This is a genomic window from Streptomyces sp. NPDC102258 (assembly GCF_055584685.1).
Genome location: NZ_JBVJLO010000018.1, coordinates 54,634 through 166,475, shown reverse-complemented (window position 1 = coordinate 166,475; position 111,842 = coordinate 54,634). Strand labels below are relative to the sequence as shown.

The 111,842-nt window shown below is 72.4% G+C and carries 101 protein-coding genes and 1 riboswitch (2 of these 102 only partly in view); of the genes, 52 read left to right on the top strand and 49 right to left on the bottom strand.

The window, feature by feature from the left end; all coding sequences use genetic code 11:
- Together ACZ6ZT_RS26940 and ACZ6ZT_RS26935 are read right to left on the bottom strand one after the other, a co-directional pair.
- Positions 1-467, bottom strand: the 5' portion of a protein-coding gene (locus tag ACZ6ZT_RS26940; protein ID WP_469722522.1) for a DUF2293 domain-containing protein. The gene continues 187 nt to the left of window position 1, outside the view; 467 of the gene's 654 nt are visible here — the first part of the coding sequence; its start codon is at positions 465-467; its stop codon lies off the left edge, out of view.
- A gap of 175 nt (positions 468-642) precedes the next feature.
- On the bottom strand, positions 643-2,088 hold the full coding sequence (locus ACZ6ZT_RS26935; RefSeq protein ID WP_469722521.1) for a WGR domain-containing protein: 1,446 nt from the start codon (positions 2,086-2,088) through the stop codon (positions 643-645).
- A 92-nt stretch (positions 2,089-2,180) separates the two neighbouring features.
- Here ACZ6ZT_RS26935 and ACZ6ZT_RS26930 point away from each other — a divergent pair, with 92 nt between their 5' ends.
- Complete coding sequence (locus ACZ6ZT_RS26930; protein ID WP_469722520.1) at positions 2,181-2,828, top strand: nucleoside/nucleotide kinase family protein; 648 nt, start codon at positions 2,181-2,183, stop codon at positions 2,826-2,828.
- Positions 2,829-2,830: 2 nt separating this feature from the next.
- Here the strand turns inward: ACZ6ZT_RS26930 and ACZ6ZT_RS26925 are convergent, their stop codons facing one another.
- The 3 genes from ACZ6ZT_RS26925 to ACZ6ZT_RS26915 are packed head-to-tail and all read right to left on the bottom strand — an operon-like array spanning position 2,831 to position 5,305.
- Positions 2,831-3,433 (bottom strand): hypothetical protein, encoded by a 603-nt coding sequence (locus ACZ6ZT_RS26925; RefSeq protein ID WP_469722519.1) that lies wholly within the window; start codon positions 3,431-3,433, stop codon positions 2,831-2,833.
- Between the two features lies 1 nt (position 3,434).
- A complete protein-coding gene (locus ACZ6ZT_RS26920; protein ID WP_469722518.1) occupies positions 3,435-4,376 on the bottom strand; it encodes a carbohydrate kinase family protein in 942 nt (313 codons plus the stop codon).
- Positions 4,373-5,305, bottom strand: a complete 933-nt coding sequence (locus ACZ6ZT_RS26915) for a pseudouridine-5'-phosphate glycosidase (protein WP_469722517.1) — start codon at positions 5,303-5,305, stop codon at positions 4,373-4,375. Before ACZ6ZT_RS26915 ends, ACZ6ZT_RS26920 begins: the two co-directional genes overlap by 4 nt.
- A 189-nt stretch (positions 5,306-5,494) precedes the next feature.
- Between ACZ6ZT_RS26915 and ACZ6ZT_RS26910 the strand changes: the two genes are divergently transcribed.
- Positions 5,495-5,881, top strand: a complete 387-nt coding sequence (locus ACZ6ZT_RS26910) for a cupin domain-containing protein (RefSeq protein ID WP_469722516.1) — start codon at positions 5,495-5,497, stop codon at positions 5,879-5,881.
- Here ACZ6ZT_RS26910 and ACZ6ZT_RS26905 read toward each other — a convergent pair.
- From ACZ6ZT_RS26905 to ACZ6ZT_RS26895, 3 genes are all read right to left on the bottom strand, one after another.
- Entirely contained in the window at positions 5,871-7,286 is a 1,416-nt protein-coding gene (locus tag ACZ6ZT_RS26905) for an MFS transporter (protein ID WP_469722515.1), read from the bottom strand. The genes ACZ6ZT_RS26910 and ACZ6ZT_RS26905 overlap by 11 nt on opposite strands.
- 184 nt (positions 7,287-7,470) lie before the next feature.
- Positions 7,471-8,034: a methylated-DNA--[protein]-cysteine S-methyltransferase gene (locus ACZ6ZT_RS26900; RefSeq protein WP_469722514.1), complete on the bottom strand. Its 564-nt coding sequence runs from the start codon at positions 8,032-8,034 to the stop codon at positions 7,471-7,473.
- Between the two features lie 75 nt (positions 8,035-8,109).
- On the bottom strand, positions 8,110-9,054 hold the full coding sequence (locus ACZ6ZT_RS26895) for a glycerophosphodiester phosphodiesterase (protein WP_469722513.1): 945 nt from the start codon (positions 9,052-9,054) through the stop codon (positions 8,110-8,112).
- Positions 9,055-9,255: 201 nt separating this feature from the next.
- Between ACZ6ZT_RS26895 and uvrB the strand changes: the two genes are divergently transcribed.
- The 4 genes from uvrB (at position 9,256) to ACZ6ZT_RS26875 (ending at position 15,404) form a co-directional block, all read left to right on the top strand.
- The gene (uvrB, locus tag ACZ6ZT_RS26890) at positions 9,256-11,418 is read left to right on the top strand and encodes an excinuclease ABC subunit UvrB (protein ID WP_469722512.1); all 2,163 of its coding nucleotides are present in this window, start codon (positions 9,256-9,258) and stop codon (positions 11,416-11,418) included.
- 87 nt (positions 11,419-11,505) lie between these two features.
- Positions 11,506-12,084, top strand: a complete 579-nt coding sequence (locus tag ACZ6ZT_RS26885) for a TerD family protein (RefSeq protein ID WP_469722510.1) — start codon at positions 11,506-11,508, stop codon at positions 12,082-12,084.
- A 52-nt stretch (positions 12,085-12,136) separates the two neighbouring features.
- Complete coding sequence (locus tag ACZ6ZT_RS26880) at positions 12,137-14,170, top strand: TerD family protein (protein ID WP_469722508.1); 2,034 nt, start codon at positions 12,137-12,139, stop codon at positions 14,168-14,170.
- A gap of 244 nt (positions 14,171-14,414) precedes the next feature.
- Positions 14,415-15,404, top strand: a complete 990-nt coding sequence (locus ACZ6ZT_RS26875; protein WP_469722507.1) for a TerC/Alx family metal homeostasis membrane protein — start codon at positions 14,415-14,417, stop codon at positions 15,402-15,404.
- A 10-nt stretch (positions 15,405-15,414) separates the two neighbouring features.
- Here the strand turns inward: ACZ6ZT_RS26875 and ACZ6ZT_RS26870 are convergent, their stop codons facing one another.
- The 3 genes from ACZ6ZT_RS26870 to ACZ6ZT_RS26860 all read right to left on the bottom strand — a co-directional run bounded on the left by ACZ6ZT_RS26870 (position 15,415) and on the right by ACZ6ZT_RS26860 (position 18,267).
- Positions 15,415-16,761, bottom strand: a complete 1,347-nt coding sequence (locus tag ACZ6ZT_RS26870) for an MFS transporter (RefSeq protein ID WP_469722505.1) — start codon at positions 16,759-16,761, stop codon at positions 15,415-15,417.
- Positions 16,762-16,866: 105 nt separating this feature from the next.
- Positions 16,867-17,523: an MBL fold metallo-hydrolase gene (locus ACZ6ZT_RS26865; RefSeq protein WP_469722503.1), complete on the bottom strand. Its 657-nt coding sequence runs from the start codon at positions 17,521-17,523 to the stop codon at positions 16,867-16,869.
- Positions 17,524-17,574: 51 nt separating this feature from the next.
- Positions 17,575-18,267, bottom strand: a complete 693-nt coding sequence (locus ACZ6ZT_RS26860; protein WP_469722502.1) for a maleylpyruvate isomerase family mycothiol-dependent enzyme — start codon at positions 18,265-18,267, stop codon at positions 17,575-17,577.
- 188 nt (positions 18,268-18,455) lie between these two features.
- Here ACZ6ZT_RS26860 and uvrA point away from each other — a divergent pair, with 188 nt between their 5' ends.
- Positions 18,456-21,437, top strand: coding sequence for an excinuclease ABC subunit UvrA (gene uvrA, locus ACZ6ZT_RS26855; protein ID WP_469722501.1), 2,982 nt, complete (start codon positions 18,456-18,458; stop codon positions 21,435-21,437).
- Between the two features lie 65 nt (positions 21,438-21,502).
- Here the strand turns inward: uvrA and ACZ6ZT_RS26850 are convergent, their stop codons facing one another.
- Entirely contained in the window at positions 21,503-22,153 is a 651-nt protein-coding gene (locus tag ACZ6ZT_RS26850; protein WP_469722500.1) for an NAD(P)-dependent oxidoreductase, read from the bottom strand.
- A 70-nt stretch (positions 22,154-22,223) separates the two neighbouring features.
- Between ACZ6ZT_RS26850 and ACZ6ZT_RS26845 the strand changes: the two genes are divergently transcribed.
- On the top strand, positions 22,224-22,829 hold the full coding sequence (locus ACZ6ZT_RS26845) for a TetR/AcrR family transcriptional regulator (protein ID WP_469722498.1): 606 nt from the start codon (positions 22,224-22,226) through the stop codon (positions 22,827-22,829).
- 30 nt (positions 22,830-22,859) lie between these two features.
- Here ACZ6ZT_RS26845 and ACZ6ZT_RS26840 read toward each other — a convergent pair whose 3' ends face one another.
- Positions 22,860-23,756: a carbohydrate kinase family protein gene (locus ACZ6ZT_RS26840; protein ID WP_469722497.1), complete on the bottom strand. Its 897-nt coding sequence runs from the start codon at positions 23,754-23,756 to the stop codon at positions 22,860-22,862.
- An 81-nt stretch (positions 23,757-23,837) separates the two neighbouring features.
- Here ACZ6ZT_RS26840 and ACZ6ZT_RS26835 point away from each other — a divergent pair, with 81 nt between their 5' ends.
- On the top strand, positions 23,838-24,269 hold the full coding sequence (locus ACZ6ZT_RS26835; protein WP_469722496.1) for a Rieske (2Fe-2S) protein: 432 nt from the start codon (positions 23,838-23,840) through the stop codon (positions 24,267-24,269).
- Between the two features lie 30 nt (positions 24,270-24,299).
- Here the strand turns inward: ACZ6ZT_RS26835 and ACZ6ZT_RS26830 are convergent, their stop codons facing one another.
- Positions 24,300-25,355, bottom strand: a complete 1,056-nt coding sequence (locus tag ACZ6ZT_RS26830) for a hypothetical protein (protein ID WP_469722495.1) — start codon at positions 25,353-25,355, stop codon at positions 24,300-24,302.
- Positions 25,356-25,608: 253 nt separating this feature from the next.
- Between ACZ6ZT_RS26830 and ACZ6ZT_RS26825 the strand changes: the two genes are divergently transcribed.
- From ACZ6ZT_RS26825 to pgi, 13 genes are all read left to right on the top strand, one after another.
- Positions 25,609-26,247 carry a papain-like cysteine protease family protein gene (locus ACZ6ZT_RS26825; protein WP_469722493.1) on the top strand — a complete coding sequence of 213 codons (639 nt, stop codon included), beginning with the start codon at positions 25,609-25,611 and terminating at the stop codon, positions 26,245-26,247.
- Between the two features lie 5 nt (positions 26,248-26,252).
- On the top strand, positions 26,253-27,041 hold the full coding sequence (locus ACZ6ZT_RS26820) for a hypothetical protein (RefSeq protein WP_469722539.1): 789 nt from the start codon (positions 26,253-26,255) through the stop codon (positions 27,039-27,041).
- 153 nt (positions 27,042-27,194) lie between these two features.
- On the top strand, positions 27,195-29,204 hold the full coding sequence (gene uvrC, locus ACZ6ZT_RS26815; protein ID WP_469722491.1) for an excinuclease ABC subunit UvrC: 2,010 nt from the start codon (positions 27,195-27,197) through the stop codon (positions 29,202-29,204).
- A complete protein-coding gene (rapZ, locus tag ACZ6ZT_RS26810) occupies positions 29,201-30,163 on the top strand; it encodes an RNase adapter RapZ (protein ID WP_469722490.1) in 963 nt (320 codons plus the stop codon). Before uvrC ends, rapZ begins: the two co-directional genes overlap by 4 nt.
- On the top strand, positions 30,160-31,233 hold the full coding sequence (locus ACZ6ZT_RS26805; RefSeq protein ID WP_469722488.1) for a gluconeogenesis factor YvcK family protein: 1,074 nt from the start codon (positions 30,160-30,162) through the stop codon (positions 31,231-31,233). Before rapZ ends, ACZ6ZT_RS26805 begins: the two co-directional genes overlap by 4 nt.
- Entirely contained in the window at positions 31,224-32,219 is a 996-nt protein-coding gene (gene whiA, locus ACZ6ZT_RS26800) for a DNA-binding protein WhiA (RefSeq protein ID WP_053681599.1), read from the top strand. The genes ACZ6ZT_RS26805 and whiA overlap by 10 nt, the downstream gene beginning before the upstream one ends.
- Before the next feature lie 156 nt (positions 32,220-32,375).
- The gene (locus ACZ6ZT_RS26795) at positions 32,376-35,336 is read left to right on the top strand and encodes a M14 family metallopeptidase (RefSeq protein ID WP_469722486.1); all 2,961 of its coding nucleotides are present in this window, start codon (positions 32,376-32,378) and stop codon (positions 35,334-35,336) included.
- A gap of 230 nt (positions 35,337-35,566) precedes the next feature.
- The gene (gap, locus tag ACZ6ZT_RS26790) at positions 35,567-36,571 is read left to right on the top strand and encodes a type I glyceraldehyde-3-phosphate dehydrogenase (RefSeq protein WP_469722485.1); all 1,005 of its coding nucleotides are present in this window, start codon (positions 35,567-35,569) and stop codon (positions 36,569-36,571) included.
- 130 nt (positions 36,572-36,701) lie between these two features.
- On the top strand, positions 36,702-37,913 hold the full coding sequence (locus ACZ6ZT_RS26785; protein WP_469722484.1) for a phosphoglycerate kinase: 1,212 nt from the start codon (positions 36,702-36,704) through the stop codon (positions 37,911-37,913).
- Between the two features lie 6 nt (positions 37,914-37,919).
- A complete protein-coding gene (tpiA, locus tag ACZ6ZT_RS26780) occupies positions 37,920-38,708 on the top strand; it encodes a triose-phosphate isomerase (protein ID WP_469722483.1) in 789 nt (262 codons plus the stop codon).
- Between the two features lie 163 nt (positions 38,709-38,871).
- Complete coding sequence (secG, locus tag ACZ6ZT_RS26775) at positions 38,872-39,102, top strand: preprotein translocase subunit SecG (protein WP_469722538.1); 231 nt, start codon at positions 38,872-38,874, stop codon at positions 39,100-39,102.
- A 180-nt stretch (positions 39,103-39,282) separates the two neighbouring features.
- Positions 39,283-39,618, top strand: a complete 336-nt coding sequence (locus tag ACZ6ZT_RS26770) for an RNA polymerase-binding protein RbpA (RefSeq protein WP_078950560.1) — start codon at positions 39,283-39,285, stop codon at positions 39,616-39,618.
- 165 nt (positions 39,619-39,783) lie between these two features.
- Positions 39,784-41,436: a glucose-6-phosphate isomerase gene (gene pgi / locus ACZ6ZT_RS26765; protein WP_469722536.1), complete on the top strand. Its 1,653-nt coding sequence runs from the start codon at positions 39,784-39,786 to the stop codon at positions 41,434-41,436.
- Positions 41,437-41,491: 55 nt separating this feature from the next.
- Here the strand turns inward: pgi and pgl are convergent, their stop codons facing one another.
- From pgl to tkt, 5 genes are all read right to left on the bottom strand, one after another.
- Positions 41,492-42,271, bottom strand: a complete 780-nt coding sequence (gene pgl, locus ACZ6ZT_RS26760; RefSeq protein ID WP_469722481.1) for a 6-phosphogluconolactonase — start codon at positions 42,269-42,271, stop codon at positions 41,492-41,494.
- A gap of 99 nt (positions 42,272-42,370) precedes the next feature.
- Entirely contained in the window at positions 42,371-43,468 is a 1,098-nt protein-coding gene (opcA, locus tag ACZ6ZT_RS26755) for a glucose-6-phosphate dehydrogenase assembly protein OpcA (protein WP_469722479.1), read from the bottom strand.
- Entirely contained in the window at positions 43,465-44,991 is a 1,527-nt protein-coding gene (gene zwf, locus ACZ6ZT_RS26750) for a glucose-6-phosphate dehydrogenase (protein ID WP_469722477.1), read from the bottom strand. Before zwf ends, opcA begins: the two co-directional genes overlap by 4 nt.
- A 5-nt stretch (positions 44,992-44,996) precedes the next feature.
- On the bottom strand, positions 44,997-46,115 hold the full coding sequence (gene tal / locus ACZ6ZT_RS26745; RefSeq protein ID WP_469722476.1) for a transaldolase: 1,119 nt from the start codon (positions 46,113-46,115) through the stop codon (positions 44,997-44,999).
- A gap of 35 nt (positions 46,116-46,150) precedes the next feature.
- Complete coding sequence (tkt, locus tag ACZ6ZT_RS26740; RefSeq protein ID WP_469722475.1) at positions 46,151-48,253, bottom strand: transketolase; 2,103 nt, start codon at positions 48,251-48,253, stop codon at positions 46,151-46,153.
- Between the two features lie 312 nt (positions 48,254-48,565).
- On the opposite strand from tkt, the gene ACZ6ZT_RS26735 reads away from it, so the two are divergent.
- The 3 genes from ACZ6ZT_RS26735 (at position 48,566) to ACZ6ZT_RS26725 (ending at position 51,170) form a co-directional block, all read left to right on the top strand.
- On the top strand, positions 48,566-49,516 hold the full coding sequence (locus ACZ6ZT_RS26735; protein WP_469722535.1) for a heme o synthase: 951 nt from the start codon (positions 48,566-48,568) through the stop codon (positions 49,514-49,516).
- Between the two features lie 24 nt (positions 49,517-49,540).
- The gene (locus tag ACZ6ZT_RS26730) at positions 49,541-49,900 is read left to right on the top strand and encodes a hypothetical protein (RefSeq protein ID WP_469722474.1); all 360 of its coding nucleotides are present in this window, start codon (positions 49,541-49,543) and stop codon (positions 49,898-49,900) included.
- Positions 49,901-50,027: 127 nt separating this feature from the next.
- Positions 50,028-51,170 (top strand): amidohydrolase, encoded by a 1,143-nt coding sequence (locus tag ACZ6ZT_RS26725; RefSeq protein ID WP_469722473.1) that lies wholly within the window; start codon positions 50,028-50,030, stop codon positions 51,168-51,170.
- 43 nt (positions 51,171-51,213) lie between these two features.
- On the opposite strand, the gene ACZ6ZT_RS26720 is transcribed toward ACZ6ZT_RS26725, so the two are convergent.
- From ACZ6ZT_RS26720 to ACZ6ZT_RS26705, 4 genes are all read right to left on the bottom strand, one after another.
- Positions 51,214-52,203 (bottom strand): COX15/CtaA family protein, encoded by a 990-nt coding sequence (locus ACZ6ZT_RS26720; RefSeq protein WP_469722472.1) that lies wholly within the window; start codon positions 52,201-52,203, stop codon positions 51,214-51,216.
- A gap of 4 nt (positions 52,204-52,207) precedes the next feature.
- Positions 52,208-53,344, bottom strand: coding sequence for a hypothetical protein (locus ACZ6ZT_RS26715; protein ID WP_469722471.1), 1,137 nt, complete (start codon positions 53,342-53,344; stop codon positions 52,208-52,210).
- A 130-nt stretch (positions 53,345-53,474) separates the two neighbouring features.
- Positions 53,475-54,242, bottom strand: coding sequence for an ABC transporter permease (locus ACZ6ZT_RS26710; RefSeq protein ID WP_469722470.1), 768 nt, complete (start codon positions 54,240-54,242; stop codon positions 53,475-53,477).
- Positions 54,239-55,165 (bottom strand): ABC transporter ATP-binding protein, encoded by a 927-nt coding sequence (locus ACZ6ZT_RS26705; protein ID WP_469722469.1) that lies wholly within the window; start codon positions 55,163-55,165, stop codon positions 54,239-54,241. Before ACZ6ZT_RS26705 ends, ACZ6ZT_RS26710 begins: the two co-directional genes overlap by 4 nt.
- Positions 55,166-55,471: 306 nt before the next feature.
- Here ACZ6ZT_RS26705 and ACZ6ZT_RS26700 point away from each other — a divergent pair, with 306 nt between their 5' ends.
- The 9 genes from ACZ6ZT_RS26700 to ACZ6ZT_RS26660 all read left to right on the top strand — a co-directional run bounded on the left by ACZ6ZT_RS26700 (position 55,472) and on the right by ACZ6ZT_RS26660 (position 63,600).
- Positions 55,472-56,209, top strand: coding sequence for a helix-turn-helix transcriptional regulator (locus tag ACZ6ZT_RS26700; RefSeq protein ID WP_469722468.1), 738 nt, complete (start codon positions 55,472-55,474; stop codon positions 56,207-56,209).
- Positions 56,206-57,621 carry a Fe-S cluster assembly protein SufB gene (gene sufB / locus ACZ6ZT_RS26695; protein WP_469722467.1) on the top strand — a complete coding sequence of 472 codons (1,416 nt, stop codon included), beginning with the start codon at positions 56,206-56,208 and terminating at the stop codon, positions 57,619-57,621. Before ACZ6ZT_RS26700 ends, sufB begins: the two co-directional genes overlap by 4 nt.
- Before the next feature lie 61 nt (positions 57,622-57,682).
- The gene (gene sufD, locus ACZ6ZT_RS26690; protein WP_469722466.1) at positions 57,683-58,861 is read left to right on the top strand and encodes a Fe-S cluster assembly protein SufD; all 1,179 of its coding nucleotides are present in this window, start codon (positions 57,683-57,685) and stop codon (positions 58,859-58,861) included.
- A complete protein-coding gene (locus ACZ6ZT_RS26685; protein WP_469722465.1) occupies positions 58,861-59,178 on the top strand; it encodes a bifunctional 3-phenylpropionate/cinnamic acid dioxygenase ferredoxin subunit in 318 nt (105 codons plus the stop codon). The genes sufD and ACZ6ZT_RS26685 overlap by 1 nt, the downstream gene beginning before the upstream one ends.
- Before the next feature lie 7 nt (positions 59,179-59,185).
- Positions 59,186-59,953 carry a Fe-S cluster assembly ATPase SufC gene (gene sufC, locus ACZ6ZT_RS26680; RefSeq protein WP_266630406.1) on the top strand — a complete coding sequence of 256 codons (768 nt, stop codon included), beginning with the start codon at positions 59,186-59,188 and terminating at the stop codon, positions 59,951-59,953.
- Entirely contained in the window at positions 59,950-61,206 is a 1,257-nt protein-coding gene (locus ACZ6ZT_RS26675) for a cysteine desulfurase (protein ID WP_469722464.1), read from the top strand. Before sufC ends, ACZ6ZT_RS26675 begins: the two co-directional genes overlap by 4 nt.
- Before the next feature lie 31 nt (positions 61,207-61,237).
- Positions 61,238-61,699, top strand: a complete 462-nt coding sequence (gene sufU / locus ACZ6ZT_RS26670) for a Fe-S cluster assembly sulfur transfer protein SufU (RefSeq protein ID WP_469722463.1) — start codon at positions 61,238-61,240, stop codon at positions 61,697-61,699.
- Positions 61,696-62,040: a metal-sulfur cluster assembly factor gene (locus ACZ6ZT_RS26665; protein WP_030388904.1), complete on the top strand. Its 345-nt coding sequence runs from the start codon at positions 61,696-61,698 to the stop codon at positions 62,038-62,040. The genes sufU and ACZ6ZT_RS26665 overlap by 4 nt, the downstream gene beginning before the upstream one ends.
- A 192-nt stretch (positions 62,041-62,232) precedes the next feature.
- Entirely contained in the window at positions 62,233-63,600 is a 1,368-nt protein-coding gene (locus ACZ6ZT_RS26660; RefSeq protein WP_469722461.1) for a hypothetical protein, read from the top strand.
- Here the strand turns inward: ACZ6ZT_RS26660 and ACZ6ZT_RS26655 are convergent.
- Positions 63,587-64,456: a hypothetical protein gene (locus tag ACZ6ZT_RS26655; RefSeq protein WP_469722460.1), complete on the bottom strand. Its 870-nt coding sequence runs from the start codon at positions 64,454-64,456 to the stop codon at positions 63,587-63,589. The two genes, ACZ6ZT_RS26660 and ACZ6ZT_RS26655, sit on opposite strands and share 14 nt — an antisense overlap.
- Positions 64,457-64,564: 108 nt before the next feature.
- On the opposite strand from ACZ6ZT_RS26655, the gene ACZ6ZT_RS26650 reads away from it, so the two are divergent.
- The 3 genes from ACZ6ZT_RS26650 to dapD all read left to right on the top strand — a co-directional run bounded on the left by ACZ6ZT_RS26650 (position 64,565) and on the right by dapD (position 66,506).
- A complete protein-coding gene (locus ACZ6ZT_RS26650) occupies positions 64,565-64,888 on the top strand; it encodes a DMT family transporter (protein WP_469722459.1) in 324 nt (107 codons plus the stop codon).
- Positions 64,888-65,433 carry a TetR/AcrR family transcriptional regulator gene (locus ACZ6ZT_RS26645; RefSeq protein ID WP_469722457.1) on the top strand — a complete coding sequence of 182 codons (546 nt, stop codon included), beginning with the start codon at positions 64,888-64,890 and terminating at the stop codon, positions 65,431-65,433. The genes ACZ6ZT_RS26650 and ACZ6ZT_RS26645 overlap by 1 nt, the downstream gene beginning before the upstream one ends.
- 92 nt (positions 65,434-65,525) lie before the next feature.
- Entirely contained in the window at positions 65,526-66,506 is a 981-nt protein-coding gene (gene dapD / locus ACZ6ZT_RS26640; protein WP_469722456.1) for a 2,3,4,5-tetrahydropyridine-2,6-dicarboxylate N-succinyltransferase, read from the top strand.
- Positions 66,507-66,609: 103 nt separating this feature from the next.
- Here the strand turns inward: dapD and ACZ6ZT_RS26635 are convergent, their stop codons facing one another.
- Together ACZ6ZT_RS26635 and ACZ6ZT_RS26630 are read right to left on the bottom strand one after the other, a co-directional pair.
- Positions 66,610-66,864 (bottom strand): hypothetical protein, encoded by a 255-nt coding sequence (locus tag ACZ6ZT_RS26635; protein WP_469722455.1) that lies wholly within the window; start codon positions 66,862-66,864, stop codon positions 66,610-66,612.
- Positions 66,865-67,095: 231 nt separating this feature from the next.
- Positions 67,096-68,937, bottom strand: coding sequence for an endonuclease/exonuclease/phosphatase family protein (locus ACZ6ZT_RS26630; protein ID WP_469722534.1), 1,842 nt, complete (start codon positions 68,935-68,937; stop codon positions 67,096-67,098).
- Between the two features lie 242 nt (positions 68,938-69,179).
- Between ACZ6ZT_RS26630 and ACZ6ZT_RS26625 the strand changes: the two genes are divergently transcribed.
- Both ACZ6ZT_RS26625 and ACZ6ZT_RS26620 read left to right on the top strand, forming a co-directional pair.
- Positions 69,180-70,682: a hypothetical protein gene (locus ACZ6ZT_RS26625; RefSeq protein WP_469722454.1), complete on the top strand. Its 1,503-nt coding sequence runs from the start codon at positions 69,180-69,182 to the stop codon at positions 70,680-70,682.
- A gap of 202 nt (positions 70,683-70,884) precedes the next feature.
- Positions 70,885-72,333 (top strand): alkaline phosphatase PhoX, encoded by a 1,449-nt coding sequence (locus tag ACZ6ZT_RS26620; RefSeq protein WP_469722452.1) that lies wholly within the window; start codon positions 70,885-70,887, stop codon positions 72,331-72,333.
- Between the two features lie 91 nt (positions 72,334-72,424).
- On the opposite strand, the gene ACZ6ZT_RS26615 is transcribed toward ACZ6ZT_RS26620, so the two are convergent.
- The 4 genes from ACZ6ZT_RS26615 to ACZ6ZT_RS26600 form a co-directional block, all read right to left on the bottom strand.
- Positions 72,425-72,610, bottom strand: coding sequence for a hypothetical protein (locus tag ACZ6ZT_RS26615; protein WP_469722451.1), 186 nt, complete (start codon positions 72,608-72,610; stop codon positions 72,425-72,427).
- Between the two features lie 114 nt (positions 72,611-72,724).
- Positions 72,725-73,972 carry a TerD family protein gene (locus tag ACZ6ZT_RS26610; protein ID WP_469722450.1) on the bottom strand — a complete coding sequence of 416 codons (1,248 nt, stop codon included), beginning with the start codon at positions 73,970-73,972 and terminating at the stop codon, positions 72,725-72,727.
- Between the two features lie 68 nt (positions 73,973-74,040).
- Positions 74,041-74,262 (bottom strand): hypothetical protein, encoded by a 222-nt coding sequence (locus tag ACZ6ZT_RS26605; RefSeq protein WP_469722448.1) that lies wholly within the window; start codon positions 74,260-74,262, stop codon positions 74,041-74,043.
- A 41-nt stretch (positions 74,263-74,303) separates the two neighbouring features.
- Entirely contained in the window at positions 74,304-75,851 is a 1,548-nt protein-coding gene (locus ACZ6ZT_RS26600) for an aldehyde dehydrogenase (NADP(+)) (RefSeq protein ID WP_469722447.1), read from the bottom strand.
- A gap of 137 nt (positions 75,852-75,988) precedes the next feature.
- Between ACZ6ZT_RS26600 and ACZ6ZT_RS26595 the strand changes: the two genes are divergently transcribed.
- The 6 genes from ACZ6ZT_RS26595 to ACZ6ZT_RS26570 all read left to right on the top strand — a co-directional run bounded on the left by ACZ6ZT_RS26595 (position 75,989) and on the right by ACZ6ZT_RS26570 (position 82,172).
- On the top strand, positions 75,989-76,858 hold the full coding sequence (locus ACZ6ZT_RS26595) for an IclR family transcriptional regulator (RefSeq protein WP_469722446.1): 870 nt from the start codon (positions 75,989-75,991) through the stop codon (positions 76,856-76,858).
- 84 nt (positions 76,859-76,942) lie between these two features.
- Positions 76,943-78,004 carry a hypothetical protein gene (locus ACZ6ZT_RS26590; RefSeq protein WP_469722445.1) on the top strand — a complete coding sequence of 354 codons (1,062 nt, stop codon included), beginning with the start codon at positions 76,943-76,945 and terminating at the stop codon, positions 78,002-78,004.
- 81 nt (positions 78,005-78,085) lie between these two features.
- A complete protein-coding gene (locus ACZ6ZT_RS26585) occupies positions 78,086-79,396 on the top strand; it encodes a sensor histidine kinase (protein WP_469722444.1) in 1,311 nt (436 codons plus the stop codon).
- A gap of 41 nt (positions 79,397-79,437) precedes the next feature.
- Positions 79,438-80,058, top strand: coding sequence for a response regulator (locus ACZ6ZT_RS26580; protein ID WP_469722533.1), 621 nt, complete (start codon positions 79,438-79,440; stop codon positions 80,056-80,058).
- A 62-nt stretch (positions 80,059-80,120) separates the two neighbouring features.
- Positions 80,121-81,569, top strand: coding sequence for a peptidoglycan D,D-transpeptidase FtsI family protein (locus ACZ6ZT_RS26575; RefSeq protein ID WP_469722443.1), 1,449 nt, complete (start codon positions 80,121-80,123; stop codon positions 81,567-81,569).
- 63 nt (positions 81,570-81,632) lie between these two features.
- Positions 81,633-82,172: a GNAT family N-acetyltransferase gene (locus ACZ6ZT_RS26570; RefSeq protein ID WP_469722442.1), complete on the top strand. Its 540-nt coding sequence runs from the start codon at positions 81,633-81,635 to the stop codon at positions 82,170-82,172.
- A gap of 216 nt (positions 82,173-82,388) precedes the next feature.
- Here ACZ6ZT_RS26570 and ACZ6ZT_RS26565 read toward each other — a convergent pair whose 3' ends face one another.
- The 3 genes from ACZ6ZT_RS26565 to ACZ6ZT_RS26555 form a co-directional block, all read right to left on the bottom strand.
- Complete coding sequence (locus ACZ6ZT_RS26565) at positions 82,389-83,216, bottom strand: protein kinase family protein (protein WP_469722441.1); 828 nt, start codon at positions 83,214-83,216, stop codon at positions 82,389-82,391.
- A gap of 78 nt (positions 83,217-83,294) precedes the next feature.
- On the bottom strand, positions 83,295-83,738 hold the full coding sequence (locus tag ACZ6ZT_RS26560) for a glycine-rich domain-containing protein (RefSeq protein WP_469722440.1): 444 nt from the start codon (positions 83,736-83,738) through the stop codon (positions 83,295-83,297).
- 169 nt (positions 83,739-83,907) lie between these two features.
- Entirely contained in the window at positions 83,908-84,066 is a 159-nt protein-coding gene (locus tag ACZ6ZT_RS26555; protein WP_469722439.1) for a hypothetical protein, read from the bottom strand.
- A 224-nt stretch (positions 84,067-84,290) separates the two neighbouring features.
- On the opposite strand from ACZ6ZT_RS26555, the gene ACZ6ZT_RS26550 reads away from it, so the two are divergent.
- Complete coding sequence (locus ACZ6ZT_RS26550) at positions 84,291-85,631, top strand: tetratricopeptide repeat protein (RefSeq protein ID WP_469722438.1); 1,341 nt, start codon at positions 84,291-84,293, stop codon at positions 85,629-85,631.
- Between the two features lie 896 nt (positions 85,632-86,527).
- Here ACZ6ZT_RS26550 and ACZ6ZT_RS26545 read toward each other — a convergent pair.
- The 6 genes from ACZ6ZT_RS26545 to ACZ6ZT_RS26520 all read right to left on the bottom strand — a co-directional run bounded on the left by ACZ6ZT_RS26545 (position 86,528) and on the right by ACZ6ZT_RS26520 (position 92,836).
- Complete coding sequence (locus ACZ6ZT_RS26545) at positions 86,528-86,884, bottom strand: P27 family phage terminase small subunit (protein WP_469722437.1); 357 nt, start codon at positions 86,882-86,884, stop codon at positions 86,528-86,530.
- A 280-nt stretch (positions 86,885-87,164) separates the two neighbouring features.
- Complete coding sequence (locus ACZ6ZT_RS26540; protein ID WP_469722436.1) at positions 87,165-88,031, bottom strand: hypothetical protein; 867 nt, start codon at positions 88,029-88,031, stop codon at positions 87,165-87,167.
- A 28-nt stretch (positions 88,032-88,059) separates the two neighbouring features.
- Positions 88,060-88,464 (bottom strand): hypothetical protein, encoded by a 405-nt coding sequence (locus tag ACZ6ZT_RS26535; protein ID WP_469722434.1) that lies wholly within the window; start codon positions 88,462-88,464, stop codon positions 88,060-88,062.
- A gap of 529 nt (positions 88,465-88,993) precedes the next feature.
- On the bottom strand, positions 88,994-90,445 hold the full coding sequence (locus ACZ6ZT_RS26530) for a DNA primase family protein (RefSeq protein ID WP_469722433.1): 1,452 nt from the start codon (positions 90,443-90,445) through the stop codon (positions 88,994-88,996).
- Positions 90,442-90,666, bottom strand: coding sequence for a hypothetical protein (locus tag ACZ6ZT_RS26525; protein ID WP_469722432.1), 225 nt, complete (start codon positions 90,664-90,666; stop codon positions 90,442-90,444). The genes ACZ6ZT_RS26530 and ACZ6ZT_RS26525 overlap by 4 nt, the downstream gene beginning before the upstream one ends.
- A 463-nt stretch (positions 90,667-91,129) precedes the next feature.
- Positions 91,130-92,836 (bottom strand): recombinase family protein, encoded by a 1,707-nt coding sequence (locus tag ACZ6ZT_RS26520; RefSeq protein WP_469722431.1) that lies wholly within the window; start codon positions 92,834-92,836, stop codon positions 91,130-91,132.
- Positions 92,837-92,954: 118 nt separating this feature from the next.
- Between ACZ6ZT_RS26520 and ACZ6ZT_RS26515 the strand changes: the two genes are divergently transcribed.
- On the top strand, positions 92,955-93,656 hold the full coding sequence (locus tag ACZ6ZT_RS26515; RefSeq protein WP_469722430.1) for a DsbA family oxidoreductase: 702 nt from the start codon (positions 92,955-92,957) through the stop codon (positions 93,654-93,656).
- A 134-nt stretch (positions 93,657-93,790) separates the two neighbouring features.
- Positions 93,791-94,864 carry an aminotransferase class V-fold PLP-dependent enzyme gene (locus ACZ6ZT_RS26510; RefSeq protein ID WP_469722532.1) on the top strand — a complete coding sequence of 358 codons (1,074 nt, stop codon included), beginning with the start codon at positions 93,791-93,793 and terminating at the stop codon, positions 94,862-94,864.
- Positions 94,865-94,900: 36 nt separating this feature from the next.
- Here the strand turns inward: ACZ6ZT_RS26510 and ACZ6ZT_RS26505 are convergent, their stop codons facing one another.
- Complete coding sequence (locus ACZ6ZT_RS26505) at positions 94,901-95,974, bottom strand: aminotransferase class V-fold PLP-dependent enzyme (protein ID WP_469722429.1); 1,074 nt, start codon at positions 95,972-95,974, stop codon at positions 94,901-94,903.
- Positions 95,975-96,040: 66 nt separating this feature from the next.
- Here ACZ6ZT_RS26505 and ACZ6ZT_RS26500 point away from each other — a divergent pair, with 66 nt between their 5' ends.
- A complete protein-coding gene (locus ACZ6ZT_RS26500; RefSeq protein ID WP_469722428.1) occupies positions 96,041-97,135 on the top strand; it encodes an amidohydrolase family protein in 1,095 nt (364 codons plus the stop codon).
- Between the two features lie 308 nt (positions 97,136-97,443).
- A complete protein-coding gene (locus tag ACZ6ZT_RS26495; protein WP_469722427.1) occupies positions 97,444-98,394 on the top strand; it encodes an SCO1860 family LAETG-anchored protein in 951 nt (316 codons plus the stop codon).
- 12 nt (positions 98,395-98,406) lie between these two features.
- Here ACZ6ZT_RS26495 and ACZ6ZT_RS26490 read toward each other — a convergent pair whose 3' ends face one another.
- Together ACZ6ZT_RS26490 and cobC are read right to left on the bottom strand one after the other, a co-directional pair.
- Entirely contained in the window at positions 98,407-99,615 is a 1,209-nt protein-coding gene (locus tag ACZ6ZT_RS26490; RefSeq protein ID WP_469722426.1) for a CapA family protein, read from the bottom strand.
- Positions 99,616-99,886: 271 nt separating this feature from the next.
- A complete protein-coding gene (cobC, locus tag ACZ6ZT_RS26485) occupies positions 99,887-101,308 on the bottom strand; it encodes an Rv2231c family pyridoxal phosphate-dependent protein CobC (RefSeq protein WP_469722425.1) in 1,422 nt (473 codons plus the stop codon).
- Positions 101,309-101,423: 115 nt separating this feature from the next.
- On the opposite strand from cobC, the gene ACZ6ZT_RS26480 reads away from it, so the two are divergent.
- Positions 101,424-102,161, top strand: coding sequence for a ZIP family metal transporter (locus ACZ6ZT_RS26480; protein WP_469722424.1), 738 nt, complete (start codon positions 101,424-101,426; stop codon positions 102,159-102,161).
- Positions 102,162-102,163: 2 nt separating this feature from the next.
- On the opposite strand, the gene ACZ6ZT_RS26475 is transcribed toward ACZ6ZT_RS26480, so the two are convergent.
- The 7 genes from ACZ6ZT_RS26475 to ACZ6ZT_RS26445 form a co-directional block, all read right to left on the bottom strand.
- Positions 102,164-103,582, bottom strand: coding sequence for a cobyrinate a,c-diamide synthase (locus ACZ6ZT_RS26475; RefSeq protein WP_469722531.1), 1,419 nt, complete (start codon positions 103,580-103,582; stop codon positions 102,164-102,166).
- A gap of 5 nt (positions 103,583-103,587) precedes the next feature.
- Positions 103,588-104,187: a cob(I)yrinic acid a,c-diamide adenosyltransferase gene (gene cobO, locus ACZ6ZT_RS26470; protein WP_469722423.1), complete on the bottom strand. Its 600-nt coding sequence runs from the start codon at positions 104,185-104,187 to the stop codon at positions 103,588-103,590.
- Positions 104,187-106,289, bottom strand: coding sequence for a putative cobaltochelatase (locus tag ACZ6ZT_RS26465; protein ID WP_469722422.1), 2,103 nt, complete (start codon positions 106,287-106,289; stop codon positions 104,187-104,189). Before ACZ6ZT_RS26465 ends, cobO begins: the two co-directional genes overlap by 1 nt.
- Before the next feature lie 85 nt (positions 106,290-106,374).
- A complete protein-coding gene (locus tag ACZ6ZT_RS26460) occupies positions 106,375-107,898 on the bottom strand; it encodes a cobyric acid synthase (RefSeq protein WP_469722421.1) in 1,524 nt (507 codons plus the stop codon).
- Entirely contained in the window at positions 107,895-108,872 is a 978-nt protein-coding gene (locus tag ACZ6ZT_RS26455; protein ID WP_469722420.1) for a cobalamin biosynthesis protein, read from the bottom strand. The genes ACZ6ZT_RS26460 and ACZ6ZT_RS26455 overlap by 4 nt, the downstream gene beginning before the upstream one ends.
- 59 nt (positions 108,873-108,931) lie before the next feature.
- Positions 108,932-109,016, bottom strand: a riboswitch (cobalamin riboswitch).
- A 187-nt stretch (positions 109,017-109,203) separates the two neighbouring features.
- A complete protein-coding gene (locus ACZ6ZT_RS26450; RefSeq protein ID WP_469722419.1) occupies positions 109,204-109,425 on the bottom strand; it encodes a hypothetical protein in 222 nt (73 codons plus the stop codon).
- Between the two features lie 28 nt (positions 109,426-109,453).
- Complete coding sequence (locus ACZ6ZT_RS26445) at positions 109,454-110,752, bottom strand: inorganic phosphate transporter (protein WP_469722418.1); 1,299 nt, start codon at positions 110,750-110,752, stop codon at positions 109,454-109,456.
- A gap of 319 nt (positions 110,753-111,071) precedes the next feature.
- Between ACZ6ZT_RS26445 and ACZ6ZT_RS26440 the strand changes: the two genes are divergently transcribed.
- Positions 111,072-111,842 carry the 5' portion of an alpha/beta hydrolase family protein gene (locus ACZ6ZT_RS26440; RefSeq protein ID WP_469722417.1) on the top strand. Its footprint extends 360 nt past the window's final position, so only the first 771 of its 1,131 coding nucleotides appear in the window; the start codon lies at positions 111,072-111,074; its stop codon lies off the right edge, out of view.

The window sequence follows — 111,842 nt, the reverse complement described above, 5'->3', positions numbered from 1 at the left end:
ACCCGGCCGCTGCCGCGCACCGAGGCGTGCGCCGCGATGGCCCGCGCGCGCTCCGGCGGGCACCCGGGGAACAGCCGCAGGATCTCGGCGGCGAACGCGGCGGTGAACCGCACGTCCTCGGCGGCCCGGCGCAGCCGGTCGCGCTCCCGGCGGCGGGCGCGGGCGTCGGCGTCCGCCAGGCAGGCCCGCTCGGCCCGGGCCAGGGCGGCCTCCTCGACCAGCAGCCCCTGCCGTTCGTAGCGGCGCCGGCCCCGGTGCCTGCGCACGACGACGGCGGACAGCGAACTGGCCTCGCGGGCGCGCCGGGTGAGCGCCGCGTCCCCGCGCGGCAGGAACACGAGGTGTCCCAGATCGGCACAGTCCAGACAGCGGGGCACTCCCGCCTCGCGCACGAGGTGGCGCAGCGGGCCCCGGCGGCAGGCGGCGCAGTGGATCTGCTTCTGTGACTCGAAGACGACGAGACTCATGCGGTGGTGATACCGCCGCCCGGTGCGCATATCACCTTGTCGGCCCGGGAATTCGGCCCGGGAATTCGGCCCGTCACCGCCCCGGACGGGCAGGCGTCCCCGGCGGGCGCCGTGCCGTGGAGACCCCCGTCCACCACGCCACCGCGCCCGCCGCCGCCCCCGGGGTGCGCGGGCCTCAGACCAGCCGGCGTATCTCGCCGCGCACCCGGTAGAAGCCCCCGGACGCCGGGTGCAGCCCGTCCACCACGTACCGCGCGCCGGGCTCCCGTATCCCGCGCGGGAACTGGACGTTCCAGGAGGTTTCGAAGCCCTCCGACACCACCTGCACCCGCATCCGGCCGCCCTGGTGCACGCACTCGACGACCACCTTGCCCGCCGGGACCGCCGCCGACCGGACCGTCGCCACCGCGGCGGCCGAGGCCGCCGGGGTGAACACCGGCAGCGCCGCCGCCGACTTGACGTCCATCGCGGCGGGCACCGAACCCCGCCGGGCCGCCGCGATCGCCGCCTCGCTCGCGTCCACGCACACCAGCGAGCCGTCCGTGGTGACCAGGTAGAGCCGCCCGTCGAAGTACTGCATCGACAGGGCCGACCCGCTGCCCGTACCGAGCTTCCAGAGCCTGCGCCCGGCCGCGTCGAAGCAGTACACCGACGAGGCGAGGTCACCCGCGAACACGTGCCGCCCGTCCGGGGAGGTCGCGCAGGAGTACACCGCCGCGTCGCACCGGTAGGAGGCCTCGACCGCGCCCGTCGCCTTCGACAGCCGCTGCACGGTGTGGCGCCCGGTCCCCGCGTACACGGCGTCCCGCTCCTGCCAGCCGAAGAGCACCGAGCCGTCCGTCGTCGTGTGCCACAGTTCCCCGCCGCCGTCGGGGGCGTACGCCGTCACGCCCTGGCTGTGCCCGTGGTAGACGGCATGGTCGTCGGCCCGGACCATCCACGCGTTGGAGCCCGCCGAGCGGCGCGACCACTGGAACTCGTCCTCGTGGTCGATGACGGTCAGCCCGCCGTCGCGGTCGGCGACATGGAGCACGCCCTCGCGGATGTCGAGCCAGAAGATGTCCACGTCCGCCGCGATGTCGTACGCCCCGAACGGCACCTTGGAGGACAGGTCGTAGACCGTGCCGTCGTCACAGCCGGCGTAGATCCAGAACTCGTCCGCCACCAGGCACTTCACCCCGTCCGGCAGCGAGTAGCGGGCCAGTACCTCACCGCCGTGGCTCACGGTGAACACGTCACCCGCCTGGTTGCCGACCCAGCAGCGGTCCTCGTCCACGTGGATGCCGAAAGCCGCGGAGCCGGTGCGCAGGCGCCACAGCACGGGCGCGACCGCCCCCGCCGTGGAGGGCGCCGACGTCACCTGACGGCGGGTCACCGCGCGGGCCGCGCGGGCGCCCCGGACCGCCGGCGCGTACCCCTTGCGGACCTTCTCGCCTATCTTCTTGGCGGCGGCCGCGCGCGCCTTGTCCGGCGTCGGGAACGACGAGCTCTGCAGCTGGCCGGCCGCGCCGATGCGGCCGTAGCGCACCGAGACGGCGGTGCCGTCGACCGTCACCTCGTAGAACTTGTGCGCCGCGCCGTCCTCCTGCGACAGCTCCAGATACGTCGTCTCCCGAGCCATGACAGACCCCTCCCCAAGAGCCGGGTCAACGGCTCCTGTGCACCGGTGATCCCTCGTGAAAAAAGCTACGCCCGGCCACTGACAATGGGCTGGTGAAGCTGGAAGCGATCACCTGGCAGCGGATGGCCGAGCGGCTCGCCGGTCACCTGGACGACACCCGCGCACGGGACGGCGGCCCCTGGCAGCGCGTCGGTGTCGACGGCGCGCCCGCCGCCGACACCGGGCTGCTCGCGGGACGGCTCGCCGACGCGCTGCGGCTGCGGGGCCGTTCGGTGCTGGTGGTGGCCGCAGACGGGTTCCTGCGGCCGGCCTCGCTGCGGTTCGAGTTCGGCAGGCAGGACGTGGACGCGTACCTCGGCGGGTGGTACGACACCGGCGCGCTGTGGCGGGAGGTCTTCGGCCCGACCGACCCCGGCGGCAGCGGGCGGGTGCTGCCCGACCTGTGGGACCCGGTGACCGACCGGGCCACGCGCAGCCCGTACGCCGAACTCCCGCCGGGCGGGGTGCTGATCGTGCACGGGCCGCTGCTGCTGGGGCACTGGTTCCCCTTCGACCTCAGCGTGCACATCAGCCTCTCCCCGGGGGCGCTGGCCCGGCGTACGGAGGAGAGCGCCCGCTGGACGCTGCCCGCCTACGCCCGCTACGCGACGGAGACCGGACCGGAGTCGGCCGCCGACGTCCTGGTCCGCGCCGACGATCCGCGCCACCCGGCCTGGAGCGGCTGCCCCGGCCGGACGTGACCTCAGCGGGAACGGGCCCCGGCGGTCACCGCCCGGACGGCGGCGGCCACGGCGGCGAGCACGGCGAGCACGCGGACCGCGCTCCAGGCGAAGGCGACGCCCGCTCCCGCGGCGGCCGACTCCACCTCCAGACGCATGGAGGTCTCGAAGTACGCGATCAGCGGAACGAGCAGCCGGAACGGCAGGCCGGCGATGCCGGGCCGGCGCGCGAGGTGCCCGGCGAGCCCCACCGGGGCGCCGAAGACGAAGGCGAGCACCCCCCACCGGACGATCGCCGACGTCGGGTCCCCGACGGCGCCCGGCACGACCAGGCCGGAGGCCTTGAGCAGGTAGTAGACCACCACACCGGCCGCCAGACCCAGGGAGGCCAGCACGGCCGCCCCGGTCTTCGTGGGGCGGGTACAGCCGGTCAGGAAGGCGAGGCACGCCCATGACCAGCCCCCGGAGAACACGACGCCCACCGCCTGCGGAACGGGGCCGTCGAAGGTGCCCGCGAGCGCGCCGAGGGCGCCGGTCGCCACGCCCGCTCCGAGGGCCGCCGCCACGGGGGTGACACGGGCGCGGGCGCGGGTACGGTCGCGGGTACGGGCGGGGGACACGTTCACTTCACGGTCCCTCCGCGTGCGGACAGCCGGGGCTGAAGGGGCGGCCGCCCAGCCGGGACACCGCCTCGGCGGCCGTGTGGCATCCTACGGCGGCGGCTTCGAGCGGGGCGGCGCCGGAGAGCCGGGCCGCGAGGAAGCCGCCCGTGAACGCGTCGCCGGCGCCCGTGGTGTCCACGGCTTCGGCGGGCTCCGCCGCCACCTCGGCGGTGACCCGGCCGCCCTCCGCGACGAGCGCTCCGCCCGTGCCCCGGGTGACCACCACCAGGGGTACCCGCCGGCTCAGCTCCGCCGCCGCGGCGGCCGGCCCGGGCAGGCCCGTCAGGACCCGGGCCTCGTCCTCGTTCGGCAGCAGGACGGCGGCGCCCGCGACGGCGGTCAGGAAGCGTTCGGCGCCGAGCACGGCCAGGAAGCCCGCCGACGCCGGGTCCACGCTGACGGGCACGCCCCGCGTCCGGGCCGCCCGCAGCGCCACGAGGGCCAGCTCCCGGCTGCTCGGAGCGAAGAAGAGGTATCCCGACAGGTGCAGGTGCGCGGCGCCGTCCAGCAGCGCGGGCGTCCAGTCGGCGGGGCACAGCCGCAGCGAGGCCCCGCTGTCGGTGAGGAAGGTCCGCTCCGCGTCCTTGCCGACCAGCGCCACCACCGTCCCGGTCGGCTCCACCGGGTCCACCACCAGCCGGGGCCGCACCCCCGCGTCGACCAGGGCCCGCTCGTGCCAGCGTGCCGATTCCGCGCCCACCCGGGCGAGGAGACGTACCTCGGCGGTCCCCGAGCGGGCCGCCCAGCAGGCCGCGTTGGCCCCCGCGCCGCCGGGCAGCGTACGGATCCTGGCCGCGGTGTCGGTCGCCGGAGCGAGGGGTTCCGTATGGACCGCCACCACGTCCGTGACCACGTCGCCGACGACCACCAGCGCCCCCGGTATCCCGGTCCCCTGCGGCCCCCTCATGCGCGGGCCGCCCAGGCGCCGGCGATGCGGGCGCCGAGCCGGACGTTGCCGCGTACCGCCGCCAGGTTCGCCTCCAGGGAGGCCCCGCCGGTCGCCCGTACGAGGTGGTCCAGCAGGAACGGCGTCACCGCCTGGCCGGTGATCCCGCGCGCGCGGCACTCGGTGAGCGCCTCGGCCAGGACCCGGTCGTGCAGGGCCGGATCCAGTTGCTCCGCCTCCGCCACCGGGTTGGCCACCACGAGCGCCGAGTCCGGGCCGCCGACCGCGTCCTGAGCGGCCATCACCGCCGCCACCTCCCGCGGCTCCCGCACCGTCCAGTCGACCGGCTCGCCGGAGTCGGCGAGGTAGAACCCCGGGAAGCGGCGCGTCCGGTAGCCGAGGATCCCCACGCCCAGGGTCTCCAGCCGCTGGAGGGTGGCCGGCACGTCCAGGATCGACTTCACCCCCGCGCACACCACCGTGATCCGGGTCCGCGCGAGCACCGCGAGGTCCGCCGACTCGTCCTGCGAGCGCGTCCACTCCCGGTGTACGCCGCCCAGCCCGCCCGTGGCGAAGACCCGCAGCCCCGCCCGCGCGGCGAGCAGCGCCGTCGCGGACACCGTCGTCGCCCCGGTCGCGCCCGTCGCCAGGGCCGGGGCGAGGTCCCGGTGGCCGAGCTTGCGGACGCCCTCGCCGGCCGCGATGCGTTCCAGCCGGGCCTTGTCGAGGCCCGCGTACGCCACCCCGTCCACCACCGCGACGGTGGCCGGGACCGCGCCCTCCGCCCGGACCAGGGCCTCCAGTTCCAGGGCCGTCTCCAGGTTGCGGGGACGCGGCAGCCCGTGCGCGATGATCGTCGACTCCAGGGCGACGACGGGCCTGCGCGCGGCGAGCGCGTCGCGCACCTCGGGCGACAGGACGGGGACCTCGGCTGCTCTGTGCTGTGGCATGTCCCCATCCATGGCACCGGACGCCCGCCCCCAAACGCGCCCGCCGTGCTCCCGCGCGGCTCCGGCCGAAACCGGACCCACCCGCCCCGCGACCTGGGGCGGCCTCGACGGAGTGACGGGTGGGCCGCGTCCCCACTGGACGCTCTGGTCACCGCGGGGGCGGGCATGGCCGGATTAGGCTGACGCGCCATGAGCACCAGTGATCACACCGCCCCCACGCACGCCGCCGGTTCCTTCGCCGTGTCCGTCGCGGACGTCCCCGACTCCGAGCTGGAGGCCGAGGACCTCGACCCCGCGCAGATCGTCTCCGGCACCCCGGTGGTGACCGGCAAGGTGCTGTGGGAGGCCGGGGACGGCTCGCAGGTGCGCGGGATCTGGCAGATCACCCCGGGCGTGGTCACCGATACGGAGGCCAGCGAGCTGTTCGTCGTGGTCCGCGGCCGCGCCACGATCGAGGTCGAGGGCGGCGCGACCCTGGAGGTCGGCCCCGGCTCCGCCTGCGTGCTCCGGGAGGGCGACCGGACCACCTGGACCGTGCACGAGACGCTCCGCAAGGCCTACCACATCAGCTACTGACGCCCTTCCGGGGCGCGGCGGCGCGGACCGGGTGCCGCCGGGCGGTGAACAGGGCGAGCGCCGCCATCGGCAGGAGCAGCGCGGCGCCGATCGCGTTGAGCCAGCCGTAGCCGGCCTGGGCCATGACCAGTCCGGCCGCCGCCCCGCCGATCCCGGCGCAGGCGTTCATCGTCAGATCGCTCAGGCCCTGTACGGCGGCCCGCGCGGGCTGGGGGACCGAGTCGGTGAGCAGCGCCGAGCCGGCCACCATCCCGGCGGACCAGCCGAGGCCGAGCAGGAACAGGCCCGCCGCGCTCTGGGCGTGGCTGCCCCGCGCGGTGCCGGCGAGCAGCGCGGCGACCGACAGCAGCCCGGCCGCGAGGCCGATCACGGACAGCCGGCCGAGCCGGTCGGCGAGCCACCCCATGACGGGGGAGAAGGCGAACATGCCGGCGATGTGGCCGCTGATGACGAGGCCGACCAGCTTGAGGCCCGCGCCGTGGTGGCCGAGGTCGACCGGGGTCATCACCATGATCGAGACCATGGTGGTGTGGGACACGGCGACGGTGAGGAGCGCGAGCCGGGCGCGCGGGGAGGCCCGTACGGCGCTGAACCCGGCGCGCAGCGAGCGGCTCTGCCGGGACTGCTCCCCGGCCCCGGCCAGCGCCCGGGCCGTCAGCAGCGGGTCGGGGCGCAGGAAGACGGCGAGCAGGGTGCCGGTGAGGACGAAGACGGCGGCGGCCCAGACGAAGGGCCCCGCCGTCTGGGGTATGGAGGTGCCGGCGAAGCCGGCGCTGGCGGGGGCAGAGAGGTTGGGGCCGAGCACCGCGCCGAGGGTGGAGGCCCAGACGACCACCGAGATCGAACGGGCCCGCCGGTCGGGCGCCGCGAGGTCGGCGGCGGCGAAGCGGGCCTGGAGGTTGGCGGAGGAGGCGGCGCCGAAGGCGGCCATGCCGAGCATGAGCAGCGGGAAGCTCTTGACGGCGGCGGCCAGGACGACGAGGGCGGCGCCGAGCGTGCCGATCCCGTAGGCGAGGACCAGACCGGGGCGGCGGCCGCGGGCGGTCATCAGCGCCGCGAGCGGGAGCGAGAGCAGGGCGGTGCCGATGACCGAGGCGGTGGAGGCGAGCCCGGAGAGGGCCTCGGTGCCGCTGATCTCGGTGGCCAGGACGGGGGCGAGGGCGATGCTGATGGGCACGCCGAGGCTGCCGATCATCTGGCTGGCGATCAGCACCCACGAGATCCGCCGTCGCAGCCGGGGCAGGTCCGCCGCGCTGACACCCCCCACCGGCGCGGCCGCCCGGCTCACGTCGGCCCCGCCGGTCACGTCTGCGGCGGCGGCCCCGTCGGGCGCGCCGGTCCCGCCGGCCGCGCCGGTCACCTCTGCGGCGCCTCCCGCGTCGGCCGTGGCGGTCACGGGCGACACCCCCCTCGCGGGCGCGCGGGGGCGGTGGCGGGCGCGGGGAGGCCGGATGCGGCGGCAGGAGTCACCGCGGAAGTGTCCCACCCCTCACCGCCCGGCGGAACAGGGTCGCCGCGCCGGATAACGCGCAGGTCAGCACCGTCGGGACGGGGGCCGGCCCGGCCGCCGCCGGGAGCAGCGGGAACGGTCAGAACAGGGGCTGCGGAAGCACGCCCTCCAGCGCGAGCAGGATCCGCTTGGTCTCCACCCCGCCCCCGAAGCCGCCGATGCCCCCGTCGTTCTCCACCACCCGGTGGCAGGCCACGACCAGGGGCAGCGGGTTCGAGCCCATGGCGTTGCCCACCGCCTGGGCCGCCCCCGGCTGCCCGGCCCGCGCGGCCAGCTCCCCGTACCCGACCACCGATCCGTACGGCACCGAGCGGTCGAGCTCCCGCAGCACCTGGCGGTTGAAGCCGGAGCTGAGCCGCCAGTCCAGCGGCAGCTCGAAGCGGCGCAGCGCACCGGCGAAGTACGCGTCGAGCTGGCGTATCGGCTCGGCCAGCAGCTCCTCCTCGCCCGGGGCCGGCCGCCGGGCGTCGGCGCCGAGCCGGGAGACGAGCGAGCCGATCATCCGATCGACCCGCTGCGGCCCGGCGTGGAACTCGACCCGGACCAGACCCTCGGGGGTCGCGGCCAGGAGGAGGGGACCGATGTCGCTGGGGACGACGGTCCATTCGAGGTGCGGCCCGCGGGGCCGCTCGGTGCTGTCCACGCCTCCACGGTACGGCGCCCCACCGACAGCCCCCGCCGCCCCGGCGCCGCCTGCCCCGCCGCCCCGCGCCCCGGCTCAGAAGCCGCCCACGGCCTCCCGTACGACGTCCGGCATGTTCGTGATGATCCCGTCCACGCCCATCTCCCGGACCTTCCGGGCCGTCGCCGCGTCGTCCACGATCCAGGTGTCCACCTCCATGGCGTCCCCGTGCGCGCCCCGCAGGCCGTGCACCGCCTTGACGTAGTCGGCGGTGATCGTGGTGTGCCAGGGGTTGATCCGGTCGGCGAACTCGGCGTACCGGGGCAGCTCGGCCACGGCCGGGGTGCCCAGGAAGGCCGTGATCAGGTCGGGCCGCAGCCGGTGCACCCTCCGTACGGAGTCGGCGCTGAAGCTCTGCACCACCAGCCGCTCGGAGACGTGCTGCGCGTCGAGCCAGCCCAGCTCGTCGAGCAGCTTCAGGGTCTGCTTCTCGATCCCCGGGTAGAGCTCCGGCTTCTTGATCTCCAGCAGCAGCCGCTGCTGGTTGTCCTGGACCCGGTCCATGTACTCCCGCAGGGTCGGCACCCGGGCGCCCGCGAACCGCGCCCCGAACCAGCTGCCCGCGTCCAGCCGGGCGATCTCGGCCGCCGTGAAGTCCTTGACCAGCCACGGCTTGCGGTCGGGGAAGACCTGCTCCACGTTGGTGGTGCGGGCCAGGGAGTCGTCGTGGACCACCACCAGCTCGCCGTCGCTGGTCCGCTGGACGTCGTTCTCGACCCACTTGAAGCCCATCCACATGGCCCGGTCGATCGCCTCGATGGTGTTCTCCGGGGCGTACGCCGATGCCCCCCGGTGGGCGTACACGACGGGGCCCAGGAGCCGCTTCTGCCCGGCCCCGGCCCCGGCGGCGGGTGCGGCGGGAGAGCCGGCCCCGGAGGCGGGGGCGGCGGGCGCGGCGGACGCGGCCGCCGTGCCCAGCAGGCCGAGGGCGAGGCCCAGGAAGGCGGTGGCTGCCGCGGCGGCGGGTCGGACGACATGCATGTGCGATCTCCTCGGGTCGTGAGCCCTGCTCTGCCACCAACGGATGCGGAGCGACAGACGTTGCGGCGACGCACCCCCCGTGCGTCCGGCGGAGAGCCGTTCCACGGCGATCATGTGGCGGGTGATCACTGCCCCGCCACCGAACTACGACAAACGGACCAGACCGCGCTGACTGTCAGTGGGGGGCCGTACGGTTGACTCATGCGGCCCGTATCGAAGATCGAACGCACGGTGGCGCCTTTCGAGGTCGTCAGCTCCTACCAGCCCAGCGGTGACCAGCCGACGGCCATCGCCGAGCTGGAGAAGCGCATCCGTGCAGGTGAGAAGGACGTCGTACTGCTCGGTGCGACCGGCACAGGCAAGTCGGCGACCACGGCCTGGATGATCGAGAAGCTCCAGCGCCCCACCCTCGTGATGGCGCCGAACAAGACCCTCGCCGCCCAGCTGGCGAACGAGTTCCGCGAGCTCCTGCCGAACAACGCCGTCGAGTACTTCGTCTCGTACTACGACTACTACCAGCCCGAGGCCTACGTTCCGCAGTCGGACACCTACATCGAGAAGGACTCCTCCATCAACGAGGAGGTGGAGCGGCTGCGCCACTCCGCGACCAACTCGCTGCTGACCCGGCGCGACGTGATCGTCGTCGCCTCCGTGTCCTGCATCTACGGCCTCGGCACCCCGCAGGAGTACGTCGACCGGATGGTCCCCCTCAAGGTCGGCGAGGAGATGGACCGCGACCAGCTGCTGCGCCGCTTCGTGGACATCCAGTACACCCGCAACGACGTGGCCTTCACCCGCGGCACCTTCCGGGTGCGCGGCGACACGATCGAGATCTTCCCGGTCTACGAGGAACTCGCCGTCCGCATCGAGATGTTCGGTGACGAGATCGAGGCCCTGTCCACCCTGCACCCGCTGACCGGTGAGGTCATCAGCGAGGACCGCGAGCTGTACGTCTTCCCCGCCAGCCACTACGTCGCCGGCCCCGAGCGCATGGAGAAGGCCATCGCGGGCATCGAGACCGAGCTCGCCGGGCGCCTCGCGGAGCTGGAGAAGCAGGGCAAGATGCTGGAGGCCCAGCGGCTGCGCATGCGCACCACCTACGACCTGGAGATGATGCGCCAGATCGGCTCCTGCTCCGGCATCGAGAACTACTCGCTGCACATGGACGACCGCGAGCGCGGCTCCGCGCCCAACACCCTCATCGACTACTTCCCCGAGGACTTCCTCCTCGTCATCGACGAGTCCCACGTCACCGTGCCCCAGATCGGCGCCATGTACGAGGGCGACGCCTCGCGCAAGCGGACCCTGGTCGACCACGGCTTCCGGCTGCCGTCCGCCCTGGACAACCGGCCGCTGAAGTGGGAGGAGTTCCAGGAGCGCATCGGCCAGACGGTCTACCTGTCGGCCACCCCCGGGGCGTACGAGCTCTCGCGCGGCGACGGCTTCGTCGAGCAGATCATCCGCCCCACGGGCCTCATCGACCCGGAGGTCGTGGTCAAGCCCACCGAGGGCCAGATCGACGACCTCGTCCACGAGATCCGCGGCCGGGTGGAGAAGAACGAGCGGGTCCTGGTCACCACCCTCACCAAGAAGATGGCCGAGGACCTCACCGACTACTTCCTGGAACTCGGCATCCAGGTCCGCTACCTGCACAGCGACGTCGACACGCTGCGCCGCATCGAGCTGCTGCGCGAGCTGCGGGCCGGCGAGTACGACGTCCTGGTCGGCATCAACCTGCTGCGCGAGGGCCTCGACCTGCCCGAGGTCTCCCTCGTGGCGATCCTCGACGCCGACAAGGAGGGGTTCCTGCGCTCGGGGACCTCCCTCATCCAGACCATCGGCCGCGCCGCGCGCAACGTCTCCGGCCAGGTCCACATGTACGCGGACCGGATGACCCCGGCGATGGAGAAGGCCATCGACGAGACCAACCGGCGCCGCGAGAAGCAGATCGCCTACAACACGGCCAACGGCATCGACCCGCAGCCGCTGCGCAAGAAGATCAACGACATCGTCGCCACCATCGCCCGCGAGGAGCTGGACACCGAGCAGCTGCTCGGCACCGGCTACCGGCAGGCCAAGGACGGCAAGGGCGCCAAGACGCCGGTCCCGGCCCTCGGCGGCCACGCGGCCCCGGCCGCCGCCGCGACGAAGGGCGGCAAGGGCAAGGGAGCCAAGGGCGCCAAGGCCACCGAGGTGCTCACGGACCGGCCGGCCGCGGAACTGACCGCGCTGATCGAGCAGATGACCGAACGGATGCGGGGCGCGGCGGCCGAGCTCCAGTTCGAGGTCGCGGCCCGGATCCGCGACGAGGTGAGCGAGCTGAAGAAGGAGCTGCGGCAGATGAAGGAAGCGGGTCTCGCCTGACCCGGGGGCGGTCAGTAGGGTTGGGCTCAGCCACGGTTACACGCTGCGCGCCCGTATACGGGGCGGGCTAGGGAGAGGGGACAGCGCGTGACGGTCAACATGACCAAGGGTCAGGCCATCAGTCTGCAGAAGACGGACGGGGGCACGCTGACCGCGGTCCGGATGGGCCTCGGCTGGCAGGCGGCCAAGCGCCGCGGGCTGTTCGGCTCGCGGACCCGGGAGATCGACCTGGACGCGTCGGCGGTGCTCTTCGCCGACAAGCAGCCGGTGGACGTGGTGTTCTTCCGGCACCTGCAGAGCGACGACGGCTCGGTCCGGCACACCGGGGACAACCTCGTCGGCGGCGTCGGCCAGGGCGGGGACGACGAGGCCATCCTCGTGGACCTCCAGCGCGTGCCGGTGCACATCGACCAGATCGTCTTCACGGTGAACTCGTTCACCGGCCAGACCTTCCAGGAAGTGCAGAACGCCTTCTGCCGCATCGTGGACGAGACCAACGGCCAGGAGCTGGCCCGGTACACGCTCGACGGCGGCGGCCAGTACACCGCCCAGATCATGGCGAAGGTGTCCCGGGTCGGCACCGGCTGGCAGATGACGGCCCTCGGCAACCCGGCCAACGGCCGGACCTTCCAGGACCTCATGCCGGCGATCCTGCCGCACCTGTAAGCGACCGCGGCGGTACGGAACAAGAGAAGAAGGCACGGGGGAGGGCTGCACGATGACGGCCGAACTGGTCCGGGGGCAGAACCACCCCCTGTCCCGCAACCGGGTGGAGATCAGGGTCTCGGCGGGCTCGGCCCTGCTGGCCCTGGCCTCCACCGCGGACGAGGGGGGCCGGCTCGCCGGTCCCCGGGCCCTGGCCCACCCCGGTGCCCGGGCCCTGCCGGGCCTGGAGGTACCGGACCGGGCCGGCGCCCGGCACCGGTTCACCGTCGATCTCGACGCCGTCGGGGCCGCCGCGCACCTGGTGCGGATCCTGCTGGTGCTGCCGCCGGGCGGACCGGCGCGCTTCGGCGCGGTCGCCGCCCCGCACGTGGCCGTGGCCGAACCGGAGGGCGCCGAGCTCGCCGGGTACACCGTCACCGGCCTGGACTCCGAGCGCGCCGTCGTGGCCCTGGAGCTGTACCGGCGCCAGGGCGCCTGGAAGGTCCGGGCCGTGGGTCAGGGCTACGCGGGCGGCCTCGGCGCGCTGCTGGCCGACGCCGGCCTGGCCGGACCGGCCGCCGCGGAGCTGACCGCCGCCGCGCTGGGGACGGTCGCCTCCGGGGACGTCACCCTGGCCGCCCTGCCGACCGGCGGGACGCCGACCGTACCGCGCGGACCGCGCGCCCCCCGGGACCCGGCGCCGGACGGGCTCGCAGGCCCCACCGCACCGGCCCCCGGGCCGCCGGACCCGCTGCCGGTCCCCGGGGCCCCGTACGCGGGCGCCCCCGGCCCGGCCACGGGCCCCGCGGCGGCGGACACCGTCGGGGGAGGGGCCGGAGCGGGAGTCGGGGCGGGAGCCGCCGCCGGGGGGCCGCCCACCATCGACTACGCCCACCCGCGCCGCCGCCGCACCACCGCCGAGGCGCCCGAACCGGCGCCCCGGCCCGCGCCCGCCGACGCCCCGGGACAGGCCCCGCGCCCGGTCGCCGGGGACGCGAGCGGCTGGTCCATGGACGAGCGGCTCTACAACCAGGTCTGGGGCATGTTCGAGGACCTGGCCCGGACCGTCGCCGCCTACCGCGGCGCCGTCGACTTCGCCGACTCCCGGCTGGACCGTGAGCTCGACGAGGCGCTGGCCGACCCACGCCACCGGCTCGGCGGCTCCGGCGACGCCGCCCGCAGCGTCGCCCGGGCCCGCCGCGACGACCTGGTCGCCCAGGCCCGGGCCGTCCTCGACCGGGACCTGGCCCAGCTGACCGCCGAGGCCGAGGTGGTCGAGCCGGCGCTCCCGGCCGCGTACGCCCGCTGGTCCGATCCCGTCTGGCAGGCGCACGCCGTCCCCGACGAGGGCCCCCTCGCCCTGCGCCTCGGCGATCTGAGCCTGCCCGAGCGGCCCGGGCTGCGGATCCCGATGCTGATGCGGCTCCCGCTGGAGCGCGGCCTGTGGATCGACAACGGCCGCACCGGCTCGGAAGCGGCCATGACCATGGACACCGACCGGCTGCGCCGCCTGGCCATGGACATGGCCGTCGCCCACGCGGCGCGGCTGCTGGCGGTCCACCCCGCCGGCCGGTTCTCCGTCCACGTCATCGACGCGGCCGGGGCCGCGGCCGCCTCCCTGGCCCCGCTGGTGCGCGCCGGAGTGCTCGCCTCCGCGCCCGCCGCCGGCGCCGACGGGGTCACCCGGGTCCTGGAGCTGCTGACCCGGCGCGTGGACCTCGTACAGATGGCGCTGCGCGCCGGGGCTCCGGAGGACCTGCCGCCGGACGTGGACCGGGCCGAGCAGCTGCTGGTCGTGCACGACTTCCCGCACGGTTTCGACGACCGGGCCGTCACCCGTCTGCGCTACCTGGCCGACGAGGGGCCCGCCGTCGGCGTGCACCTGCTGATGGTCGCGGACCGCGACGAGGCCTCCGCGTACGGGCCGCTGCTGGATCCGCTGTGGCGCTCGCTGATGCGGCTGTCGCCGGTGCCGGACCACCACCTCGCCGACCCCTGGGTGGGGCACGCCTGGACCTTCGAGCCGGACCTGCACCCGCCGGGCAGCCTGGTCCTGGCACAGGCGCTGGAGCGGGTGGCGCGGGCTCGGAGGGCGCCCCGCGGCTGAAGTCCCATGACCGGCAGCTGACCGCTTCTTGGTCTGCCCTTTACCTTTGCCCCCCTCCGCCGGTACTGTGGGACGCGCGGAGGGGAGTATTCCTGCTATTCCTTGCGCGGCGTGCCCGTCAATACGGACCTCCAGGTCCCGGGGCGCCGGCCCGCGGCCCCGACCGGGCCGCCCGGGTGGAAGAGACCTCCGGCAGCGATGACGCTGACCCTGTGCTGAGCCATCCGCCGGAGGCGTGAATACCGTGGACGTTTCTTTGACCCTCTGGGTGCTGACCATCGTCGGTCTGGGCATCCTCATCGGCGCCGATTTCCTCATCGGCCGCAAACCGCACGACGTTTCCATGAAGGAAGCGGGCATCTGGTCGGTCGTCTGGGTCGTGCTCGCCGTCCTCTTCGGCCTCGGCCTGCTGTTCTTCGGCAACGCCCAGGCCTCCCAGGAGTTCTTCGCCGGCTTCATCACCGAGAAGTCGCTGAGCGTGGACAACCTCTTCGTCTTCGTCCTGATCATGGCGAAGTTCGCGGTGCCCTCCCACCTCCAGCAGCGGGTGCTGCTGGTCGGCGTGCTGATCGCCCTGGTGCTGCGCGCGATCTTCATCGCCGCCGGCGCCGCGATCATCACCAGCTTCTCGTGGGTCTTCTTCATCTTCGGCGCGTTCCTGATCTACACCGCCTGGAAGCTCATCCAGGAGGCCCGCAAGGACGAGGAGGAAGAGGAGTTCGAGGAGAACCGCCTCCTGAAGTCCATCGAGAAGAAGTTCGGCGTCGCCGACCGCTACCACGGCACCAAGCTGTTCCTCCGCAGCAACGGCAAGCGGATCATGACCCCGCTGATGGTCGTCATGCTCGCCATCGGCACCACCGACGTCCTCTTCGCCCTGGACTCGATCCCCGCGATCTTCGGCCTCACCCAGGACCCGTACATCGTCTTCACCGCCAACGCCTTCGCCCTGATGGGTCTGCGCCAGCTGTACTTCCTGATCGGCGGCCTGCTGAAGAAGCTGGTCCACCTCAGCTACGGCCTGTCCGTCATCCTCGGCTTCATCGGCGTCAAGCTGGTGCTGCACGCCCTGCACGAGACCGGGGTACACGTCCCGACGATCTCCATCCCGGTCTCGCTCGGCGTCATCTGCGGCGTCCTGGTGATCACCACCATCACCAGCCTCATCGCCTCGAAGAAGCAGACGGCGGCCGAAACCGCCGCCGGCCCGAAGAACGAGAGCATCGACGCCTAGCCCGGTGGCGTTACGCGGGGGCGGCCGCTTCGGCCGCCCCCGTCGCCGTCTCCGCGCGCGCCCGGACCTTGGCCGGGTTGGTTTCCGGGAGGAGGGTGAAGCAGGCCAGGCTCGTCAGGGAGAGGGCGGTGAGGTAGACCGCCACGCCCCAGGGCGGGCCGGAGCCCTCCGCCAGGGCCGTCGCCACCACGGGGGTCAGGGCGCCGCCCAGTACGCCGCCCAGGTTGTAGCCGACGGCGGCGCCGGTGCAGCGGATCCGCGGGGCGTAGAGCTCGGGGAGGTACGCGCCCACCACCGCGAACGCCGAGACCATCCCGAACAGCGCCCCGGCGCAGCCGACGGTGACCAGCAGCGGGTCCGCCGTGCGCAGCAGGGCCACGAAGGGGAACATCCACACCGCGCAGGCCGCGCTGCCGGCCAGGCAGAGCGGGCGCCGCCCCCAGCGGTCGCCGAGCAGCGCGAACAGCGGGGTGAGCAGTCCGTGCAGCAGGACCGCCGCCATCACGCAGGCCAGCATCACGGTGCGGTCCAGGCCCAGCCGGCCGGTGGCGTACGCGAGGGACCAGGTGGTGACCGCGTAGAAGACGGCGTAGCCGAAGGCCAGCGCCCCGCCGGTGAGCAGGAGCAGTCGCCAGTGGCCGCGTACGACCTCGGTGAGCGGGGCCTCGGCCCGTCGGCCGGTCTCGGTCAGGGCGCGGAACTCCGGCGTCTCCTCGGCCGCCCGGCGCAGCCACAGCCCCGCCAGCGCGAGCAGCCCGGCGCCCCAGAACGGCACCCGCCAGCCCCAGGCGGTGAACTGCGCCTCGCTCAGCGTCCCGGACAGCGCGAGGACCACGCCGTTGGCGAGCAGGAAGCCCACCGAGGGGCCCATCTGCGGGAAGCCCGCCCACAGCCCCCGGCGGCCCTCCGGCGCGTGCTCGGCGGTCAGCAGGACCGCCCCGCCCCACTCGCCGCCGAGTCCGAGCCCCTGAAGGAAGCGCAGCAGGAGCAGCAGGGCGGGGGCGGCGATCCCGATCGAGGCGTACGAGGGCACGCAGCCCACCGCCACCGTGGCGAGGCCGGTGAGCAGCAGCGAGCCGAGCAGCACCGGGCGTCGGCCGTACCGGTCGCCGATGTGGCCGAAGAGGACGGAGCCGAGCGGGCGGGCGAGGAAGCCCACGCCGAAGGTGCCGAAGGCGGCGAGGGAGGCGGCGAGCGGCGAGAAGGCGGGGAAGAACAGCGGGCCGAGGACCAGGGCGGCGGCCGTGCCGTAGGCGAAGAAGTCGTAGAACTCGATGGCGGTGCCGGCGAGGGAGGCCAGGGCGATGCGCAGCATCGAGGGGGAGCTGCCGGGGGGCGGGATGGGGTGTCGTTGCATGCTGCAGCAACTACCCCGGTCCGCCGCCCCGGGACGTGCGTTCGGTGGGCGTCCACCGGAAGGAGTGCAGGTCACCGCCGCGCTGACGGCGGTCAGGTCATCGGATCACCAGCCGCGTTCGCGCCATTCCGCGAGATGCGGCCGCTCGGTGCCCAGGGTGGTGTCGTTGCCGTGGCCCGGGTAGACCCAGGTCTCGTCCGGCAGCTGCTCGAAGAGCTTGTGCTCCACGTCGTCGAGCAGGTTCACGAAGGCCTTCGGGTCGTCGTGGGTGTTGCCGACGCCGCCCGGGAAGAGGCAGTCGCCGGTGAACACGTGCGGGTGACCGTGCGGGTCGTCGTAGACGAGCGCGATCGAGCCGGGGGTGTGGCCGACCAGGTGGCGGGCGGTCAGCGAGACCCGTCCGACCGTGATCGTGTCCCCGTCCCCGACCGGTACGTCCGTGGCGACGGGGATGCCCTCCGCGTCGAGGGCGCCCGCGTACGTCCGCGCCCCGGTGGCCTCCACGACGGGCGCGAGCGCGCCCCAGTGGTCGCCGTGCCGGTGGGTGGTGACGACGGACGCGATGCCGTCGTCGCCGATGAGCCCGAGCAGGGTGTCCGCCTCGGCGGCCGCGTCGATCAGCAGCTGCTCGCCGGTGGCCCGGCAGCGCAGCAGGTACGCGTTGTTGTTCATCGGGCCCACGGCGACCTTCGAGATCATCAGGTCCGCGAGTTCGTGCACGTCGGCAGGGCCGCCGACCTTCACCGCTCCGCTGTACGTCATATCGTCGATCCTAAGGGTGTGAGGGGTGCGGGGAGGGCTGAGAGCGGGGGCTCAGAGCGGGGGGAGCTCGGGCAGGCCGCCGCCCGTTTCGACGGTGAGGCCGGCGCCGCGGGCGCCGCGGCCGGCCAGCCAGGCGAGCAATTCGTCCCCGGGGCCGGAGAGGGTCACGGGGGCGCCCTCGGAGCCGCCGGTGTGCCAGACCCGGCCGTCCGGGGTCCGCAGGGTGACGGGCGGGACCTCGGGGCGGCCGGACCAGCGGGCGGCGAGGAAGGCGATCTCGCGCTCGGTGAACTCCTCGGGGAGGTCGCCGAGCCCGTAGCCGATGTTCAGGTCGACGTGGTGCAGCTCGACCTCGACCAGGCGGCGGAACGGCACGTTGGCGGCGAGGTCGGTGACTCCGCCCCGCAGCTCGACCGTGCGCGACCAGTCCTGCGCGGGCTCGGTGGTGGCCAGGAAGCGGCCGGAGGAATCACGGAGGTCCCGCAGGTGTTCTTCCAGGGGCCGGTCGGCGTCGCGGGCGATGTCCGCGTCGCGGGCGGCCGCGCTCTCGTACATGGGGCGGCCCTCGAAGACGTTGACGAGGGCGTCGGCGTTGCGCGCGAGGTGGGCCAGGATGTGGCCACGGCTCCAGCCGGGGAGGTGTGACTCCCCGGCGAGGTCGGCGTTGTCCAGTTTCGTGACCGCGGTCAGCAGTCGCTCCGTGGCTTCACGTACAGATCGCAGGTCGTGCACATGATCAGTCATGGATCCGAGCGTAGTGGTCCCCGGGCCCGTGCCACACGATCGGGTGAAGCCGTCTTGCGGGTGCCGTAAATCGAATGTGCGTGCTATACGCTCGGTAGACCAGACCCACTCCATCGCAGAGGCGCCCCCCATACCCTGGATAGCCGGGGCCCGTGCCCCCGCTTCTCTCAAGAAAGGTGCGGACCGGCGTGACCGACCGTCTCATCGTTCGTGGCGCTCGCGAGCACAACCTGAAGAACGTCTCGCTCGACCTGCCCCGCGACTCGCTCATCGTTTTCACCGGACTCTCCGGCTCGGGCAAGTCCTCCCTGGCCTTCGACACGATCTTCGCGGAGGGGCAGCGCCGCTACGTCGAGTCGCTCTCCTCCTACGCCCGCCAGTTCCTCGGGCAGATGGACAAGCCCGACGTCGACTTCATCGAGGGCCTCTCCCCGGCCGTCTCGATCGACCAGAAGTCGACCTCGCGCAACCCGCGCTCCACCGTCGGCACCATCACCGAGGTCTACGACTACCTCCGCCTGCTCTTCGCGCGCATCGGCAAGCCGCACTGCCCCGAGTGCCGCCGGCCGATCTCCCGCCAGTCGCCGCAGGCGATCGTCGACAAGGTCCTCGCCCTCCCCGAGGGCAGCCGCTTCCAGGTGCTGTCGCCGCTGGTGCGCGAGCGCAAGGGCGAGTTCGTCGACCTCTTCGCCGACCTCCAGACCAAGGGCTACAGCCGGGCGCGGGTGGACGGCGAGACGATCCAGCTCTCCGAGCCGCCGACGCTGAAGAAGCAGGAGAAGCACACCATCGAGGTGGTCATCGACCGCCTCACCGTCAAGGAAAGCGCCAAGCGCCGGCTCACCGACTCCGTCGAGACGGCGCTCGGACTCTCCGGCGGCATGGTCATCCTGGACTTCGTCGACCTCGCCGAGGACGACCCCGAGCGCGAGCGGATGTTCTCGGAGCACCTGTACTGCCCGTACGACGACCTCTCCTTCGAGGAGCTGGAGCCGCGCTCCTTCTCCTTCAACTCGCCGTTCGGCGCCTGCCCCGAGTGCACCGGCATCGGGACGCGCATGGAGGTGGACCCGGAGCTGATCGTTCCGGACGAGGACAAGTCCCTCGACGAGGGCGCCGTCTCGCCGTGGTCGCTCGGCCACACCCGGGACTATTTCCAGCGCCTCGTCGGTGCGCTCGCCGGCGAGCTGGGCTTCCGTACCGACATCCCGTGGGCCGGACTGCCGCTGCGCGCGAAGAAGGCCCTGCTGTACGGGCACAAGACGCAGATCGAGGTGCGCTACCGCAACCGGTACGGCCGCGAGCGCGCCTACACCACGGCCTTCGAGGGGGCCGTGCCCTTCGTCAAGCGGCGGCATTCGGAGTCCGAGAGCGACGCCAGCCGCGAGCGCTTCGAGGGCTACATGCGCGAGGTGCCGTGTCCGACCTGTGAGGGCACCCGGCTCAAGCCGATCGTCCTCGCGGTGACGGTGATGGAGAAGTCCATCGCCGACGTCGCCGCGATGTCGATCAGCGAGTGCGCGGACTTCCTGGGGCGGATGCGGCTCGACGCCCGCGACAAGAAGATCGCCGAGCGGGTGCTGAAGGAGGTCAACGAGCGGCTGCGCTTCCTCGTGGACGTCGGCCTGGACTACCTCTCGCTCAACCGCGCCGCCGGCACCCTGTCGGGCGGCGAGGCCCAGCGCATCCGGCTGGCCACACAGATCGGCTCCGGCCTCGTCGGCGTGCTGTACGTCCTGGACGAGCCGTCCATCGGCCTGCACCAGCGGGACAACCACCGGCTGATCGAGACGCTGGTGCGGCTGCGGGACATGGGCAACACCCTGATCGTCGTCGAGCACGACGAGGACACCATCAAGGTGGCCGACTGGGTCGTGGACATCGGCCCCGGCGCCGGTGAGCACGGCGGCAAGGTGGTGCACAGCGGTTCGCTCAAGGAACTGCTGAAGAACTCCGAGTCGATGACCGGGCAGTACCTGTCGGGCAAGCGGTCCATCCCGGTGCCGGACGTACGCCGTCCCGTGAACGGCGAGCGGAAGCTGACCGTGCACGGCGCCAAGGAGAACAACCTGCGGGACATCGACGTGTCCTTCCCGCTGGGCGTGCTCACGGCGGTCACGGGCGTCTCCGGCTCCGGCAAGTCGACCCTGGTCAACGACATCCTGTACACGCACCTGGCGCGCGAGCTGAACGGCGCCCGGTCCGTGCCGGGCCGCCACACGCGGGTCGAGGGCGACGACCTGGTCGACAAGGTCGTCCACGTCGACCAGTCGCCGATCGGCCGCACCCCGCGGTCCAACCCGGCGACGTACACGGGCGTCTTCGACCACGTGCGCAGGCTGTTCGCGGAGACGATGGAGGCGAAGGTGCGCGGCTACCTGCCGGGCCGCTTCTCCTTCAACGTCAAGGGCGGCCGGTGCGAGAACTGCTCCGGCGACGGCACCATCAAGATCGAGATGAACTTCCTGCCGGACGTGTACGTCCCGTGCGAGGTCTGCCACGGCGACCGGTACAACCGGGAGACGCTGGAGGTCCACTACAAGGGCAAGTCCATCGCGGAAGTCCTCAACATGCCGATCGAGGAGGCGCTGGACTTCTTCGAGGCGGTGCCGACCATCGCGCGGCACCTGCGCACGCTGAACGAGGTGGGGCTCGGCTACGTCCGGCTCGGCCAGTCGGCGCCGACGTTGTCGGGCGGTGAGGCGCAGCGCGTGAAGCTGGCGTCGGAGCTGCAGAAGCGGTCGACGGGGCGGACGGTGTACGTCCTGGACGAGCCGACGACGGGTCTGCACTTCGAGGACATCTCGAAGCTGATCAAGGTGCTGTCGGGGCTGGTGGACAAGGGGAACTCGGTGATCGTCATCGAGCACAACCTGGACGTCATCAAGACCGCGGACTGGGTCGTGGACATGGGCCCGGAGGGCGGCTACGGCGGCGGACTGGTCGTCGCGGAGGGGACGCCGGAGCAGGTGGCGTCGGTGGGGGCGAGCCACACCGGCAAGTTCCTGCGCGACATCCTGGGCGCGGACCGGGTCTCGGACGCGGCGGTGCCGGTGGCGCGGACGGAGAAGAAGACGGCCGCGAAGAAGACGGCCGCGGTGAAGAAGGCCGCTCCGGCGAAGAAGGCGGCCCCGGCCAAGAAGACGGCGGCCCGCGCCCGCAAGGCGTAGGGCGTCCGCAAGACACGGCGGCCCCCGCCCCCCCGGTCGACCGGGGGGGGGCGGGGGCCGCCGTGTCAGGTGGCCACGCCCAGGGCGTGGCGCGCGGTGGCGGGGTCCGGGAGGGTGGTCAGGAGGGCGTCGGCCACGTCGGCGCGGGGGATGACCCTGCCGTTCGGGACGTTGGCGTCGAGGGCGCGGCGGTAGGTGCCGGTGCGGGGGCGGTCCAGCAGGCGGGGCGGGCGGACCACCGTCCACTGGAGGCCGCTCGCCGCGAGGGCGGCCTCCATCGCCGCCAGGTCCGCGTACACGTCACGCAGCGCCCTGCGCAGCAGCGGGTACATGACCTTGCGCAGCAGCAGCCCGTCGCCCGGGGCGTCCGGGCCGAGGGGGGCCGCGCTGATCGCCGACAGGCGGGACACGCCCGCCCGGTCCATCGCCGAGACGATCGCCCGCAGGGCCGGGCCGGCCACGGGGGTGAGTCGGGCCTGCTTGTTGCCGGAGGCGCCGAGCGCGGAGACCACCGCGTCCCGCCCCGCGAGGACCGGCACCAGCGCGTCCTCGTCCGTCAGGTCGCGCAGCACCTCCACCCGTAGCCGCTCGTGCGCCGGCACGTCCAGCCGGGCCGGGTCGCGGACGACCGCCGTCACCTCGTGGCCCGCCGCCAGCGCCTGGCGCACGACCTCGCGGCCGACCCCGCCAGTGGCTCCGAACACCGTGAGTTTCATCGTGGCCCCCTGGTCGGAGATCGATGGTGGGTGAGTGTTCACTCACCCCCGTGTCCCTTAGGGTGAGTGAATGCCCACCCCGAAGTCAAGCCGCCCCACGCCCGAGCGGCTGCTCGACGCCGCCGAGACCCTCATGCGCACCGTCGGCCTCGCCAACGCCACCACCAAGGCCATCGCCCGCGAGGCGGGCTGCTCCGAGGCCGCGCTCTACAAGCACTACGCCAACAAGGAGGAGCTGTTCGTCCGCGTGCTGATGGAGCGCACACCGAGCGCCGGCCCGCTGATGGCCGCCCTCACCGCCGAACCGGGGGAGCGCACCGTCGAGGAGGCGCTGACCGGCATCGCCCGCCACGCCGCCCTCTTCTACGCCGACGCCATGCCGCTCGCCGCCTCGCTGTTCGCCGAGCCGGCCCTCCTCAGCCGGCACCGCGAAGGCGTCCAGGAGATCGGCGCGGGCCCGCACGTGGTGCGCGACGCCCTGGAGGGACGGCTGCGCCGCGAGCTCGCCGCGGGCAGGCTCCGCGCGGACGCGGACCCCCGGGCCGCCGCGGCCCTGCTCCTCGGAGCCTGCTTCCAGCGGGCGTTCTTCCTGCACTTCTCCGGCGCCGAGGTGGTCCAGCCGGTCGAGGAGTTCGCCCCGGCCATCGCGCGCACCCTGTGGGCCGCCCTCGCCTGAGCCCCCTGGGCGCGTCCTAGCGGCCGAGCCCTAGCCGTCGAGCCCGAGCTCCGCCGCGTACGGCGGCTCCGCGCCCGCCCGCGAGCAGGTCAGCGCGGCGGCGCGGGCGGCGAAGTCCAGCGCGGCCGGCCAGTCCACCGCCCCGGCGCCACCGACGTCACCGGCGCCGGCGAGCCGGTACAGCAAGGCGGCGTTGACGGTGTCGCCCGCGCCGATCGTGTCCACGACGGCCACCGGCCGGGCCGCCGCCGTGTACTCCTCGCCCCGCGCCGTCCGCACGGTCAGCCCCTCCGCTCCCCGGGTCAGCACCACCGCCGACGGCCCGGCCGCCAGCCAGTCCTCGACCCGGCCGCCCAGCCACGCCGCGTCCTCCTGCGACAGCTTGAGCACCGACACGTACGGCAGCCAGCCCCGGAACCGCTTCCGGTAGGCCGCCGGGTCCGCGATCAGCGCGGGGCGCACGTTGGGGTCCAGCAGGGTGGTCAGGCCGCGCCGCGACTCGCGCCGCAGCAGGGCCTCGTACGCGCTCGCGCCCGGCTCCAGCACCAGCGAACAGGTCCCGAGCGCGAGGGCCCGTACGCCCGGAGGCAGCGAGGGCGGCAGCGTGAACAGCCGGTCGGCGGTCCCCTCGGTGTAGAAGCGGTACGCGGCCGAACCGTCCGGGCCCAGCGAGGGCACGGCCAGCGTGGTCGGCTCCGGCCCGCGCCGCACCAGCGACAGGTCCACCCCGGCGGCCCGCAGCCCGGCCAGCAGGACCTCGCCGAAGCCGTCCGCCGACACCCGGGAGCAGAAGGCGGCCTCCGCCCCGAGCCGGCCCAGCGCCAGCGCGGTGTTGTACGGCCCGCCGCCGGGCCGGGGCAGCAGCGCGCCCGGCGGCTCCGCGAGGGGCACGAGGTCGATCAAGGCTTCTCCGCCGACGACGATCACGCGGGGGAAGCTACCCCATCGGCCGCCGGTATCGTCGGGTGGGCCCGCCCGGGCACCGTCGTCTCGCGCCAGGAGAACCGCATGTCCGCGTCGCAGTCCGCCGCCCGCCGTACCGTCCTCAAGGGCGCCGCAGCGCTCGCCGGGGCCGTGGGCGCCGCAGCGGCGCTCTCCGCCTGCTCCACGGAGTCCGGCAGCGGCGCGGGCTCCCCGGCGGTCCCGGCGGAGCCGGTCGAGCTGGGCGCCGTCGGCGAGGTCCCGGTGGGCGGCGCGAAGCTGTTCCGGGAGCGCAAGGTCGTCGTCAGCTGTCCGGCGGAGGGCCAGTACAAGGCGTTCAGCGCCCAGTGCACGCACGCCGGGTGCGTCCTCGACAAGATCGTCAAGGGGGAGGGGAACTGCCCCTGTCACGGCAGCCGCTTCGACGTCACCACCGGAAAGGTCCTCCAGGGCCCGGCGAGCGAGCCGCTCCCGTCCGTGCCGGTCAAGGCGGAGAACGGCAGGCTCATCGCGGGCTGAGCGGGAGCGGGCGGCCCGGACGGCCCGGGCTCAGTCCCAGTCCCAGGCGATGCCGAGCAGCCCCCGCCGGACGCCCTGCTCCACCAGGTGCACCGCCCGGTGCCGGCCGCTCGGGGTGAGGTCCGCCAGGCCGGTGCGCGGGGCGTCCGGGCCGGTGCGGGCGAAGCGGCGGCAGCGCACCGGCAGGGCCGCCTCGTCGAAGCGGACCTGGAGCATGTACTGGCCGCCCGCGTAGCTGAAGCCCCGTACGTACTCCGTGCAGCGCGCGCCCGTGCCGTCCTCGACGCCGTAGCCGAAGACGTACGTGTCCCCGCGCCGCAGCCGGGCGTCGAAGAGCAGCTCCGCCACCACCACCCCGGCCTCCCGGTGGCGCCGGACCCGGCCGGTGCGGCAGTTCTCGTACGCCGTCACGCGCACCCGGTCGGCGTCGCACCCGGGGTCGCCGTGGTGGACGGCGAGGTAGCGGTCGACGCCGTCGCGGTGGGCCCGCACGATCTGCTGGGACTCGCGCGTGCGCAGTTCGCCGCCCGGGCCGATGCGGACCCGCTCGTGGTGGCCGACCGAGTGCAGGCCCCCGTCCGCGGGCAGCTCCATGGCGGCCAGCAGCTGCTCGACGGCCGCGCCGACGCCGACCAGCGCCCGGTACGAGCGGGCCGCCGGGCGGCCGGAACCGGGCCCGGCGCCCTGGCCGGAGCCGCTCAGCAGGCGCAGGAGGGCGCCGTCGGGCAGCTCCAGGATCTGCTCCAGCGCGGCGACGGCCCGCAGCGACTCCGGGTGGCGCGGGCGCCGGGCGCCCTGCTGCCAGTAACTGAGGCTGGTCACGCCGAGCTTGATGCCGCGCGCCGCGAGCCGGTGCTGCACCCGGTGCAGGGGCAGGCCACGGACGGCGAGGGCGGTGCGCAGCGCGAGGTGGAAGGGGCCCTCGCGCAGCAGGCGGCGGAGTTCGGCCACGACGGCGGAGTCCGCGGGGTCGGCCGGGCCCGCCGCGCGCGCCCGGTCCGCCGGTCCTGCCGGGTCCGCCGGCCCCGCCGGGTCTGCCCCGCGCGTCCGGTCCGCCGTCGGTGCCTGGTCGCCGGTCGGCCGCATGGCGACTCCTCTGTGAACGTTCACACGCGCCGACGTGGGGGCCGGGCGCGGCCGGGCCGGTGGGGCCGGGGGAAGCAGGTGGAACGACGACAACCGTTCACACCACAACCCCACCGTTCACACTGCGATGTCACCGCGTATTGAAGCGTGTTGACCTGATCGCGACAACTCCCCGATGCTCCTCCACAGCGTCCGGACGCGCTCCCCCCACCCCCCACTTCCCACCTCGGGTCCCCACCTCGGGAGGAACGCGATGCGCAACGACAGAACACGGCGGCTTTCCCCGGCCGCCCTGCTCGCCGCCCTGCTCCTGCTCCTGTTACCCCTCGGCGCCGGTACCGCCACCGCCGCCGCCCCCACGGGTACGGACACCACCACCCTCACCGCCCCGGAAACCCCCGGCGCGGCCCTGTCCTCCAAGCGGCTCGGCATCACCATGCAGGCCCAGCAGAAGAGCAACTGGTGCTGGGCGGCGAGCGGCAACACCGTGGCCACCTGGTTCGGCCGCGGCTACAGCCAGAACCAGTTCTGCAACGCCGCCTTCAACCGCCAGCAGAACACCGAGTGCCCCAACAACCAGGCCACCCTCGGCAACGTCCAGACCGCCCTGCGCTGGGCCGGGATCAACTCCGGCAGCTACGTGACCGGCTGGCTCCAGTACGCGACCGTCCAGACCGAGATCAACAACGACCGCCCGGTCGAGACCCGCATCCAGTGGTCCAACGGCGGCGGCCACATGCACGTCATCTACGGCTACGACACCGCCAACAGCTGGGTCTACTGGGGCGACCCCTGGCCCTCCAGCGACCGCTACAACTGGGCCTCGCACGCCTGGTACGTGGACAACGGCACCTTCTCCTGGACCCACTCCCTCTACCGGATCGGGGCGTGACCGCCATGACCGTGCGCTCCGCCGCCGCGGCCGCCCTCGCCGCCGCCACCGCCGTCCTCGCCCTGGCGGCCGCGGCCGGACCGGCCGCCGCGACCCCGGTACCCCAGCCCCGGACGGCCACCGCCGAGAACCTGGCGGCCGCCCACGAGGCCGCCGCCGCCCCCGACACCCTGGCCACCCTCTCCCGGTTCTTCGCCCGCGAGGGCAAGGTGGCGGCCACCGCCGCGTCGCCCCGCATCGAGGGCGGGGCGATCCCCGTCAGCTACCTCTCCCCGGACTTCGTCGCGGGCCGGGCGGGGGCGGGCGTGGCCCGGCTGGAGTACCTCGCCAGCCAGGCGGTCTCCTCCGACGGGCAGCGGGCCGCGCTGTGGACCGCGCGGACCGCGTCGGGCTGGCAGGTGGTGAACATCGCCACCGGCGACGACGAGTTCCGGTACGCCCGCCTCGGCGCCGAGAAACTCCCCGGCGGCACCGTCTTCCGCGAGCCGCAGATCGACGCCTGGTACGTGGCCGGGGGCGAGCGGGTCCTGCCGCTGGACGAGGACGCCGTACGGGCCGTCGGCGACCGGGGCACCAGTCTGGACGCGTACCGCACCCGGGTGACCAGGGCGTACGGGGACAAGCTGCCCGGCTCCGCCTACGCCAAGGCGGGCGCGGCGGGCGGCTTCGCGGAGCCCGCCCCGGCCCCGGCCGGCCCGCCGGCCGCGGCGCTGGCCGGCGGCGCCGGGGCGCTGGCGCTCGGCGCGACGGCCTCGGCGCTCGTACTGCGCCGCCGCCGCACCCCCGCGGCCTGACCCCCCCCGCCCGCGCGGCCCGGCCACCGCCAGGGGCCGGGCCCCGCGGGCCGGGGGCACCACGGGCCGCGGGGCACGGAAACGGGCCGGGGGACCGCCGGGGCCGGGCCGGGGTACGGTTCGTTGTCGGTGGGCGACAGTAGGGTGGGCGGCATGGCCGACCCTTCCAGCTATCGCCCCGAGCCCGGGCAGGTTCCCGACTCCCCGGGGGTCTACAGGTTCCGCGACGAGCACCGCCGGGTGATCTACGTCGGGAAGGCCAAGAGCCTGCGCCAACGCCTGGCCAGCTACTTCCAGGACATCGCCAACCTGCACCCCCGTACCGCCACCATGGTCACCACGGCCGCCTCCGTCGAGTGGACGGTGGTCTCCACCGAGGTCGAGGCGCTCCAGCTCGAATACTCCTGGATCAAGGAGTACGACCCCCGGTTCAACGTCAAGTACCGGGACGACAAGAGCTACCCCTCCCTCGCCGTCACCATGAACGAGCAGTACCCCCGGGTCCAGGTCATGCGCGGCCCCAAGAAGAAGGGCGTGCGCTACTTCGGCCCCTACGGCCACGCCTGGGCCATCCGCGAGACCGTCGACCTGATGCTGCGCGTCTTCCCGGTCCGCACCTGCTCCGCCGGCGTCTTCAAGCGCTCCGCCCAGATCGGCCGCCCCTGCCTGCTCGGCTACATCGGCAAGTGCTCGGCCCCCTGCGTGGGCCGGGTCACCCCCGAGGAGCACCGCGAACTGGCCGAGGACTTCTGCGACTTCATGGCCGGCCGCACCGGCACCTACCTCTCCCGCCTCGAACAGCGGATGCACGAGGCCGCCGAGGAGATGGAGTACGAGAAGGCCGCCCGGCTGCGCGACGACATAGGGGCCCTGCGCCGGGCCATGGAGAAGAACGCCGTCGTCCTCGCCGACGCCACCGACGCCGACCTGATCGCGGTCGCCGAGGACGAGCTCGAAGCCGCCGTGCAGATCTTCCACGTACGCGGCGGCCGGGTCCGCGGCCAGCGCGGCTGGGTCACCGACAAGGTCGAGGCCGTCGACACGGCCGGGCTGGTCGAGCACGCCCTCCAGCAGCTGTACGGGGAGGAGAAGGGCGAGGCCGTCCCCAAGGAGGTGCTGGTCCCGGCGCTCCCGGAGGACACCCCGGCGCTGAGCCAGTGGCTGGCCGCCCGCCGCGGGTCCCACGTCAGCCTGCGCATCCCCCAGCGCGGGGACAAGAGGGCCCTCATGGAGACCGTCCACCGCAACGCCCAGCAGTCCCTCGTCCTGCACAAGACCAAGCGTGCCAGCGACCTCACCACCCGCTCCCGGGCCCTGGAGGAGATCGCCGAGGCCCTGGAGCTGGACGGCGCCCCGCTGCGCATCGAGTGCTTCGACATCTCCCACCTCCAGGGCGACGACGTGGTGGCCTCGATGGTGGTCTTCGAGGACGGCCTCGCCCGCAAGAGCGAGTACCGGCGCTTCCAGATCAAGTCCTTCGCGGGACAGGACGACGTCCGCTCCATGCACGAGGTGGTCTCCCGGCGCTTCCGCCGCTACCTCCAGGAGAAGCTGAAGACGGGCGAGTGGTCCCCCGAGGACGGCGAGGAGCCGCTCCCCGAGGACGACGGCCGGCCCCGCCGGTTCGCCTACCCGCCCCAGCTCGTCGTGGTCGACGGCGGGCAGCCGCAGGTGGCCGCCGCCCAGCGGGCCCTGGAGGAGCTCGGCATCGACGACGTGGCGGTGTGCGGCCTCGCCAAGCGGCTGGAGGAGGTCTGGCTGCCCGGCGAGGCCGACCCGGTCGTGCTGCCCCGCAGCAGCGAGGGCCTCTACCTGCTCCAGCGGGTGCGTGACGAAGCCCACCGCTTCGCCATCCGCTACCAGCGCGACAAGCGCGGCAAGCGGCTGAGGTCGGGTCCGCTGGACGAGGTGCCCGGCCTCGGCGAGAGCCGCAAGCAGGCGCTCATCAAGCACTTCGGTTCGGTGAAGAAGCTGAGACAGGCGACAATCGAGCAGATCTGCGAGGTCCCGGGCATAGGGCGCAAGACGGCCGAGACCGTGGCCGCGGCGCTCGCCCAGGCTCCTCCGGCCGGTCCTGCCGTCAACATGGCGACAGGAGAGATCATGGAGGACGAGACACCCGCACCGGCGGGAGCAGCGTCCGAACGGGGGACCGAGCAATGACCGAGCACGAGACCACGCACGAGACCACGCACGACCGAGACGGAGCAGCACAGGTGAGTACGGGCACGACAGTGGAGCCCGGCGACAACGCCGAGGCGGCCATCCCAGAACTGGTGATCATTTCCGGGATGTCCGGGGCCGGCCGCAGCACCGCGGCCAAGTGTCTGGAGGACCTCGGCTGGTTCGTCGTCGACAACCTCCCGCCGGCGTTGATCCCCACCATGGTGGAGCTCGGCGCCCGCTCGCAGGGCAACGTGGCGCGCATCGCCGTCGTCGTCGACGTCCGCGGCCGCCAGTTCTTCGACGCCCTGCGCGAGTCCCTCGCCGACCTGGAGTCCCGCGGGGTCACCCGGCGCATCGTCTTCCTGGAGTCCTCCGACGACGCGCTGGTCCGCCGCTTCGAGTCGGTCCGCCGCCCGCACCCCCTCCAGGGCGACGGCCGCATCGTGGACGGCATCGCCGCCGAGCGCGACCTGCTGCGCGAGCTGCGCGGCGACGCCGACCTGGTCATCGACACCTCCAGCCTGAACGTGCACGAGCTGCGCGCCAAGATGGACGCCCAGTTCGCGGGCGACGAGGAGCCCGAGCTGCGGGCCACCGTCATGTCCTTCGGCTACAAGTACGGCCTGCCCGTCGACGCCGACCTCGTGGTCGACTGCCGCTTCATCCCCAACCCGCACTGGGTCCCCGAGCTGCGCCCCTTCACCGGGCTCAACGAGGAGGTGTCGGGGTACGTCTTCAGCCAGCCCGGCGCCAAGGAGTTCCTCGACCGCTACACCGAGCTGCTCCAGCTGATCGCCACCGGCTACCGCCGCGAGGGCAAGCGGTACGTGACCATCGCGGTCGGCTGCACCGGCGGCAAGCACCGCAGTGTGGCCATGTCCGAGAAGATCGCCGCCCGCCTCGCCTCCGAGGGAGTCGAGACCGTCGTCGTCCACCGGGACATGGGGCGCGAGTGACCGGACGCACCCTGCGGCTGCGCCGGCTGCGCCGCCTCAACCCCGCCCGGGGCGAGGACGGCACGGCGGTGCGCACGGGCCGCCGCGGCGCGGCGGCGGCCAAGGTCGTGGCCCCCAAGGTCGTCGCCCTCGGCGGCGGCATGGGCCTGTCGGCCTCCCTCGCCGCCCTGCGCCGGATCACCGGTGAGCTCACCGCCGTGGTCACCGTCGCCGACGACGGCGGCTCCAGTGGCCGGCTCCGCGAGGAGCTCGGCGTGCTGCCCCCCGGCGACCTGCGCAAGGCGCTGGCCGCGCTGTGCGGGGACGACGACTGGGGCCAGACCTGGGCCCGCGTCATCCAGCATCGCTTCCAGTCGCGCGGCGACCTGCACGAGCACGCCGTCGGCAACCTGCTGATCGTCGCCCTGTGGGAGCAGCTCGGCGACCCCGTCCAGGCCCTCGACCTGGTCGGGAAGCTGCTGGGCGCCCAGGGCCGGGTGCTGCCGATGTCGGCGGTGCCGCTGGAACTCCAGGCCCTGGTCAAGGGGCACGATCCGGCCCGCCCGGAGGACGTGGACACCGTACGGGGACAGGCCACCGTGGCCCTCACCCCCGGCGAGGTGCTCTCCGTCCAGGTCGTGCCCCGCGACCCGCCGGCCGTGCCGGAGGCCGTCGCCGCCGTGCTCGACGCCGACTGGGTGGTGCTCGGGCCGGGGTCCTGGTTCTCCTCCGTGATCCCGCACCTGCTGGTGCCGGAACTGCTCGACGCGCTGATGGTGACGAAGGCCCGCCGGGTCCTCTCGCTGAACCTCGCGCCGCAGCCCGGTGAAACAGAGGGCTTCTCTCCGCAGCGTCATTTGGAGGTTTTGGCCCGACACGCCCCTAAACTCGCCCTGGACGTGGTGCTGGCCGACGAGGCCGCCGTGCCCGACCGCGAGTCCCTCGCCGATGCCGCGAAACGCTTCGGTGCGGCGGTCGAGCTGGCGCCCGTGGCCAGACAGGACGGCTCTCCGAAGCACGATCCGGAGCTGCTGGCCGCCGCGTACGACCGTATTTTTCGGATGCATGGAAGGATCGGCCCATGGCGATGACGCCCGCGGTGAAGGATGAGATTTCCCGCCTCCCCGTCACCCGGACCTGCTGCAGGAAGGCGGAGGTCTCGGCGATCCTTCGGTTCGCGGGCGGGCTGCACCTGGTGAGCGGCCGCATCGTCATCGAGGCGGAGCTCGACACCGGGGTCGCGGCGCGGCGCCTGCGCAAGGACATCCTGGAGATCTTCGGCCACTCCTCGGACCTGGTCGTGATGGCCCCGGGCGGACTGCGCCGGGGCAGCCGCTTCGTCGTACGGGTCGTCGCGGGCGGGGACCAGCTGGCCCGGCAGACCGGCCTCGTGGACGGCCGCGGCCGCCCGATCCGCGGTCTGCCCCCGCAGGTGGTCTCCGGGGCCACCTGTGACGCCGAGGCGGCCTGGCGCGGTGCCTTCCTGGCCCACGGCTCCCTCACCGAGCCGGGCAGGTCCTCCTCCCTGGAGGTCACCTGCCCCGGCCCCGAGGCCGCCCTGGCCCTGGTGGGCGCCGCCCGCCGGCTCTCCATCGCCGCCAAGGCGCGCGAGGTGCGCGGCGTGGACCGGGTCGTCGTCCGTGACGGCGACGCGATCGGCGCGCTGCTGACCCGCCTCGGTGCCCACGACTCGGTGCTGGCCTGGGAGGAGCGGCGGATGCGGCGCGAGGTGCGCGCCACCGCCAACCGTCTCGCCAACTTCGACGACGCCAACCTGCGCCGCTCGGCGCGGGCCGCGGTGGCCGCCGGGGCCCGGGTCCAGCGCGCGCTGGAGATCCTCGGCGAGGAGGTCCCCGAGCACCTCGCCGCGGCCGGCCGGCTGCGCATGGAGCACAAGCAGGCCTCCCTGGAGGAGCTGGGCGCGCTCGCCGACCCGCCGCTGACCAAGGACGCCGTCGCCGGCCGGATCCGGCGCCTGCTCGCCATGGCCGACAAGCGGGCCCAGGACCTGGGCATCCCGGGCACGGAGTCCAACCTGGACCTCAGCGAGGAGCTGGCCGACAACATGGCCGGCTGACAGCCCCGGCCGCGGCCCGTCCGCACCTGCTCCGTAAGGGGCCCGCACGCTCACCCGTGCGGGCCCCTTCCCGGTACGCCCCATTGACATGAGCACGGGCCGGTCGTGAGCCTGGCGTCCGCACGTTTTCGTGGCAGACGACGCCCAGGGGGGCACATGAGGCACCGCGCGAGATCCATCCTCGCCGCAAGCGCACTCGTCTTCACCACCACACTCGCCGCGCTACCCGCGACGGCCCAGGCCCGGCCCGCCGCCGCGGCCGCGTCCGGCGCGGACGAGGTCCGGGTCTACGACGCGGCCATCACCAAGGAACAGGTCCCGCTCGTCCTCGCGGCCGGCCAGGACGCCCACGAACTCGCCGAACGCGCCCCGCAGACCGGGACCGCCGAGGTCGAGCTGTTCCTGACCGGCGACCAGGCCGCCGGGCTCGCCGCCCAGGGCGTCAAGCTGGCCGAGCGCAAGGTCGCGGCCCAGGGGCTCGCCCGGGCCAAGGCCGCCGGGGACGGGGTCTTCCGCCCGTACAGCGGCAAGGGCGGCCTCCAGGAGGAGATCCTCACCACCGCCCGGCAGAACCCCGCTCTCACCAAGGTCGTCTCCATCGGCAAGACCGTCCAGGGCAAGGACATCCTGGCCCTCAAGGTCACCAAGGACGCCAAGAAGACGAAGGACGGCGACAAGCCGTCCGTGCTCTACATGTCCAACCAGCACGCCCGCGAGTGGATCACCCCCGAGATGACCCGGCGGCTGATGCACCACACCCTGGACGGCTACGGCAAGGACGCGCGGATCACCAAGCTGGTGGACTCCACCGAGCTGTGGTTCCTGCTCTCGGCCAACCCCGACGGCTACGACTACACCTTCAGCGCCGACAGCGCCCGGCTGTGGCGCAAGAACCTCCGCGACAACAACGGCGACGGCAAGACCACCGCCGTGGACGGCGTCGACCTCAACCGCAACTTCGCCTACAAGTGGGGTTACGACAACGAGGGTTCCTCCCCGAACCTCTCCAGCGAGACCTACCGCGGCCCGAAGGCCTCCTCCGAGCCCGAGACCAGGGCCCTGGACGCCTTCGAGAAGCGGATCGGCTTCCGCTACGCCATCAACTACCACTCCGCCTCCGAGCTGCTGCTCTACGGGGTGGGCTGGCAGGTGGCCACCCCCACCCCCGACGACGTCGCCTACAAGGCCCTCGCCGGCACCCCGGAGCACCCGGCCGTCCCCGGCTACTACCCGCAGCTCTCCTCCGAGCTGTACACCACCAACGGCGAGGCCGACGGCCAGGCGGCCAACGCCAACGGCGTCATGATGTTCACGCCGGAGATGACCACCTGCCAGACGGCCTCCGCGAGCGACCCGAACGACGCCTGGAAGCCCGAGGACTGCCCCTCCGGATTCAACTTCCCCGACGACGAGAAGCTGATCCAGCAGGAGTTCGCGAAGAACGTGCCCTTCGCGCTGGCCGTCGGCGAGAGCGCCGCCCACCCCGACCAGCCCTCCTCCCCGGTCGGCCTGAGCGCCGCCGACTTCACCCTCGACCCCTTCACCACCTCCTACGTGGAGCGCGGCGAGGACCAGACGGTCTCCGTCACGGCCCGCAAGGCGCTGAAGGACAAGGCCCTCAACTTCCGGATCAACGGCGGGCGCACGCACGACGACGCCCTCAAGGCCTGGAAGGGCGGTGACGTCTACGGCGGCGAGGACAACAACTGGTTCGACGAGTACCGCGCCAAGGTCGACGGCGCCAAGCCCGGCGACAAGGTCGAGGTCTGGTTCAGCGGCCGCGACCGCTCCGGCAAGCCGGTCTCCAGCGAGCACTTCACGTACACCGTGGCGCAGCGCCCGCACGCCGACGTCCTGGTGATCGCCGAGGAGGGCGCCAAGGCCCAGTACGCCCGGACGTACGTGGACGCGCTGCGCGCGAGCGGCCGGTCGGCGGCGGTCTGGGACGTGGCCGCCCAGGGCGTCCCGCACCACCTCGGGGTGCTCTCGCACTTCCGCACCGCCGTCCACTACACCGGGGCCAAGGCCCCCGGCGGCGAGACCCAGCTGGCCGTGCGCGACTTCCTCAACGAGGGCGGCAGGCTGATCGAGGCCGGTGAACTGGCGGGCGGCAGCGCCAAAGTCGGCCGCGCCCTGACGGACGACTTCAGCCAGTACTACCTCGGCGCCTACGGTCGGGCGAGCGCCCCCGGCCCCACCGGCTTCACCGGGGCGGGCACCCTCGCCGGGGCCAAGGGCGCCCTCGGCGGCGCGGCGGGCAACCCGCTCGACGCCCCCGGGGCCTACACCGTCACCTCCGACACCCTGGCGCCGGCGCTCTTCCCGCAGTTCAAGAGCGCGCAAGCGGGCCAGTACGCCGGGGTCGTGAACCCGTACGCCCCCTACGCGGGCAGCGGGATGGCCGCGGCCACCCATGACGACGACGACTGGAAGCGCCTCACCCGCACCATCGACCTGACCGGGGTCACCGCCGCCGAGCGGCCGCAGCTGAAGACGGCCCTCAACTGGAACACCGAAGAGGGCTACGACCACGCCGTCGTGGAGGCCCGTACGGCCGGCGGCGAGGACTGGACCACGCTTGCGGACACGGGCGGGCTGAGCTCCACCGCCGTCCCGGCGGAGTGCGGGGCCGGGTTCTTCGTCAACGACCACCCGTTCCTGCGGCACTATCTCACCCTCGACGGCGGCGGCTGCTCGCCGAGCGGCACCAGCGGCCGGTGGAACAGCTTCACCGGCTCCTCCGGCGGCTGGAAGCAGGTCTCCTTCGACCTGAGCGCCTACGCGGGCAAGACCGTCGAGGTCTCCCTCTCCTATGTCACCGACCCCGGTTCGGGCGGACGCGGCGTCTTCGCGGACGAGGCACGGGTCTCCGTGGGCGGCGCGGACCAGGCCGTCGAGGGCTTCGAGAGCTCGCTCGGCGCCTGGACCGCGCAGGGCGCGCCGGCCGGAAGTCCCGATGTTCCGGGCGATTGGTCCAGGGCCGGCGAGCTGTTCAAGTCCTTCGCATCGGTCACTACGCGTAACACGGTTCTGCTCGGCTTCGGGCTGGAGCACCTCCCGGCGGCGGCGGACCGCGCCGTACTCGTCGGTAAGGCGCTTCGCTCGCTGAGCCGCTGACCTGCCGTCCCACCCCCGATCACACGGAGTGAGCGGGACCGGAGCCGCGAGGTCCTGTGTCAGGACGCCTGGTACAGGGCCTCGCGGGGGTCTCCCCACGCAGAGGGGGAGTGTCCGGCTCCCGTCGATGTCACTCCCAAGCTCACGGAGAGGTAGGGTCGTAAGCGGTCGGGGACATCCCATACAGCTCGCCGGCGGACAGGCCGGCGCACCAACGAGGAGATCGGTTCGTGACGATCCGCGTAGGCATCAATGGTTTTGGCCGCATTGGCCGCAACTACTTCCGGGCGCTCCTGGAGCAGGGAGCGGACATCGAGATCGTCGGTGTCAACGACCTGACTGACAACGCGACCCTGGTGCACCTGCTCAAGTACGACACCATCCTGGGCCGCCTCAAGGCCGAGGTCTCCCACACCGCCGACACCATCACGGTGGGCGGCAACACCTTCAAGACCTTCGCCGAGCGCGACCCCGCGAACCTGCCCTGGGGCGAGCTGGGCGCCGACATCGTCATCGAGTCGACCGGCATCTTCACGAAGAAGGCCGACGCCGCGAAGCACATCGCCGCGGGCGCCAAGAAGGTCCTCATCTCGGCTCCGGCCAAGGACGAGGACATCACGATCGTGATGGGCGTCAACCAGGACAAGTACGACGCGGCCCAGCACCACGTCATCTCCAACGCCTCCTGCACCACCAACTGCGTGGCGCCGATGGCCAAGGTCCTCCTGGAGAACTTCGGCATCGTCAAGGGCATGATGACGACGGTCCACGCGTACACGAACGACCAGCGCATCCTGGACTTCCCGCACTCGGACCTGCGCCGCGCCCGCGCCGCCGCCGAGAACATCATCCCGACGACCACCGGTGCCGCGAAGGCCACCGCCCTGGTCATCCCGGAGCTCGCGGGCAAGCTCGACGGCATCGCGATGCGCGTCCCGGTCCCCACCGGCTCCGTGACCGACCTGGTCATCGAGCTGGAGCGCGAGGTGACCAAGGACGAGGTCAACACCGCTTTCCAGAAGGCCGCCGAGGGCCAGCTCAAGGGGATCCTCGACTACACCGAGGACGCGATCGTCTCTTCCGACATCGTGAACTGGCCGGCCTCCTGCACCTTCGACTCCTCCCTGACCATGGTCCAGGGCAAGAGCGTCAAGGTCATCGGCTGGTACGACAACGAGTGGGGCTACTCCAACCGTCTCGTCGACCTCACCGTCTTCGTCGGCGGTCAGCTCTAAAAACGTAGGGCAAGGCACCATCATGTGAGCACAGGGTCCGGCAGCGCGACGATGCGCCGCACGGGCCCTGTCGCTTGCCTCGCCCTCCCTCCTCGCCCTTCGGGTGAAGCGCTCAAAGGAGTAGAAACACATGAAGACGATCGACGAACTTCTCGCCGAAGGCGTCCGGGGCAAGCGGGTCTTCGTCCGCGCCGACCTCAACGTGCCGCTGGACGGGGGCCGGATCACCGACGACGGCCGCATCCGTGCCGTCCAGCCCACCCTCGCGAAGCTCGCCGAAGCCGGCGCCCGCGTGATCGTGGCCTCGCACCTGGGCCGCCCCAAGGGCGCCCCGGACCCGGCGTTCTCGCTCGCCCCGGCCGCCGCCCGCCTCGGCGAGCTGCTCGGCACGGAGGTGGCCTTCGCCACCGACACCGTGGGCGCCTCCGCCAAGGAGACCGTCGCCGCCCTCGCCGACGGGCAGGTGGCCGTCATCGAGAACCTGCGCTTCAACGCCGGCGAGACGTCGAAGGACGACGCCGAGCGCGGCGCGTTCGCCGACCGGCTCGCCGAACTCGCCGACGTCTACGTGGGCGACGGCTTCGGCGCCGTCCACCGCAAGCACGCCTCGGTCTTCGACCTGCCCGCACGCCTGCCGCACGCGGCCGGCTACCTGATCGCCACCGAGGTCGGCGTCCTGAAGAAGCTGACCGCCGAGGTCAAGCGCCCGTACGTGGTCGTCCTCGGCGGCGCCAAGGTCTCCGACAAGCTCGCCGTCATCGACGAGCTGCTCGGCAAGGCCGACCGCCTGCTCATCGGCGGCGGCATGGCGTACACCTTCCTCAAGGCCAAGGGCTACGAGGTCGGCATCTCCCTGCTCCAGGAAGACCAGCTGGACAAGGTCACCGAGTACATGGAGCGGGCCGAGAAGAACGGCGTCGAGCTGGTCCTGCCGGTCGACGTCCTCGTCTCCTCGGAGTTCCCCGACCTGAAGACCAAGGCCCCGGCCGACTTCGAGACCGTCGCCGCGGACGAGATCCCCGCCGACAAGGAGGGCCTGGACATCGGCCCCAGGACGCGTGAGCTCTACGCGTCCAAGATCGCCGACGCCGGCACCGTCTTCTGGAACGGCCCGGTCGGCGTCTTCGAGCACCCCGATTACGCGGACGGCACCAAGGCCGTCGCGCAGGCCCTCGTCGACAGCGGCGCCTTCACCGTCGTCGGCGGTGGCGACAGCGCGGCCGCGGTCCGCATCCTGGGCTTCGACGAGAACGCCTTCGGTCACATTTCCACCGGTGGTGGCGCCAGCCTCGAATACCTCGAAGGCAAGACGCTCCCCGGCCTCGCCGCCCTGGAGGGCTGAACCCCTATGACCGCTGCTGCCCACGGCCGCACCCCGCTGATGGCGGGCAACTGGAAGATGAACCTCAACCACCTTGAGGCCATCGCCCACACCCAGAAGATCGCCTTCTCGCTCGCCGACAAGGACTACGACGCCGTCGACGTGGCGGTGCTCCCGCCCTTCGTCGACCTGCGCTCGGTCCAGACCCTGGTCGACGCCGACAAGCTGAAGATCAAGTACGGCGCGCAGGACATCTCCGCGCACGACTCCGGCGCCTACACCGGCGAGATCTCCGGCCCGATGCTCGCCAAGCTCGGCTGCACCTTCGTGGCCGTCGGCCACAGCGAGCGCCGCCAGTACCACGGCGAGAGCGACGAGCTCTGCAACGCCAAGGTCAAGGCCGCGTACAAGCACGGGCTCACCCCGATCCTGTGCGTCGGCGAGGGCCTGGACGTCCGCAAGGCCGGCGAGCAGGTCCCGCACACGCTGAAGCAGGTCGACGGCGGCCTGGCGGGCCTCCCCGCCGAGCAGGCCGAATCCCTCGTGATCGCGTACGAGCCCGTCTGGGCGATCGGGACCGGCGAGGTCGCCACCCCCGAGGACGCCCAGGAGGTCTGCGGCGCGATCCGCGGCCGTCTCGCGGAGCTGTACTCCCAGGAGCTGGCCGACAAGGTCCGCATCCAGTACGGCGGCTCCGTGAAGTCCGGCAACATCGCGGCGATCATGGCCCAGCCGGACGTCGACGGCGCCCTGATCGGCGGCGCGGCGCTGGACGTGGACGAGTTCGTCAAGATCGTCCGCTTCCGCGACCAGTGACGCGACCAGTGAGTATGCGGTAGGACGGATCCGTCGTACCCTTGCGGGGGCCAGGGGGCTGCGATCGGCAGCCGGCTGGCCCCCGTGCTCGTCGCAGCACCCGGGGAAGCCCTGGAAAAGCCGAAAGCCCAGAATGCCCAGAAAGTAGGAACCAGCCGTGATTATGGGGTTCGAGATCGCCCTGGTCGTCTTCAGCGCCCTGCTGATGCTGCTCGTGCTGATGCACAAGGGCAAGGGCGGCGGCCTGTCCGACATGTTCGGCGGCGGCATGCAGTCCTCGGTCGGCGGTTCCTCCGTGGCAGAGCGCAACCTCGACCGCATCACCGTCGTGATCGGGCTCCTGTGGTTCGCCTGCATCGTGACGCTCGGCCTGCTCACGAAGTCGGCCAGCTGACCGTTCTGGCCATTGTGCCGGTCCCGTCGGCTCCGCCCGGCCTATCATGAGGTCCGGCGTCCACGCCCGGAGCAAGTAACTCCGGTTGCTGGACGCGCGTTGGGCCTTACGTAGACTGGGGCGCCCGCAGCGGACACCCCCCGCACGCTCCGCGGCACCATCACGCAGGGAGTTACGACCGTGGCAAGTGGCAACGCGATTCGTGGAAGTCGGGTCGGAGCCGGGCCGATGGGCGAGGCCGAACGCGGTGAATCCGCGCCCCGCCTGCGCATCTCCTTCTGGTGCTCGAACGGGCACGAGACGCAGCCGAGCTTCGCCAGCGACGCGACCGTGCCGGACACCTGGGACTGCCCGCGCTGCGGCTTCCCGGCCGGCCAGGACCGGGACAACCCGCCCGCGCCGCCGCGCACCGAGCCCTACAAGACGCACCTCGCGTACGTGCGCGAACGCCGCACCGACGCCGACGGCGAGGCCATCCTCGCCGAGGCCCTCGCCAAGCTGCGCGGCGAGATCTGAGACCCGGCGACGGCCGGGACCTCCTCAAGAGCGCATGGGGGCCCGGCCCGTGGGAAAGCGAATCCCGCGGGCCGGGCCCCTTTTTGTCCGTTGTCCGCCCTCCCATCCCTTAGGTTTGGAGGCGGCGGGGCACAACAGGACGGAAGAAGTGGGTTGATGTCCGAGATGAACGCAGACAGCCGTACGAAGCTCAACCGGACGCCGCAGTGGAACGCACTCGGCAAGCACCGCGAAGAGCTGGGCACCACGCATCTGCGGGAGCTGTTCGAGGCGGACCCGGACCGCGGCACCGGGTACACCCTGCGGGTCGGGGACCTGCACATCGACTACGCGAAACACCTCGTCACCGACGAGACGCTCGCGCTGCTGCGCGAACTGGCCGAGGCGACCGGCGTGGCCGAACTGCGCGAGGCCATGTTCCGCGGCGAGAAGATCAACACCACGGAGGACCGGGCGGTCCTGCACACCGCGCTGCGCGCGCCGAAGGGCACCGTCGTCAAGGTCGACGGCGAGGACGTCGTCCCCGGCGTGCACGCGGTCCTCGACAAGATGGCCGTCTTCTCCGACCGGATCAGGTCGGGGGAGTGGACCGGCTCCACCGGCAAGCGCATCAAGAACGTCGTCAACATCGGCATCGGCGGCTCCGACCTCGGTCCGGCGATGGCGTATGACGCCCTGAAGGCCTTCTCCGACCGCGAACTGACGGTCCGTTTCGTCTCCAACGTCGACGGCGCCGACCTGCACGAGGCCGTGCGCGACCTCGACCCGGCCGAGACGCTGTTCATCATCGCCTCGAAGACCTTCACCACCATCGAGACCATCACCAACGCCACCTCGGCGCGGAACTGGCTGCTCACCGAACTTCGGGCCGGCGAAGACGCCGTCGCCCGGCACTTCGTGGCGCTGTCCACCAACGAGGAGAAGGTCTCCGAGTTCGGCATCGACACGGCCAACATGTTCGAGTTCTGGGACTGGGTCGGCGGCCGCTACTCCTTCGACTCGGCCATCGGGCTCTCGCTGATGATCGCCATCGGCCCGGACGCCTTCCGCGAGATGCTGGCCGGCTTCCACCTGGTCGACGAGCACTTCCGCACGGCGCCCCCCGAGGAGAACGCGCCGCTGCTGATGGGCCTGTTGGGCATCTGGTACGGGGCCTTCTTCGACGCGCAGTCGCACGCGGTCCTCCCGTACAGCCACTACCTCTCCCGTTTCACCGCCTACTTGCAGCAGCTGGACATGGAGTCCAACGGCAAGTCCGTGGACCGCGAGGGCGATCCGGTGGAGTGGCAGACCGGCCCGGTGGTGTGGGGCACGCCCGGCACCAACGGGCAGCACGCGTACTACCAGCTGATCCACCAGGGCACCAAGGTGATCCCGGCGGACTTCATCGGCTTCGCCCGGCCCGTGGCCGACCTGCTGCCGGGCCTGGTGGCCCAGCACGACCTGCTGATGGCCAACTTCTTCGCCCAGACGCAGGCCCTGGCCTTCGGCAAGACCGCCGACGAGGTCCGGGCGGAGGGCGTCCCCGAGGAACTCGTCCCGCACAAGACCTTCCAGGGCAACCACCCGACGACGACGATCCTCGCCCCCGAACTGACCCCGTCGGTCCTGGGGCAGCTCATCGCCCTCTACGAGCACAAGGTGTTCGTCCAGGGCGCCGTGTGGAACATCGACTCCTTCGACCAGTGGGGAGTCGAGCTGGGCAAGGTGCTCGCCAAGCGGCTGGAGCCGGCCCTGACCGAGGGGGCGGCCGTCGCGGACCTGGACCCCTCGACGCGGGCGCTGGTGGCCACGTACCGGGAACTGCGCGGCCGCTGAGGCCGCATACGAGAGCGCCCCGCACCGGCCGGTGCGGGGCGCTCTCGCATACGGGTCAGGACGTCGGCGGATACAGCCCGGCCGGCAGCTTGGCCGCGGCCGCGCGGTCCAGCAGCCACAGGGTGCGGCTGCGGCCGTGGACGGCCGCCGCCGGGGCCTGGACCGCGCCCGCGCCGCCGAGGGCCACGGCCACCGCGGAGGCCTTGTCCTCGCCGGCTGCCAGCAGCCACACCTCGCGGGCCGCGCAGATCGCGGGGAGCGTCAGGGAGACCCGGGTCGGCGGGGGCTTCGGCGCACCGTGCACCCCGACGACCGTGCGGTCCGTCTCACGGGCCGCCGGGTGCTCCGGGAACAGGGACGCCACGTGCGTGTCGGGGCCCACGCCCAGCATCAGCACGTCGAAGGTGGGGACCGGGCCGTGGTCCTCCGGGCCGGCGGCGCGGGCCAGTTCGGCGGCGTACGCGGCCGCGGCGGCGTCCACGTCCGCGCCGTACGGGCCGTCGGAGGCGGGCATCACGTGCACGCGCGCCGGGTCCACCGGGACGGAGTCCAGCAGGGCCTCGCGGGCCTGTACGTGGTTGCGCTCGGGGTCGTCGGCGGGAACGTAGCGCTCGTCGCCCCACCAGAGGTCGATGCGGGACCAGTCGACCGCGTCCCGGGCGGGGGCGGTGGCCAGGGCCGCGAGCAGGCCGTTGCCGTTGCGGCCGCCGGTCAGCACGACGGAGGCGCTGCCGCGGGCGGCCTGCGCGTCCACGATCTTGGTGATGAGCCGGGCCGCGGTGGCCTCGGCCATAAGCTCCTTGTCCCGGTGGACGACGACCTGGGGAGTCGTCATACCCATGTGGTGCCGCCTTCTTGGTAGTTCGTGAGGGGGCGCGGCGCCGCCGCGCGGAGCCTCCCCGGGTCGGGGCGGCTCCGCGCGGCGGGCGGCCGGCTACTTGGCCCGGGCCTTCTTCGGCACCGGCTTGGCGACCGGCTCCGGGGCCTCGGGCCCCGGTGCGTCCCCGGAACCGGAGTCGGCCCCGGAGTCGCCCTCGGCCGCGGCCTCGGAGTCCGCCTTGGCGGCCCGGGTCTTGGCGGCCGGAGCCGCCTTGGCCGGAGCGGCCGTTTCCAGGCGGGCCACGCCGAACTTCAGCGAAGCCTCGTACGTGTTGTCCGGGTCCAGCCGGCGCAGCTCCTCCGCCAGCAGCTCGGCCGTCTCGCGGCGCTTGAGCGCCACCCCGCGGTCGGGCTGCCCCGGCATGCACAGCGTCGCCAGCGAACCGTCGGCGCGGTCCAGGACGATGGTGCCGTCCTTGGTCTCCATCCGCACCGCCGTCAGTCCGGGCCCGCCGGTCAGCGCGCGGTGGACCGGGACCCCGAGACGGTCCGCCAGCCACATGGCCAGCAGCTCGCAGCTCGGGTTCTCGTCCTCGCCCTCGACGCTCGCCGAGAGGACCGACAGGTTCTGCTGCTGGTCCAGCGCGGCGGCCAGCATGGAGCGCCAGGGCGTGATCCGGGTCCAGGACAGGTCCGTGTCACCCGGGGCGTACGTCTCCGCCCGGACGCCGAGCGCTTCGATCGGGCGCTCGGAGGAGTAGGTGTCCGTGATCCGGCGCTGCCCCAGCGCGCCCAGCGGGTCGCCCGCCAGGTCGCCGGGAGCGCCTTCCGGCCACCAGACGACCACGGGGGCGTCGGGCAGCAGGAGGGGGAGCACCACCGACTGGGCATGGTTGACCAGTTCGCCGTGCAGGCGGAGCACGACCGTCTCCCCGCTGCCGGCGTCCGCCCCGACACGGACTTCCGCGTCGAGCCGGGCGTCACGGCGACTGCGCGGAGAGCGGCTGACCCGCTTGACCACGACGACGATCCGCGAGGGGTGTTCGTGGGACGCGTCGTTCGCCGACTTGAGCGCGTCGTACGCGTTCTCTTCGTCGGTCACGATCACCAGCGTGAGGACCATGCCGATGGCCGGCGTGCCGATGTCCCGGCGTGCCTGCACCAACGCGGCGTTGATCTTGCTGGAGGTGGTCTCCGTGAGGTCGATCTTCATGGCCGGCGCCAGCTCCGTCCGTCTCGTGCGAGCATCTCGTCCGCCTCGACCGGTCCCCAGGTGCCCGCCGGGTACTGCGCGGGCTTGCCGTGCTTGTCCCAGTACTGCTCGATCGGGTCGAGGATGTTCCAGGAGAGCTCGACCTCCTGGTGGCGCGGGAAGAGGTTCGCGTCACCCAGCAGGACGTCGAGGATCAGCCGCTCGTAGGCCTCGGGGCTGGACTCGGTGAAGGACTCGCCGTAGGCGAAGTCCATCGTCACGTCCCGTACCTCCATGGAGGTGCCCGGCACCTTGGAGCCGAAGCGGACCGTGATGCCCTCGTCCGGCTGGACCCGGATGACCAGGGCGTTCTGCCCCAGCTCCTCGGTCGCGCCCGATTCGAACGGCAGGTACGGCGCCCGCTTGAAGACCACCGCGATCTCCGTCACCCGGCGGCCCAGGCGCTTGCCCGTGCGCAGGTAGAACGGGACGCCCGCCCAGCGGCGGTTGTTGATCTCCAGCCGGATGGCCGCGTAGGTGTCGGTCTTGGACTCGGGGTCGATGCCGTCCTCTTCGAGGTACCCGACGACCTTCTCGCCACCCTGCCAGGCCGCCGAGTACTGGCCGCGCACCGTGTGCTTGCCCAGGTCCTCGGGCAGTTCCACGGCGGTCAGCACCTTGAGCTTCTCGGCCACCAGCGCCTTGGGGTGGAAGGAGCCGGGCTCCTCCATCGCGGTCAGCGCCAGCAGCTGGAGCAGGTGGTTCTGGATGACGTCGCGGGCCGCGCCGATGCCGTCGTAGTAACCGGCCCGGCCGCCGATGCCGATGTCCTCCGCCATGGTGATCTGCACGTGGTCGACGTACGACCGGTTCCAGATCGGCTCGAACATGGTGTTGGCGAAGCGGAGCGCCAGGATGTTCTGGACGGTCTCCTTGCCGAGGTAGTGGTCGATCCGGAAGACCTCGTCACGGGGGAAGACCTCGTGGACGACCTGGTTGAGCTCCTGCGCGCTCTTGAGGTCGTGGCCGAAGGGCTTCTCGATGACGGCGCGCCGCCAGGATCCTTCCTTCTGGGCCAGGCCGTGGTCCTTGAGCTGCTGGACCACCTTGGGGAAGAACTTCGGCGGCACCGAGAGGTAGAAGGCGAAGTTGCCTCCCGTGCCCTGGGCCTTGTCGAGTTCCTCGATCGTCGCCTTCAGCGTTTCGAAGGCGGAGTCGTCGTCGAAGTCGCCCTGGACGAAGCGGCAGCCCTGCACCAGCTGCTGCCAGACCTCTTCGCGGAAGGGGGTGCGCGAGTGCTGCTGCACCGCGTCGTGCACCACCTGGGCGAAGTCCTCGTCCTGCCACTCGCGGCGGGCGAAGCCGATCAGGGAGAAGCCCGGCGGCAGCAGGCCGCGGTTCGCCAGGTCGTAGATCGCGGGCATGAGCTTCTTGCGCGACAGGTCACCCGTAACGCCGAAAATGACCAGGCCGGACGGCCCCGCGATGCGCGGGAGCCGCCGGTCCTGTGCGTCACGAAGCGGGTTCGCTCCGTTTGCTGACAAAATACTCAGTCCTCCGCGGGGGCGAGGCGCTTGAGCTCCGCCTCGGTCGACTTCAGCAGGTCGTTCCACGACGCCTCGAACTTCTCGACGCCTTCGTCTTCGAGCAGCTGCACCACATCGTCGTACGAGATGCCCAGCTTCGCTACCGCGTCGAGCTCGGCGCGCGCCTGCTCGTAGGTGCCGCGGATGGTGTCCCCGGTGACCTCGCCGTGGTCGGCGGTGGCCTCCAGGGTGGCCTCGGGCATGGTGTTGACGGTGCCGGGGGCGACCAGGTCCACCACGTACAGGGTGTCCTTGTACGCCGGGTCCTTCACGCCGGTCGACGCCCACAGCGGGCGCTGCTTGTTGGCGTGCGCCTTGTCGAGCGCGGCCCAGCGCTCACCGGAGAAGACCTCTTCGAAGGCCTCGTAGGCCAGACGGGCGTTGGCGAGGGCCGCCTTGCCCTTCAGGGCCTTCGCCTCGTCGGTGCCGATGCCGTCCAGGCGCTTGTCGATCTCGCTGTCCACGCGGGACACGAAGAAGGAGGCCACCGAGTGGATCTTCGAGAGGTCCAGGCCCGCGGCCTTGGCCTTCTCCAGGCCCGCCAGGTAGGCGTCCATGACCTGGCGGTAGCGCTCCAGGGAGAAGATCAGGGTCACGTTGACGCTGATGCCCCGGCCGATGACCTCGGTGATCGCGGGCAGGCCGCCCATGGTCGCCGGGATCTTGATCAGGGTGTTCGGGCGGTCCACGAGCCAGGCCAGCTGCTTGGCCTCGGCGACGGTCGCCTTGGTGTTGTGGGCCAGGCGCGGGTCGACCTCGATCGAGACCCGGCCGTCCTGGCCCTCGGTCGCGTCGAAGACCGGCCGCAGGATGTCGGCGGCGTCGCGGACGTCCGCCGTGGTGATCATGCGGATGGCTTCCTCGACGGTCACCTTGCGGGCGGCGAGGTCCGAGAGCTGCTGGTCGTAGCCGTCGCCCTGGCTGATGGCCTTCTGGAAGATCGACGGGTTGGTGGTGACACCGACCACGTGCTGCTGGTCGATCAGCTCGGCGAGGTTGCCCGACGTGATGCGCTTGCGGGACAGGTCGTCCAGCCAGATCGCCACGCCCTCGTCGGAGAGGCGCTTGAGTGCGTCTGTCATCGGAATTGCATCTCCTACTGGTTCTGGTACCGGTCTCAGCGCGCGGCGGCGGTGATGGAGTCCTTGGCGGCTGCGGTCACGGCTTCGGCGGTCAGGCCGAACTCGCGGAACAGGACGGCGCCGTCGGCCGAGGCACCGAAGTGCTCCAGCGAGACGATCCTGCCCGCGTCCCCGACGTAACGGTGCCAGGTCAGGCCGATACCGGCCTCGACCGCGACGCGCGCCTTCACGGACGGGGGCAGCACGCTGTCCTTGTACTCCCGATCCTGCTCCTCAAACCACTCGACGCACGGCATCGAGACCACGCGGGCCGGGACGCCCTCGGCCTGGAGCGCCTCGCGGGCGGCCACGGCGAGCTGGACCTCGGAACCGGTGCCGATCAGGACGACCTGCGGCTGCGTGGCCCGGCCCTCGGCGTCGGTGGCCTCGAAGAGCACGTACCCGCCCTTGGCGGCGTCCTCGTTGCGGTCGTACGTCGGTACGCCCTGACGGGTGAGCGCCAGACCGTGCGGGGCGCCCTTGCCGTACACCTTGGTGTGACGGCGCAGGACCTCGCGCCAGGCGATGGCCGTCTCGTTCGCGTCGGCCGGCCGGACCACGTTCAGGCCCGGGATGGCGCGCAGCGCGGCGACGTGCTCGACGGGCTGGTGGGTCGGGCCGTCCTCGCCCAGGCCGATGGAGTCGTGCGTCCACACGTACGTCACCGGCAGGTGCATCAGGGAGGACAGGCGCACGGCGTTGCGCATGTAGTCGGAGAACACCAGGAAGGTGCCGCCGTAGATACGGGTGTGGCCGTGCAGCGCGATGCCGTTCATGGCGGCGGCCATGGCGTGCTCGCGGATGCCGAAGTGGATGGTGCGGCCGTACGGGTCGGCCTCCGGCAGCGGGTTGCCCACCGGCAGGAACGAGGAGTTCTTGTCGATGGTGGTGTTGTTGGAGCCGGCCAGGTCGGCCGAGCCGCCCCACAGCTCGGGGATGATCGGGCCGAGCGCTTCGAGCACCTTGCCGGAGGCCGCGCGGGTGGCGACGCTCTTGCCGGTCTCGAAGGCGGGGATCGCGTCCTCCCAGCCCGCGGGGAGCTCGTTGGAGTTGATGCGGTCGAAGGAGGCCGCGCGCTCGGGGTTGGCGGTGCGCCAGGCGGAGAAGTCCTTCTCCCAGGCGGCGCGGGCCTCGCGGCCGCGGTCCACGGCCTCGCGGGTGTGGGCCAGGACCTCGTCGGAGACCTCGAAGGTCCGCTCCGGGTCGAAGCCGAGCACGCGCTTGGTCGCGGCGACCTCGTCCTTGCCGAGCGCCGAGCCGTGGGCGGCCTCGGTGCCCTGGGCGTGCGGGGCCGGCCAGGCGATGATCGAGCGGACCGCGATGAAGGAGGGGCGCTCCGTCTCGGCCTTGGCGGCCTCGAAGGCGGCGTACAGGGCCTTCGGGTCCAGGTCGCCGTCGGCCTGCGGGGCCACGCGCTGGACGTGCCAGCCGTACGCCTCGTAGCGCTTGAGGGTGTCCTCGGAGACGGCCGTCTCGGTGTCGCCCTCGATGGAGATGTGGTTGTCGTCCCACAGCAGCACGAGGTTGCCGAGCTTCTGGTGGCCGGCCAGCGCGGACGCCTCGTGGGAGATGCCCTCCTGGAGGCAGCCGTCACCGGCGATCGCGTAGATCATGTGGTCGAAGGGGGAGGTGCCCGGGGCGGCCTCCGGGTCGAACAGGCCGCGCTCGTAGCGGGAGGCCATGGCCATGCCCACCGCGTTGGCCACGCCCTGGCCGAGCGGGCCGGTGGTGGTCTCGACGCCGGCCGTGTGGCCGTACTCCGGGTGGCCGGGGGTCTTGGAGCCCCAGGTGCGGAACGACTTGAGGTCGTCCAGCTCCAGGCCGAAGCCGGCCAGGTAGAGCTGGGTGTAAAGGGTCAGGGACGAGTGCCCCGCGGAGAGCACGAAGCGGTCACGGCCGACCCACTCGGGGTCGGACGGGTCGTGCCGCATGACCTTCTGGAAAAGGGTGTACGCGGCGGGGGCCAGGCTCATCGCCGTACCGGGGTGGCCGTTCCCGACCTTCTGGACCGCGTCCGCGGCCAGGATGCGGGCGGTGTCGACGGCCCGCTGGTCCAGTTCGGTCCACGCGAGCTCTGTGCTGGTCGGCTTGGTGCTCACCGTTGGTCAGGGCTCCTCTCCACATGTTGAATTCCCGGTGTCGAACGACGCACCGGCGCGATTCCGAGCCTACCCCCGCCGGGGCGTGCGCCTATTCGAGTGCCGAGGTGCGTCGCCGGGTCGGTGTCCGGTGTTCACCGGGCGTCCCCGCGCGGGGGTCGCCCCGTCCGGTCCGATCGGCCCAACACGAGGCGACCCCCGCGCGGGGCGACCGAAGTGCAACGTCTAGAGTGGCGTGGTACGCGCAAGCCTTTACCGGCCCTCCATGTCCTGGGGGGTGCGAGTCGGAGCTTGCTGGATTCTCTCTCAGGGGTGTGCGTGACGGCCGTCGAATCCCGTCCAGCGGGGGTGCTCGGGACGAGCCCCGGTCACCGGCCGTTCGGGGCCCGGGTCATGGCTTTCGTGGCATTGACCAAGCCGCGGATCATCGAACTTCTGCTGATCACCACAGTGCCGGTGATGTTCCTGGCGGAGCAGGGGAACGTGCCCTCGCTGTGGCTGGTGCTCGCCACCTGCTTCGGCGGTTACCTCTCCGCGGGCGGCGCCAACGCGCTGAACATGTACATCGACCGCGACATCGACGCGCTGATGGACCGTACGGCCCAGCGGCCGCTGGTGACCGGCATGGTGAGCCCGCGCGAATGCCTGGTCTTCGGCATCACCCTCGGGGTGGTCTCCACCCTGTTCTTCGGGCTGCTGATCAACTGGCTGTCGGCCGCGCTCGCGCTGGGCGCGCTCCTCTTCTACGTCGTCGTCTACACGATGCTGCTGAAGCGGCGCACCGCGCAGAACATCGTCTGGGGCGGGATCGCCGGCTGCATGCCGGTCCTGATCGGCTGGTCGGCCGTCAAGAACGAGGTCTCCTGGGCCGCGGTCATCCTCTTCCTCGTCATCTTCTTCTGGACGCCGCCGCACTACTGGCCGCTGTCCATGAAGGTGAAGGACGACTACGCGCGGGTCGGCGTGCCGATGCTGCCGGTCGTGGCGGGCAACAAGGCCGTCGCGAAGCAGATCGTCCTCTACAGCTGGGTGATGGTCGCCGTCTCGCTGCTGCTCACCCCGCTGGGGTACACCGGCTGGTTCTACACCTCGGTCGCGCTGCTGGCCGGCGGCTGGTGGCTGTGGGAGGCGCACGGGCTGAACGCCCGGGCCAAGGCCGGGGTGACGGGCGCGAAGCTGAAGGAGATGCGGCTGTTCCACTGGTCGATCACCTATGTGTCGCTCCTGTTCGTCGCCGTCGCCGTGGATCCCTTCCTCCGCTGATTACTCGCCGGTAGCATGCTCTCCATGGGAGAGACCACGCAGAGCACGCAGGCCGCGGAGAGCGCGGACAAGAAGCAGAGCCGCACGGCGGCGAAGCTGGCCCGGCAGATCGGCGCGTTCGCCAAGCGGCACGGCGGCGCCGAGGGCCAGCTCGCGTACATCGGCCAGGCCGGTACCCGGATCGTGCTCGTCGGCACCGACGGCGGCTGGGGCGACCTGGTGGCCCCGAGCCAGGCCGCCGCCCGGCTCGCCGCCGAGAAGGCCGGGCTGACCCTCCACGACGAGTTCGACGGAGAGTTCGCCGCCCGCGTGCGGACCGGCCCGTACGAGTGGTCGCGCATGGCCGGCATCCAGCTGGGCGGGCCCGCCAACCCGGCCGCCTGAGGCCGCCGCGCCCCGCTCGGTTTTCCTCCGGGCGGACTCGGTCAACAGCGCGAGCGGTACTTCATACCCCGCTCACCCGTTAGGACGTGTGGAAGCCCCTTCCTCACGTCCGCAACGGGATGCCCGGATGATCGAAACGCCGCCCCTGGTGGACCAGTACTGCCACGGAGTGCTCCGCACGGAGCTGGGCCTCGCCACCTTCGAGGCCCAGCTGATCGACTCGGCCGGCCCGCCCGCCGCCGGCACCACCTTCTTCGACACCCAGACCGGCTTCGCCGTACGCCGCTGGTGTCCGCCCCTGCTGGGGCTGGAGCCGCACTGCGCGCCCGCCCGCTACCTGGCCCGGCGCCGCGAGCTGGGGGTCGCCGAGACCGGGCGGCGGCTGCTGCGGGGCTCGGGAGTGGGCGCGTACCTGGTCGACACGGGCGCGGGCCGGGACGCCGGTGCGGCGGGCGCGGCCGACTCGGCGGCCGACCTCGGCGGCCCCGAGGAACTGGGCCGCGCCGGGAACGCGCCGGCGTACGAGGTGGCCCGGCTGGAGTCGCTCGCGGAGCAGGCCGCCGACACCTCCGGGACGGTCGCCGCCTTCCTGGCCAACCTGGGCGCCGCCGTCCACCACGCCGCCGCCTCGGCCGTCGCCTTCGGCTGCGGGGCCGCCACCGGGTACGCCCGGGCGCTGGAGCGCGATCCCGGGCCGCCCGGGCCCGGAGAGGTGCGCGGGGCGGCCGGGCGCTGGCTCGCCGGGCGGGGCCGGGGCGGGGCGGTGCGGGAGCCCGTACTCCTGCGGCACCTGCTGTGGAGCGCCGTCGCCACCGGGCTGCCGCTCCAGCTGCACACCGCCGGGCGCGAGTCCGGGCCGCCGACGGCCCCGCTGACCGGGTTCGTCCGGGCCACCGCGGGTCTCGGGGCGCCGCTGGTGCTGCTCGGCGGCTACCCGCACCACCGGCACGCGGCCCGGCTGGCGGCGGCGTACCCGCACGTGCACGCCGATCTGGGCCCCGCGCTCGCGGCGACCGGGGCCCGGGCCGCCGCCGTCCTGGCCGAAGTGCTGGAGCTCGCGCCCTTCGGGAAGCTGCTGTTCTCCAGCGGGGGCCGGTGCCTGCCGGAGCTGCACGCGGTCGGCGCCCTGGTGTTCCGGGAGGCGCTCGGCCGGGTCCTGGGCGGCTGGGTCAGCGACGGGGCCTGGTCCTGGCGGGACGCGGACCGGGTCGCGGCGATGCTCGCGGCCGGCAACGCCCGGCGCGTCTACCGGCTGGACGAGCGGGGCTGAGCCCCGCCGCCCGCCCTGGACCCCGTACGGGCCCTCGGCCGCTTCAGACCGCCGAGAGCCGCGCGTCGTCCCGCGCCGGGGCCTGCGCCGCAGCGACGGGGCGCTCGCGCAGGCTCAGCACCACGCGGAGCACGGAGATCCACACCAGGCAGGAGCCCAGCATGTGCACGGCGACCAGGACCTCGGGCAGCTTCGTGAAGAACTGGACGTAGCCGACCGCGCCCTGGGCGAGCAGCACGACGAGCAGGTCACGGGCGCGGGCCCGGGTGTCGGCGGGGGCGTCCGCCACGCGCAGCAGCAGCCACATCGCGACGGCGAGCGCGCAGACCAGCCAGGCGGCGACGGCGTGCACGTGGGCGGTGGCCGCCCAGTCGAACGGCATGCGCTTGATCTCGCTGCTGTCACCGGCGTGCGGGCCGGAGCCCGTGACGACCGTACCGGCCGCGATCAGCACCAGGGTGGCCGCGATCAGGGCCCAGGAGAGCCGGCGCACCGGGCCCGGTACGCGGGGGCGCGGGGCGCCGTCGCCCTCGCCGGTGCGGTGCCAGGTGACGGTGGTGACGGTGAGCAGGGCGGTGGCGAGCAGGAAGTGGCCCGCCACGCTGTACGGGTTGAGCCCCGTCAGGACGGTGATGCCGCCGAGGACCGCGTTGCCCATCACGAGGGCGAACTGGAGCCAGCCGAGCTTCGTCAGCGAGTGCCGCCACGGCTCGGCCGAGCGGGCCGCGAGGATGATGGCGCCGACGGCCGCGCAGAGCACGTACGTCAGCATGCGGTTGCCGAACTCGATCGCCCCGTGGAAGCCCTGTTCCTGCGTCACGATGAGGCTGCCGTCGGTGCACTTGGGCCAGGTGTCGCAGCCGAGGCCGGATCCGGTGAGCCGCACCGCGCCGCCGGTGACGACGATGACCACGCTCATGACGAGCGCGGCGAGCGCGGCACGCCGGACGGTCCGGGGCGAGGGGGTCCAGCGGCTGGCGAGGTACGCGAAGGGGTTCGACACGGCCCCTATCGTAAAGGCCCCCTTGTGCAAACTTTCACGAGGGGGTCGCGGTGGGTGCGTCGGGCCCGATGACCAGGCGGAACCTGGCCCCGGCCGGGTCGCCCTCGGCGTGCCACCAGACCCGGATCCGCCACAGGGCGGCGTCCCCGGGGTAGTCCGGGGAGTCCATGAACCCCCGGACCACCTCGGCCGCCACGTCCTCGGCCGTCCGGTCGCGCACCTCGGCGGAGCCCTGCCACGGCGGGGGCGCGGGCGCCCACAGCCCGTCGGCGCCGCGCACCTCGATCCGCCACACCGCGCGCCAGGGGGTGACCTCCAGCATCGTGGACACCTGCTCGGCCTCCAGGCCCAGCCGGGCGGCGATCTCCGCCTCGGGCACGCCCTGGATCCGGGCCGCCACCACCGCCTGCGGGAGCAGCCGCTCGGGCAGCAGCCCCTCGGCCCGCAGGCCCGCCAGCGACTCGAACGCGAGGAAGCGCAGCCGCAGTTCCAGCTGCCGGCCGATGTGGTCCAGGGCCTCTTCGGCCTCCTGCGCCGCCTCGGCCCCGGGACCGGCGAGCAGCAGCCGGCGGAACCCGGCCTCGGCGTCCACCGCCCAGGCGACCGCGTCGGAGGCGGAGCCCAGCTCGGCGAGGCGGTCGCCGAGGAAGACCTTGGCCTGGGCGAGCCCGCGCCGGTTGACCGGGTCCTCCTGGTCCAGGGAGGCCCACACCTCGACGGCGGTCCGGGTCAGATCGCGGGCGCGCTCGCCGGCCGCCCGCTCCATCGGGCCCGGGCCGCTCTCGCCGCCCTCGCCCAGCGGCCACCGGGGCAGCCGGTCGGCGTCGCTCAGCGGCCAGGCCAGCCAGACCCCCTGGTTGATCAGGCTCCGCGCGTACCACCGGGCGTACTCCGGAGCGTGTCCGGCGGCCCGCCGCGCGTGGTGCAGCCCGTCCTCGATGGCGGCCAGCGCCCCGGCCCGGTCCCCGGCCGCGAACCGGCGGGCCGCGAGGTCGCCCAGGCGCAGCCCGAGCCGGGCCGCGCACTCGGCGTCGGTCCGGGCGGGCTCGCGCAGCGCGCCGATCAGCTCGGCGAGCAATCGGTCGGCCTCGCCGGGATCCGCCCGCGCGGCCCCGGAGCGGATCCGCGCCCACTGCCCGTCCAGCCGCAGAACGGCTTCCCGCTGCGCCATGCCCGCCCCCCGGCGTTCTGGTCGTGCGTCGCTGATGTGTCGCTGTCGCTGTCGCTGTCGCGGGAGGTGGTCATCCTCCCGCCTGCCCAACGCGCGACGGCGGGAAATCACTCCCGGCGCACGGCCGGCTTCACTCCCAGCGGAACAGTTTCGCCGCCGCGCCCAGGCCCAGGACCGCCCAGACCGCGAGGACCGCCGCGTCGCCCCAGGGCATCCCGGCCCCGTGCTGGAGCACCGCGCGCAGCCCGTCGGAGAGCGCCGAGACCGGCAGCAGTTCCAGCGCGGAGCGCACGGCGCCGGGGAACTTCTCCAGCGGCACGATCACCCCGCCGCCGACCAGCAGGAGCAGGAACACCAGGTTGGCGGCGGCCAGGGTGACCTCTGCCTTGAGGGTGCCCGCCATCAGCAGCCCGAGCCCGGAGAAGGCGGCGGTGCCCAGCAGCAGCAGCGCGGCGACCGGGAGCGGGCCGCCGTGCGGGGACCAGCCCAGCGCGAGGGCGATCGCGGTCAGCAGGGCGATCTGGAGCACCTCGGTGACCAGCACCGACAGGGTCTTGGCGGCCAGCAGGGCGCGGCGCGGCAGCGGGGAGGCGCCGAGCCGCTTGAGGATCCCGTAACGGCGGTCGAAGCCGGTGGCGATGGCCTGGCCGGTGAAGGCGGTGGACATCACGGCGAGGGCGAGGACGCCGGGCGCGAGGAAGTCGACCCGGTCCCCGGCTCCCGTGTCGATGATGTCGACGGACGAGAAGAGGGTCAGCAGCAGCGCCGGGATGATCACGGTGAGCAGCAGCTGCTCCCCGTTGCGCAGCAGCATCCGGGTCTCCAGCGCCGTCTGCGCGAGGACCATGCGGGACACGGGTGCGGCCCCCGGCCGGGGGGTGAACGTACCGGCGCTCATGCGCGCAGCTCCTTACCGGTGAGCTCCAGGAACACGTCTTCGAGGGTGTGGCGCTCCACCGAGAGGCTGCTGGGCATCACGCCGTGCTGGGCGCACCAGGAGGTGACGGTGGCCAGCAGCTGGGGGTCCACGCTGCCGGTGACCCGGTAGGCGCCGGGGGTGAGCTCGGCGGCCTCGGTGCCGTCGGGGAGGGCCTTGAGGAGGGAGGCGAGGTCGAGGGAGGGGCGGCCGGTGAAGCGCAGGGTGTTCTCGGCGCCGCCGCGGCACAGCTGCTCGGGGCTGCCGTGGACGATGACACGGCCGGCGTCCATGATGGCGACCTCGTCGGACAGCTGCTCGGCCTCGTCCATGTGGTGGGTGGTGAGGACGACGGTGACCCCGTCGGAGCGCAGTTCGCGTACGAGGTCCCAGGTCGCGCGGCGGGCCTGCGGGTCGAGGCCGGCGGTGGGCTCGTCGAGGAAGACCAGCTCGGGGCGGCCGACGACGGCCATCGCGAGGGCGAGCCGCTGCTGCTGGCCGCCGGAGAGGCGGCGGTAGGGGGTGCGGCCGCAGCCGCCGAGGCCGAGGCGTTCCACGAGGGCGGCCACGTCCAGGGGGTTCGCGTACAGCTTCGCCATGTGCCGCAGCATCTCGACGGCGCGGGCGCCGGAGTAGACGCCGCCGGACTGGAGCATCACGCCGACGCGCGGGCGCAGGGCCCGGGCCTGCGCCACCGGGTCGAGGCCGAGGACGCGGACGGAGCCCGCGTCGGGGCGGACGTAGCCCTCGCAGGTCTCCACGGTGGTGGTCTTGCCCGCGCCGTTGGGGCCGAGGACCGCGGTGACGGAGGCGGTGGGGACGGTGAGGTCGAGGCCGTCCACCGCGGTCTTGGGTCCGTACCGTTTCACCAGTCCGCGGATCTCCACGGCGGGGTCGTTGCTCATGGGGGGTGAGTCTACGGAGACTTTTTTCGGCCCGGTGTCCTGGATGGCCCAGTCGGTTTCCGTGATCTTTTCCGTGATTCCCCTCCCTCCGCTCCGGCCGCGTTCCGAGGGGAGGATCGCTGGTGAGGCCGGTGGAACGGCGTGCCCGCACGGTTCGGCCCGCGTACGGAGCCACGGCCCCGATTAACTCTCCGTAGACAAATTAGGTGACCCTTAGTGATAGAGGCCACCAGGGGTGGCGTCGGTCACCGCTTGTCGGGGCTCGGTTAATTACGCAACAATGGCGTTGTGAAATACGGCGAACGGATGAGCGAGACCTCCCAGGGGGAGCTCGCGACCGGGGAGCGGTCCACCCGCAACCGGGTCGCGCGGTCCATCCTGGACCACGGTCCCTCCACCGTCGCCGACCTCGCGCAGCGTCTCGGCCTGACCCAGGCCGCCGTCCGCCGCCACCTCGACGCGCTCGTCGCCGATGCCGTGGTCGAACCCCGTGAGCAGCGCGTGTACGGCGCGCGCACCCGGGGCCGGCCCGCCAAGGTCTTCGCGCTCACCGACTGCGGCCGCGACGCCTTCGACCAGTCCTACGACACGCTCGCCGCGGAGGCCCTGCGCTGGATCGCGCAGTCCGCCGGCGGCGGCGAGCAGGGGGAGGCGGCCGTAGCCGCCTTCGCCCGGGCCCGCATGGAGGCGCAGGCGCAGAGCTACCGGGAGTCCGTCGAGGCGGCCGCACCCGCGGACCGCACCGAGGCCCTGGCCAAGGCGTTGACCGCGGACGGGTACGCTGCTACGGCGAAGAGCGCTCCCGGTCCGCACAGCGGTGAACAGCTCTGCCAGCACCACTGCCCGGTCGCACACGTCGCCGGGCAGTTCCCGCAGCTCTGCGAGGCGGAGACCGAGGTCTTCTCCCGCCTGCTCGGGACGCACGTGCAGCGCCTCGCCACGATCGCCCACGGCGACGGGGTGTGCACCACGTTCATTCCGCGAAGCGCCACACAGACCGACACATCAGTATCTGCAAGTACGGCCGGGAGGAACCCCGCATGACCACGGAGACTGCTCACCCTGAGCTCGATGGCCTGGGCACCTACGAATACGGCTGGGCCGACTCCGACGCGGCCGGCGCCGCCGCCAAGCGGGGTCTGTCCGAGGACGTCGTCCGGGACATCTCGGCGAAGAAGTCCGAGCCGGAGTGGATGCTGAAGCTCCGCCTCAAGGGCCTGAAGCTGTTCGCCAAGAAGCCCATGCCGAACTGGGGCTCCGACCTCTCGGGCATCGACTTCGACAACATCAAGTACTTCGTGCGCTCCACCGAGAAGCAGGCCGCTTCGTGGGAGGACCTGCCGGAGGACATCAAGAACACGTACGACAAGCTCGGCATCCCGGAGGCGGAGAAGCAGCGCCTCGTCGCCGGTGTCGCGGCCCAGTACGAGTCCGAGGTCGTCTACCACCAGATCCGCGAGGACCTGGAGGAGCAGGGCGTCATCTTCCTGGACACGGACACCGCGCTCAAGGAGCACCCGGAGCTCTTCCAGGAGTACTTCGGCACCGTCATCCCGGTCGGCGACAACAAGTTCGCCTCGCTGAACACCGCGGTGTGGTCCGGCGGCTCGTTCATCTACGTCCCCAAGGGTGTCCACGTGGACATCCCGCTCCAGGCCTACTTCCGTATCAACACGGAGAACATGGGCCAGTTCGAGCGGACGCTGATCATCGTCGACGAGGACGCCTACGTCCACTACGTCGAGGGCTGCACCGCCCCGGTCTACTCCTCGGACTCGCTGCACAGCGCCGTGGTCGAGATCATCGTGAAGAAGGGCGGCCGCTGCCGCTACACGACCATCCAGAACTGGTCGAACAACGTCTACAACCTGGTCACCAAGCGCGCCGTGGCGTACGAGGGCGCGACCATGGAGTGGATCGACGGCAACATCGGTTCCAAGGTCACCATGAAGTACCCGGCCGTCTACCTGATGGGCGAGCACGCCAAGGGCGAGACCCTGTCCATCGCCTTCGCGGGCGAGGGCCAGCACCAGGACGCCGGCTCCAAGATGGTCCACATGGCGCCGAACACCTCCTCGAACATCGTCTCCAAGTCGGTGGCGCGCGGCGGTGGCCGCACCTCCTACCGCGGTCTGGTGGAGATCGGCGAGGGCGCCGCGGGCTCCAAGTCCAACGTGCTGTGCGACGCGCTCCTGGTCGACACCATCTCCCGCTCGGATACCTACCCCTACGTCGACGTCCGCGAGGACGACGTGACGATGGGCCACGAGGCCACGGTCTCCAAGGTCTCCGACGACCAGCTCTTCTACCTGATGAGCCGCGGCCTCACCGAGTTCGAGGCCATGGCCATGATCGTGCGCGGCTTCGTCGAGCCGATCGCGAAGGAGCTGCCGATGGAGTACGCGCTGGAGCTCAACCGGCTGATCGAGCTGCAGATGGAGGGCTCGGTCGGTTAGTACCGGCCCGCCCGAGATCCAGACATTCTTTTAGACGTAGGAAGAGAGCAAGACGACAGCCATGGCTGAGGCTCAGAGTATTCCGGCGGGCTCCACCACCGCGGGCGCCATCGCGGTGGCCGCCGAGTCCACCGTCGCGACCCGGATGAGCGCGCCCCCGTCCTTCGACGTGGCCGACTTCCCGGTGCCCAACGGCCGCGAGGAGGAGTGGCGGTTCACCCCGCTCGCCCGCCTCAAGGGCCTGCACGACGGCACCGCGGTGGCGGACGGCACCATGAAGGCCCAGATCGACGCGCCCGAGGGCGTCACCGTCGAGTCCGTCGAGCGGGGTGACGAGCGGATCGGCAAGGCCGGCGCCCCCGTCGACCGCGTCGCCGCGCAGGCCTTCTCCTCGTTCGCCAAGGCCACGGTCGTCACCGTGCCCAAGGAGACCGTGCTCACCGAGCCGATCCGGGTCGCGCTGCACGGCGAGGGCGGTACGACCTTCGGGCACACCGTCTTCGACATCAAGCCCTTCGCCGAGGCGATCATCGTGATCGACCACACCGGTGACGGCGTGCGCGCCGCCAACGTCGACGTCCTCGTCGGCGACGGCGCCAAGGTGACCTTCGTGTCCGTGCAGGACTGGGACGACACCGCCGTCCACACCTCCCAGCACAACGCGCTGATCGGCCGCGACGGCAGTTTCAAGTCCGTGGTCGTCACCTTCGGCGGCGACCTCGTCCGCCTGCACCCGCGCGTCACCTACGCGGGCCCCGGCGGCGAGGCCGAACTGCTGGGCCTGTACTTCACGGACGCCGGCCAGCACCAGGAGCACCGCCTCCTCGTGCGGCACGACGCCCCGCACTGCAAGTCGCACGTGGTCTACAAGGGCGCGCTCCAGGGCCAGGACGCCCACGCCGTCTGGATCGGTGACGTGCTCATCGAGAAGACCGCCGAGGGCACCGACACCTACGAGATGAACCGCAACCTCGTCCTCACGGACGGCGCGCGCGTCGACTCGGTGCCGAACCTGGAGATCGAGACCGGCGAGATCGTCGGCGCCGGCCACGCCTCCGCCACCGGCCGCTTCGACGACGAGCAGCTCTTCTACCTCCAGGCCCGCGGCATCCCGGCCGACGAGGCCCGCCGTCTGGTCGTACGCGGCTTCTTCGCCGAGCTCGTCCAGCAGATCGGCGTCGCGGACATCCAGGAGCGCCTGCTCACCCGGATCGAGACCGAGCTGCGGGCGTCCGTCTGATGAGTTACCTCAAGGCCTGTGCGCTGAGCGAGCTGGAGGAGAACACCCCCAAGCGGGTGGAACTCGACGGCACGCCGGTGTCCATCGTCTCGACCGACGGGGAGGTGTTCGCGATCAACGACATCTGCTCGCACGCGAACGTCTCCCTCTCGGAGGGCGAGGTCGAGGACTGCATGATCGAATGCTGGCTGCACGGGTCGGCCTTCGACCTGCGCACCGGCAAGCCCTCCGGTCTGCCCGCGACCCGCCCCGTTCCCGTATACCCCGTAAAGATCGAAGGGGACGACGTGCTCGTCTCCCTCACCCAGGAGTCCTGAGGTATCCATGGCAACGCTTGAAATCCACGACCTGCACGTCTCCGTCGAGGCCGAGAACGGCGCCCGCGAGATCCTCAAGGGCGTCGACCTCACCGTCAAGCAGGGTGAGACGCACGCCATCATGGGTCCGAACGGCTCCGGCAAGTCCACGCTGGCGTACTCGCTGGCCGGTCACCCGAAGTACACCATCACCGGTGGCACCGTGACCCTCGACGGCGAAGACGTCCTGGAGATGTCCGTCGACGAGCGCGCCCGCGCCGGCGTCTTCCTCGCCATGCAGTACCCGGTCGAGGTCCCCGGCGTCTCGGTCTCCAACTTCCTGCGGACCTCGGCCACGGCCATCCGCGGCGAGGCCCCCAAGCTGCGCACCTGGGTGAAGGAGGTCAAGTCCGCCATGGAGCAGCTCCAGATGGACCCGGCCTTCGCCGAGCGCAACGTCAACGAGGGCTTCTCCGGCGGTGAGAAGAAGCGCCACGAGATCCTCCAGCTGGAGCTCCTCAAGCCGAAGATCGCGATCCTCGACGAGACCGACTCCGGCCTGGACGTCGACGCGCTGCGCCAGGTCTCCGAGGGCGTCAACCGCGTCCGCGCGACCGGCGAGGTCGGCACGCTGCTGATCACGCACTACACGCGGATCCTCCGCTACATCAAGCCCGACTTCGTCCACGTCTTCTCGGAAGGCCGCATCGTCGAGTCCGGCGGCGCCGAACTCGCCGACAAGCTGGAGGCGGAAGGCTACGAGGCGTACAGCACGAAGGGTGGCGCGACCGCGTGACACAGCTGCCTGGCCTCCTCGACACCGAGGCGATCCGCAAGGACTTCCCCCTGCTGGATCGAGTGGTCCACGACGGGAAGAAGATCGTTTATCTGGACAACGCGGCGACCTCCCAGAAGCCGCGCCAGGTGCTCGACGCGCTGAACGAGTACTACGAGCAGCACAACGCCAACGTCCACCGTGGCGTGCACGTGCTCGCCGAGGAGGCCACGGCACTGTACGAGGGCGCCCGCGACAAGGTCGCCGCCTTCATCAACGCGCCGAGCCGCGACGAGGTGATCTTCACCAAGAACGCCTCGGAGTCGCTCAACCTGGTCGCCAACATGCTGGGCTGGGCGGACGAGCCCTACCGCGTCGACCGCGAGACCGAGATCGCCATCACGGAGATGGAGCACCACTCCAACATCGTGCCGTGGCAGCTGCTCTCGCAGCGCACCGGCGCGAAGCTGAAGTGGTTCGGCCTCACCGACGACGGCCGTCTCGACCTGTCGAACATCGAAGAGGTCATCACGGAGAAGACGAAGATCGTCTCCTTCACGCTGGTCTCCAACATCATGGGCACGGTCAACCCGGTCGAGGCGATCGTCCGGCGCGCGCAGGAGGTCGGCGCGCTGGTGCTGATCGACGCCTCGCAGGCCGCTCCGCACATGCCGCTGGACGTGCAGGCCCTCGGCGCCGACTTCGTGGCCTTCACCGGCCACAAGATGTGCGGCCCGACCGGCATCGGCGTCCTGTGGGGCCGCCAGGAGCTCCTGGAGGACCTGCCCCCGTTCCTGGGCGGCGGCGAGATGATCGAGACGGTGTCGATGCACTCGTCCACGTACGCTCCCGCGCCCCACAAGTTCGAGGCCGGTACGCCCCCGATCGCCCAGGCCGTCGGCCTCGGCGCGGCCGTGGACTACCTGACCTCGATCGGCATGGAGAAGATCGCCGCTCACGAGCACGCGATCACCGAGTACGCCGTCAGGCGCCTCCTGGAGGTGCCCGACCTGCGGATCATCGGCCCCACCACGGCCGAGGACCGCGGCGCCGCGATCTCGTTCACGCTCGGGGACATCCACCCGCACGACGTCGGCCAGGTGCTGGACGAGCAGGGCATCGCGGTCCGCGTGGGACACCACTGCGCCCGCCCCGTCTGCCTGCGGTACGGAATTCCCGCGACCACGCGAGCGTCTTTCTACCTGTACTCCTCTCCCGCCGAGGTCGACGCGCTGATCGACGGGCTGGAGCACGTACGGAACTTCTTCGGCTGATGAAGCACGAGACGAAGGCGTTGGGGACGCAGTGAAGCTGGATTCGATGTACCAGGACCTGATCCTGGACCACTACAAGCACCCGCACGGTCGCGGTCTGCGCGACGGTGACGCCGAGGTGCACCACGTCAACCCGACGTGCGGGGACGAGATCACGCTGCGCGTGAAGTACGACGGCGAGACGCTCACCGACGTCTCCTACGAGGGCCAGGGCTGCTCCATCAGCCAGGCCAGCGCGTCGGTACTGAACGAGCTGCTCGTCGGCAAGGAGCTCGCCGAGGCGCGGAAGATCCAGGAGACGTTCCTGGAGCTGATGCAGTCCAAGGGCAAGCTGGAGCCGGACGAGGCGATGGAGGAGGTGCTGGAGGACGCGGTCGCCTTCTCCGGCGTCTCCAAGTATCCGGCGCGCGTGAAGTGTGCTCTGCTGAGTTGGATGGCCTGGAAGGACGCGACCGCCCAGGCCCTGGGCGACGCGGAGAGGAAGACGGCATGACCGAGAACGCGACGCCCGAGGCGTCGATCAAGCCGGCCACCGAGGAAGAGGTCCGCGAGGCCCTCTACGACGTGGTCGACCCCGAGCTGGGCATCGACGTCGTGAACCTGGGCCTGATCTACGGCATCCACATCGACGACGCGAACATCGCCACCCTCGACATGACCCTGACCTCGGCGGCCTGCCCGCTGACGGACGTCATCGAGGACCAGGCGAAGTCGGCGACGGACGGCATCGTGAACGAGCTCCGGATCAACTGGGTCTGGATGCCGCCGTGGGGCCCGGACAAGATCACGGACGACGGGCGCGAGCAGCTGCGCGCGCTCGGCTTCAACGTCTGAGCGAAGCGTGGAGGAGAGGGCCCCCGGCACGACCGTGCCGGGGGCCCTCTCTGTCGTGTGGTGGTCCCCTGCTTCCCGGCCCCCTGTTTCCCGGTTCCCTGTTCGCCGGGCCGACAGGTGACGTGCACCGGGAGTTGGCCACGGTGGCCGAATCTTCTCGACGGCCGTCAAGACCGACCCGTGGGGGAACCGATGAAGAACACGCACCTGGGTACGGCCGCGCTCGCGGCGGTCGTCCTCACCGGGCTGAACGTCCCGGCGCAGGCCGCGAGCTACGGGACGCCCACGATCGCCTTCTCCGCCTCGTACCTGTCCGGCGCGGTCGGCGGGGTCGAGGACCAGGGCGTGGACGTGACCGTGGGCCAGAGCGGGGCGGATGTCTCCGTGCTCACCGTCAGTGCCACCGCGTCCAGCAAGAGCTCCGTCGCCGGGACCGGCGACGTGAGCGTCACCGGGGCCGGCGCCGTGCGGCGGCTGGCCGTCGCCGCGCGCGGTCGGGGTTACACCAACCTCACCGTCAAGGTGAGCGGGCTCGGCGGCAAGAGCGCCACCAGGACCCTCGCGTACGCGGCCTCCGCGGCCGTCCAGAACCCGGCCGACGCGCGCTACTTCAGCGGCGCGTCCGACGCCTCGGCCGCCGTGGACGTCGGCGGCGGCTACACCGTCGTGGCCGACGACGAGAACAACGTGCTGCGCCTGTACGACCGCTCCCGCTCCGCCGCCCCGGTGAAGACCTGGGACTTCAGCTTCCAGCTCGGCGTCACCAAGGAGGTGGACATCGAGGGCGCGACCCGGGTCGGGAACACCATCTACTGGACCGGCTCGCTCGGCAACAACAAGGACGGCGAGTACAAGGCGCCCCGGAACACCGTCTTCACCACCACGGTCAGCGGCTCCGGCTCCACCACCCAGCTCGCGTACGGACGCTCGTACAAGAACCTCCGCGACGACCTCGTCGCCTGGGACAAGGCGAACGGCGACCGCTACGGCTTCGCGGCGGGCACGGCCGCCGGCGAGGCACCGAAGCAGATCGACGGGTTCAACGTGGAGGGCCTGGAGTTCGCCCCGGGCTCCACGACCACCGCCTACCTGGGCTTCCGCGCCCCGCTCGCCCCCGCCGTACCGGGTGGCAAGGCGCTGATCGTGCCCGTCACCAACTTCGACAAGGTCCTCTCCAGCGGCTCCCGGGCCGCCTTCGGAGCCGGGATCGAGCTGGACCTCGGCGGGCTCGCCGTGCGCGACCTGCGCCGGAACGCCGCCGGGCAGTACCTGATCCTGGCCGGCTCCTGGGCCGCCGACGACAACTCCGACCCGTACGCCCTCTACCAGTGGGACGGCGTCCCCGGCCACGCCCCGGTCAAGCGGGCCGACCTGCCGACCAGCGACCCGGGCGGCTGGGAGGCCATCGTGGAGGTGCCCGACCTGAGCGTGCCGGGTGTGCGGGTGCAGCTGATCACCGACAGCGGCTCCGCCGACCTGTACGGCGACGGCATCGAGGCCAAGGACCTCACGCACCCGGAGTGGAAGAAGGCGCGGACCGCCTGGTTCACGCTTTCCTAGGGGCTCCGGCGGCTCCTGCCGCTCCTGCGGCACCCGGGTCGCCGGCCAAGGCCTCGGCCAGGTGTTCGCGGCGGATGCGGCGGTCCACGTAGAGCAGGCCGGCGGGGAGCTGGGGGAAGGCCGGGAGCAGCACCAGCGCGGCCAGCGCGCCCGGCAGGCCGTACCAGGCCGGGAGCGCGTAGCCGGCGCCGGCGGTGAGGGCCACGGCCGGAGCGGTCCAGCCGAAGGTGCGCCACCAGGCGCCCCGCACCAGGCGGACCGAGCGGCCGAGCGCCGCCACCGGGCCGAGGCCCTCGTACCCGGCGGCGGTGGGCGCCAGCGCGAACAGCACGCCGAGCCACAGCGCGACCGGGGCGAGCGGCAGCAGCACCAGCGGCGGCAGCCCCGCCGCCAGGGCCGCCGCGGCCGGGCCCGCCGCCACCGGCAGGGCCAGCAGCTGGGCGCCGAGCACCTTCGGGGTGCGCGGCAGCGCGGTGGCCAGCAGCCCGGGTACGGTCACGGCGCGGCCGAGGACCGCCGGGCGCAGTACGGCCGCGATCAGGGCGGTGGCCAGGGCGCAGGTGAAGAGCAGGAACAGGGCCGCCGCCGGGAGGAGCACCCAGACGAAGGCCCGCGCGCCGGCGCGCGGGCTGAGGGAGGCCAGGGCCGCCGCCCCGGCCGCCGCGATGACCAGCAGGGCCGCCCCGAGCTGCCCGAGGAGCAGCGCGCCGCACAGCCGGCCGCCGTACCGGCGCAGGGTGGTGACGGCGCCGCCGAGGATGTCGCCGGGTCCCAGCGGGCGCAGCGGTATCACGCCCGGCCGGGGCCGCTCGGGGGGCAGCCAGCCGCCGCCCCGGTGGGTCCAGTGCTGCGCCATGCGCGGTCCCCCTGTCGTGTGCGGGGGGACACCGTAGCCCCGGAGGCTGTGAGTGTCCTGAGGGCTGCGTGTGTACATGTGTACGCATCGATGCGTACAGTTGTCCGCATGCCCTACGTTCTGCTTGCCGCGGCCATCGCCGCCGAGGTCGCCGGCACCACCGCGATGAAGTTCAGCGACGGTTTCACCCGGCTGTGGCCCTCGCTGGCCACCCTGCTGGGGTACGTGATCGCCTTCACGCTGCTCGCGCAGACGCTGAAGTCGATGTCGGTCGGCACGGCGTACGCGATCTGGGCCGGGGTCGGCACCGCCGCCATCGCCGCCATCGGCATGGTGTTCATGGGCGAGGCCGCCACCGCCGCCAAGCTCGCCGGGATCGCGCTGATCATCGCCGGGGTGGTCCTGCTGAACCTCGGCGGGGCGGCCCACTGATGCCCGGGGGCGGACGCCGGTACGACCCGGAGCGCCGGCAGCGGATCATCGACGCCGCGATCCGGGTGGTCGGAGCCAAGGGGATCGCGGGGCTGAGCCACCGCAGCGTCGCGGCGGAGGCGGACGTACCGCTGGGCTCGACGACCTACCACTTCGCGACCCTGGACGAGCTGCTGGTGGCGGCCCTGCGCCAGGCGAACGCGGGTCACGCCCGCGGCTGGGTGCCGCGCCCCGGTGAGGACCTCGCGGCCGGGCTGGCGCGGCGGCTGGGGCGGTTCCTGACGGCCGACCGGGGGCGCGCCGAGCTGGAGTACGAGCTCTACCTGGCCGCCCTGCGCCGGCCCGCGCTGCGGCCGGTCGCGGCCGAGTGGCTGGAGTCGGTGACGGCGGTGCTCGCGGAACACACCGATCCGGTGACGGCGCGGGCGCTGGTGGCGGTGATGGACGGCATCAGTCTCCAGGTCCTGCTGACGGACACCCCGTACGAGGAGCCGTCCGCCCGCGCCCTGCTGGGCCGGGTACTGGGCGCGGGGCCCGGGGCCTGAGCGGGGAGGGCGGGCGCGAGGTGCGGCGACGCGCGCGCCCGGCACATGAGACCGGTTCGCCCGGGGCGGCCGTCGCCGGTTAGGTTTCGGGCATGACTGCTACGCGTACCACCGGCGCCGTCGCCGCCGGACTTGCCACCCTCGCCTCCGACGGCACCGTCCTCGACACCTGGTTCCCCGCTCCCGAGCTGGTCGCCGAGCCCGGCCCGGCCGGCACCGAGCGCCTCACCGCCGAGCGGGCCGTGGAGCTGCTGGGCGCCGCCGCGGCCAAGGCCATCCGTACGGACGCGGTCCGCGGTGTCGAGGTCGTGGCCGTCCGCACGGTGATCTCCTCCCTGGAGGACAAGCCGCTGGACGCGCACGACGCGTACCTGCGCCTGCACCTGCTCAGCCACCGCCTGGTCAAGCCGCACGGCCAGAGCCTGGACGGCCTCTTCGGCCTGCTCGCGAACGTCGCCTGGACCTCCCTCGGCCCGGTCGCCGTGGACCAGGTGGAGACCGTCCGCCTCAACGCCCGCGCCGAGGGCCTGCACCTCCAGGTCACCTCCATCGACAAGTTCCCGCGCATGACCGACTACGTCGCCCCCAAGGGCGTGCGCATCGCCGACGCCGACCGCGTCCGCCTCGGCGCGCACCTCGCCGAGGGCACCACCGTCATGCACGAGGGCTTCGTCAACTTCAACGCCGGCACCCTCGGCACCTCCATGGTCGAGGGCCGCATCTCGGCGGGCGTCGTCGTCGGCGACGGCTCCGACATCGGCGGCGGCGCGTCCACCATGGGCACCCTCTCGGGCGGCGGCAAGCAGATCATCTCGATCGGCGAGCGCACCCTGATCGGCGCCGAGGCGGGCATCGGCATCGCCCTCGGCGACGAGTGCGTCGTCGAGGCCGGCCTCTACGTGACCGCGGGCACCCGCGTCACCCTGCCGGACGGCCAGATCATCAAGGCCCTGGAGCTCTCCGGCGCCGACAACATCCTCTTCCGCCGCAACTCGGTCACCGGCGCCGTGGAGGCCCGCCCGTACAAGGCGGCCTGGGGCGGCCTGAACGAGATCCTGCACAGCCACAACTGACCCGGCTCGTACGGGTCCGCGTACCGGAACCCGTACCGGGCCGCGACAGGACGGAGCCCCTCATCCCGGCCGGGGTGAGGGGCTTCGTCGTGCGCGCGGGTCGTCAGGGCCGGGGGAACATGCGGATGAGGCCCGCGAAGGCCTGCTCCTCCGCCTCCGTCAGCTGCACCGTCTCCATCGGGTGTCCGGCGGCGGCGCGCTGGGACGGGATGGCGGGCAGGCCGTCGTGGGTGCCCGGCTCGGGCTGGTGGAATCGGCTGTCCCACAGCATGTGGCCCAGGCCCAGGACCCAGACGAGTGCGGCCACGAACAGGACGGCGAGGCCGATTTCCTGGACGGGGGAGATGGAGGGGAACACGCGGTCCTCCAGTGAGTGCGAACCGTGCGGGCCGGTGCGGCACCGGGGTGGATGTCGGGCGTGCAGACACTCAACACCACAACCGGCCGATTTCGGGAGGGGTGTGGCGAGTGTCACGCCAGGGGCGAAAGTCCCCGCCGGGGCATGGCGAAGGGCCCGGCCGGGACGGCGGCCGGGCCCTTCGCGGACCGGAGGTCACGCCGCGTCGTGCGCGCCGCGTGACGCAGGGGCTTACGGGCGGAAGCGCAGCACCTGCGGGTCGTGGTCGCTGTTCTGCGCCGAGAACTCGGCGTTGATGTGCACGCTGTCGTACGTGTAGTTCTTCACCGCCGGGCTGGTCAGGATCTGGTCCAGCACCTGCGCGTTGCCCTGGTACACATAGGAGTAACGTTCCGCCTTCGGCAGCGACTTGATCGCCGAGTACAGCGCCCCGCCGTCCTCCAGCGCCTGCGCGGTGCCGGAGAACTCGAAGTCGTTGACGTCACCGACGGCCAGCACGGCCGCGTGCTTGTCGGCCGCCAGCAGCTGCTTCACGAAGCCGTTCACGGCCTGCGCCTGGAGCAGCCGCTTGGCCTCCGAGGACCGCACCGGCGGCTGGTGGACCGAGGTCAGGCCCTCGTCGCCGCCCTTGGAGGCGAAGTGGTTGGCGATGACGAAGACCGTCTTGCCCTGGAAGACGAACTCGCCGGCCAGCGGCTTGCGGCTGTCGGTCCACGCCGGGTTCGCGGGGTCGATCCGGCCGGGGGAGTGGGTCAGGGCGGCCTTGCCGTTCTCCGTCGTCACGCCCGTCGCCGTGACCGCGTCGCCGGGCGCCCGCTCGGTGAAGGAGACCCGCGCCGGGTTGAACAGGAACACCTGGCGGATGTTGCCGCCGGGCTCGCCGCCGTCCTTGCCGTTCTCCGGGTTGACGGTCCGCCACTGGTAGGCCGGGCCGCCCGCGGCCGTGATCGCGGCCGTGAACTTCGTCAGCGTCTGCTCGGCGGACACGGTGCCGTCGTTCTTGGCGCCGTTGTCGTCCTGGATCTCCTCCAGGGCCAGGACGTCGGGCGAGGCGAGGTTCTCCACGACCGCCTTGGCGAGGTTGTCGAACTTCGACTGCGGATCCGTCGGGTCGAGGTTCTCGACGTTGTACGTGGCCACCGCGAGCTCGTTCGCCGCCTGCGGCTTCGTCTTCTCGGGCGCCAGGGTGCCCGCCTTGACGGTGCCCAGCGCGCGGGCCACCAGGGTGTAGCCGCCGAACTGGTTGTAGTCCAGGGGGCCCTCGGTGGTGCCGGTCAGCTTGTCGCCGACGTTCGCCACCGGGAAGGGCTGCTGCGCGATCGGCGCGAGCTGCTGGATCTGGAGGCGGCCGGTGTTCTGGGACTCGTACGAACCGTAGAGCGTGCCGCCGCGCTTGGCGGTGTTCTCCCAGCCCTTCACCGTCACCCACATCTCGCTGTACGGGTCGGTGGCGCCGACCACGCGCGAGGTGCCGATCTTGACGTTCATGCCCTCAAGCGACTCGTAGTAGTCCAGGGCGTAGCGCGAGGGCTCCAGGGTCAGGCCGTTGACGCTGTTGGCCGCGGCCGGGTCACCCGCCGGGGCGTAGGCGGCCGGCACCGAGTACTCGTTGACGGCGACGGCCGCGGGCAGCGCGTTGCCGGAGGAGACCACCGTCACGGTCGGCTTGGCTATCTGGGTGATCGACTGGTTGCCGGAGCCGAGCCCGCCGGGGACGTACTCGCCGACCGTGCCCGAGACCTTGACCGCGTCACCGACGGCGACGGTCGGGACGGAGCTCGTGAAGACGAAGACGCCCTCGCTGGTGGCCGGGTCGTCGTCGGCGTCCGGGTCCTGCATCCAGAAGCCGCGCGAGCCGTACGTGCGCACGCCGGTCACGATGCCTTCGACGTCCGCGACCGTCTTGCCGTTGAGCGGCGACACCCGGGTCGTGCCCTGGATGTCGTGGATGCGTACCGGATCGGCGGACACGGCGCCTTCGGCCGCGTCGGCGGAACCCGCGAGCAGGCCGGTGGCCAGAGCGGTGGCGACGAGGGCCGCGACGGCGGCGGAACGGGGATGCGAGGAGCGCATGGGCGGGAACTCCGGTGTGTGGAGGGGGGTGAGGTGCGTGGACCCTGCTACATCCACGCGTACATCTACGCGCGTCAATTTCCAGTGTGGGCGGCGAAGTTGTCAAGGCCTCCAGGGGAGACGGCAGTTGACTGTGGGATGAACCAAAGGGGATGGCTCGCGGAGGGCGCCCGAAATGCGTCTACCCTGGGACGCCGTAACGGGCCTGACACCCCGTCCCCCCGTCCGAGGAGAACCACCCCATGTCCGCAGAGCCGCACCCCACGCTGCCGCCGGTCCGGCTGCACTCCGATGCGGAGCTGGCCCGCGACGCCCTCGTCGCCCCGCTGTTCGCCCGCGCCGTCCGCCTCGCCCGCTGGGCCGGCCCCGAGACCCGCGTCGACGTGGGCGGGGAACTCGTCCCCGAGCAGCTGGCCGGGGCCGTGACCGCGCTCGGCCTCGACACCGGGGACGAGGACAGCCCCGTGTACGCCGGGCAGGCCTGGCGGGTGGCCGTGGACACCGGGCTGGTCGACGTGACGGAACCGGAGGAGGACGGCGCGGGCGAGGGGGAGGGCGAGGGCGCGGCCGCCGTTCCCCCGTACGGCACCGCCGCCCCCGGCGAGGACCTCGCCCTGGTGGCGGGCGGCGCGCCCGGTGACGTCCTCGACCTGTGGCTGGCCGCCCTGGACACCGTCCTCGCCGACGCGGCCGTCCCCGACCTGGACGACCTCGTGGACGCCATGGACGCGGGCGGCGAGATCGACTTCGACCGGCTCGACTGGAACCCCCAGCGCGAGGCGGACTTCCTCGACGGGGTGCTCGCCAACCTCTACCTGCTCACCGTCGCCGAGGGCGGGGCGGGCGAGGGCCCGGTACCGCTGCCGGTCCTCGCCGCCTCGATGATCGTGCCCGACGACATGGGCGACCCGACCGACGCCGTCCTGGAGCAGGTCTCCGACGCGATGATGCGCCTCGACGACCAGTTCCGGCAGCTGGAGCCGATCGGACTGGTCGAGTACCGCCCGGTCGACGAGGAGCTGATGACGGAGGCCGACGACGACGCCGCCGACGCGGCGCTCGGGGACGACGCCGACGACGAGGACGTGTCCCGGTACGGGATGGTACGGCTGACCCCGCTCGGCCTGTACGGCGTCCGCGCCCGCATGCTCGAAGCCGGGGTCGAGGCCCCCGCCGTCGGTGAACTCACCGGGAAGGGCGCCGACGCGCTGCTCGACGCGGTCTCCCGCTACCCCGAGGGCGCGGCGCAGGCCGAGATCGAACAGTGGCTCGCCGGGCGGGAACTGCCCGAGGCCGTCGCCGAGCTGCTCGCCGCGGCGCGCGGGGACGACGAGGCCGCCCCGCTGCGCCGGCTGCGCTGCCAGCAGGCCCTGACCCCCGCCGGGCGGGAGGCCGAGCCGGCGGTCCGGGCCGTGCTGGACGACCCCGAGCTCGGCGGGCTGGCCCGGGTCTGGCTGGCGGAGCACGGGGTGGCCGACGTACCGGCTCCGGACCCGGAGATGGTGCTGTGGCTGACGGTCGACACCATCGCCGCGCAGCTCGCGGCGGACGGGGAGACGGAGGAACTGCCGCTGCTGATGCGCTCGCTGACCGAGCACCACGGTGACTTCTTCGAGCAGGCGTGGCGGGTGGAGCATCCGGCGACGGCGTACGTGCTGGAGGCCATGGGGCGGCTGCACCCCGACAAGAAGGCCTCGAAGGAGGCGCGGAAGGCGGCGTTCAAGGCCCGCTCCCGGCAGTCCTGAGGCGACCGGGGGGCGGCCGGGGGTGCCGGGCGGGGCGCCGGGCGGGGTCGGCCGATCGGGTGGCCGGAGTGCGCCATCGTGCCCACCGGCAAGGGATCGGGCCGCATTTCCGGGTAGTTCAGCCGGCGTTCACGTACGGGCGGGAGCGTGTGCGCCGACGACCGTACGTCAGGCGCACCACCTCCCCACCCCTGGAGACCCGATGCCCCTCAGCCGCAGAGACTTCACCGCCCGCACCGTCATCGCCGGAGCGGGAGTCGCCCTCACCGGAACCGTCGGGGCCCTCGCCACGGCCCCCGGGGCACTGGCGGCCGACGACGGCCCCCACCAGGAGGGGCACGACGAGCACGGCCGCCCGCACGGCCCCGGCTACGGGCCGCTCCTGCCCGACCCGGCCGGACTGCTCGCGCTGCCCGCCGGGTTCAGCTACCGCGTGATCACCCACAGCGGGGTCACCACCCTCGACTCCGGCGAGAGCACCCCCTCCAACCACGACGGCACCGCCGCGTTCGAGGGACACCGCGGGGTCACCCTCCTGGTCAACAACCACGAGCTCAAGGGCAAGCGGTCGGCCTGGGCGCACCCCGTCCCGCTCACCGAGGGCCTCGTCTACGACCCGGCGGCGGCCGGCGGCTGCACCGTCGTCGAGGTGCGGCGCGGCGGCGAGGTCGCCGAATGGGTCGGCATCGCCGGTACGTCCACCAACTGCGCGGGCGGCGCCACCCCCTGGGGCACCTGGCTGACCTGCGAGGAGACCGAGGACCTGGCCGGCAAGAACGGTATGACCAAGGACCACGGCTACGTCTTCGAGGTCGACCCGCACGACCGCCGGGCCAACCGCGACCCCCAGCCGGTCAAGGCCTTCGGCCGGTACGCGCACGAGGCCGTGGTGATCGACCCGCGCCAGGGCCACGCCTACCTGACCGAGGACGCCTCCGGCCCCAACGGCCTGCTCTACCGCTGGACCCCGCCGCACGGCTTCCGGCACGGACGCGGCAAGCTGCGTACGCTCGCCGCCGACGCCGGGGTGCTCGCGGCGGCCAAGTGCTTCGACAGCGCGGGCCGGTTCGTGGACGACCTCTCGCGCGCGACGAAGACCGGCACCGTCTACGGGGTCGACTGGGTGGCCGTGGCCGACCGCGACGCGCGGACCGTGCCGGTGCGGCGGCAGTTCGAGGCGGGCGCCGTGACCCGGGCGCGCAAGCTGGAGGGGATGTGGTGGGCCGACGGCGGCGCCTACTTCGTGTCCTCCTACGCCCGCGAGGAGAGCCCGGGCGCCGCGCACGACGGCCAGGTGTGGTTCTACGACCCGAAGCGGCGCACCATCCGCCTCGTCGTACTGCTCGGGGTGAACGCCGACCCGGCGGCGGACGGCGGCTACGACGGGCCCGACAACATCACGGTGTCCCCGTACGGGGGCCTGGTCATCGCCGAGGACGGCAACGGCCTCCAGCACCTGCTCGGCGCGACCGAGTCGGGGCAGGTCTATCCGCTGGCGCGCAACGAGCTGAACAACGGGACCGCCGAGGAACCCGATTACTCGGAGTTCACCGGCGTCTGCTTCTCGCCCGACGGCCGGACCCTGTACGCGAACATCCAGGAGCCGGGCATCATGCTGGCCATCACCGGCCCCTGGCGGCGCGGGCGCTGACGCGGAGGGCGCTGCGGGGAGGGGCGCCGACGGTATGAACGCATGGAGCCCCGCCCTTCCGGGCGGGGCTCAGCTCTTGGCACAGGCGGGGCTACCAGCCCGGGCAGGCGTCCTTGCGGGAGGCCGCGGCCCACTCCTCCAGCAGGAACTCGTACGCCTGCGCAGGCCACTCGCCGTCCACCCGGGTCTCGACGAGGAGCCGTATCGCCTCGTTCGCCTCGGCGGCGGACGGGCGCGCGGGGCCCGCGGGTCCCGCGGGCTGGAGTGTCTTCTGCATGGGTTCAAGGCTACGGGCGGGCACTGACAGCCACCTCCGGATTACGCGTGGCTTCCCTCACCCGCCCGGCGCGGCCGCCCGCGCCGGACCGGGGTCATATGCCCGCCCACCTGCTCAGAGTGCCTGCGAGGCGGGCTTGACCATGCCGCGCACTGTGCGGGACTTCACAAAGTCGCCCATGGCCGTCATCTCCCATTCGCCGGAGAACTGCCGGATGAGCTTCGCCATCATCACGCCGGTCTGCGGTTCGGCGCCCGTGAGGTCGAAGCGGACCAGCTCCTCGCCGCTCGCCGCGTCGATGAGCCGGCAGTAGGCCTTGGCGACCTCGGTGAACTTCTGACCGGAGAAGGAGTTCACCGTGAAGACCAGGCCGGTGGCCTCGGCGGGGAGCCGGCCGAGGTCCACGACGATCACCTCGTCGTCCCCGGCGCCCTCGCCGGTGAGGTTGTCGCCCGAGTGCTTGACGGCGCCGTTCAGGATGGACAGTTTGCCGAAGTAGCAACTGTCGATGTGGTTGCGCTGCGGGCCGTAGGCGATCACGGAGGCGTCGAGGTCGATGTCCGCGCCGCGGAAGGCGGGCTCCCAGCCGAGGCCCATCTTGACCTGGGAGAGCAGCGGGCGGCCGCCCTTGACGAGGGAGACCGTCTGGTTCTTCTGGAGGCTGACCCGGCCCTTGTCGAGGTTGATCTTCCCGGTGCCGAGGGGGGCGGCGGGCGGCGCGGGGGGCGCGGGCGGAGCGGCGGGGGCGGGCTGGGCGGGCGCCGGGCCGCCGAGCCAGGGGGAGACGGGGTGGGAGACCGGCGGGGCGGGCGGCGCCGGGGGTGCGGGCGGGGCAGCCGGAGCGGCGGCCGCGGCCGGCTCCTCGTCCACGGAGACCCCGAAGTCGGTGGCGATGCCGGCGAGGCCGTTGGCGTACCCCTGGCCGACCGCGCGGACCTTCCACACGCCGCCGCGCTGGTAGACCTCGACGACCACCAGGGCCGTCTCCGCGCCCAGCCGGGGCGGCGTGAAGGTGGCGATGACGGTGCCGGTGGCGGCGTCCCGCACGGTGGCGGTGGGCTCGACGCCCTGGAAGCTCTGGCCGGCGGCATCGGGGCTGGCCGTGACCACGATCCGCTCGATGCCGGGCGGCAGCGCGCCGGTGTCCACGGTGATCGAGTCGGGCGCCGACCCGCCGCCGGACCGGTGGCTCACGCCGGGCCCGGACGGCTGGTTGTAGAAGATGAAGTCGGCGTCGGAACGCACCTTGCCGTCCGCCGCGAGCAGCAGACCCGAGACGTCGAGACGCACCGGGGCGGCCACGTCGACCGTCACGCTGACGGCGTTGAGCGGAAGGTTGGAACCAGGGGTCATAGCGGTCATGCCGGGAGAACGACCGGAGCGGCTTTGCCGTTCCCTTACCCTCGCGGAAGATTTCCGGGCGGTGGACCTCAGCGCCGGTTGCGGGGGTGGGCGCGGGCCGCGCGCTCGTTGCCGAACTTGTAGGACCCGGTCCAGCGGGCCATCACCAGCTGCGCGTCGCCGGCCGCCACCTCGGCCAGGAACTTGCCGGCCCGTCCGCCCCGCAGGGTGGCCGCGTCACGCCCCTGGTGGGTGATGTGGACGGTGGTGTCGTGGCGTATCTCGTACGAGAACCCGTGCGGTTTCGGCATGGGCGCAGCCTGCCCCGCCGCGGGAGGGGCGGGCAACGCGTTTACCGCTCTCCGGTCACCCGGCGGGGCACCCCCAGCGGATTGGCCTCGCGCAGCTCGGGCGGGAGCAGCGCGTCGGGCACCGACTGGTACACCACCGGGCGGAGCCACCGCTCGACGGCCGTGGCGCCGACCGAGGTGGAGTGGGAGGTGGCCGCCGGGTACGGGCCGCCGTGGTGCTGGGCCGGGGCGACCGCGACGCCGGTCGGCCAGCCGTTGACCACGATCCGCCCGGCCAGCGCCGTGACCAGCCCGATCAGCTCGGTGGCGGACGGGGTGCCCGGGGCCTCACCGGGGGCGGTCCCGTCGGCCTCGGCGGCCGACAGCTGGAGGGTGGCGCTCAGGTTCCCTTCGAGCAGGCCCAGTACTCCGGCCGCCTGCTCCCGGCCGGTGTAGCGGACGAGGACCGTGACCGGACCGAAGCACTCCTCCAGGAGGACCCGGTGGGACCCGCCGCGCAGCAGGTCGGCGGCCCGGACGCTCACGTACCCCGCGCCGACGGCGTGCTCCCCGGCCGGGCCCGCCGGGACGGGCGCGGTGACGCCGGGCAGGGCGGCCCGCTCGGCGACCCCGGCGAGGAAGTTCTCCCGCATCCGGTGGTCGAGGAGGACTCCGGGTCCCGCCTGGGCCAGGGCCTTGGCGAGCGCGTCCGCGAGCCGGTCGCCGTCCTGTCCTTCGGGGACCAGGACCAGTCCCGGCTTGACGCAGAACTGGCCCGCGCCGAGGGTGACGGAGCCGGCGAGTCCGGCGCCGATCTCCTCCGCGCGCTCGGCGGCGGCGGCCGGGGTGACCACGACGGGGTTGAGGGAGCCGAGTTCGCCGTGGAAGGGGATGGGCACCGGCCGGGCGGCGGCGGCGTCGAACAGGGCCCGTCCGCCCCGTACGGAACCGGTGAAACCGGCGGCCGTGACGAGGGGGTGGCGGACCAGTTCCAGACCGGCGTCGAAGCCGTGGACGACGGACACCACCCCGGCGGGCAGCCCGCACGACGCGGCGGCCCGGCGCAGCAGGGAGGCGCACAGCTCGGAGGTGGCCGGGTGGTCGGGGTGGGCCTTGACGACCACCGGGCAGCCGGCGGCGAGGGCGCTGGCGGTGTCCCCGCCGGGGACGGAGAAGGCGAGCGGGAAGTTGGAGGCGGCGTAGACGGCGACCACGCCCAGCGGCACCTTGTAGCGGCGCAGTTCGGGTCGGGGCGGGGTGAGCGCGGGGTCGGCGCGGTCGATGCGGACGTCGAGGTACGAGCCCTCCTCGACGAGGCCGGCGAAGGCGCGCAGCTGGCCGGTGGTGCGGGCGAGCTCACCGGTGAGGCGGGCCGGGCCGAGCGCCGTTTCCGCGTCGGCGGTCTCGACGATCCGGTCGGCGGCGCCGTCCAGCAGGTCGGCGGCGGCGCGCAGGAAGGCGACGCGGGCGGTGGCGTCGGCCAGCGCGGCGCGGGCGCAGTGGGCGGCGCGCACGGCCAGGTCCACGTCCTGTGGCCCGGCTTCGACGGCGACCTCTTCGCGCCGCTTCCCGGTGCGGGGGTCCACACTCCAGACTGGTGTCGCTGCCATCGCCCGCTGCCTCCTGGATCGTTCAGTATTCTGAACGAGGTTCCGGTGGATGAATGATCACTGCTGCTGCGGACTCTATTTCCGCGCCCAGCGCGTGACAAGGGGAGTCCGGAGCCGAACAGAGGGGAAGCGGGCGCATGACGGCAGGGGAGACAGGGGAATCGGCTGCGGGGGTTGCGACGGGCGCGACCGCCGCGACGGCCGGTGGCGAGGAGGAGGCGGGGGGCCGGGAGGGCGAGGGGGCGGAAGGGCCGACGGCGGCGCCGGTGAAGTCGGCGGTGCGTACGGTCGTGCTGCTGGAGCACTTCGCGGCCCGGCCCGGCCTGCACAGCCTCGCCGACATCCAGCACGACCTCGCCCTGCCCAAGTCCAGCCTGTACATGCTGCTGCGCACCCTGGTCGACCTGGGCTGGGTGGAGACGGACGCCACCGGCACCCGGTACGGCATCGGTGTACGGGCCCTGCTGGTCGGCAGTTCGTACATCGACGGGGACGAGGTGGTGGCCGCCGCCCGGCCCACCCTGGACCGGCTCTCCGACGACACCACCGAGACCATCCACCTGGCCCGGATGGACGGCACGAGCGTGGTGTACCTGGCCACCCGCCAGTCCCAGCACTACCTGCGGCCCTTCACCCGGGTCGGCCGGCGGCTGCCGGTGCACTCGACGGCGCTCGGCAAGGCGCTGCTGGCCACGCACACCGACGACGAGGTGCGCAGGCTGCTGCCGCGCCGGCTGGAGGCGGTCACGCAGCACACCATCACCGACCGGGAGCAGCTGGTGGAGGAGCTGGCGCTGGTGCGGGAGCAGGGCTACGCGGTGGACCGGGAGGAGAACACGCTCGGACTGCGCTGCTTCGGGGTGGCGGTGCCGTACCGGACGCCCGCGCGGGACGCCGTGAGCTGCTCGGTACCGGTGGCGCGGCTGACGCCGGGGCACGAACAGCTCATCAAGGCGGCCCTGTTCGAGGCGCGGGACCGGCTGTCGGTGGTGACCCGGAGGATGTGAGCCCGGCGGTTCTCCCCCATGCGGGGGAGACGGATCCCCTTGGCGGGGGAGGCGGCGACGCGCCGGGCACGGGACCGTGGGGACATGACCACGCGAGCGCTGAAACCGACCGATCCGATCTCCCTGACCGACCCGGCCCACCCGACCAACGCAGCCGACCCGGCGGACGCGGCGACCACGACGGGCACGCCGGGCGCGACGGCGACCGTGAACGCCGGGCGGCGGGTCCTGCGGGGTGTGGCGGTGGCTGCCACCCTGCCCTACGTGGCCCTCAAAACGGCCTGGGTGGCCGGGAGTCACCTGGGGATACCGGAGGGCAGTGCGTTACGGGAGCCGAGACCGTTCTTCGTGGCGGCCAACGCGGTGACGCTGCTGATGGACGCGACGGTGATCCTGCTCGTGCTGCTCCTCACCCGCCCCTGGGGCCGGCGGGTCCCGTCCTGGGCGCTCGCCCTCCCGGTGTTCGCCGCGACCGGGCTGCTCACCCCGATCGTCCTCGGTTACCCGGCCCAGCTCCTGGTGAAGGCCGCCGGGCTGGGCGCGGACGAGGCGGTCGTGGCCGCCCGTGACCCCTTCCTCGACCCGTGGGTGTTCTCCGTCGTCTACGGCGGTTTCATCATCCAGGGGTTCGCCCTGGCCGGACTGTTCGTCCCCTATGCGCGAGAGCGCTGGGGCGGCGTGTGGCAGGGCGCGCCGGTCCGGCGGCTCCCGTCTCCCACGGGGGTGGTGGCGGGAGCCGCGGCGGTGACCGGCTCGGCGGTGGCCGCGGTGTATCTGTACTGGGCCTTCGGCGGCGGCGCCGGACTGTCCCCGCAGCGGGTCGCGGAGTATTCGGCGGAGACGGGCGTGATCTCGGGGGCGCATGCGCTCTGCGCGCTCGCGGCGGGGGCGGGGGCGGTGCTGCTGGCCCGGGGCGGGGCGCGGCGGCCGGCGCGGCCGCTGGCCCTCACCTGGGTCGGCGCCTCCGCCGCGCTGAGCTGGGGGGTGTGGCCGCTGCTCGCGGACCTGGGACCACAGCTGGTCTCCGGCGGGGCTCCCGGAGCGCTGGTGGTGCTGGCCCGATCCGGCCAGATGGTCACCGGCCTGCTCTCGGCCGCCGTCCTCATAGGCTTCATCCGCTCCCGCCGCGCGGCGTGTACGACGTAAGCGGATGAGCGGATGGGCGGGGTGGGCGGCATCGGGCCGGGCTGGCGGGGGAGCGGAGGAACGGTGAGGGGGAGCGGGGCGGTGCGGGGCAGGACGGAGTGGGTGTGGGGGGCCGGGGCCCGCCTGCGGTGGGTGCATCTGGTGCTCGGCGGGGCGCTGCTGATGCCGTACCTCCTGCTCACCCAGGTCGGGGTGGGGATCGCGGCCGGCGGGGTCAACGCCCTGGCCTCCCTCCCGCTGCTCCTGATCTCGTACGCGATCGCCCTTCCGCTGGTGGCCGTCACCGGGCTGGTGGGGCTGGTCCGGCCGCTGTCGGTGGTCGCGGTGCGGGCTCTGGCCGGGGTGGCGGGGGAGTCGCTGGCCGAGGGGCCGGGCCGGTCCTGGGCCGCCCGGTGGCGGGCCGCCGCCTGGTGGACGCTCCACCTCGGGGTCGGCGCGGTCGTCGGCGGGGTGAGCCTCGCGGCGCCGCCGGCGGGGGTGGCGCTGATCGTGCTGCCGTTCGTCGGGGGCATGCGCCGGTCCGGGCTCTGGCTCGACCGGTTCGGCGCCGGGGCCGGGCTGTACGCGGCCCCGCTCGCCGGGCTCGCGCTGCTGGCCGGGGTCGTGCTCTGCTCCGCCGGGGCGGGGGCGCTGCTGGCGCGGCTCGCGCCGGTGCTCCTCGGCCCGACGGCGGCGGACCGGCTGGCCGCCGCCGAGGAACGGGCCGCCGACCTGGCCGTGCGCAACCGTCTGGCGCGCGAGCTCCACGACGCGGTGGGCCACGCCCTGAGCGCCGTCACCCTCCAGGCGGTGGCGGCCCGGCGGGTGCTCGACAGCGACCCCGGGTTCGTCCGGGAGGCGCTCGCCGCGATCGAGGACACGACCCGGCGCACCGTGGGGGAGCTGGACGCGGTGCTCGGGCTGCTGCGGGACGGCGATCCGGCCCGGACCGACGCCGTACCGGCTCCGACGCTGGCCGCCGACCTCGACGGGCTGCTGGCCCGGACCCGGGCGAGCGGCACCGCCGTCACCGCCGAGCTGCGGCCCGGGCCCGCCGGTGACTGGGGGCAGCTTCCCGCCATCGCCTCCCGGGAGGCGTACCGGATCGTGCAGGAGGGGCTGAGCAACGCCTTGCGGCACGGCGCTGGTCCGGTCGCGCTCCGGATCCGGGTGCACACGTCGGAAAGCCACCACGCACTGGAGATCACCATGACGAACGCGCCCGCGCGGGCCGCCCGCGCCGAGGGGGATCCGCGCGGCACCGGGGGCCGGGGGCTGCGCGGCGCCGCCGAGCGGGCCGCGCTCCTCGGCGGCTCCCTGGAAGCCGGCCCACGGCAGGACGGCTGGCGGCTGCGGGCCACCCTGCCCCTGGGGCCCGCCCCCCGGGTTCCGGGCCCGGGGGAGGGGCGGTGAGCCGGGCTCCGCTGCGGGTGGTCATCGCCGACGACGAGCGGATGGTCCGTACCGCGCTGCGGGTCATCCTCGACGCCGAAGCCGATCTGGAGGTGGTGGGGGAGGCCGCCACCGGCGCCGAGGCGGTGCCGTTGGTCCGCTCGCTGATGCCCGACGTGGTGCTGATGGACGTCCGGATGCCGGAGATCGACGGCATCCGGGCCACCGAGCAGATCCTCGCCACCCTGCCCGAGCCGCCCCGGATCGTGGTCGTCACCACCTTCGAGAACGACGCCCACGTCTACGACGCCCTGCGGGCGGGGGCCAGCGGCTTCCTCCTCAAGCGGGCCGAGCCCGAGGAGCTGATCGGCGCCGTCCGCCTCGTCGCCCGGGGCGACTCGCTGCTCTTCCCGGCGGCGGTCCGCTCCCTGGCGGCCTCGCACGCGGCGCGGACCGCGCCCGCCGCCCCGCGCTGGGCGTCCCGGCTCACCGACCGGGAGGCCGGCGTCCTGCGCCTGATGGCGGCCGGACTGTCGAACCAGGAGATCAGCGAGCGGCTGGCGGTCGGCGCGCAGACCGTCAAGACGCACGTGGCGGCCGTCCTCGCCAAAACCGGTTCCCGCGACCGCACCCAGGCGGTCATCGCCGCCTACGAGGGAGGCTTCGTCATGAGGAAAAGCTGAGAACCCCGCCACAATCGGGGCAGAGCGGAACGCCTGGGGCCGCTCGCGCGTCTTTCCGGGGGATGAACAAGACGATCAGGCGTGCGTCGGTCTTCTGTCTGCTTCTGGTGCTGGCCCTTTTGGTGCGGGTCACCTGGGTGCAGGCATACCAAGGCCAGGCCCTCGCAGACGACAAGAACAACCGGCGCAACCTCATCGGGCAGTACGAGAACCCGTTGGGGAACATCATCGTGGGCGGGCAGTCGGTCACCGGCTCCGCGAAGACGGGCGGCAAGGACTTCGGCTACAAGAGGACGTACCTCGACGGCCCGCTGTACGCGCCGATCACCGGCTACAGCTCCCAGGCCTACGGCACCACCATGCTGGAGGGCGTCTACAAGAACATCCTCAACGGCTCCGACACCCGCCTGAAGACGGTGATGGACGTCCTCACCAACAAGCGGGCCGACCCGGGCAACGTGCTGACGACCATCGACCGGGACGTCCAGAAGGCCGCCTACGACGCCCTCCAGGGCAAACAAGGCGCGGCCGTCGCCATCGACCCGGCGACCGGCGAGATCCTCGCCGTGGTGAACAACCCCTCCTATGACCCGGGCCGCATCACGGGCGCCACCGACGAGGCCGCCTGGAAGGAACTGTCGGCCGACCAGGGCAAGGCCATGGAGAACGTGGCCCTGCGCAAGCCCCAGGCTCCCGGCTCCACCTTCAAGCTGGTCACTCTGACGTCCGCGATCGAGAACGGGCTGATCACCAGCATCGACACGCCGACCGGCGTAGCCGCCCCGTACACGATCCCGGGCACGCGCACGAACCTGCCCAGCGAGGCCGGCGACGCGGCCTGCAACAACGTCTCGGCCCGTACCGCGCTCAAGCTGTCCTGCAACAACGTCTTCGCGGACCTGGCCTCCAAGCTCGGCCAGGACAAGATGCGGGCGACGGCCGAGAAGCTCGGGTTCAACACGCAGATCGACACCCCGGTCCGGACCAACCCGCCCAGCAAGTACCCGACGAAGAAGATGTCCGTCGACCAGGTCGCGCAGACGGGTATCGGCCAGTTCGACGTGCAGGCCACGCCGCTCCAGATCGCCATGGTGACCGCCGCGATCGAGAACGGCGGCAAGCTCGTCGCCCCGCACATGGTCTCCGAGGTGACCGACGCGGACGGCAACGTCCTGGAGAGCCTCAAGGACGCCAAGTCCCAGGAGGTCATGAGCGCCAAGACCGCCTCGATGCTCCAGGACGCCATGCGCACGGTCGCCACCGAGGGCGGCGGCAAGCCCGCGCAGGTGGCGGGCGCCGAGGTGGGCGGCAAGACGGGCACCGCCCAGCGCGGCGTCAACAACAACATCCCGCCGCTCGCCTGGTTCACCTCGTACGGCAAGGCGGGCGGCAAGCAGATCGCTGTCGCCGTGATGATCGAGAACTCGGACACCGACCGCTCCGAGATCGGCGGCGGCAAGCTGGCCGCGCCGATCGCCCAGAAGATGATGGCGGCCTGGCTGAAGAAGTAGCCCCGCCCGCGCGGGGGCCGCGCGCCGGGAACCCATCCGGGTTCCCGGCGCGTTCTGCTTGCCGTGATCAGGACCGCGCTCCCCGCCGACGTCGCCGCCATCGCCGCCCTGCACATCCGGGCGCGCGCCACCTATTACCGGGGCCGCGTCCCCGAGCAGGCCTACGCCGGGGAGGGCGAGACGGCCCGCTCCCGCGAGGGCTGGGCGCGGGCGGTGGGCCGGCCCGAGGTCCAGGGCGGGGTGTTCTGCGCCGAGCGGGACGGCGAGGTCACCGGGGTGGCCGCCTACCTCACCGCCGACGGCGTGACCACCCTCACCCAGCTCCACGTCGACCCCGGCCAGTGGCGCCGGGGCACCGGGGCCGCCCTGCACGACGCCTGCGTGGCGGCGTGGCGCCGGGCCGGGATCGAGCGGGTCCGGCTGGAGGTCTACGCCCACAACCTGCGCGCCCAGGCCTTCTACGCCGCCCACGGCTGGCGCCCCGATCCCGCCGAAGCGCCCTCCGGCACCCACAGAACGCTCTGGCTGGAGGTTCCCCGGGACGCCCCCCGAGAGGCGCCCCGCAAGGCGCCGCACGAGGGCCCCCGCGCGTCCGGGGAATGAGACGGGCGGGGCAATGGTTGAACCACAAACCGTTTTGCCCCCGTAAGAACCCCCCGTAAGAACCCGGAGAAGAGAAGGATCATGCGCGTCGAGATCTGGAGCGACATCGCCTGCCCTTGGACCAACGGAACCACAGCTTAGCGCAGGGCAGTTGACCAGCGAGGAAGCCCCGCCGATGCGCCATGGGGAAGCGCACAGACGGGGCCAGACACAGCCCTACAGGGCCGTACTCAGCCTCTCGCAGACCTCGGCGCTGGTAGGCCGGTCAGCGGGCGTACGGCTAAGCATGTGGGGGATGAGACCGCCCAGCGCGCCAGGGACGTCCACGGGGCGGTGAGAGCCCGCCACGATGGCTCGCCGCTGAACCTCCCGGGACGCGTCGTCCGGGTAGACCACATGCCGCCATCCCGTCGCGCTGATGAACAGCGCCGCCCCCAGCGCGTACACGTCCGCTTCCTGCGTCGGCGTCGCCGCTCCCGACTCCAACACGCTGGCCGAGATTTCCGGCGCTTCGTAGTGGACGAGACAGCCCCGGTACGGGAAGTCATAGGCGCGGGGAATGCGCCCACCGCTAGACAACGCAAGATCAATCAGGAACGCCCCACCGAACTCCCCCAGAAGGAAATGGGCAGGTTGCACGTCCCCGTGCGCCCACCCCATCAGGTGCAGTCCCGACAGTGTCACGGCGCACGACAGCGCCTCTTTGAGGTTCGGCTCAGCCTTGCCGTCCCGGCAGGGTGCCCACCGGTCATAGAGGCTGTCGCCACGCCGCCACGGCTGAGCGCCCCACGTGCCGTGTTCCCACTCCCCGCTGAAAATCCGCTCATGGGTGAGCTGTCGCAGAACGGCGGCTTCACGGGCAGGGGCCAGCGCGGTCCATGCATGTGTCCGGCTCGGATAACCGACCTTTACCGCGTACGGACCGACCTCGGTTTTGACCTTCCACACGGACGACCCGCGCCGGTTCAGGACCAGTTCGGCGGGGCCCGGATTGAGGAGTTGCAGCGCACCGTCCGGCGGGCTGTACGGACCATCGAAAATCATGCTTCACCTTCCAACAGCGAGGCCGGTCCCTTGAGTTGAGAACCGACCCCACCATCACCAGTACGGGTCAGCCGGCCGTCAGGCGACCCGGTAGTCGCGCCCGCAGTCAGAGTCGCACTGCGCCGCGTTCTCGCCGTTCACGGTCCACAGCGCATCCAGCACCATGAACCCGTTGGCCTTGATCGCGTGCGCCGTCGCCTGCACCTCCTCCAGCACCCGGCCACCGCCACCGGGGCGCGGGTTGTGCTCCAGGAACCGGCCCGCGTACTTCTCGCAGAACTCGCGGTAGTCGGCGGTGTGCAGGATGAACGAGTGCAGCGCGCCGTCCACGTCGTCGCTCGGGACCATCTTCACCGTGGCCGTGCCGACCGTGGCGAGGAACGCGAGGGCCTGATCGGTCGCGCGCTCCGCCTTCTCCAGGTCGTAGCCGAAGTGGGTCACGGTGAACTCGGCGATGCTGTCGAACAGGTCCGAGCTGACCAGCGCGCGGCCGGTCCGAAGGTCGTTCGCGGTTGCCGTCATGGCTGTGCCTCCTTGTGGTGGATGAGCTGTTGCGCAGCGCTTCGAACGAGGACGGGAGCCGCACGCCATATGGCCGCCTCCCACTCCCGGGCCTCCCGCTCCGCGAGGATCTGCACCAATCCGGCGTCGATCTCCGCGCGCTGTTCCGGGGTGAACCTGAGGAGACCTCTCACATCCGCTCCCTTATCCGCTGGCTCGTGTTGGCGGTGACCACAGCGGCGCTCAGGGCGTCCGACTGGTAAGCGGCTTTCAGGCTCTCCGGGTCGGCCTCCCACTCCCGGCCACCGTTCAGCGGGCGGAGTTGGTAGCGCGGTCCCACGTGGCCCATGACGCGGCCTACGCGGCCCGTGGAGACGTCTAGCGCCGTTTCCCCCGCCTCCCAGTCCCGGGGGTGCTCACGTGCGCTCTCAGGGCTGCTCATGGCTGCACCTCTCGTGCTCGTTCGGCTGCTCACAGAAGGCAACCGCGTGACCACGGCAGAGCGGTACCGTTGCAACAGCGCCAGGACTTAAGAGCTTTAAGCGGCTTGAAGACGTGGGGAGTTGATGACCGGTGGCCAGTCCCAACGAATCGCTTGCCCGACTGCACCGGGAAACCGGCTGGACGCTGCGCCAGTTCGCCCAAGAGGTCAACAAGCTGGGCACCGAGCGGGGGACGCCTCTCAAATACCGTGAACCCTCAGTGCACCAGTGGCTCAACGGGCACATGCCGAAAGAGATCGTCCGCCCGCTGATCTTGGAAGCATTGGCCCGGAAGCTCGGCCGCCCCGTCACGCACAGCGAAGCGGGATTCCCGCCCCCTCCCGCCGAAGAGTCCAGCGCGCTCCCCAGTACCGTGGAAGGGCTGCTAGACCTGGGGAGGCAAGATATGGACCCGTCACGCCGGAGCGTGCTCGGAGTTGGTCTGTTCTCTGTCGCCCTCACCGTGCCCAATTGGCCGGACGTGGTCGGTCGAATGGAAGCAGCCCAACGGGGCGAGGCACAGCGCATCGGAATGTCCGACGTTCAATCGGTCATTGCCATGACTGAACGCCTATCAGACATTGATGACCAATTTGGGGGACGGACAGCGCGGCCGATGGCTGCCGCCTATTTGGTCAATACCGTGGCTCCCTATCTGCGCGCTGACGCTCCGGACAATGTCCGCAAGGCGATGATGGCTGCTGCTTCGGATCTCTCATACCTCACGGGATATATGGCCGTTGATGAGGGCGTTCATGGGATGGCACAGCGCTATTACCTGAAAGCGCTTGAACTCGCCGGGGCGTCCGAGGATCACCTCACGTTCTGCACCACTCTCCGGGGAATGAGCGTTCAGGCCGTGGACCTCGGACACGGGTCCGAAGCATTGCGCCTCGCCGACGCTGCCGCCGCTTCTTCCCCGCAGGCCGGTCCCCGAATGCGTGCGTTCCTCGCCGGACAGCAGGCGCACGCAGCCGCGCAAGAGGGCAACGGACGCATGGCCCTACAGCGCATCCGGGAGGCCGAGACCGCCATGGAAAAGGCCGAGTCTCAGTCCAAGACTTTCGGGTCCTACAACCCTTCCTCGCTGGCGTACCACGTGGGCCAAGTTCGGTACGCGCTTGGGGACTTGGCGGGCTCTGTCGAATCTCTCAAGGAATCGAACCGAATGCGCCCCAGCACGTTTCGGCGGACGAGCATTCGCTATCTGTCCATGCTGGCCGAACGGCAACTAGAAGTCGGCCACCTAGAGGCAGCGTGCGAAACGTGGGGAAGCGTTCTGGAGATATACCCGCTCGTTCAGTCCGGACAGTGCGACCGCAGCATTACCGCGATGCACAGCCGCATTCGCCCGTACTTGAAGAACCACACAGCGCGGGATCTGTATGAGCGCGCACGGATGGTGACGCCCCCGCACTTGCTCCCCGCCTAGGAATCGAAGGGGCGCGAAACCCTTGGGGCGTCCGGGCTCACCCTGCTCGCCGGCTCAGGTTTCCGCCCATTCCCGCCTTCGGTTCAGAGGGTGCGGCGTCCAAGCATCTAACGATCCGTCAGATATGGGCGGGAGCGGTTCCGGATGACCTGGCTTGTCCCCAGCCCTTGGGGCACGCAAAAGCCCCCGACGATCGACCCACAGCGGGGCCAGTCATCGGGGGCTACACCTCCCAACGTTAGGAGGTGGTCATCGAGAGCCGCAGTTCCGGGGTCGTCCCTCGCGGCGTGCCGGACGGCCCGGCATGAGTCGGGGCGGGGCGGGTTGCCGGACAGCGCGGGAGCGGGGGAAGCGCCACGCCACCTTGCCCGGCAGCGCCGGTTCCTCGGACGGCTCCCAGCCATTCGGACCGAGGACTACGCGGGTCGGTTGCATGGCGTCAGGCCCGCCCGTATGCGTCGAATAGATCCTCTAGCGCGGACAGGGCCCAAGGATCATGCAGGCCAGTCGCGAGAATTTCCGAGAACACCGCCGCGTCAGTGTCGGCATTCCGCCCGAATGCTGCACCGCCCTCGCTGAATGCGATAAAGGCTCGATGCCACTTGCGGCAATGGGTACTGCACCATGGCTTGAATGACTGCCTACCACTGCGGAATTGGCGTGGATTCACGCAGCCGCGCCGGATGCATATCATGGATTCATACATTCGCGGCCTCCGTCACAACAGCGCCGACATGTAATGAAAACGCTTGGCCCATTCCTGTGCTTCCACCTCTAGCCTGTTATCGGAAAGAGGGCGGGTGAAATCTCGCACCTGTAGGAAATGGCCAGCAGTTACGTACCGGCGCGCTAGCTCAACCTCCACAGCGGAAGGGCCGGTATCAATTAGTGCATCATTACGCCGACGCCGAGCCAATCGAACGCACCCCCCAACGCGCCCGATTCATTGCGCGAGCGGCAGCGGACGCCGAACCCTTGCCGGTCCCACTTTCGGCATCGCTCAGACCGAGGGAACGCACCAGCGCCATGAACGACCCTTCGGCGGCGCGCAGTTCCTTTAGTGAGGGATTCGGGTACAGGCCACCCCGGATTCCCCGGACGATTACGCCGCGCGTATTCACGTCGTGCTCTAGTCCCTGGATCTGATCTAGAACAGCGCAGGCCCGGTCAAGGGTGGTGACCTCGTACGACTCTAGGTCGAACTCATCGACCACGGCCCGGCGGAATTCCGCGCTGATCTTCTGGTTACTCATCGTGCCCCCTTCCGGGGATTTGGTATCTGCGCTGGTCACAGCGGGTTAACTGGTTCTGGTGCTCCGGACGGAGAATCTGGGGTGCTATACGCTTGCGGTCCGGAAAGGAGCCTTTCTTGGGGTACCCCCCAGGAGGGTCGTCACTTTCCGTGGTCCCAGCCGGCCGTCACCTAGCGTGAAAAGCGAGACGAACTCAGGGATTCGCGGCGCGAGGAATGTAGCACCAGGGCAGCGAGCGGGGCCGGTGACTAGTGCCGGGCCGACCCCGCATCTAAGATCGTCAGACCATCCGGCTACTGACAATCCCGTCAGCCGAATAGTGGTTCTGCCGGGCCTGGTCAATCTGTGCCTTAACCTTTTCGGCCGTCTCAATCGCCGTAGCGTTGATCTCATCCATGGGTGCGGTCAGGAACTCACCCGAAACGAACGGGTCTGTCTCGCTCACCTGCCGAGAAATAATGTCGATGGCAGATGATAGGTCGGCCTGCCCCCAACCCTTTCCGGTAAGCACCAAGTAACCCTGGGCGTCCTCGGGGATATCGAGTAGGCCACCCATGGTCAGCGAGTGGAGCACACCGAATCGACGGCGAGTCTCGCCAATGGCACCAGCTACAGCGGAGAATGCCTTAGCGGCCCGCTTCCGCTGCGCATCGAATTCAGCGATGACGGTCTCGCGATACTCGTTCAGGAACCCGCGATCCTTTAGCAGGGCCTCGTATTCGGCACGCGCTCGGCGGAGATCCGTCACGGTCTCACTCAGGGCCAGCGAGCAACCCTCTAGAGCTGCGTCAGCCTCGAATGCCTTAGCGGCCGTAGCCGGTGCCTTAGTGCCATTTCGCAGCGCCTCAGCGTGAGCCTTGGCGGCATTCTGGCGAATGTCCTCGGCCTCGGTCTCTAGCTCGTTCCAGCGGGCTTCTAGGTCGTCGCAAATGCCGCTCAGTTCCTGCACCTTGGCCCAACGCTCGACGGCCACGGCCGGAGCTAGGTCACAGTGCCACGGGTCAATGCCGAGTAGCTGCGCCTCATCGGTCCAAATATCCTCGGGCCGCTTTGCGCGCTGGACAACGCGCTCTAGTTCGGTGATCCGCTTCTTAGCAGCGTCGGAGTAAGACAGCGCAATGCGCATGTCCTGGTTTGCTAGTTCCATCGGGGTTTCCTCTCGGGTGGTGTGGTTATCAGCGGCGGGAAATGCGGGCGGCTAGTTCCTCGCCCTCGGCGCGCTTTAGGTATTCGTCACGCCGCTTTTCCCAAGCCCCCTGTTCAGCGGATGCCTCGAAAATATCGTGGTCGAGGTCATCGGGGCCCGGAAGACCAAGAGGCCACGGCTCCGGATCATCAGCGCGGAACGAAAGCAGCTTCACCGCGCGCTCATCCCGCTCACGCGAGGACTGATCCCACTCGCGGCTGTGCTGTGCCTTGCGCTGTTCTCGCTCGCGCGCTTCCGCCTTTTCCGCGTAGTAGTCGGAGTAATCCGAGGTGTTAGCCCTCGGGCCGCGTGCGCGAGATCGGCGGTCGGCCTGTTCTCTGTCGTAGTAGGTACTGCCACCGCTGGTGATCTCGGCGCCACTCCAACTCGCCATAGTGAATTCCTCTCGGGTATGCAAAAGGCCCCCTTACTCGCCGGATCTCTGTCACAGATCACAGCGGGCAAGGGGGCCCATCGGGGAGGAGTACGCCGACTATGCGCGCGTGACTACAACTCGCCGAAGATTTACGGGGATTGCGGGTGACAGCCGCAGGACGAGGGGTCGTCTACCACCTCCTAACGTTAGGAGGTGCCGACGAGCGGACCGGCTGAGGAGAGCCAACCGGCCACGCGCCGACCGAGAGGAGAACCGAGGTTCCCGGAGACGAGAGGTAACGCCCTCATGGTCCAGAGAGTGAGTTGGTAAAGCGCGGAAGTGGAAAGGCTCGGAAATGCGAGCGCCCACCCAAGATCGTTACCGAGCCGTGACGGCCGGCTGGGGGGCAGCGGGAAAGGCGCGCATTTGCGGAGGGTGGGTAACAGATTTCTTGCTACCTGTACCTTCTTCCCATACGTATATAGGAGCTAGGTACAGGTAACAGCTTTTCTGTTACCGCCCTCCCGCTAAAGCGTCCCTTTCGCTGTCAGCGCTGCGTCTGGTCGAGAATCCCCGGCCCGAACGCCTCGGCAAGGTGCGCGGGCGGCTCGGATAGGAGGTAGATCCCTCGGTACATCCAGCCCTTGCCCTTGCGCTGGACCTCGGTAACCCCGTTCGTCTTTAGGTGGTTCTTGACGTTGCTCGGGGAGAACTTGGCCGACTTATCGCCGTTGTCATCGCGCCACTGCTTCAACTCGCGGTTGAAGTCGGAGCGTTTTACCTCGCTGTTCTCGTCGTAGGCGAAGACCTCCTCGACAAGGGGCCGCAGCGGGTCTACCTCATCCTTGTGGTGCTCGGTCGCGCGGAGCACGCTTAGCGGGTCGCGTAGCCCCTCGCTGTAGTACCGGACGGCACCGCGCACCACCCACGCGGCCACGCCCTCCCGCTCGGGCCCCTGAATGGTCGGCTCTAGGTCGGGGTCGCGCCGGTCGGCAAAGGAGACGCCGAACAGCATTGCCTTTGTGCGGGCCCACAGCGCGGCTCCGCCGGAACCGAATTCCGGAAGGTAGTTGGTAGCGAGCACGATCGTAAAAGTGGGGTCGAACGAGAACACCTTGCCGTGAAGGTGTCGGGTACTGATTCGGTCCCCGCCGGAAAGGTTCTTGAGTAGTGCTGTATTCATCGGCACGCCCTGGTTGCCTTCCTGCGCGACAACGAGCCGCTTTCCTCGCAGCGCTGCAATCTGCTCTGTGTGGACAGCCTGCCCGCGCACGTTCTCGAAGATGGTGAACGGCACCTCATGGACTACGTCATGCCCGAACACCTTCTGCATGGTGCGAATGGTGGTGCCCTTGCCGTTCCGGCCGTGCTCGCCGTACCAAACACCTAGTGCGTGTTCGCGCACCTCGCCGGTAATCGCCATCCCTAGGAAGGTCTGGTAATACCGCTGTAGGTCAGCGTCGCCGGGGAATACTTCCTCTACGAATCGGAGCCAGCGCGGGCATTCGGCATCGGGCACGTAATCAACGTTCGCCGTCTGCGTGAGCATGTCGGCAGGGTTATGCGGGTGGAGTTCCCCGGTCCGGAGATCCACGGTGCCATTCCGGAAAGTCAGTAGGTGGCGCTGTGCGTCCAGTTCATCGACCGTGGTGCGGAACTGCGGGAGGACGGCCATTTCAGAAACCATCGCGCGGCGCTGGTGATTTACGAGCATCTTGTTAGCCGCTGCTGCTGCCCAATTCATATCGGCGGAGTTTTCGGCACCGTGACGCATGAGCACTCGTGCAGCGTCCGTGACTGCCTGCATTGCCGCGCCGTCGTCGCCGGTCGCTTCCCAGATGCTGCCATTCCAGCGGTACCAACCAACATGCTGGACGTGTCGCAATTCGTGAGCGCACTGGTCGGCAACGAACCGTGCGTAGTTCACGTGGCGGACCTCGGGGTCAATGGTTAGCAGGTCGCGCTGTAGGGTCCAGTAGGAATCATCAAAGGTGGTCACTTGTCGTTCTCCAGGAATGCGAGGGCGGCGGCGGTGTTGCTGGCGTTTCGGTTACGGCGCGGCTTACTTTCGGGAGCGTCGGCCGTTCGGTACGGGTCGGGGAAAACCAGCTCTGTGGTGGGGATCGAGCCGGGCCCGTAGTAATTGAGGGCTTCCAGCTTTTCTTCAACCCACACAATGAGTGCGTCTACGCGGGCGCGCTGCTTTTCTGCTTCGGTCATTTCTCGGTTTCCTCTCGGGGTGTGGCTAGCGGTCGGTGCCGTATGTCTTGCGTTGGTAATAGGACCGGTCACGGCAACTGCGGGAGCACCAGCGGGGCCGCTGTCCCTTGCCGCAGTAGGTCTTGAGGGGCTGTCCGCATTCGCACTTGGCGCGCATGGGCGGACCTCCTTTCCGATGCATCGGAATCAGGGCTAAAGGAAAGGCACCCTCGGGGCGGAAGGTGCCTACGGTGTTGAGAGAGTGTGTAGGTAAAGGGGCAGTAGCTGACGATCCATCAGCTAATTTGCCGGCCGGGACCTGGAGGCTCTGTGCGTCCGCCTGACGGCCTAACAGGTGCGGCCCGGACCTGAGGGGGCCCCGAAGGGTCGGGATGTGCTCAGACGGGTTCCTGCCTCTCCTGGAGGTGCGCAAAGGGCCCCACCCGGATCTCTCCGAGCGGGGCCCTCGCTGACATGTGGCGCTCTAGGCGGCTATCTCTGCCGCCTTACGTCGCTTCCGGGAAACCTCTACGGACTCAACCCCCTTGTCGATCGCTGCCAGCGCCGCCGGGTCCTTTGCGTCGCGCCAATCGACCATCAGTCGGTTAAGGATCGGGGTTCGGTCACCTCGGTACTTGGCCGGTGCCAGCGTGATTCCCCTCGGACCGAGCGTTGCGGCCAACAGTGCGCGCTGTCCGCCGATGCCCGCGTTGACCCAAAGCGCTGTAAGCGCCTCGGGGTCCATGAGCGGGGAAAGGTCTGCCTCGACGGAGAGAACGGCTAGCTCCTCCTTGTGCGCGTCGATTTGGTCGTTTAGCTGACGCCACAGATAGTCATAGTCAGCCTCGGTCATGCGGCCAAGAACAAACCGCTCTTTCTTGAGCTGCATTTCCCGCCCTACGGCCGATTCCAGGGCCGCTTGCACCTCGGCCTTTCGTGCCTCTTTCTCGGGGTCCTTGTAGGAAAGCCAATCCTTGGCGATTGCGTGCAGCGTGTCAGACTCGGGGGAGAGGGAAAGGACGTGATTGATCCACAGCGTCTCAACCGCCGCATCCGCACGCTTACGATCGGTAGATACTCCTGCGCACACAGACGGCCCCTCGTTCTGCCGGATGGCGCAGCGATAGGCGTTCCCGCCGTTGGCTACCCCCACACGGCAATGAGGGCACTTCATTGCCCCTGAGAGCAGCGCGACGGTTTCCCGCTTGCCTCGGGTGCGGTCGCCGATGCTGGTTCCCTTGTGGGCGCGACTCGCAAGAATGGCCTTGATCTTCATGTGTTCCGCGAACGTGATGACACCCTGTCCGCAGGAAATCGGGTGCCCGTTCTTGTCCATGAGGGGAGTCCCGCCACGGTGGTACTTGCCGTTCCAACGCCCCTTGTCGTCCAAGATCCTGTCTCGCTGTGCCACGAGACCCGCCCACGTGACAGAGTGCGCGAGAGCAATGATGCCGGTTGCCTGCCAGTTCTTCCCCGTGCGGGTTTTCAGCCCCTCGCTGTTCAGCTTGTTGGCGATCCAGTTTGGTGTCATGCGGTCAAGCAGGTATTCAGCGATGCGGCGGGCAAGGGGGTATTCCTTGGGGTTGTGAATCAGGGTCTTGCCGCCGGACATTAGGCCGAATGGCGCAACGCCCCCTGTCCAGCCACCCTCAGCCTTGTGGGAGTCCATTCCCAGTTTCGTGAATTCGGCAAGGTCGTTGACCTGTTCCCGGGCCTGTTCGCTGAGGATTGCCAGGATCATGCGCTGTCGGGTGGAGTCGATTCCCTCGGCCACCACGAGAATGCGCGCGGCCATTTCATCGAACGAGTCCAGCAACAGGCCGACCTGCCCCATGCCTCGGCGGGAAAGCCGGGAGGTTTTGAAGACAAGCAGGGTCTTGGACAGCACGCGTTCCACGATTGCAGCGCACGCCTGTTCGAACTCCTCGCGCCGGACGTAGGACTTAGAGGCGGAGCGCTGTTCAAACCAGACGTGCCGAACGGCGATTCCACGGTCACGGGACGCTGTGGCCATGCGGCGTACCTGTTCGCGTAGCGCGCTCAGGGAGTCCTTTTTCTTGCTTCGGCGTACGTACATCTCCGCCAGCGCGGACGGGTCGCCGGTAGCCGGTAGCCAGAGTCCAAGCTCTTTCAGGTCGTCGTCTTTGAACCCGAGAGCCTTGAGGGCGGGGTAGTCGTCTCGCTGCGTCATGGTCCATCCGTTCGCCGAAGGTTGCCGCTCCGGCGTGGGGAGGGCTCTACCGGCGTTCAGAGAGGGCGCAGGTAAAGCGAAAACCGAGGAAATCGGTAAAACCCCAGGTCAGAGCGGTATGGCTTCGTTGGTCCATGGCTGCCCCTGGTGCTACATCGGCAAGGCCCGTTTCACCAAGGGCCTGGACGCCTTCGCGCACCGGGACGAGGTGGAGGTCGTCTTCCGGTCCTTCGAGCTCGACCCGAACGGCGCCAAGGGCGTCACCGCCCCCGTCCTGGAAATGCTGGCCCGCAAGTACGGTCGCACCCTCGACGAGGCGCGCGGCATGGAGGAACACGTCGCGGCCTCCGCCCGCGCCGAGGGGCTGACGTACCGCACCGAGGGCCGGGACCACGGCAACACCTTCGACATCCACCGGCTGCTGCACCTGGCCGCCGCCCGCGGCCGCCAGGAGGAGCTGCTCGACCTCGCCTACCGGGCCAACTTCGCCGAGGAGCGCTCGGTGTTCGACCCCGAGGTGCTGGTCGCGCTCGCCGTCGAGGCCGGGCTGGAGGAGGCGGAGGCCCGCGAGGTCCTCGCCGACGACTCCGCGTACGCCGCCGAGGTGCGGGCCGACGAGCGCGAGGCGGCCGAACTCGGCGCGAGTGCCGTGCCGTTCTTCGTCCTCGACCGCCGCTACGGCATCTCCGGCGGCCAGCCCGCCGAGGTGTTCACCCAGGCGCTGGAGCAGGCCTGGGCCGGACGCGAGCCGCAGGCCGCCCCAGGCGGTGACGCCGAGGCCTGCGAGCCGGACGGGGCCTGCGCCGTTCCCGGGGCGTAGCGACCGCGCGGGGCCGGGCCGCTCACCCACCCGGCCCACCGGCACGTCCCCATAAGGCTCCCTTGGGGGCGGCATACACAACACGGCAATGGACTTTGGGACGCGCGCGGCGCAGAGTGGACGCCATGGACACCATGGACGCCACGGACCTGGATCTCGGTCTCGCCGACCTGTGCCGCGCCGAGTTCGCGCACTCCACCACCTACCTCAACACGGCCACCAGCGGCATCCTCCCGCGTGCCGCCGTCGCCGAGGTACGCGCGCTGGCCGAGGCCGCCGGCGCCGGACTGCCCGCCGGATTCGGCGACTTCGAGCGGGTGAACCGGGTCCGCGCCGCCTTCGCCCGCCTGGTCGGGGTCGACGCCGGACGCGTGGCCGTCGGCTCCTCCGTCGCCGCCCACGTCGGGCTGGTCTCGGCCGCACTGCCGCCCGGCGCCGAAGTCCTCTTCCCCGAGGGCGACTTCGCCTCCGTCATCAACCCGTTCGTGGTGCGCGGCGACCTCAAGGTCCGCTTCGCCCCGCTGGAGTCCCTGGCCGAAGCCGTGGACGCGGACACCGCGCTGGTCGCGCTGAGCGCCGTACAGTCCGCGGACGGCCGCACCGCCGATCTCGCCGCCCTCCGCGCGGCGACGGCCGCGCACGGGGCGCGGATGCTCGTCGACGCCACCCACGCGGTGGGCTGGCTGCCCTTCGACGCCTCGCCGTACGCGTACACGGTCACCGCCGGGTACAAGTGGCTGCTCGGCGGCCGCGGGGCCTCGTACCTCACGGTCTCCGAGGAGGCCCAGAGCGGGCTGGTCCCGCTGCACGCCGGATGGGTGGCGGCGGAGTCGATGTGGGACGCCACCTACGGCCCGATGCGCGAACTGGCCCGGGACGCGCGCCGGTTCGACGAGTCCCCGGCCTTCCTCGCCTACCACGCCGCCGAGCCCTCGCTCGCCCTGCTGGAGCGGATCGGCGTCGAGGCGGTGCATGCCCACGACACCGCCCTCGCGGCCCGCTACCGGGCCGGGCTCGCCCGTCTCGGCCACGAGCCCGTGCCCGGCGGCGCCCCCATCGTCTCCGTGCCCGGCCTCGCCCACCGCCAGGCCGCGCTGCTCGAAGCCGGGGTGGCCACGGCGGCCCGCGCCGGGGCGCTGCGCGCCTCGTTCCACCTGTACAACACCGAGGCGGACGTCGACCGCCTGCTGAACGTCCTGACGGGCTGACCCGCCGCCGCCCGCCCTGCCCCGCCCCGTCCCGCCTTACGCCGCCCAGGCCGCCGAGGCCGCCGTCAGGGCCGGGGACGGGTCGGCGGACAGGGCCGAGGCCAGGGCGCGCAGCGCGCTCTCGACCGCCTCCGGGGAGGCCGCCGGGCCGTAGTGGTTGACCCGGACCATCTCCCCGGCCAGCGCCCCGCCGCCCGCCGCGAGCGGGGCCGCCGGGTCCGCCGACAGGGCCTTCGCCACCACCCGCGAGGCCTCCGCGACGCGCAGCGTGGTCGCCACCGGCGCCGCCTGCGCCGGGTCCCCGACCCACGGGGCCACGCCCAGCGCGGCCGCGCCCGCCCGGGTGGCCCGCGCGGCGGCGGCGTGCCGCCCGAGCACCGCCGCCTGGCCCTCGGCCCCGATCCGGTCCAGGCAGGCCTCCAGCGCCAGCATCTCCAGCTGCGCGGGCGCGTGCGGCAGGGCCGTGCGGCCGGCGTCGATCCAGCGCTCCTTCCAGTCCAGCAGGGAGAGGTACGAGCGGCGCGGCGCCGCCGGGTTGGCGGCGAACCGCTCCCACGCCCGGTCCGAGACCGACACGGCCGACACCCCGGCCGGGCCGCCCATCGCCTTCTGGGCGCCGATCACACACAGGTCCACGCCCCACGCGTCCGGCAGCAGCGGCTCCGCGCCCACCGACGCCACCGCGTCCAGCATGAACAGCGCCCCGTGGGCCCGTACCGCCTCGCCGATCTCCGCGACCGGGTTGGTGTTGCCGGTGGCCGCCTCGGCGTGCACCAGCGAGACGAAGCCGGTCTCCGGGTGGGCGGCCAGCGCGCGGGCCACCTGGTCGCCGTCGACCGCCGTGTCGAAGGGCACCGCCAGGTCCACCACGTCCGCCCCGGCGTCGCGCAGCCAGTTGCCGAAGGTGGTCCCGTACGGCCCGGTCACGATGTTCAGCGCCGTCGAACCGGGCAGCGCCCCGGAGCGGATGCAGCCCTCCAGCGGGAGCAGCGCCTCGCCCTGGGTGATCACCACGTCGTGCCGGGTGCCGAGGAGCCGCGCGACCCCCCGCTCGATCGACGCGAAGTGCTCGGCGGTGAGCGGCGGAAGGTCCAGGAGGGGGTGGGTCACGGCGGTGCTCTCTCTTCGTCCGGGGATACCGGGCGAGCGTACCCAGCGCGCGCGTAGGGTGCCGACATGAGTGATCAGAGCGGTGTGCTCCATGTGAAGGGACGGGTGCTCGTCGGGCCCCACGAGGTGCGCGACGAGCTGTGGATCGTCGGCGGGCGGATCTCCTACGAGCGGCCGCGCGCCGCCCGCGAGGTCACCACCGTCACCGGCTGGGCGCTGCCCGGGCTGGTCGACGCGCACTGCCACGTCGGCCTGGACGCCCACGGTCCGGTCGACGCGCAGACCGCCGAGCGGCAGGCCCTCGCCGACCGGGACGCGGGCACCCTCCTGATCCGCGACGCGGGCTCCCCCTCCGACACCCGCTGGATCGACGAGCGCGCCGACCTGCCGAAGATCATCCGGGCGGGCCGGCACATCGCGCGCACCCGGCGCTACATCCGCAACTACGCGCACGAGATCGAGCCCGCCGACCTGGTCGCGTACGTCGGCCGGGAGGCGCGGCGCGGCGACGGCTGGGTGAAGCTGGTCGGCGACTGGATCGACCGCGAGGCCGGCGACCTGACGGCCTGCTGGCCGCGCGCCGAGGTGGAGGCCGCCATCGCCGAGGCGCACCGGCTCGGCGCCCGCGTCACCGCGCACTGCTTCGCCGAGGACTCGCTGCGCGACCTCGTCGAGGCGGGGATCGACTGCGTCGAGCACGCCACGGGGCTTACGGAGGACACCATTCCGCTGTTCGCGGAGCGCGGGGTGGCCATCGTGCCGACCCTGGTCAACATCGCGACGTTCCCGAAGCTGGCGGCGGGCGGCGAGGCCAAGTTCCCCCGCTGGTCGGCGCACATGCGGCGGCTGCACGAGCGGCGGTACGACACGGTACGGGCGGCCTGGGACGCGGGCGTCCCGGTGTACGTCGGCACCGATGCGGGGGGTTCCCTGCCGCACGGCCTGGTCGCCGCCGAGGTCGAGGAGCTCGTCAAGGCCGGGATCCCGCCGCTGGACGCCCTCGCGGCGACGGCCTGGGCGGCGCGCGCGTGGCTCGGCCGGCCCGGGCTGACCGAGGGGGCGCCGGCCGACCTCGTCGTGTACCCCACCGATCCGCGGGCCGACGTACGGGCGCTGGCGCGGCCGGACCGGGTGATCGTGAACGGTGAGGTCCGCGCGTAAGGGGCGGTGGCGCGGCGGTGGGGGCGGCGGGTTGACGGGGTGGCGTGACGTCGGCGCCCGTGCCTCGTTGAGAACGCCCGGTCAGGGCCCGGGCCGCACCGCCGGTGGGGCGGGGGAGAACTCCCGTGCCGGGTGGGGCGTTTCAAATCGAATATGTGCATGGAAACCACCCTTTGGAGTGAACTCACTTCAGGTGGCCGCCCGTTCACTCATCGTGCGTAAAGATTTCGAGCGTCGAAGCCGTCGGCGCCCGCGATGTCCCCCATTGGCGGGGCGACGGCACCCATCTTCCCGGGGGTTCCACCACCTTGAACAGCAATACCTTCCGCCTGCCCGCGGCCGTCCTGCTCGCCACGGGGGCGGTGGCCCTGCTCACCGCGCCGCCCGCCCTCGCCACGGGCGGCGGCGCCGGAGCGGGCGGGGGCGGGGGCGCCGCCGGCGCCGTCGTCCTGCGCGCCGGACTGGACGTGGGCCTGCTCAACAAGACCGTCCACGTCCCCCTGAAGACCACCCTCAACGAGGTCAGCGCCCCCGCGACCGCCGACAAGACCGCCCTCACCGTCACCCTCGACGGCGCCGAGCAGGGCCGGCCGGTCAACGTGCTCAAGGCCGACGTGGCCACCGCCAAGGCCACCGCCGACGAGCACCGCGCCCAGGCGGAGGTCCAGCTCGCCCACGCGAAGGTGCACGTGCCCGGACTGCCGGCGCTCTCCCTCGTCGAGGTGGAGAAGGTCACCTCCAAGGCCGTCTGCGAGGCCGGGAAGAAGCCGGTCGCGAGCGCGAACGTGCTCGGGTCCGTCACCGCGCTCGGCAAGAAGATCACCCTGACCGCGGGCGGCCCCACCCGGCTCGACGTCCCGGGCGTCGGCCTCGTCAGCCTGGAGCTGTCCGGTACCGAGACCACCTCCACCACCGCCGCCGCGTCCGCGCTCCGGCTGAAGGTGTCGGTGAACCCGCTGAACCTGAACGTCGCCGAGGTCGACGGCGAGGTCGTGCTGGCGGAGGCCCACTGCGAGGCCCCGAAGGGCCCGGCGCCCTCGACCGCCGCCTCGGCGAAGCCGGACGTCAAGCCGCAGATCGCGACGGAGACGGGAACGGGGACGGGAACCGGTACCGGTACCGAGGCCTCCGGCACGCACGCCGACCTGGCCGAGACCGGGGCCGCCTCGGTGACCCCGTACGTCGCGGGCGGTGCGCTGCTGCTGCTCGGCATCGGCGCGGGCGCGCTCGTCGTGACCCGGCGCGGCAGGGCCTCGTAGGACCGTTCCCGCTCACCGGGTGGCGTGCTCCAGGCCCTGATCGGCCGCGCCCCGGGACGTCACGGCCGCGGTGACCTCCTGGTCGGCCCGCGCGTACGCGGCGCGGCGGCCGGCCGGGAGGGCGGGGTCCCCGGCCGCGCAGGAGGCGCAGACCACGCGGAACGGCGGGCCCATGTCCGCGTACTGGGTGAGGTACTCGGCCTTCACCACCGACCAGCGGCCCGGGTGCGCGGTGTCCGGGGCGAAGGTGAAACGGGGGATCGAGGACATGTTGCCGCGGGCCTTGCCGGCCTCGTAGAAGCTGGCCACCTGGTCGCCCATGCCGAACACCACCCAGGTGCCGTTGATCTTCTCGTAGGGCTGCGGCACGTGGTTGTGCGTGCCGAGGACCAGGTCGATGTCGGGCAGGCCGTCGGCGCCGCGGGAGGCGGTCAGGGTCTGCGCGAGGTCACGCTGCCGGCGGTCGGGGGCCGTCTGCCACTCGGTGCCCCAGTGCATGCCGAGGACTACGACGTGCGCGCCCGCCGCGCGGGCCGCACGGGCGTCGGCCACGATCCGCTCCGGGTCGATCAGGTTCACCGCCCAGGGCTTGCCGGCCGGGAGCGGTATCCCGTTCGTGCCGTACGTGTAGTCCAGCTGGGCGACCCGCGCGCCGCCCGCCGTGAGGACGGCGGGGGTCTTGGCCTCGTCGGTCCCGCGCGCCGACCCGACGTGCTTGACGCCGACGCGGTCGAGGTGGTCGAGGGTGCGGACGAGGCCCTCGTAGCCGTCGTCCAGGGTGTGGTTCGAGGCGGTGGAGCAGCTGTCGTACCCGGCGTCCTCCAGGGCGTCGGCCAGCTGGTGGGGGGCCTTGAAGGCGGGGTAGCCGGTGTAGGGGCCGCCGGGGCGTCCGTACGGTATCTCGTGGTGGCATATCGCCAGGTCGGCGGCGGACACGAGGGGCTTCACGCCGGCGAGTATCCGCCGGAAGTCGTACGCCCCGGGAGCGCCGCCCGCGTCGGCCGCGGCGCGCTGGACGATCGAGGGGTACGGGATGATGTCCCCGGTCGCCACCAGGGTGAACGGCCGTCCCGGCGGGGCGGTGGGGGTGACGTCCCGGAGCGGCACCCCGAGCCGCTGCTCGGCCCCGGCGTCCGGCCACCGGGACCCGGCGTAGGCCGCACTCCCGACGACGACCGCCAGCCCGACGACCACGGCCGCCGCCCGCGCCCCTGCTCTCATGCGCCCAGCCTTCCGCCGCCGAACCACTCCGCGCGCCCATCGTAGGTTCCACCCCACCACCCCGCCCCCGGAACCGACGCCCCCCGATACCGGCCCACGGGCGGTCCGCCCTCGGGGGGCCACCTCGCACGTTTCCCGCCCGCCGGGCACCGCCGGTCTGGTCGGACCCGCCGTGCCCGGTCCGGCCCGGCCCGCCTCACGCCTGGCCGACAGGTGTGCCTGATCGCGTGAGCCTGGCCGGGGGCGCCCGGCTGGCGGGCCCGGCGGGCGGTCAGGGGGCGGTCAGCGCGAGGGCGTGGTCCAGGGACTGGAGGAGGCGGCCCGTCGTGGCGCGGTCGCGGACCGCCAGGCGGAGCCAGGAGGCGTCGAGGCCGGGGAAGGTGTCCCCGCGGCGGACCGCGAAGCCGAGCGCGCGCAGCCGGGTGCGGACCTCCGCCGCGCCCGCGATCCGGATCAGCACGAACGGCCCCTCCGCGACCCCCGCCACCGAGACCTCCTCGAACTCCGCGAGCCCGGCCAGCAGGTGCTCCCGGTCCACCGCGATCCGCCGGGCCGCCTCCGCCGCCTCGGCCAGCGCCGCCGGGGCCACGCAGGCCTCCGCCGCCACCAGCGCCGGGGTCGACACCGGCCACAGCGGCTGCGCCGCCGCCAGCCGCGCGATGACCTCCGGTTCGGCCAGTACGTAGCCGATCCGCAGCCCCGCCAGCCCCCAGGTCTTCGTCAGGCTCCGCAGCACCACCAGCCCCGGTACGTCCATCCGCCCGGCCAGGGCCTCCCGTTCGCCCGGGACGGCGTCCATGAACGCCTCGTCCACCACCAGGATCCGCCCCGGCCGCGCCAGCGACTCCAGCACCCCCGCCGGGTGCAGCACCGAGGTGGGGTTGGTCGGGTTCCCGATCACCACCAGGTCGGCGTCCTCCGGCACCGCCGCCGGGTCCAGCCGGAACCCGTCCGACGCCCGCAGCACCACCCGCTCCACCCGGTGCCCGGCATCGCGCAGCGCCGCCTCCGGCTCCGTGAACTGCGGATGCACCACCACCGGCCGGACCGCGCCCAGCGCCCGCGCGATCAGCACGAACGCCTCCGCCGCCCCCGCCGTCAGCAGCACCCGCTCGACCGGCAGCCCGTGCCGCGCGGCCACCGCCGCCCGCGCGGCCCGCCCGTCCGGGTAGGCCGCGAGCGAGCCGAGGCTGTCCGCGATCCGCCGTTTGAGCCACTCCGGCGGGGTCTGCGTACGCACGTTGACCGCCAGGTCCACCAGCGCGCCGCCCGCGTCCACCACCTCCGCGTCCCCGTGGTGGCGCAGGTCGTGCTCCTGCGCCGTGGCCACCGCACAGGTCGCCGCCACCGACCGCCGCTTCGGTACGAGGAGTTCCCCGCCGGCCGCCAGCGCCGCGGCCTCCGCCACCGACGCCGTCCCGGCGGCCTCCCGTACGGTTCCCGAGGGATGCGGTACGGAGATCCGCGCCAGCTCCTGCGCGGGATAGCCGACCAGCGGAACGCCGAAACGTTTCGCCGCGCCCACGATCCCCGCCTCCACGGCCTTCGCCTCCACCGTCGCCAACGCCGTCACGGCGCCGGCGGTCAGCCCGGCCCCCCGCAGCGTCTCCTCGACCAGCGCACAGACCTCCTCGACGGACACGCCCGCCCGTCCGCCGACCCCGACCACCAGCCGCGTCACGTACTCGCCCACCGGGGCCCTCCCTCCGTAGTCACTTGCGCCAGTCTGCCGTCGTCGTCAACACGGCGTCGCCCGCCACCCGGGCGCGGAAGTGCGCGCGCGGCCGCCAGTCGGTATCCAGGGGCACATGGCGGTGATCGTGGCGCTGGGCGCGTTCCTGATGACGCTGGCGGGCGGATGGACGGCGCAGCGCGTCACCGACCGCCGCCACCTCGTGCTGGGCCTGGCCGGCGGGCTGATGCTCGGCGTGGTGGGCCTGGACCTGCTCCCCGAGGCGATGCGCGCCGCCGGGGACGAGCTGTTCGGCGTCCCGCTGGCCCTGCTGCTCTTCGTGACCGGCTTCCTCGTCGCCCACGTCGTGGAACGCCTGCTCGCCGTGCGCCAGGCCGCCCACGGGGCCGAGGACGGCCCCGGGCACGGCCACCGCGTCCCCGAGGTGGGGCTCACCGCGGCCGCCGCGATGGTCGGCCACAGCCTCGCCGACGGGGTGGCGCTGGGCGCCGCCTTCCAGGTCGGCGGGGGCATGGGCCTCGCCGTGGCGCTGGCCGTGGTCACCCACGACTTCGCCGACGGGTTCAACACCTACACCCTCACCACCCTGTACGGGAACGAGCGCCGCAAGGCCCTGAAGATGCTCTTCGCGGACGCGGTGGCGCCGGTCGTGGGGGCCGCGTCCACCCTGCTGTTCACCCTTCCGGAGGAACCGCTCGGGGCCTACCTCGGATTCTTCGGCGGTGTCCTGCTGTACCTGGCCGCCGCCGAGATCCTGCCCGAGGCGCACCACGAACACCCCGCCCTGTCCACGCTGCTGTGCACGGTGGGCGGGGTGGCCGGGATCTGGCTGGTGGTCGGGCTCGCGGACTGACCTCACCCGGCGGCCCGCGCCGCCCGGTCCGAGGCCTCCGCCGCACCCGCTTCCCGCACCGCCGGGGCCGCCCCGGCCGCCCGCGCGAACCGGGCCGCCACCGAGGGCTGCGCCGCCCAGTGCGTGTGCAGGTAGCTGGCGTGCACCCCGTCCCGTACGAAGCCCTCCACGCGCCGCTCCGGACGGACGAACCCCCAGGCCGGTACGGAGCCGGCGCCCGGCTCGATCACCGTCCGGTGGAACTCGTGGCCGCGCAGCCGGGTACCGGCCGCGGCCAGCGAGCTGTCCGACACCGCCACCGCCTCCCGGTAGCCCAGCGTCAGCCGCTCCGACATCCGCGCGTCGGCGTCGAGCACCCCGCACATCGGCTTCCCGTCCAGCGACCGCGCCAGGTACAGCAGCCCGGCGCACTCCGCCGCCACCGGGGCGCCGGAGGCGGCGAAGGCGGCCACCGCCGTCCGCAGCGGCTCGTTCGCGGACAGCTCGGGCGCGTACACCTCGGGGAAACCGCCCCCGATGACCAGCCCGGACGTACCGGCGGGCAGCGCCTCGTCGCGCAGCGGGTCGAAGGTGACGACCTCCGCCCCGGCGGCCGTCAGCAGCTCCGCGTGCTCGGCGTACGAGAAGGTGAAGGCCGGCCCGCCCGCGACGGCGATGACGGGCCGCCGCCCGCCCGGCCCGGCGCCACCGGCCGCCCCCGCCGGCTCCCAGGCCTCGCACGCCAGCGCCGGGGCCGTACGGGCCAGGGCCAGCAGGGCCTCCAGGTCACAGCCGGCCCGGACCTGGTCCGCCAGGGCGGCGACGGCCGCGAGCGCGTCGCTCCGCCGCTCCGCCACCGGCACCAGCCCCAGGTGCCGCGACGGCGTCGCCACCTGCGGAGCCCGCCGCAGTACGCCGAGCACCGGCATCCCGGCCTCCTCCAGCGCCTCCCGCAGCATCGCCTCGTGCCGGTCGGAGCCCACCTTGTTGAGGATGACCCCGCCCAGGCGCACCTGGGGGTCGAAGGAGGCGAAGCCGTGCACCAGCGCGGCCACCGACCGGGACTGCGAGGAGGCGTCCACGACCAGCACCACCGGCGCCCGCAGCAGCTTCGCGACCTGCGCCGTCGACGCCAGCTCACCCCGCCCCGCGGCCCCGTCGTACAGCCCCATGACGCCCTCGACCACGGCGAGGTCGCAGCCCGCGGACCCGTGCGCGAACAGCGGCCCCACCAGCTCCGGCCCGCACAGGAAGGCGTCCAGGTTCCGCCCCGGCCGGCCGGTGGCGAGCGCGTGGTAGCCGGGGTCGATGTAGTCGGGGCCGGCCTTGTGCGGGGACACGGCGAGGCCGCGCTCCGCGAAGGCGGCCATCAGGCCCGTCGCCACGGTGGTCTTGCCGCTGCCGGAGGACGGCGCGGCGATCACCAGCCGGGGCACGTTCACGGACGTCACCACTCGATGCCCTTCTGGCCCTTCTGGCCCGCGTCCATCGGGTGCTTGACCTTGGTCATCTCCGTGACCAGGTCGGCGAACTCCACCAGCTCCGGCGGCGCGTTGCGGCCCGTGATGACCACGTGCTGCGTGCCGGGGCGCGCGCGCAGCACCTCGATCACCTCGTTCACGTCGATCCAGCCCCAGTGCATCGGGTACGCGAACTCGTCGAGCACGTACAGCCGGTGCGTCTCGGCGACCAGGTCGCGCTTGACCTGCTCCCACCCCTCCTTCGCGGCCTGCTCGTTGTCGAGCTGCGCGTCGCGCTGCACCCAGGACCAGCCCTCGCCCATCTTGTGCCAGACGACGCTGCCGCCCTCGCCGGAGGCGCCGAGCACCTTGAGCGCGTTCTCCTCGCCGACCTTCCACTTCGCCGACTTCACGAACTGGAACACCCCGATCGGCCACCCCTGGTTCCAGGCGCGCAGCGCCAGCCCGAAGGCGGCCGTCGACTTGCCCTTGCCCGGGCCGGTGTGGACGAAGACGAGCGGACGGTTGCGGCGCTGACGCGTCGTGAGTCCGTCGTCCGGTACGACGGACGGCTGTCCCTGCGGCATTACGCGGCCCTCCTGGAGGCTTCCGATGACACTGCGGTACGTACGTTCTTCACGAGCCCGGCCAGCGAGTCGGCCCGCAGCCCGTCGAGGGTCACGGCGGGCGCGCCCAGGTCGGCGGCGAGCACCCCGGCCAGCCCCAGCCGGACCGGCCCCGCCTCGCAGTCCACCACCACCGAGGCGATCCCCTCGGCGGCCAGCAGCCGGGCACTGCGCCCCGACAGCTCGCGCGGATCGCCGCCGAGGGCCCCGGCCGAGGTGGCCCGCCCGTCGGTGACGACCACCAGCAGCGGGCGCCGCGAGGGGTCCCGCAGCCGCTCCAGACGCAGCACCTCGTGCGCCTTCAGCAGCCCGGCGGCCAGCGGTGTGCGGCCCCCGGTGGGCAGCCGCTCCAGCCGGGCCGCCGCCGCGTCCACCGAGGAGGTGGGCGGCAGCGCCAGCTCGGCCGAGGCACCCCGGAAGGTGATCAGGCCGACCTTGTCGCGGCGCTGGTAGGCGTCGAGGAGCAGCGATACGACGGCGCCCTTGACGGCGCTCATGCGCTGACGGGCCGCCATGGAGCCGGAGGCGTCGACCACGAAGAGCACGAGGTTGCCCTCGCGGCCCTCCCGGGTGGCCTGGCGCAGGTCGTCCTTGCGGATGACCAGTCCGCGCCCGGCGCGGCCGCGCGCCCTCTGGTGCGGGGCGGCCGCCTGGACGGTGGCGGCCAGGTGCAGCTTCGTCAGGTGCCCGCGGGGGCGCTGGGAGCCGGTGGTGCGGCCGTGCGCGGTGCGGGCGCGCGAACGCCGTCCCGACGCGCCCTCCCCGAGGCCGGGCACGCTGAACGCCTTGGTGCGGAACGGCTCGGAGGCCGCCACGGCGGGCTGCTCGGGGGCCGTGGCGCGCTGGGGGGCGGGCTCCCTCCCGGGGGCTTCGGGAGCGTCGGGGGCCTCGGGAGTTTCGGGCGCCTCCCGGTCGGAGGGGCCGTCGTGCCGGGGCGGGACCCCGCCGCCGTCCCCGTCCGGACCACCGCCGCCGTCCCCGTCGTCTCCGCCGTCCCCGCCGTCGTCCGGGCCCTGGGGCTCGGGGTCGGGTTCCGGCTCCGGCTCCTCGTCGGGGAACCCGTCCAGGATCCGGTCCAGCAGGTCCTCGTCCAGGCCCGGCGCGTCGAAGGGGCTGCGGCGCCGGCGGTGGGGGAGCGCCAGCAGGGCGGCCTGGCGGACGTCCTCCTTGCGGACCTCCGTCCGCCCCGCCCAGGCGGCCAGGGCCGTCGCGGTACGGGCCATCACGATGTCGGCGCGCATCCCGTCGACCTCGAACCCGGCGCAGGCGGCAGCGATCTGGAGCAGCGCGGTGTCCCCGAGGGTGACCTCCGCCAGCAGGGCGCGGGCGGCCACCACCCGGGCGCGCACCTCGCGCTCGTCCCCGGCCCAGCGGACCGCGAAGGCCTCGGGGTCGTCCTCGTAGGAGAGCCGGCGGCGCACCACCTCGACGCGCTGGGCGGGCTCGCGGGAGGCCGCCACCTCGACGGTCAGCCCGAACCGGTCGAGGAGCTGCGGGCGCAGCTCGCCCTCCTCCGGGTTCATCGTGCCGACGAGCAGGAAGCGGGCCGCGTGGCGCACGGAGACCCCCTCGCGCTCGACGTAGGAGGCGCCCATGGCGGCGGCGTCGAGGAGCACGTCCACCAGGTGGTCGTGGAGGAGGTTCACTTCGTCGACGTAGAGGATCCCGCGGTGCGCGTCGGCGAGCAGGCCGGGCTCGAAGGCCTTCACGCCCTCGGCGAGGGCCCGTTCGATGTCCAGGGCGCCCACGAGCCGGTCCTCGGAGGCGCCGACGGGCAGCTCCACCATGCGGGCCGGCCGGTGGGTGCCGGGGCCGGCCTCGTGCGGGCCGTCCGGGCACGACGGGTCGGGCGCGGCCGGCGCACACGAGAACCGGCAGCCGGGAACGACCTCGACCGGGGGCAGCAGCGCGGACAGCGCGCGCACGGTGGTGGACTTGGCGGTCCCCTTCTCCCCGCGCACGAGCACACCGCCGACCGCGGGGCTCACGGCGTTGAGCAGCAGGGCCAACCGCAGGTCGTCCTGCCCCACGACGGCCGAAAACGGAAAGTGGGCGCTGCTCATGAGACGGTCACTCCTTCGAGTGGCTTGCGATGGACATCGGTGCCGCCGTACCGGCGGTTCGGCCCGCTGGACGGGCCCCCCGCCGTCATGGGGCGCCCGGAGGAAGGAACGGCAGACCGGCGGGGGCGCCCGCGTCGATCAGGCGGAGCAGGGCATCGGTGTCGGCGTGCTCCGCGATCAGGTCGCCGAGCAGGTCGAGCTGCTCCTCCCGCAGGGCGGAGAACGACGTGTCCGGCGCCGGCACGAACCGGCGCCCCGCGGCCGCCGCCACCTCCCGCAGGAACGCCCGCCGGAAGCCGTCCGACTCCAGCGAGCCGTGCCAGTGGGTGCCCCACACGGCCCCGACCCGGCACCCGTCCAGGAAGGGCTCCCCGCCCAGCACCTCGGCCACCCCGTGGTGGATCTCGTACCCCTCCACCGGCTCCCCGAGGGCCGACCCCACCGGCCGCGCCAGCGTCTTCTCCCGCGCGAAGCGCACCCGCACCGGCAGCAGCCCCAGCCCCGCCACCGCACCCGCCTTCGACTCGACCTCGTCCTCGATGTGCTCGCCGAGCACCTGGAAGCCGCCGCACACGCCCAGCACCGGCCGCCCCTCGGCCGCCCGCCGGGCCAGCGCCCGCGCGAGCCCCCGCTCGCGCAGCCACTCCAGGGCCTTGACCGTGCCCCGCGTACCCGGGACCACGACCAGGTCCGCGTCGGCCAGTTCCTCCGCCCGGTCCACGAACCGCACGACCACGCCCGGCTCCGCCGCCAGCGCGTCGACGTCGGTGAAGTTCGACATCAGCGGCACCGCGCACACCGCGACCCGCAGCACGTCCTCGCCCACCGGCGGCGCCACCACGGATTCGCGTACCGCGCCCCGCAGGGAGACCCGCAGGCCGTCCTCCTCGTCGATGCCCAGGCCGTGCCGGAACGGCAGCACCCCGTACGTGGCCCGGCCGGTCAGCCCGCGCAGCATCTCCATGCCGGGCTCCAGCAGCGACACGTCGCCCCGGAACTTGTTGACCAGGTAGCCCGCGATGAGCGACTGGTCCTCGGGCGACAGCAGCGCCGTCGTCCCGAAGAAGGAGGCGAAGACCCCGCCCCGGTCGATGTCGCCGACCACGACCACGGGGAACCGCGCTGCCCGCGCGATCCCCATGTTCACGATGTCGGTCCGGCGCAGGTTGATCTCGGCCGGACTGCCCGCCCCCTCGCAGATCACGGCGTCATACGTGCCCCGCAGCTGCTCCAGGCAGTCCGTGACGATGCCGAGCAGCCGCTCCTGGCGCCCCCCGTGGTAGCCGCGGGCGCTCATCTCGCCCACCGGCTTGCCCAGCAGCACCACCTGGCTGCTGCGGTCACTGCCGGGCTTGAGCAGGACCGGGTTCATCAGCGCCGTCGGCTCCACCCGTGCGGCCTGCGCCTGCATGGCCTGGGCCCGGCCGATCTCGGCGCCCTCGCGGGTCACGAAGGAGTTCAGGGACATGTTCTGGGCCTTGAAGGGCGCCACCTTCACGCCCTGCCGGGCCAGCCAGCGGCAGATGCCCGCCGTGACGACGCTCTTGCCCGCGTCCGAGGTGGTCCCGGCGACCAGCAGTCCGCCGCCGCGCCGTGCGCCGTCGCTCATGCGCGTCCCTTCCGTGTGCCGGTCCGAGTCGAGGTGATGCGGGAGACCAGCGCCCGGCCCGCCATACAGGTGCCCAGGGCGATCCAGGTCACCCGCCGCGAGAGCCGTACCGCCCGGTCGATGTCGGCGACCTCCACCGGCCGCCCGGCCGCCCCGTTGAGCACCGCGCGGTGCTCGACCCGGCCGCCGTAGGACAGGGTCCCGCCGAGGCGGACCCCGAGGGCCCCGGCGAAGGAGGCCTCCACCGGGCCGGCGTTGGGGCTCGGGTGGGCGGCGGCGTCCGTACGCCAGGCCCGTACGGCTCCCCGCCGGTCGGGACCGGCCGCCACGGCGGCGAGCGCCGTCAGCCGCGCCCCCGGCCAGCCGGCCAGGTCGTCCAGCCGGGCGGAGGCCCAGCCGTAGCGCAGGTGGCGCGGGGACTTGTGCCCCACCATCGCGTCGAGGGTGTTCACGGCGCGGAACGCGAGCAGCCCGGGGACCCCGGCGAGGGCGCCCCACACCAGGGCGCCGACCACCGCGTCGGAGGTGTTCTCCGCGACGGACTCCACGACGGCCCGCGCCATCTGCGGGCCGTCCAGGGCCTGCGGGTCGCGCCCGCACAGGTGGGGGAGGCGTTCGCGGGCCACCTCGGTGTCCCCGACGGCCAGTGCCCCGCCGATCGCGCGGGCCTCCCGGCCCAGCGAGGTACCGCCGACGACGGCCCAGGTGGCGGCTGCCGTCAGGGCGATACGGGCGGCGGCGGGCCGGGAGCGCACGGCGCGGGCGCCGAGCGCGCCGACGGCGGCCGCGCCCCCGGCGCATATCAGGGTGTGCAGGACGCCCCGGGCGCGGTCGTCGCGCCACAGGGCGCTCTCGACAGCGGCGGCGGCTCGTCCGAAGGCGGCCACGGGGTGCCCTCGGCGCGGATCCCCGAGGATCCGGTCGCCGATCAGGCCCGCCGTGGCGCCGTACGCGAAGACGCGGTCGGCACGCATGGTGGCAGATATGTCCTCACTCAGGGTCCGCGCCCTGGTTCGACGTGTCCGGCGGCGAGAGTTCCTGGCTCCCGGGGCGCGGCGCGCGGCGCACGCTCCCCGGTGACAGTGGCGGGACCGCGCCGGATTCGCACCGGACTTCCTCTCCATGCCGCCGTACTGGCCCCGGCAGTCCACCACGGCCCGCGAACGCCCGTCAACTCGCTGTTGACCTGCGGTGAGACGGGGGACGACGGGGGAGGCGCCGGTACGCGAAAGCTCCCCCCGGAGAATCCGGAGGGAGCCCTCGTACGGTTCTGCTCGGTCCCGCACGCGCGGCGTGCGGTCCGGGTCAGCTGACGATCAGGTAGATCCCGTAGCCGACGGCCGCCGCGCAGAGCGCGAAGCAGGCGTAGGCGCCGCTGCGGGCCAGGGTGGCGGCCCCGCCCTGCTCGGTGGCGGTCTCGTGCCGGGAGAGGCCCACCAGGCCCAGGGTGAACAGGGCCACGAGGGCGACGGTGGCGGAGAGGCTGACCCCGAAGACGGAGCCGAGTGCTGCCCAGTCGATCTTCATACTGCCGTTTCCTCTGTCGTTCTCGGGATCAGACCGCGGCGGCCGGGGCCGCGGGCGCCGCCGGCGCCGCCGTCGCGGCCGGGATGGTGGCCTTGAGGGCGTCGTCGGTGACCGCGGCGGTGGTCGCCGCGGCGATGCCCGCGGTCGGCGGGACGGCCACGGCGGCGATCGCGGTGGTGACCACGCCGGGCTGCTCGGCGACGGTGCCGGCCCCGGCGGGGGCGGCGTCGGCGGCGGTGACGTTGGTGTGGTCGACGACCTGGCGGCGGGAGATGAGCCAGATGGCGACGCAGGAGGCGACCAGGAAGAGCGCGACGGCGGCGACGCCGACGTCACCGGTCCGCATGACCAGTTCGGCACCCGAGGAGACCAGGGCCGCGGCCGGCAGGGTCAGGCCCCACGCGACGAACATGCGGGTGGCGGTGGACCAGCGGACCACGCCCCCCTTGCGGCCGAGGCCCGCGCCCATGACCGCGCCCGAGCAGGCGTGGGTGGTGGAGAGGGAGAAGCCGAGGCTGGAAGAGGCCAGGATGACGCTGGCGGCCGAGGTCTGGGCGGCGAAGCCCTGCTGTGGCTGAAGGTCGGTCAGGCCGCTGCCCATGGTGCGGATGATGCGCCAGCCGCCCAGGGAGGTGCCCAGCGCGATCGCCATGCCGGCGGAGACGATGACCCAGACCGGCGGGTTGGAGCCGGGCGCGAGCGCGCCGCCGGCGACCAGGGCCAGGGTGATGATGCCCATCGTCTTCTGCGCGTCGTTGGTGCCGTGCGCGAGGGAGACGAGTCCGGCCGAGGCGATCTGACCGGCTTTGTAGCCCTTGGCGGAGGTCTTCGCGCCGATGGTCCCGCCGAGCTTGTACGTCAGCTTGGCGGCCAGCATCGCGGCCACCCCGGCCACGATCGGCGCGGCGACGGCCGGGAGCAGCACCTTGGTGACGAGCGTGCCGCCGTTGACGGCGCCGAGGCCGGCCGAGGCGACGGCCGCGCCGACCAGGCCGCCCATCAGGGCGTGCGAGGAGCTGGAGGGGAGTCCGACCAGCCAGGTCACCAGGTTCCAGAGGATCGCGCCGACGAGGGCGGCGAAGATCACTTCGGGCTGGATGCCCTCTTCGTTGACGAGGCCCTTGGAGATCGTCTTGGCGACTTCCACGGACATGAACGCGCCGACCAGGTTGAGCACGGCGGACATGGCCACCGCCGTCTTGGGCTTGAGGGCGCCGGTCGAGATGGTGGTGGCCATCGCGTTGGCCGTGTCGTGAAAACCGTTCGTGAAGTCGAACACGAGAGCGGTGATGATCACGATCCCGAGGAGAAGCGTTATGTGCTCCATTTACCCAGGCTTCTGTTTGACGTCAGTGGCTCGGCGACCGTAGGCAACCTGGATGAACGGAAGATGAACTGACTCCGGACGGGCGGTGTCCCGGCCAGTGGCGTGATCGGACCCTTGGTCCCGATTCTGTCGTAGATATATCGATTCACCCATGTCAGGCCCGGGTGGACGGGCCTGACACCCCCGGCCGCGCGGCCGGTACCGCCGCTCCCGCGCACGGGGGAAAGAGAGGTAGATCACTCCGCTTCTCCCGCGGCCGCGCGCGCCCCGTCCGGTCGCTCCGGTGGACTGCCCGCCCCCGCGCCTCGACACTGGAGCGGTGCGTACCGCCACAGCGACGGCAGCGGCCGTCACCACGAGCCTGATCGGTGCCGCCGCGGCAGCCGTCGTCGCCGGCCGGTACACCGCCGACGCCGCCCTGCGCAGCGAGCCCGGCCGCCCCCTGCCCGGCAGCCCCCGCCTCAGCGTCCACTCCACCGCGGCCGGCCGCGTCGTCCTCACCCGCTCCCTGGCCTCCCGGCGCCCCGGCACGTACGGACTGACCGCACCCGGCGTACACGCCGTGGTCGGCCCGGTCCTCGACGGGGCCGGGGCCGGTCCCGACACCGTCGTACGCCGCCTGGTCGCCGTCACCCACGGCAGCCTCGGCCCCGGCACCCGGGTCACCCTCACCCCCGAGGTCCACCTCGGGAACCCGCGCACCGCCCTCGGCCTCGACCACGCCGACGTGGACATCCCGGGCGAGCTGGGTCCGCTGCCCGCCTGGTTCGTGCCCGCCGCCCGGGACACCTGGGTGATCACCGTGCACGGACTGGGGGCCGGCCGGGAGCACCCGATGGTGGTCATGCCCTTCCTGCACCGCCAGCGGCTCCCCGTACTCGACCTCGCCTACCGGGGCGACCTCGGCGCCCCCGCCGCCCCGGACGGCGTCGGCCACCTCGGCGAATCGGAGTGGCGCGACCTGGACGCCGCCATCCGCTACGCCCTGCGCTACGGCGCCCGGCGGGTGATCCTGCACGGCTGGTCCACCGGGGCGGCCATGGCCCTGCACGCCGTCGAGCGCTCGGCCCTGGCCGGCCGGATCTCCGGG

Bases quoted from the DNA above. Each gene is read 5' to 3' on its own strand.
- ACZ6ZT_RS26935 (WP_469722521.1), bottom strand. From the start codon at position 2,088: ATGGCTCGGGAGACGACGTATCTGGAGCTGTCGCAGGAGGACGGCGCG.
- ACZ6ZT_RS26920 (WP_469722518.1), bottom strand. From the start codon at position 4,376: ATGAGGGGGCCGCAGGGGACCGGGATACCGGGGGCGCTGGTGGTCGTC.
- ACZ6ZT_RS26915 (WP_469722517.1), bottom strand. From the start codon at position 5,305: ATGCCACAGCACAGAGCAGCCGAGGTCCCCGTCCTGTCGCCCGAGGTG.
- ACZ6ZT_RS26910 (WP_469722516.1), top strand. From the start codon at position 5,495: ATGAGCACCAGTGATCACACCGCCCCCACGCACGCCGCCGGTTCCTTC.
- ACZ6ZT_RS26895 (WP_469722513.1), bottom strand. From the start codon at position 9,054: ATGCATGTCGTCCGACCCGCCGCCGCGGCAGCCACCGCCTTCCTGGGC.
- uvrB (WP_469722512.1), top strand. From the start codon at position 9,256: ATGCGGCCCGTATCGAAGATCGAACGCACGGTGGCGCCTTTCGAGGTC.
- ACZ6ZT_RS26880 (WP_469722508.1), top strand. From the start codon at position 12,137: ATGACGGCCGAACTGGTCCGGGGGCAGAACCACCCCCTGTCCCGCAAC.
- ACZ6ZT_RS26870 (WP_469722505.1), bottom strand. From the start codon at position 16,761: ATGCAACGACACCCCATCCCGCCCCCCGGCAGCTCCCCCTCGATGCTG.
- ACZ6ZT_RS26865 (WP_469722503.1), bottom strand. From the start codon at position 17,523: ATGACGTACAGCGGAGCGGTGAAGGTCGGCGGCCCTGCCGACGTGCAC.
- ACZ6ZT_RS26860 (WP_469722502.1), bottom strand. From the start codon at position 18,267: ATGACTGATCATGTGCACGACCTGCGATCTGTACGTGAAGCCACGGAG.
- ACZ6ZT_RS26850 (WP_469722500.1), bottom strand. From the start codon at position 22,153: ATGAAACTCACGGTGTTCGGAGCCACTGGCGGGGTCGGCCGCGAGGTC.
- ACZ6ZT_RS26845 (WP_469722498.1), top strand. From the start codon at position 22,224: ATGCCCACCCCGAAGTCAAGCCGCCCCACGCCCGAGCGGCTGCTCGAC.
- ACZ6ZT_RS26835 (WP_469722496.1), top strand. From the start codon at position 23,838: ATGTCCGCGTCGCAGTCCGCCGCCCGCCGTACCGTCCTCAAGGGCGCC.
- ACZ6ZT_RS26830 (WP_469722495.1), bottom strand. From the start codon at position 25,355: ATGCGGCCGACCGGCGACCAGGCACCGACGGCGGACCGGACGCGCGGG.
- ACZ6ZT_RS26825 (WP_469722493.1), top strand. From the start codon at position 25,609: ATGCGCAACGACAGAACACGGCGGCTTTCCCCGGCCGCCCTGCTCGCC.
- ACZ6ZT_RS26820 (WP_469722539.1), top strand. From the start codon at position 26,253: ATGACCGTGCGCTCCGCCGCCGCGGCCGCCCTCGCCGCCGCCACCGCC.
- uvrC (WP_469722491.1), top strand. From the start codon at position 27,195: ATGGCCGACCCTTCCAGCTATCGCCCCGAGCCCGGGCAGGTTCCCGAC.
- rapZ (WP_469722490.1), top strand. From the start codon at position 29,201: ATGACCGAGCACGAGACCACGCACGAGACCACGCACGACCGAGACGGA.
- whiA (WP_053681599.1), top strand. From the start codon at position 31,224: ATGGCGATGACGCCCGCGGTGAAGGATGAGATTTCCCGCCTCCCCGTC.
- ACZ6ZT_RS26795 (WP_469722486.1), top strand. From the start codon at position 32,376: ATGAGGCACCGCGCGAGATCCATCCTCGCCGCAAGCGCACTCGTCTTC.
- ACZ6ZT_RS26785 (WP_469722484.1), top strand. From the start codon at position 36,702: ATGAAGACGATCGACGAACTTCTCGCCGAAGGCGTCCGGGGCAAGCGG.
- tpiA (WP_469722483.1), top strand. From the start codon at position 37,920: ATGACCGCTGCTGCCCACGGCCGCACCCCGCTGATGGCGGGCAACTGG.
- secG (WP_469722538.1), top strand. From the start codon at position 38,872: ATGGGGTTCGAGATCGCCCTGGTCGTCTTCAGCGCCCTGCTGATGCTG.
- pgi (WP_469722536.1), top strand. From the start codon at position 39,784: ATGAACGCAGACAGCCGTACGAAGCTCAACCGGACGCCGCAGTGGAAC.
- pgl (WP_469722481.1), bottom strand. From the start codon at position 42,271: ATGACGACTCCCCAGGTCGTCGTCCACCGGGACAAGGAGCTTATGGCC.
- opcA (WP_469722479.1), bottom strand. From the start codon at position 43,468: ATGAAGATCGACCTCACGGAGACCACCTCCAGCAAGATCAACGCCGCG.
- tal (WP_469722476.1), bottom strand. From the start codon at position 46,115: ATGACAGACGCACTCAAGCGCCTCTCCGACGAGGGCGTGGCGATCTGG.
- ACZ6ZT_RS26730 (WP_469722474.1), top strand. From the start codon at position 49,541: ATGGGAGAGACCACGCAGAGCACGCAGGCCGCGGAGAGCGCGGACAAG.
- ACZ6ZT_RS26725 (WP_469722473.1), top strand. From the start codon at position 50,028: ATGATCGAAACGCCGCCCCTGGTGGACCAGTACTGCCACGGAGTGCTC.
- ACZ6ZT_RS26715 (WP_469722471.1), bottom strand. From the start codon at position 53,344: ATGGCGCAGCGGGAAGCCGTTCTGCGGCTGGACGGGCAGTGGGCGCGG.
- ACZ6ZT_RS26710 (WP_469722470.1), bottom strand. From the start codon at position 54,242: ATGAGCGCCGGTACGTTCACCCCCCGGCCGGGGGCCGCACCCGTGTCC.
- ACZ6ZT_RS26705 (WP_469722469.1), bottom strand. From the start codon at position 55,165: ATGAGCAACGACCCCGCCGTGGAGATCCGCGGACTGGTGAAACGGTAC.
- ACZ6ZT_RS26700 (WP_469722468.1), top strand. From the start codon at position 55,472: ATGAGCGAGACCTCCCAGGGGGAGCTCGCGACCGGGGAGCGGTCCACC.
- sufB (WP_469722467.1), top strand. From the start codon at position 56,206: ATGACCACGGAGACTGCTCACCCTGAGCTCGATGGCCTGGGCACCTAC.
- sufD (WP_469722466.1), top strand. From the start codon at position 57,683: ATGGCTGAGGCTCAGAGTATTCCGGCGGGCTCCACCACCGCGGGCGCC.
- ACZ6ZT_RS26685 (WP_469722465.1), top strand. From the start codon at position 58,861: ATGAGTTACCTCAAGGCCTGTGCGCTGAGCGAGCTGGAGGAGAACACC.
- sufC (WP_266630406.1), top strand. From the start codon at position 59,186: ATGGCAACGCTTGAAATCCACGACCTGCACGTCTCCGTCGAGGCCGAG.
- ACZ6ZT_RS26665 (WP_030388904.1), top strand. From the start codon at position 61,696: ATGACCGAGAACGCGACGCCCGAGGCGTCGATCAAGCCGGCCACCGAG.
- ACZ6ZT_RS26660 (WP_469722461.1), top strand. From the start codon at position 62,233: ATGAAGAACACGCACCTGGGTACGGCCGCGCTCGCGGCGGTCGTCCTC.
- ACZ6ZT_RS26655 (WP_469722460.1), bottom strand. From the start codon at position 64,456: ATGGCGCAGCACTGGACCCACCGGGGCGGCGGCTGGCTGCCCCCCGAG.
- ACZ6ZT_RS26650 (WP_469722459.1), top strand. From the start codon at position 64,565: ATGCCCTACGTTCTGCTTGCCGCGGCCATCGCCGCCGAGGTCGCCGGC.
- ACZ6ZT_RS26645 (WP_469722457.1), top strand. From the start codon at position 64,888: ATGCCCGGGGGCGGACGCCGGTACGACCCGGAGCGCCGGCAGCGGATC.
- dapD (WP_469722456.1), top strand. From the start codon at position 65,526: ATGACTGCTACGCGTACCACCGGCGCCGTCGCCGCCGGACTTGCCACC.
- ACZ6ZT_RS26630 (WP_469722534.1), bottom strand. From the start codon at position 68,937: ATGCGCTCCTCGCATCCCCGTTCCGCCGCCGTCGCGGCCCTCGTCGCC.
- ACZ6ZT_RS26625 (WP_469722454.1), top strand. From the start codon at position 69,180: ATGTCCGCAGAGCCGCACCCCACGCTGCCGCCGGTCCGGCTGCACTCC.
- ACZ6ZT_RS26620 (WP_469722452.1), top strand. From the start codon at position 70,885: ATGCCCCTCAGCCGCAGAGACTTCACCGCCCGCACCGTCATCGCCGGA.
- ACZ6ZT_RS26615 (WP_469722451.1), bottom strand. From the start codon at position 72,610: ATGCAGAAGACACTCCAGCCCGCGGGACCCGCGGGCCCCGCGCGCCCG.
- ACZ6ZT_RS26610 (WP_469722450.1), bottom strand. From the start codon at position 73,972: ATGACCGCTATGACCCCTGGTTCCAACCTTCCGCTCAACGCCGTCAGC.
- ACZ6ZT_RS26605 (WP_469722448.1), bottom strand. From the start codon at position 74,262: ATGCCGAAACCGCACGGGTTCTCGTACGAGATACGCCACGACACCACC.
- ACZ6ZT_RS26600 (WP_469722447.1), bottom strand. From the start codon at position 75,851: ATGGCAGCGACACCAGTCTGGAGTGTGGACCCCCGCACCGGGAAGCGG.
- ACZ6ZT_RS26595 (WP_469722446.1), top strand. From the start codon at position 75,989: ATGACGGCAGGGGAGACAGGGGAATCGGCTGCGGGGGTTGCGACGGGC.
- ACZ6ZT_RS26590 (WP_469722445.1), top strand. From the start codon at position 76,943: ATGACCACGCGAGCGCTGAAACCGACCGATCCGATCTCCCTGACCGAC.
- ACZ6ZT_RS26580 (WP_469722533.1), top strand. From the start codon at position 79,438: ATGGTCCGTACCGCGCTGCGGGTCATCCTCGACGCCGAAGCCGATCTG.
- ACZ6ZT_RS26575 (WP_469722443.1), top strand. From the start codon at position 80,121: ATGAACAAGACGATCAGGCGTGCGTCGGTCTTCTGTCTGCTTCTGGTG.
- ACZ6ZT_RS26565 (WP_469722441.1), bottom strand. From the start codon at position 83,216: ATGATTTTCGATGGTCCGTACAGCCCGCCGGACGGTGCGCTGCAACTC.
- ACZ6ZT_RS26560 (WP_469722440.1), bottom strand. From the start codon at position 83,738: ATGACGGCAACCGCGAACGACCTTCGGACCGGCCGCGCGCTGGTCAGC.
- ACZ6ZT_RS26555 (WP_469722439.1), bottom strand. From the start codon at position 84,066: ATGGGCCACGTGGGACCGCGCTACCAACTCCGCCCGCTGAACGGTGGC.
- ACZ6ZT_RS26545 (WP_469722437.1), bottom strand. From the start codon at position 86,884: ATGAGTAACCAGAAGATCAGCGCGGAATTCCGCCGGGCCGTGGTCGAT.
- ACZ6ZT_RS26540 (WP_469722436.1), bottom strand. From the start codon at position 88,031: ATGGAACTAGCAAACCAGGACATGCGCATTGCGCTGTCTTACTCCGAC.
- ACZ6ZT_RS26535 (WP_469722434.1), bottom strand. From the start codon at position 88,464: ATGGCGAGTTGGAGTGGCGCCGAGATCACCAGCGGTGGCAGTACCTAC.
- ACZ6ZT_RS26525 (WP_469722432.1), bottom strand. From the start codon at position 90,666: ATGACCGAAGCAGAAAAGCAGCGCGCCCGCGTAGACGCACTCATTGTG.
- ACZ6ZT_RS26520 (WP_469722431.1), bottom strand. From the start codon at position 92,836: ATGACGCAGCGAGACGACTACCCCGCCCTCAAGGCTCTCGGGTTCAAA.
- ACZ6ZT_RS26515 (WP_469722430.1), top strand. From the start codon at position 92,955: ATGGCTTCGTTGGTCCATGGCTGCCCCTGGTGCTACATCGGCAAGGCC.
- ACZ6ZT_RS26510 (WP_469722532.1), top strand. From the start codon at position 93,791: ATGGACGCCACGGACCTGGATCTCGGTCTCGCCGACCTGTGCCGCGCC.
- ACZ6ZT_RS26500 (WP_469722428.1), top strand. From the start codon at position 96,041: ATGAGTGATCAGAGCGGTGTGCTCCATGTGAAGGGACGGGTGCTCGTC.
- ACZ6ZT_RS26490 (WP_469722426.1), bottom strand. From the start codon at position 99,615: ATGAGAGCAGGGGCGCGGGCGGCGGCCGTGGTCGTCGGGCTGGCGGTC.
- ACZ6ZT_RS26480 (WP_469722424.1), top strand. From the start codon at position 101,424: ATGGCGGTGATCGTGGCGCTGGGCGCGTTCCTGATGACGCTGGCGGGC.
- cobO (WP_469722423.1), bottom strand. From the start codon at position 104,187: ATGCCGCAGGGACAGCCGTCCGTCGTACCGGACGACGGACTCACGACG.
- ACZ6ZT_RS26465 (WP_469722422.1), bottom strand. From the start codon at position 106,289: ATGAGCAGCGCCCACTTTCCGTTTTCGGCCGTCGTGGGGCAGGACGAC.
- ACZ6ZT_RS26460 (WP_469722421.1), bottom strand. From the start codon at position 107,898: ATGAGCGACGGCGCACGGCGCGGCGGCGGACTGCTGGTCGCCGGGACC.
- ACZ6ZT_RS26455 (WP_469722420.1), bottom strand. From the start codon at position 108,872: ATGCGTGCCGACCGCGTCTTCGCGTACGGCGCCACGGCGGGCCTGATC.
- ACZ6ZT_RS26450 (WP_469722419.1), bottom strand. From the start codon at position 109,425: ATGAAGATCGACTGGGCAGCACTCGGCTCCGTCTTCGGGGTCAGCCTC.
- ACZ6ZT_RS26445 (WP_469722418.1), bottom strand. From the start codon at position 110,752: ATGGAGCACATAACGCTTCTCCTCGGGATCGTGATCATCACCGCTCTC.